Source organism: Bacillus sp. 01N42_2, assembly GCF_056399565.1.
Map to the genome: position 1 here is coordinate 225,459 of NZ_JBFTRO010000001.1, position 115,343 is coordinate 340,801.

107 protein-coding genes (2 of these 107 cut by a window edge) are annotated in these 115,343 nt (G+C 46.3%); 21 read left to right on the forward strand and 86 right to left on the reverse strand.

Annotation, left to right across the window (positions count from 1 at the left end):
* The 21 genes from AC1DN5_RS01225 to AC1DN5_RS01325 form a co-directional block, all read right to left on the reverse strand.
* Nucleotides 1-144, reverse strand: the start of a protein-coding gene (locus tag AC1DN5_RS01225; RefSeq protein WP_016937825.1) for an arylamine N-acetyltransferase family protein. It extends 603 nt beyond the left edge of the window; 144 of the gene's 747 nt are visible here — the first part of the coding sequence; its start codon is at nucleotides 142-144; the stop codon falls past the left edge of the window.
* A gap of 24 nt (nucleotides 145-168) precedes the next feature.
* Nucleotides 169-426, reverse strand: coding sequence for an HPr family phosphocarrier protein (locus AC1DN5_RS01230; RefSeq protein WP_012118534.1), 258 nt, complete (start codon nucleotides 424-426; stop codon nucleotides 169-171).
* A gap of 23 nt (nucleotides 427-449) precedes the next feature.
* Nucleotides 450-1,400 (reverse strand): DNA-binding protein WhiA, encoded by a 951-nt coding sequence (gene whiA, locus AC1DN5_RS01235; protein WP_007407421.1) that lies wholly within the window; start codon nucleotides 1,398-1,400, stop codon nucleotides 450-452.
* Nucleotides 1,401-1,426: 26 nt separating this feature from the next.
* On the reverse strand, nucleotides 1,427-2,380 hold the full coding sequence (locus AC1DN5_RS01240) for a gluconeogenesis factor YvcK family protein (protein ID WP_013353725.1): 954 nt from the start codon (nucleotides 2,378-2,380) through the stop codon (nucleotides 1,427-1,429).
* A complete protein-coding gene (gene rapZ / locus AC1DN5_RS01245) occupies nucleotides 2,377-3,264 on the reverse strand; it encodes an RNase adapter RapZ (RefSeq protein ID WP_013353726.1) in 888 nt (295 codons plus the stop codon). Before rapZ ends, AC1DN5_RS01240 begins: the two co-directional genes overlap by 4 nt.
* Nucleotides 3,265-3,289: 25 nt before the next feature.
* Nucleotides 3,290-3,757: an 8-oxo-dGTP diphosphatase gene (locus AC1DN5_RS01250; protein WP_013353727.1), complete on the reverse strand. Its 468-nt coding sequence runs from the start codon at nucleotides 3,755-3,757 to the stop codon at nucleotides 3,290-3,292.
* A gap of 274 nt (nucleotides 3,758-4,031) precedes the next feature.
* Nucleotides 4,032-4,982, reverse strand: a complete 951-nt coding sequence (trxB, locus tag AC1DN5_RS01255; RefSeq protein ID WP_029575303.1) for a thioredoxin-disulfide reductase — start codon at nucleotides 4,980-4,982, stop codon at nucleotides 4,032-4,034.
* A gap of 206 nt (nucleotides 4,983-5,188) precedes the next feature.
* Nucleotides 5,189-6,595: a peptidoglycan DL-endopeptidase CwlO gene (cwlO, locus tag AC1DN5_RS01260; RefSeq protein WP_366969816.1), complete on the reverse strand. Its 1,407-nt coding sequence runs from the start codon at nucleotides 6,593-6,595 to the stop codon at nucleotides 5,189-5,191.
* A 397-nt stretch (nucleotides 6,596-6,992) separates the two neighbouring features.
* Nucleotides 6,993-8,447 carry a tetratricopeptide repeat protein gene (locus AC1DN5_RS01265; RefSeq protein ID WP_099744371.1) on the reverse strand — a complete coding sequence of 485 codons (1,455 nt, stop codon included), beginning with the start codon at nucleotides 8,445-8,447 and terminating at the stop codon, nucleotides 6,993-6,995.
* Nucleotides 8,448-8,562: 115 nt separating this feature from the next.
* On the reverse strand, nucleotides 8,563-9,624 hold the full coding sequence (locus tag AC1DN5_RS01270) for a sensor histidine kinase (RefSeq protein ID WP_198698139.1): 1,062 nt from the start codon (nucleotides 9,622-9,624) through the stop codon (nucleotides 8,563-8,565).
* Nucleotides 9,621-10,298, reverse strand: a complete 678-nt coding sequence (locus AC1DN5_RS01275) for a response regulator transcription factor (RefSeq protein WP_016937821.1) — start codon at nucleotides 10,296-10,298, stop codon at nucleotides 9,621-9,623. Before AC1DN5_RS01275 ends, AC1DN5_RS01270 begins: the two co-directional genes overlap by 4 nt.
* Nucleotides 10,299-10,335: 37 nt before the next feature.
* A complete protein-coding gene (locus AC1DN5_RS01280) occupies nucleotides 10,336-10,956 on the reverse strand; it encodes a hypothetical protein (RefSeq protein WP_366969817.1) in 621 nt (206 codons plus the stop codon).
* Nucleotides 10,957-11,044: 88 nt separating this feature from the next.
* Nucleotides 11,045-12,814: an ABC transporter ATP-binding protein gene (locus AC1DN5_RS01285; RefSeq protein WP_342007104.1), complete on the reverse strand. Its 1,770-nt coding sequence runs from the start codon at nucleotides 12,812-12,814 to the stop codon at nucleotides 11,045-11,047.
* Between the two features lie 212 nt (nucleotides 12,815-13,026).
* The gene (gene hisIE, locus AC1DN5_RS01290; protein WP_016937818.1) at nucleotides 13,027-13,647 is read right to left on the reverse strand and encodes a bifunctional phosphoribosyl-AMP cyclohydrolase/phosphoribosyl-ATP diphosphatase HisIE; all 621 of its coding nucleotides are present in this window, start codon (nucleotides 13,645-13,647) and stop codon (nucleotides 13,027-13,029) included.
* On the reverse strand, nucleotides 13,644-14,402 hold the full coding sequence (gene hisF, locus AC1DN5_RS01295) for an imidazole glycerol phosphate synthase subunit HisF (protein ID WP_366969818.1): 759 nt from the start codon (nucleotides 14,400-14,402) through the stop codon (nucleotides 13,644-13,646). The genes hisIE and hisF overlap by 4 nt, the downstream gene beginning before the upstream one ends.
* The gene (gene hisA, locus AC1DN5_RS01300; RefSeq protein WP_366969819.1) at nucleotides 14,399-15,136 is read right to left on the reverse strand and encodes a 1-(5-phosphoribosyl)-5-[(5-phosphoribosylamino)methylideneamino]imidazole-4-carboxamide isomerase; all 738 of its coding nucleotides are present in this window, start codon (nucleotides 15,134-15,136) and stop codon (nucleotides 14,399-14,401) included. The genes hisF and hisA overlap by 4 nt, the downstream gene beginning before the upstream one ends.
* Nucleotides 15,133-15,771, reverse strand: coding sequence for an imidazole glycerol phosphate synthase subunit HisH (gene hisH / locus AC1DN5_RS01305; protein ID WP_016937815.1), 639 nt, complete (start codon nucleotides 15,769-15,771; stop codon nucleotides 15,133-15,135). The genes hisA and hisH overlap by 4 nt, the downstream gene beginning before the upstream one ends.
* Nucleotides 15,772-16,356, reverse strand: coding sequence for an imidazoleglycerol-phosphate dehydratase HisB (hisB, locus tag AC1DN5_RS01310; protein ID WP_016937814.1), 585 nt, complete (start codon nucleotides 16,354-16,356; stop codon nucleotides 15,772-15,774).
* Nucleotides 16,353-17,636 carry a histidinol dehydrogenase gene (gene hisD / locus AC1DN5_RS01315; RefSeq protein ID WP_366969820.1) on the reverse strand — a complete coding sequence of 428 codons (1,284 nt, stop codon included), beginning with the start codon at nucleotides 17,634-17,636 and terminating at the stop codon, nucleotides 16,353-16,355. Before hisD ends, hisB begins: the two co-directional genes overlap by 4 nt.
* On the reverse strand, nucleotides 17,633-18,274 hold the full coding sequence (gene hisG / locus AC1DN5_RS01320; protein ID WP_016937812.1) for an ATP phosphoribosyltransferase: 642 nt from the start codon (nucleotides 18,272-18,274) through the stop codon (nucleotides 17,633-17,635). The genes hisD and hisG overlap by 4 nt, the downstream gene beginning before the upstream one ends.
* Nucleotides 18,267-19,439: an ATP phosphoribosyltransferase regulatory subunit gene (locus AC1DN5_RS01325; RefSeq protein WP_366969821.1), complete on the reverse strand. Its 1,173-nt coding sequence runs from the start codon at nucleotides 19,437-19,439 to the stop codon at nucleotides 18,267-18,269. Before AC1DN5_RS01325 ends, hisG begins: the two co-directional genes overlap by 8 nt.
* Nucleotides 19,440-19,679: 240 nt before the next feature.
* Here AC1DN5_RS01325 and AC1DN5_RS01330 point away from each other — a divergent pair, with 240 nt between their 5' ends.
* The gene (locus AC1DN5_RS01330) at nucleotides 19,680-20,405 is read left to right on the forward strand and encodes a C39 family peptidase (RefSeq protein WP_016937810.1); all 726 of its coding nucleotides are present in this window, start codon (nucleotides 19,680-19,682) and stop codon (nucleotides 20,403-20,405) included.
* A 16-nt stretch (nucleotides 20,406-20,421) separates the two neighbouring features.
* Here the strand turns inward: AC1DN5_RS01330 and AC1DN5_RS01335 are convergent, their stop codons facing one another.
* The 4 genes from AC1DN5_RS01335 to hprK are packed head-to-tail and all read right to left on the reverse strand — an operon-like array spanning nucleotide 20,422 to nucleotide 23,382.
* The gene (locus tag AC1DN5_RS01335) at nucleotides 20,422-20,940 is read right to left on the reverse strand and encodes an acyltransferase (protein ID WP_064778556.1); all 519 of its coding nucleotides are present in this window, start codon (nucleotides 20,938-20,940) and stop codon (nucleotides 20,422-20,424) included.
* Between the two features lie 3 nt (nucleotides 20,941-20,943).
* Nucleotides 20,944-21,594 (reverse strand): pyrophosphatase PpaX, encoded by a 651-nt coding sequence (gene ppaX / locus AC1DN5_RS01340; RefSeq protein ID WP_064778555.1) that lies wholly within the window; start codon nucleotides 21,592-21,594, stop codon nucleotides 20,944-20,946.
* A gap of 25 nt (nucleotides 21,595-21,619) precedes the next feature.
* On the reverse strand, nucleotides 21,620-22,435 hold the full coding sequence (gene lgt / locus AC1DN5_RS01345) for a prolipoprotein diacylglyceryl transferase (RefSeq protein WP_016937807.1): 816 nt from the start codon (nucleotides 22,433-22,435) through the stop codon (nucleotides 21,620-21,622).
* A gap of 14 nt (nucleotides 22,436-22,449) precedes the next feature.
* Entirely contained in the window at nucleotides 22,450-23,382 is a 933-nt protein-coding gene (hprK, locus tag AC1DN5_RS01350) for an HPr(Ser) kinase/phosphatase (RefSeq protein WP_013353746.1), read from the reverse strand.
* Between the two features lie 169 nt (nucleotides 23,383-23,551).
* On the opposite strand from hprK, the gene nagA reads away from it, so the two are divergent.
* From nagA to AC1DN5_RS01365, 3 genes are read left to right on the forward strand one after another with little or no spacing between them, the layout of a single operon-like run.
* On the forward strand, nucleotides 23,552-24,742 hold the full coding sequence (gene nagA, locus AC1DN5_RS01355; RefSeq protein WP_327814653.1) for an N-acetylglucosamine-6-phosphate deacetylase: 1,191 nt from the start codon (nucleotides 23,552-23,554) through the stop codon (nucleotides 24,740-24,742).
* A complete protein-coding gene (nagB, locus tag AC1DN5_RS01360) occupies nucleotides 24,739-25,464 on the forward strand; it encodes a glucosamine-6-phosphate deaminase (protein WP_327814986.1) in 726 nt (241 codons plus the stop codon). Before nagA ends, nagB begins: the two co-directional genes overlap by 4 nt.
* Before the next feature lie 13 nt (nucleotides 25,465-25,477).
* Nucleotides 25,478-26,209, forward strand: a complete 732-nt coding sequence (locus AC1DN5_RS01365; protein ID WP_047477305.1) for a GntR family transcriptional regulator — start codon at nucleotides 25,478-25,480, stop codon at nucleotides 26,207-26,209.
* Between the two features lie 133 nt (nucleotides 26,210-26,342).
* Here AC1DN5_RS01365 and AC1DN5_RS01370 read toward each other — a convergent pair whose 3' ends face one another.
* The 6 genes from AC1DN5_RS01370 to AC1DN5_RS01395 all read right to left on the reverse strand — a co-directional run bounded on the left by AC1DN5_RS01370 (nucleotide 26,343) and on the right by AC1DN5_RS01395 (nucleotide 33,049).
* On the reverse strand, nucleotides 26,343-26,918 hold the full coding sequence (locus tag AC1DN5_RS01370) for a TetR/AcrR family transcriptional regulator (RefSeq protein WP_045925873.1): 576 nt from the start codon (nucleotides 26,916-26,918) through the stop codon (nucleotides 26,343-26,345).
* A gap of 161 nt (nucleotides 26,919-27,079) precedes the next feature.
* Nucleotides 27,080-30,949 carry a metallophosphoesterase gene (locus tag AC1DN5_RS01375; RefSeq protein WP_366969822.1) on the reverse strand — a complete coding sequence of 1,290 codons (3,870 nt, stop codon included), beginning with the start codon at nucleotides 30,947-30,949 and terminating at the stop codon, nucleotides 27,080-27,082.
* Between the two features lie 92 nt (nucleotides 30,950-31,041).
* Entirely contained in the window at nucleotides 31,042-31,401 is a 360-nt protein-coding gene (locus AC1DN5_RS01380) for a phage holin family protein (protein ID WP_014418984.1), read from the reverse strand.
* Nucleotides 31,402-31,596: a PspC domain-containing protein gene (locus AC1DN5_RS01385; protein ID WP_003151448.1), complete on the reverse strand. Its 195-nt coding sequence runs from the start codon at nucleotides 31,594-31,596 to the stop codon at nucleotides 31,402-31,404.
* A gap of 4 nt (nucleotides 31,597-31,600) precedes the next feature.
* Complete coding sequence (locus tag AC1DN5_RS01390) at nucleotides 31,601-32,698, reverse strand: DUF4097 family beta strand repeat-containing protein (RefSeq protein WP_188154400.1); 1,098 nt, start codon at nucleotides 32,696-32,698, stop codon at nucleotides 31,601-31,603.
* A 24-nt stretch (nucleotides 32,699-32,722) separates the two neighbouring features.
* Nucleotides 32,723-33,049, reverse strand: coding sequence for a hypothetical protein (locus tag AC1DN5_RS01395; protein ID WP_016937800.1), 327 nt, complete (start codon nucleotides 33,047-33,049; stop codon nucleotides 32,723-32,725).
* Nucleotides 33,050-33,249: 200 nt separating this feature from the next.
* Between AC1DN5_RS01395 and AC1DN5_RS01400 the strand changes: the two genes are divergently transcribed.
* Entirely contained in the window at nucleotides 33,250-33,489 is a 240-nt protein-coding gene (locus AC1DN5_RS01400; protein WP_016937799.1) for a hypothetical protein, read from the forward strand.
* 45 nt (nucleotides 33,490-33,534) lie between these two features.
* Here AC1DN5_RS01400 and uvrA read toward each other — a convergent pair whose 3' ends face one another.
* The 3 genes from uvrA to AC1DN5_RS01415 all read right to left on the reverse strand — a co-directional run bounded on the left by uvrA (nucleotide 33,535) and on the right by AC1DN5_RS01415 (nucleotide 38,812).
* Nucleotides 33,535-36,408, reverse strand: coding sequence for an excinuclease ABC subunit UvrA (uvrA, locus tag AC1DN5_RS01405; RefSeq protein ID WP_049627485.1), 2,874 nt, complete (start codon nucleotides 36,406-36,408; stop codon nucleotides 33,535-33,537).
* A gap of 7 nt (nucleotides 36,409-36,415) precedes the next feature.
* On the reverse strand, nucleotides 36,416-38,401 hold the full coding sequence (uvrB, locus tag AC1DN5_RS01410) for an excinuclease ABC subunit UvrB (protein WP_049627486.1): 1,986 nt from the start codon (nucleotides 38,399-38,401) through the stop codon (nucleotides 36,416-36,418).
* A gap of 174 nt (nucleotides 38,402-38,575) precedes the next feature.
* Nucleotides 38,576-38,812, reverse strand: a complete 237-nt coding sequence (locus AC1DN5_RS01415; protein WP_003151438.1) for a CsbA family protein — start codon at nucleotides 38,810-38,812, stop codon at nucleotides 38,576-38,578.
* A 299-nt stretch (nucleotides 38,813-39,111) separates the two neighbouring features.
* Between AC1DN5_RS01415 and AC1DN5_RS01420 the strand changes: the two genes are divergently transcribed.
* The 3 genes from AC1DN5_RS01420 (at nucleotide 39,112) to AC1DN5_RS01430 (ending at nucleotide 43,617) form a co-directional block, all read left to right on the forward strand.
* Nucleotides 39,112-41,613: a PEP/pyruvate-binding domain-containing protein gene (locus AC1DN5_RS01420; protein ID WP_366969823.1), complete on the forward strand. Its 2,502-nt coding sequence runs from the start codon at nucleotides 39,112-39,114 to the stop codon at nucleotides 41,611-41,613.
* 71 nt (nucleotides 41,614-41,684) lie between these two features.
* Complete coding sequence (locus AC1DN5_RS01425; RefSeq protein WP_366969958.1) at nucleotides 41,685-42,254, forward strand: TetR/AcrR family transcriptional regulator; 570 nt, start codon at nucleotides 41,685-41,687, stop codon at nucleotides 42,252-42,254.
* 25 nt (nucleotides 42,255-42,279) lie between these two features.
* Entirely contained in the window at nucleotides 42,280-43,617 is a 1,338-nt protein-coding gene (locus tag AC1DN5_RS01430; RefSeq protein ID WP_045926625.1) for an MFS transporter, read from the forward strand.
* A 100-nt stretch (nucleotides 43,618-43,717) separates the two neighbouring features.
* On the opposite strand, the gene AC1DN5_RS01435 is transcribed toward AC1DN5_RS01430, so the two are convergent.
* From AC1DN5_RS01435 to ctpB, 4 genes are all read right to left on the reverse strand, one after another.
* The gene (locus AC1DN5_RS01435) at nucleotides 43,718-44,785 is read right to left on the reverse strand and encodes a DUF3810 domain-containing protein (RefSeq protein ID WP_095241255.1); all 1,068 of its coding nucleotides are present in this window, start codon (nucleotides 44,783-44,785) and stop codon (nucleotides 43,718-43,720) included.
* Nucleotides 44,786-45,075: 290 nt separating this feature from the next.
* The gene (gene minJ, locus AC1DN5_RS01440) at nucleotides 45,076-46,266 is read right to left on the reverse strand and encodes a cell division topological determinant MinJ (protein WP_016937791.1); all 1,191 of its coding nucleotides are present in this window, start codon (nucleotides 46,264-46,266) and stop codon (nucleotides 45,076-45,078) included.
* A gap of 74 nt (nucleotides 46,267-46,340) precedes the next feature.
* Nucleotides 46,341-46,694: a swarming motility protein SwrAA gene (swrA, locus tag AC1DN5_RS01445; RefSeq protein WP_012118562.1), complete on the reverse strand. Its 354-nt coding sequence runs from the start codon at nucleotides 46,692-46,694 to the stop codon at nucleotides 46,341-46,343.
* A 374-nt stretch (nucleotides 46,695-47,068) separates the two neighbouring features.
* Complete coding sequence (gene ctpB / locus AC1DN5_RS01450; protein WP_045926622.1) at nucleotides 47,069-48,469, reverse strand: carboxy-terminal processing protease CtpB; 1,401 nt, start codon at nucleotides 48,467-48,469, stop codon at nucleotides 47,069-47,071.
* A gap of 167 nt (nucleotides 48,470-48,636) precedes the next feature.
* Here ctpB and AC1DN5_RS01455 point away from each other — a divergent pair, with 167 nt between their 5' ends.
* On the forward strand, nucleotides 48,637-50,043 hold the full coding sequence (locus AC1DN5_RS01455; protein ID WP_049627491.1) for a right-handed parallel beta-helix repeat-containing protein: 1,407 nt from the start codon (nucleotides 48,637-48,639) through the stop codon (nucleotides 50,041-50,043).
* Between the two features lie 46 nt (nucleotides 50,044-50,089).
* On the opposite strand, the gene ftsX is transcribed toward AC1DN5_RS01455, so the two are convergent.
* From ftsX to degS, 26 genes are all read right to left on the reverse strand, one after another.
* Nucleotides 50,090-50,980: a permease-like cell division protein FtsX gene (gene ftsX / locus AC1DN5_RS01460; RefSeq protein WP_016937789.1), complete on the reverse strand. Its 891-nt coding sequence runs from the start codon at nucleotides 50,978-50,980 to the stop codon at nucleotides 50,090-50,092.
* Nucleotides 50,973-51,659 carry a cell division ATP-binding protein FtsE gene (gene ftsE, locus AC1DN5_RS01465; protein WP_003151418.1) on the reverse strand — a complete coding sequence of 229 codons (687 nt, stop codon included), beginning with the start codon at nucleotides 51,657-51,659 and terminating at the stop codon, nucleotides 50,973-50,975. Before ftsE ends, ftsX begins: the two co-directional genes overlap by 8 nt.
* A gap of 218 nt (nucleotides 51,660-51,877) precedes the next feature.
* Entirely contained in the window at nucleotides 51,878-52,219 is a 342-nt protein-coding gene (cccB, locus tag AC1DN5_RS01470) for a cytochrome c551 (RefSeq protein WP_016937788.1), read from the reverse strand.
* 35 nt (nucleotides 52,220-52,254) lie between these two features.
* Nucleotides 52,255-53,103 (reverse strand): YitT family protein, encoded by an 849-nt coding sequence (locus AC1DN5_RS01475; protein ID WP_095241253.1) that lies wholly within the window; start codon nucleotides 53,101-53,103, stop codon nucleotides 52,255-52,257.
* Between the two features lie 169 nt (nucleotides 53,104-53,272).
* Nucleotides 53,273-54,374 (reverse strand): peptide chain release factor 2 gene (prfB, locus tag AC1DN5_RS01480; RefSeq protein WP_155816738.1). Its coding sequence is split into 2 segments (ribosomal slippage): nucleotides 53,273-54,301 and nucleotides 54,303-54,374, totalling 1,101 coding nucleotides; the frame shifts between segments, so codons are not numbered across the junction.
* 74 nt (nucleotides 54,375-54,448) lie between these two features.
* The gene (secA, locus tag AC1DN5_RS01485; RefSeq protein ID WP_047475776.1) at nucleotides 54,449-56,974 is read right to left on the reverse strand and encodes a preprotein translocase subunit SecA; all 2,526 of its coding nucleotides are present in this window, start codon (nucleotides 56,972-56,974) and stop codon (nucleotides 54,449-54,451) included.
* A gap of 166 nt (nucleotides 56,975-57,140) precedes the next feature.
* Entirely contained in the window at nucleotides 57,141-57,707 is a 567-nt protein-coding gene (gene hpf / locus AC1DN5_RS01490; protein WP_016937784.1) for a ribosome hibernation-promoting factor, HPF/YfiA family, read from the reverse strand.
* Between the two features lie 194 nt (nucleotides 57,708-57,901).
* The gene (locus tag AC1DN5_RS01495) at nucleotides 57,902-58,279 is read right to left on the reverse strand and encodes a DUF8042 domain-containing protein (RefSeq protein WP_029575299.1); all 378 of its coding nucleotides are present in this window, start codon (nucleotides 58,277-58,279) and stop codon (nucleotides 57,902-57,904) included.
* Between the two features lie 9 nt (nucleotides 58,280-58,288).
* Nucleotides 58,289-58,633, reverse strand: coding sequence for a flagella biosynthesis regulatory protein FliT (gene fliT, locus AC1DN5_RS01500; protein ID WP_095241252.1), 345 nt, complete (start codon nucleotides 58,631-58,633; stop codon nucleotides 58,289-58,291).
* Nucleotides 58,633-59,034 (reverse strand): flagellar export chaperone FliS, encoded by a 402-nt coding sequence (gene fliS, locus AC1DN5_RS01505; protein WP_188154393.1) that lies wholly within the window; start codon nucleotides 59,032-59,034, stop codon nucleotides 58,633-58,635. Before fliS ends, fliT begins: the two co-directional genes overlap by 1 nt.
* 18 nt (nucleotides 59,035-59,052) lie before the next feature.
* Complete coding sequence (locus tag AC1DN5_RS01510) at nucleotides 59,053-60,573, reverse strand: flagellar hook-associated protein 2 (protein WP_366969824.1); 1,521 nt, start codon at nucleotides 60,571-60,573, stop codon at nucleotides 59,053-59,055.
* Nucleotides 60,574-60,820: 247 nt separating this feature from the next.
* A complete protein-coding gene (locus tag AC1DN5_RS01515) occupies nucleotides 60,821-61,807 on the reverse strand; it encodes a flagellin N-terminal helical domain-containing protein (RefSeq protein WP_016937779.1) in 987 nt (328 codons plus the stop codon).
* 144 nt (nucleotides 61,808-61,951) lie between these two features.
* Nucleotides 61,952-62,176 carry a carbon storage regulator CsrA gene (csrA, locus tag AC1DN5_RS01520; protein WP_003151402.1) on the reverse strand — a complete coding sequence of 75 codons (225 nt, stop codon included), beginning with the start codon at nucleotides 62,174-62,176 and terminating at the stop codon, nucleotides 61,952-61,954.
* Nucleotides 62,170-62,601, reverse strand: coding sequence for a flagellar assembly protein FliW (fliW, locus tag AC1DN5_RS01525; RefSeq protein ID WP_016937778.1), 432 nt, complete (start codon nucleotides 62,599-62,601; stop codon nucleotides 62,170-62,172). The genes csrA and fliW overlap by 7 nt, the downstream gene beginning before the upstream one ends.
* A gap of 29 nt (nucleotides 62,602-62,630) precedes the next feature.
* Complete coding sequence (locus tag AC1DN5_RS01530; protein ID WP_045926613.1) at nucleotides 62,631-63,200, reverse strand: DUF6470 family protein; 570 nt, start codon at nucleotides 63,198-63,200, stop codon at nucleotides 62,631-62,633.
* A gap of 90 nt (nucleotides 63,201-63,290) precedes the next feature.
* Nucleotides 63,291-64,208, reverse strand: coding sequence for a flagellar hook-associated protein FlgL (gene flgL / locus AC1DN5_RS01535; protein ID WP_016937776.1), 918 nt, complete (start codon nucleotides 64,206-64,208; stop codon nucleotides 63,291-63,293).
* 12 nt (nucleotides 64,209-64,220) lie between these two features.
* Complete coding sequence (flgK, locus tag AC1DN5_RS01540) at nucleotides 64,221-65,738, reverse strand: flagellar hook-associated protein FlgK (RefSeq protein WP_049627498.1); 1,518 nt, start codon at nucleotides 65,736-65,738, stop codon at nucleotides 64,221-64,223.
* Nucleotides 65,739-65,753: 15 nt separating this feature from the next.
* Complete coding sequence (locus AC1DN5_RS01545) at nucleotides 65,754-66,236, reverse strand: flagellar protein FlgN (protein WP_045926612.1); 483 nt, start codon at nucleotides 66,234-66,236, stop codon at nucleotides 65,754-65,756.
* A 14-nt stretch (nucleotides 66,237-66,250) separates the two neighbouring features.
* A complete protein-coding gene (gene flgM / locus AC1DN5_RS01550) occupies nucleotides 66,251-66,517 on the reverse strand; it encodes a flagellar biosynthesis anti-sigma factor FlgM (protein WP_016937773.1) in 267 nt (88 codons plus the stop codon).
* 69 nt (nucleotides 66,518-66,586) lie between these two features.
* Nucleotides 66,587-67,006, reverse strand: coding sequence for a TIGR03826 family flagellar region protein (locus AC1DN5_RS01555; RefSeq protein WP_016937772.1), 420 nt, complete (start codon nucleotides 67,004-67,006; stop codon nucleotides 66,587-66,589).
* A gap of 73 nt (nucleotides 67,007-67,079) precedes the next feature.
* A complete protein-coding gene (locus tag AC1DN5_RS01560) occupies nucleotides 67,080-67,769 on the reverse strand; it encodes a phosphoribosyltransferase family protein (protein ID WP_436627810.1) in 690 nt (229 codons plus the stop codon).
* Between the two features lie 5 nt (nucleotides 67,770-67,774).
* Complete coding sequence (comFB, locus tag AC1DN5_RS01565) at nucleotides 67,775-68,059, reverse strand: late competence protein ComFB (protein WP_016937770.1); 285 nt, start codon at nucleotides 68,057-68,059, stop codon at nucleotides 67,775-67,777.
* Nucleotides 68,060-68,116: 57 nt separating this feature from the next.
* Nucleotides 68,117-69,502 carry an ATP-dependent helicase ComFA gene (locus tag AC1DN5_RS01570; protein WP_064778536.1) on the reverse strand — a complete coding sequence of 462 codons (1,386 nt, stop codon included), beginning with the start codon at nucleotides 69,500-69,502 and terminating at the stop codon, nucleotides 68,117-68,119.
* A 107-nt stretch (nucleotides 69,503-69,609) separates the two neighbouring features.
* Nucleotides 69,610-70,458, reverse strand: a complete 849-nt coding sequence (locus tag AC1DN5_RS01575) for a DegV family protein (RefSeq protein WP_366969826.1) — start codon at nucleotides 70,456-70,458, stop codon at nucleotides 69,610-69,612.
* Between the two features lie 97 nt (nucleotides 70,459-70,555).
* The gene (gene degU / locus AC1DN5_RS01580) at nucleotides 70,556-71,245 is read right to left on the reverse strand and encodes a two-component system response regulator DegU (protein WP_003219701.1); all 690 of its coding nucleotides are present in this window, start codon (nucleotides 71,243-71,245) and stop codon (nucleotides 70,556-70,558) included.
* Between the two features lie 76 nt (nucleotides 71,246-71,321).
* Nucleotides 71,322-72,485, reverse strand: coding sequence for a two-component sensor histidine kinase DegS (degS, locus tag AC1DN5_RS01585; protein ID WP_016937767.1), 1,164 nt, complete (start codon nucleotides 72,483-72,485; stop codon nucleotides 71,322-71,324).
* A gap of 222 nt (nucleotides 72,486-72,707) precedes the next feature.
* On the opposite strand from degS, the gene AC1DN5_RS01590 reads away from it, so the two are divergent.
* Both AC1DN5_RS01590 and AC1DN5_RS01595 read left to right on the forward strand, forming a co-directional pair.
* A complete protein-coding gene (locus AC1DN5_RS01590) occupies nucleotides 72,708-73,355 on the forward strand; it encodes a YigZ family protein (RefSeq protein ID WP_045927194.1) in 648 nt (215 codons plus the stop codon).
* Nucleotides 73,356-73,359: 4 nt separating this feature from the next.
* Nucleotides 73,360-74,598, forward strand: a complete 1,239-nt coding sequence (locus AC1DN5_RS01595) for an LCP family protein (RefSeq protein WP_095241244.1) — start codon at nucleotides 73,360-73,362, stop codon at nucleotides 74,596-74,598.
* Between the two features lie 98 nt (nucleotides 74,599-74,696).
* Here the strand turns inward: AC1DN5_RS01595 and AC1DN5_RS01600 are convergent, their stop codons facing one another.
* The 12 genes from AC1DN5_RS01600 to AC1DN5_RS01655 form a co-directional block, all read right to left on the reverse strand.
* Nucleotides 74,697-75,773 carry a glycosyltransferase family 4 protein gene (locus tag AC1DN5_RS01600; RefSeq protein ID WP_003151382.1) on the reverse strand — a complete coding sequence of 359 codons (1,077 nt, stop codon included), beginning with the start codon at nucleotides 75,771-75,773 and terminating at the stop codon, nucleotides 74,697-74,699.
* 132 nt (nucleotides 75,774-75,905) lie between these two features.
* Nucleotides 75,906-77,102, reverse strand: coding sequence for a teichuronic acid biosynthesis protein TuaH (gene tuaH / locus AC1DN5_RS01605; protein WP_099744537.1), 1,197 nt, complete (start codon nucleotides 77,100-77,102; stop codon nucleotides 75,906-75,908).
* A 19-nt stretch (nucleotides 77,103-77,121) separates the two neighbouring features.
* On the reverse strand, nucleotides 77,122-77,880 hold the full coding sequence (gene tuaG / locus AC1DN5_RS01610) for a teichuronic acid biosynthesis protein TuaG (RefSeq protein ID WP_099744536.1): 759 nt from the start codon (nucleotides 77,878-77,880) through the stop codon (nucleotides 77,122-77,124).
* A 23-nt stretch (nucleotides 77,881-77,903) separates the two neighbouring features.
* Entirely contained in the window at nucleotides 77,904-78,584 is a 681-nt protein-coding gene (tuaF, locus tag AC1DN5_RS01615) for a teichuronic acid biosynthesis protein TuaF (protein ID WP_045927197.1), read from the reverse strand.
* Nucleotides 78,581-80,068, reverse strand: a complete 1,488-nt coding sequence (gene tuaE, locus AC1DN5_RS01620; RefSeq protein WP_099744534.1) for a teichuronic acid biosynthesis protein TuaE — start codon at nucleotides 80,066-80,068, stop codon at nucleotides 78,581-78,583. The genes tuaF and tuaE overlap by 4 nt, the downstream gene beginning before the upstream one ends.
* 67 nt (nucleotides 80,069-80,135) lie before the next feature.
* Nucleotides 80,136-81,476 (reverse strand): UDP-glucose 6-dehydrogenase TuaD, encoded by a 1,341-nt coding sequence (gene tuaD, locus AC1DN5_RS01625; protein WP_366969827.1) that lies wholly within the window; start codon nucleotides 81,474-81,476, stop codon nucleotides 80,136-80,138.
* Nucleotides 81,477-81,480: 4 nt separating this feature from the next.
* Nucleotides 81,481-82,677, reverse strand: a complete 1,197-nt coding sequence (gene tuaC / locus AC1DN5_RS01630) for a teichuronic acid biosynthesis protein TuaC (protein WP_188154384.1) — start codon at nucleotides 82,675-82,677, stop codon at nucleotides 81,481-81,483.
* Nucleotides 82,674-84,122 carry a teichuronic acid biosynthesis protein TuaB gene (gene tuaB, locus AC1DN5_RS01635; protein ID WP_047475795.1) on the reverse strand — a complete coding sequence of 483 codons (1,449 nt, stop codon included), beginning with the start codon at nucleotides 84,120-84,122 and terminating at the stop codon, nucleotides 82,674-82,676. The genes tuaC and tuaB overlap by 4 nt, the downstream gene beginning before the upstream one ends.
* 35 nt (nucleotides 84,123-84,157) lie before the next feature.
* On the reverse strand, nucleotides 84,158-84,817 hold the full coding sequence (locus AC1DN5_RS01640) for an exopolysaccharide biosynthesis polyprenyl glycosylphosphotransferase (protein ID WP_188154383.1): 660 nt from the start codon (nucleotides 84,815-84,817) through the stop codon (nucleotides 84,158-84,160).
* A 219-nt stretch (nucleotides 84,818-85,036) separates the two neighbouring features.
* The gene (locus tag AC1DN5_RS01645; RefSeq protein WP_016937757.1) at nucleotides 85,037-86,527 is read right to left on the reverse strand and encodes an N-acetylmuramoyl-L-alanine amidase; all 1,491 of its coding nucleotides are present in this window, start codon (nucleotides 86,525-86,527) and stop codon (nucleotides 85,037-85,039) included.
* A 21-nt stretch (nucleotides 86,528-86,548) separates the two neighbouring features.
* Nucleotides 86,549-88,669 (reverse strand): SpoIID/LytB domain-containing protein, encoded by a 2,121-nt coding sequence (locus AC1DN5_RS01650; RefSeq protein ID WP_016937756.1) that lies wholly within the window; start codon nucleotides 88,667-88,669, stop codon nucleotides 86,549-86,551.
* 32 nt (nucleotides 88,670-88,701) lie between these two features.
* Nucleotides 88,702-89,019, reverse strand: a complete 318-nt coding sequence (locus AC1DN5_RS01655; RefSeq protein WP_016937755.1) for a hypothetical protein — start codon at nucleotides 89,017-89,019, stop codon at nucleotides 88,702-88,704.
* A gap of 181 nt (nucleotides 89,020-89,200) precedes the next feature.
* On the opposite strand from AC1DN5_RS01655, the gene tagU reads away from it, so the two are divergent.
* On the forward strand, nucleotides 89,201-90,118 hold the full coding sequence (tagU, locus tag AC1DN5_RS01660) for a polyisoprenyl-teichoic acid--peptidoglycan teichoic acid transferase TagU (RefSeq protein ID WP_188154380.1): 918 nt from the start codon (nucleotides 89,201-89,203) through the stop codon (nucleotides 90,116-90,118).
* Nucleotides 90,119-90,148: 30 nt separating this feature from the next.
* Here tagU and wecB read toward each other — a convergent pair whose 3' ends face one another.
* Nucleotides 90,149-91,288: a non-hydrolyzing UDP-N-acetylglucosamine 2-epimerase gene (gene wecB, locus AC1DN5_RS01665; RefSeq protein WP_099745079.1), complete on the reverse strand. Its 1,140-nt coding sequence runs from the start codon at nucleotides 91,286-91,288 to the stop codon at nucleotides 90,149-90,151.
* A 229-nt stretch (nucleotides 91,289-91,517) separates the two neighbouring features.
* Here wecB and galU point away from each other — a divergent pair, with 229 nt between their 5' ends.
* Entirely contained in the window at nucleotides 91,518-92,402 is an 885-nt protein-coding gene (galU, locus tag AC1DN5_RS01670) for a UTP--glucose-1-phosphate uridylyltransferase GalU (protein WP_016937752.1), read from the forward strand.
* 39 nt (nucleotides 92,403-92,441) lie between these two features.
* Here the strand turns inward: galU and tagH are convergent, their stop codons facing one another.
* The 5 genes from tagH to tagD form a co-directional block, all read right to left on the reverse strand.
* Nucleotides 92,442-93,986, reverse strand: a complete 1,545-nt coding sequence (tagH, locus tag AC1DN5_RS01675) for a teichoic acids export ABC transporter ATP-binding subunit TagH (protein ID WP_188154379.1) — start codon at nucleotides 93,984-93,986, stop codon at nucleotides 92,442-92,444.
* A gap of 20 nt (nucleotides 93,987-94,006) precedes the next feature.
* Nucleotides 94,007-94,834, reverse strand: a complete 828-nt coding sequence (locus AC1DN5_RS01680) for an ABC transporter permease (protein ID WP_016937750.1) — start codon at nucleotides 94,832-94,834, stop codon at nucleotides 94,007-94,009.
* 184 nt (nucleotides 94,835-95,018) lie between these two features.
* Entirely contained in the window at nucleotides 95,019-97,193 is a 2,175-nt protein-coding gene (locus tag AC1DN5_RS01685; RefSeq protein ID WP_366969828.1) for a CDP-glycerol glycerophosphotransferase family protein, read from the reverse strand.
* A gap of 49 nt (nucleotides 97,194-97,242) precedes the next feature.
* Entirely contained in the window at nucleotides 97,243-98,781 is a 1,539-nt protein-coding gene (locus AC1DN5_RS01690) for a glycosyltransferase family 2 protein (RefSeq protein ID WP_366969829.1), read from the reverse strand.
* Between the two features lie 136 nt (nucleotides 98,782-98,917).
* Entirely contained in the window at nucleotides 98,918-99,307 is a 390-nt protein-coding gene (gene tagD, locus AC1DN5_RS01695) for a glycerol-3-phosphate cytidylyltransferase (RefSeq protein ID WP_016937747.1), read from the reverse strand.
* Between the two features lie 355 nt (nucleotides 99,308-99,662).
* Between tagD and AC1DN5_RS01700 the strand changes: the two genes are divergently transcribed.
* Both AC1DN5_RS01700 and AC1DN5_RS01705 read left to right on the forward strand, forming a co-directional pair.
* Nucleotides 99,663-100,433, forward strand: a complete 771-nt coding sequence (locus tag AC1DN5_RS01700; protein WP_016937746.1) for a WecB/TagA/CpsF family glycosyltransferase — start codon at nucleotides 99,663-99,665, stop codon at nucleotides 100,431-100,433.
* Nucleotides 100,434-100,465: 32 nt separating this feature from the next.
* Entirely contained in the window at nucleotides 100,466-101,632 is a 1,167-nt protein-coding gene (locus AC1DN5_RS01705; RefSeq protein ID WP_016937745.1) for a CDP-glycerol--glycerophosphate glycerophosphotransferase, read from the forward strand.
* A gap of 61 nt (nucleotides 101,633-101,693) precedes the next feature.
* On the opposite strand, the gene AC1DN5_RS01710 is transcribed toward AC1DN5_RS01705, so the two are convergent.
* Both AC1DN5_RS01710 and manA read right to left on the reverse strand, forming a co-directional pair.
* Entirely contained in the window at nucleotides 101,694-104,339 is a 2,646-nt protein-coding gene (locus AC1DN5_RS01710; RefSeq protein WP_366969830.1) for an N-acetylglucosaminidase, read from the reverse strand.
* 141 nt (nucleotides 104,340-104,480) lie between these two features.
* The gene (gene manA, locus AC1DN5_RS01715; RefSeq protein WP_264819247.1) at nucleotides 104,481-105,431 is read right to left on the reverse strand and encodes a mannose-6-phosphate isomerase, class I; all 951 of its coding nucleotides are present in this window, start codon (nucleotides 105,429-105,431) and stop codon (nucleotides 104,481-104,483) included.
* A 216-nt stretch (nucleotides 105,432-105,647) separates the two neighbouring features.
* Here manA and AC1DN5_RS01720 point away from each other — a divergent pair, with 216 nt between their 5' ends.
* From AC1DN5_RS01720 to AC1DN5_RS01730, 3 genes are read left to right on the forward strand one after another with little or no spacing between them, the layout of a single operon-like run.
* The gene (locus AC1DN5_RS01720) at nucleotides 105,648-107,099 is read left to right on the forward strand and encodes a spore germination protein (protein ID WP_016937742.1); all 1,452 of its coding nucleotides are present in this window, start codon (nucleotides 105,648-105,650) and stop codon (nucleotides 107,097-107,099) included.
* A 5-nt stretch (nucleotides 107,100-107,104) separates the two neighbouring features.
* Nucleotides 107,105-108,211: a GerAB/ArcD/ProY family transporter gene (locus AC1DN5_RS01725; RefSeq protein WP_049627521.1), complete on the forward strand. Its 1,107-nt coding sequence runs from the start codon at nucleotides 107,105-107,107 to the stop codon at nucleotides 108,209-108,211.
* Nucleotides 108,208-109,338, forward strand: coding sequence for a Ger(x)C family spore germination protein (locus tag AC1DN5_RS01730; RefSeq protein ID WP_366969831.1), 1,131 nt, complete (start codon nucleotides 108,208-108,210; stop codon nucleotides 109,336-109,338). Before AC1DN5_RS01725 ends, AC1DN5_RS01730 begins: the two co-directional genes overlap by 4 nt.
* A gap of 3 nt (nucleotides 109,339-109,341) precedes the next feature.
* On the opposite strand, the gene AC1DN5_RS01735 is transcribed toward AC1DN5_RS01730, so the two are convergent.
* Nucleotides 109,342-110,727: a glycosyltransferase gene (locus tag AC1DN5_RS01735; protein ID WP_188154374.1), complete on the reverse strand. Its 1,386-nt coding sequence runs from the start codon at nucleotides 110,725-110,727 to the stop codon at nucleotides 109,342-109,344.
* A 116-nt stretch (nucleotides 110,728-110,843) separates the two neighbouring features.
* Nucleotides 110,844-112,220, reverse strand: coding sequence for a sugar porter family MFS transporter (locus AC1DN5_RS01740; RefSeq protein WP_366969832.1), 1,377 nt, complete (start codon nucleotides 112,218-112,220; stop codon nucleotides 110,844-110,846).
* A 303-nt stretch (nucleotides 112,221-112,523) separates the two neighbouring features.
* On the opposite strand from AC1DN5_RS01740, the gene AC1DN5_RS01745 reads away from it, so the two are divergent.
* The 3 genes from AC1DN5_RS01745 to AC1DN5_RS01755 form a co-directional block, all read left to right on the forward strand.
* Nucleotides 112,524-113,510 carry an LCP family protein gene (locus AC1DN5_RS01745; RefSeq protein ID WP_016937737.1) on the forward strand — a complete coding sequence of 329 codons (987 nt, stop codon included), beginning with the start codon at nucleotides 112,524-112,526 and terminating at the stop codon, nucleotides 113,508-113,510.
* Between the two features lie 155 nt (nucleotides 113,511-113,665).
* Nucleotides 113,666-114,523: a Cof-type HAD-IIB family hydrolase gene (locus AC1DN5_RS01750; protein ID WP_064778517.1), complete on the forward strand. Its 858-nt coding sequence runs from the start codon at nucleotides 113,666-113,668 to the stop codon at nucleotides 114,521-114,523.
* Between the two features lie 116 nt (nucleotides 114,524-114,639).
* On the forward strand, nucleotides 114,640-115,343 hold the 5' portion of the coding sequence (locus AC1DN5_RS01755) for a sunset domain-containing protein (RefSeq protein ID WP_327814703.1). 22 nt of this gene lie beyond the right edge of the window; only the first 704 of its 726 coding nucleotides appear in the window; its start codon is at nucleotides 114,640-114,642; its stop codon lies off the right edge, out of view.

The following is a 115,343-nucleotide window of genomic DNA, read 5'->3' on the forward strand; positions in this document are numbered from 1 at the left end:
ATATTCTTTTTTGGACAAAACCGCGCGATTTTCAAACGGAAACCGATACGCGAGTGCCTTTAAAAACTCCGGCAGGTTGCTGAAATCGAGGGAATCCTTTTCCCAGCCTATCGTTTGATAACAATCTTTCAGAAACTCATTCATCGTTCCGTCCCCCTTACAAAGTGTTTACACTTCTTCCTGCACATAAGCGGACAGCTTTTCCAGCGCTTCCTTTTCATCGTCGCCTTCAGCGATCAGAGTGACTTCCGTCCCCGTGCTGACCGCCAGACTCATTAATCCCATAATGCTTTTGGCATTCACTTTCTTGCCGTTTTTCTCTAGAAACACATCTGATGCAAAACGATTTGCCTCCTGTACAAACAATGCAGCGGGACGCGCCTGCAATCCCGTCTTTAAACGCACTTCCACTTTCTCCTGAACCATAAGATCTCCCCTTTTCTGTACGGTTATTTCAAAGTGATGCTTTGTCCTGTACGCAGCTGTTCTGCAATTTCATCGAGCTTTCTCAGCCTGTGATTGATGCCGGATTTGCTGATTTTCCCGCTTGCAACCATTTCCCCAAGTTCTTTCAGCGTGACTTCCTGATAATCAATCCGCAGCTGCGCAATTTCGCGAAGCTTTTCCGGCAGCGCTTCAAGACCGATCCGTTCATCAATGTATTTAATATTTTCCACCTGTCTGAGCGAAGCCCCGATGGTTTTGTTTAAGTTTGCTGTTTCACAATTGACGAGGCGGTTCACCGAATTTCTCATATCTCTGACAATCCGCACATCTTCAAAGCGCAGCAGTGAATTGTGGGCGCCGATGACATTCAGAAATTCAGTGATTTTTTCCGCCTCTTTTAAGTACGTAATATAGCCTTTTTTCCGTTCAAGCGTTTTGCTGTTCAGGTGGAATTCATTCAGCAGCGCGCATAATGAATCGTTATGTTCCTTATAAAGCGAGAAGATTTCCAAGTGGTATGACGATGTTTCAGGATTATTCACGGATCCCCCCGCCAAAAACGCCCCTCTCATATAAGAACGTTTGCAGCAGCGTTTCGCCACCAGTTCCTCAGAAATATTCCGCTCGAATACAAAGTTCTCCCCGAGGATTTTCAATTCCTCCAAAATCAGCTTTGCATTTTCAGAAAAGCGTACAATATAAACATTGTTTTTTTTCAGCCGCATTTTTTTTCTGACTAACAGTTCGACCGATACATCATATTGTTTCTTCAGCAATGTATAAATACGGCGCGCAATCGCCGCATTTTCGGTTTGAACGTCAAGCACGAGATGGCGGTTTGAAAATGACAATGAACCGTTCATCCGAATCAGCGCGGACAGCTCCGCCTTGGCGCAGCAGTCCTTCACTTCCAGATTCGTCAGTTCTTTTTTGGTTTCCGATGCAAATGACATATTAGCCACCTCATTTCAAAAGACCTCTAGTCCCTTAATAAATCGACGAGAAGAGAAGCCACTTTATGTGTATCGTGACGGATTACGCCATTTTTATACGTGATAATCTGGTCTCTGATCACTTCAAGCCCCATGGCTTTCAGCTTTTCAACGTTAAATTCAACGGGCCGGGCCAGCTCTTTCGCATATTTGCTTTTGATTTCGTCAGGGATATCTTCATTATTGATTAAAATCGTATCGATAAACGGCTGCTCCATATGATCGTTCAGCGCCTTAACATGGTCGGCCGCGCTGTATTGAAGCGTTTCGCCGGGCTGCGTCATGACATTGCAGATATATACTTTTTTGGCCGCAGCCTTGACGACTTCCTCTCCGATTTTCGGCACGAGCAGGTTCGGGAGAATGCTTGTATACAGGCTTCCCGGGCCGATAATGATTAAGTCGGCCTGGCGGATCACGTCAATCGTCTCCGGCAGCGGATCAATTTTTTCAGGCGTAAGAAACACCCGTTTAATGCGCTGGCCGTAAGAAGGAATGGTCGATTCTCCGGAGACGACCTGCCCGTCCTCCATTTCGGCATGAAGAACGACGCTAGTGTTGGCAGCCGGCAATACTCTGCCGCGGACATTCAGCACTTTGCTCATTTCGGTGACAGCGTGAAAGAAATCACCGGTTATATTCGTCATCGCTGCCAAAATCAAATTGCCGAGCGAATGTCCGGTTAAGTCGCTTCCTTTGTTGAAACGGTGCTGAAACAGGTTTTCAACGAGCGGCTCAACATCTGACAAAGCAGCCAGTACGTTACGGATGTCACCCGGCGGCGGAATTTGAAGTTCATCCCGCAGACGGCCTGAACTTCCGCCGTCATCAGCAACGGTCACAATCGCCGTAATATCAACGGGCTTATGCTTTAATCCGCGGAGCAGCACGGACAAACCCGTTCCGCCTCCGAAGATTGCGATTTTCGGCTTCTTATTCATTTCCGGCTTCTCTTTTCAATGTCCCGGTGAGTAACATGAGTATAGAAATCCTTTTTAAAGTAATCAGCCAGATACTCAGCGAGTGTAACGGAGCGGTGCTGGCCGCCCGTACAGCCGATCGCGATGACAAGCTGGCTTTTTCCTTCCCGCTTATAAGACGGAAGCATAAAGCCGAGCAGATCAACAAGCTTTTCGATAAACTTTTGTGTTTCGTTCCACTTCATCACATAAGATGAGACTTCCTCATCTTTCCCCGTAAGCGGCCTCATGCTTTCAATGTAGAACGGATTCGGCAGAAACCTTACATCAAACACGAGATCGGCATCTATCGGAAGACCGTATTTGAAACCGAATGACATCACGTTCACTGTAAAGGTCTCACCTTGGTTCGTGGCAAAATGCGCCACGATTTTTTCACGCAGATCACGCGGTTTCATATCCGACGTGTCATAGATCAGCTGAGAGCGCCCTTTCAATTCTTCAAGCAGCTGGCGCTCCAGTGCGATTCCTTCGAGAGGAAGCCCGGTAGCGGCCAGCGGGTGAGAACGTCTCGTTTCTTTGTATCTCGTCACAAGGATGGAATCCTTCGCATCTAAAAAGAGAATGCGCGGTGTAATCCACGGATTTTCCGCCATTTCATCCAGCGCCTCAATCAGCCTGTCAAAAAATTCACGTCCCCGCAGATCCATGACAAGCGCGACCTTGCTCATTTTTGAACTTGATTCTTTCATCAGTTCCAAAAATTTCGGCAGCAAGGAAGGCGGCAGATTGTCGACGCAAAAATAGCCGAGATCCTCAAAGCTTTGAATGGCGACGGTTTTCCCCGCTCCAGACATTCCCGTTATAATGACGAGCTGAATATCATGATTTTCATTCACACTCATCTTTCTCCCCCCTGAGGTCTTTCTTTTATTTGATAAGCTGCGGATCTAAACGATAGCTGAGCAGCTCGAAGTCCGGCGTATACGTAAAGGTGCCGTGCAAAAGCCCTTGGCCCTTGATCATAAAATCAAGGATATGTCCGTCTCCGGGTGCCATCGGAAGGCTGTGGATATCTTTCACGTCATGCCACTTCAGAATGCCTTCCTCTGATTCAGCGACATTCCGCCCCGTGTAGGAATCGGCGACAAAAGTAAACATCATCCACTCTGACACGATTTGTTCCTGTTCCTTAATAATAAAGGTAAACACGCCTTTTAACTGCGGATTTAATATATAAATTCCCGTCTCTTCTCTGTACTCTCTGATGACGGAATCTCTGACTGATTCACCGCTCTCCATCTTCCCGCCGGGCGCGACCCACCAGCCCCGTCTCGGCTTTTGGAGAAGGAGAACCTGATCATCTGTCTGCAGCACACAATTTGTCACTCTTTGCACAAGTACGTCACCTAACCTTCTCAACAAATCATCGTCTCTTCATTATACCGTTTCGGCATGTCTCTCACAATGCAGAGACACCGACATCCTTTTCTTTTATTTGACAGAAAACAAAAATTTACAAAAAAAGGGCACGGATACTGGAATCCGTGCCAAGGTGTATTCATATAAAAAGGGGGTCAATTACTACATTCATCTTAAAACATCAGTATTTCACCCGTGTTACAGCGGAATTAAAAGCCAGTAACGATTCAAAAACTGAACATTACAGCGATTATTTAACGGTTTTGAGCGTCTCCTGAAGCTCTTCCACATAATGCTGAACGCTTTGGGCCGCAATACTTCCGTCACCTGTCGCCGTAACGATCTGGCGGAGTGATTTTTCACGGATGTCTCCCGCAGCGAAAATGCCGGGAACTTTCGTTTCCATTTGATCATTTGTTTCAATGTAGCCTTCTTCATTTGTGATGCCCAAGTTTTCGAACGGTTTAGAAAGCGGAAGCATGCCGATATAAATAAAGACGCCGTCAGCTTTGAATTCTTCCTCTTCTCCCGTCACAGTATCCACAAGTGTCAGTCTGCCGACTTTTCCGTTTTCTTCATGGATTTCTTTTACGGTTTTATTCCATTCGAAATCAATTTTGTCATTGTCAAAGGCACGCGCCTGAAGAATGCTTTGCGCACGCAATTTATCACGTCTGTGAACGATGGTGACTTTTGAAGCGAAGCGTGTCAGATAGACGCCTTCTTCCACAGCCGAGTCTCCGCCGCCGACTACGACAAGCTCTTTATTTTTGAAGAATGCGCCGTCACATACCGCACAGTACGATACGCCGCGGCCGCCAAGTTCTTTTTCCCCGGGAACGCCGATCTTTTTGTATTCCGCTCCGGCAGAGATGACGATGGCGCGCGCTTTATATTCTTTTGAACCGGCTTTGACCGTTTTATATTCTTTGCCGTCGACGATTTCTTTAATATCGCCGTACGCATATTCCGCACCGAATTTTTTCGCATGTTCAAACATTTTATTAGAAAGTTCAGGGCCGAGAATGCTTTCAAAACCCGGATAGTTTTCAACATCCTCTGTGTTGGCCATCTGGCCGCCCGGAATTCCTCTTTCGATCATTAATGTGGATAAGTTCGCTCGTGATGTGTAAACGGCAGCGGTCATCCCCGCCGGACCCGCGCCGATAATGATCACATCATAAATTTTTTCTTCTGACACCATGATTCACTCCTTTTCGAAATGGGGCGCACCCTATATGAATAAGAATCCCCATCAATCGTATTCCTTACCCATATCCTATAAAATCTGAGGGCGATTCGCTATTTTTTTGCTCATTTTTCTGAGAAAACGTGATTAGGCATCTCCTGAGCGGGTATACAAATAAAGAAAGAGCCTTCCGGGATGGAAGGCCCTTGTCTTATTCATTATTGCACGACACGTCTTACATTGCCGTTGAATACTTTTTTCCAGTAAGGGTTGCTCATAGAATCAATGGATACACCATGAGATGTATTATCGTTCAGGAATGTTCCGTTACCTAAGTAGATGCCAACGTGGCCGTTTGTTTTATACGTATCGAAGAATACTAAGTCTCCGCGTTTCATGTCAGACGCGCTGACTGCTTTACCTCTTCCGATTAGCGTATCTGTGCTTGTGCCGCTTACAGGTCCGAGGTTAACGCCTGCGTTAGCATAAGCCCAGCGTACAAATGAAGAGCAGTCAAAGATACGGTTGTTAATATCAGATTGTGTGCGTCCGCCGCCGAATTTGTACGGAGATTGACCCACAAGGCTTGATCCTACGCTGATCGCGCCTTCAATACCGCCTGAATTTGAAATAACAGATCCGCCGTCAGAATCATCTGAACCGCCGCTGTTATGAGATGATCCGCCTGAAGTGCCCGATTTGCTTGAGCTGTCAGATGAATCAGATGATGTTGAAACAGCCGCTTTTTTCACAGTTTTAGCCGCTGCCGGCTGGCTGTCATCTGTTTGGTTTTGGTCTTCAGAGGCTTTTTGCGCTTCTTCCTGCTTTTTGATCAGGGCAGCCGCTGCAGCCTGCTCAGCTTTAATGCGCTTCTGTTCTTTTTCAGTGTCAGCTTTTGCGTTTGCAAGCTGTGACGCTTCTTTTTTCAGATCAGAGATAGCGGCAGCCGCTTTTTTCTGGCCGTTTTTCGCTTCGTCGAAAAGCTTGTCTTTCTGATCAAGCTGTTTGTTCAGGTCTTTTTGCATAGACTCTAGCTTCGCAAGGTCATCCTGGACTTTTTTCAGCTTCACGTTAAGCTCAGCTTCCGCATCTTCGAGTTTCGCTTTATCCTGCTCCTGCTGTTTGATCAGATCTTTATCCGCATCAACGATAGAAGATACCGCAGTCGCACGTGAAATGAAGTCCCCGAAGCTTGTCGCCCCTAAAAGAACATCTATGTATCCTTGAGAACCGCCGTTTTCCTGTAAAGAACGAACGCGTTTTTTCAGGATTTCATTGCGTTTTTCAATACGCGCTTCTGTTTCTTTGATTTCTTTTTTCAAATCAGCGATGCGCTTTTTCGTTTTTTCGTTTTCATCTTTTTTATCTTCAATTTTATTACTTGTATCCAACGCTTTTGCGTTAATGTCTTTCAGTTCTTTTTCAATCTTAGCCTGCTTGTCCTGAAGTTTAGACAATTCCTTTTCTTTTGCATCAAGGCTTGAAGCCACCTCAGATTGCTTGCTTTCGATTTTTGCTTTTTTGCTGTCTAATGTTTCCGCCGATGCAGTTTTTGTAAATGGGATCAAAAAACTGCTTGTCCCGATGACGGAAGCCAAACCAAGTGTTAATAAACTCTTTTTCACTTTTTCTTTCCTCCCTTTTACTTTAAACCTGTTCTCATTTGGAATTCTATTATGAACATCAAAGTTACGCTTCCTCACATACCCGTGAGGCTGATGATTTTTATGTATGAATCTTTTAATCTTTTAAATTGGTATAGATTATACAGCACATGTAAAATAAACTAATCTCTTATGTACGAGAATCATTATACCATCATGTTTCGACAATTTTTATTACAGTTATATTTCAATGTGATTGCAAATCTCATATTTTGCAAAATAAACGGTGCTGGCGGCCTGATTTCGGTTCAAAAAGCAAAAAAAAGACGTATAAAAATCTCTTTTTCCGGCAGTAAAGTTCTGTTTTGCCCCTTTCTGATAAAAAAAGAACCGACTCTTTATATAGAAAGAATCGGTTTTATTCCAATATATCATCTATTTGTCTGATGTATTTTGACAGTGTTGCCGGAGATACACCGTAAACGGCGGCCGTATCTTTTTTCGTCGTTTTTTCGCCGTTCGCTTCTTTCCATACGTATGCGATGGCTGCGGCCCATGCCCGCTCATTCTGTACGGCAGCAGCGGCGCGGATGTGCTGAATGACGTGAAAAACCCAGCAGCTCATGACGTCAGTCTTTAAACTGCCGGCTTCCGCTTTCTCCAGCAGCTTGACCGTCCGATACGTAAACAAAGCATCATGAGAAACGCCTGAAGCGCCTTCTTCACCGGAAAGCAGCAGTCTGACGAAGTCTTGTTCAAACGGTGAAGCAGCGCGTTTTGCCGTCAGAACTTTTTCAAGCTGGTTTCGCTCTCCTTCAGCACTGCTGATATAATAGGCGGCGAGCCGCTGTTCAAGTGCAGCAGGCAGCGGTTCCTGCCGTTCTGCCCAAGGCGCGGACCGGTCTGATTCGGGAAATTCGGTTTCGGCCTTTCTCCAAATGGTTTCGGCAAATTCTGTGCGGCCTGTCCCGTAGGCTGAGGCGGCCAGCCAGTAATAAAACGTGTCGTCGCCTTCAAACCCGCTTTTGTAGAGAGACCGGAGCCATTTATAGCCGAGATCATGTCTGCCGACAAGCGCCAGCGTCGCCCCCAGCTTGTAGCGCTGTTCGAATAAAATCGGATACACATTGGAGAGCCTTTCGCTCAATTCCCCGACTTTTTCATCTTCTCTCTCGTAATAGCAGAATACCAGGTAGTTGCACAAGGCATGGAGATTGCCTTCATTTTTCTCAAGCACTTCGAATACCGTCTGTTTCGCTTTTGTGACATTGCCTGAGTAAAAGTAAGCGAGCGCAAGGTTGTTGTATGCGGACCAAAGCTCGGGATAATCGGCTGTAATCTCTTCAAGCATGACAACCGCTTCATGAAGCTGGCCGCTCTCAAGAAGCGTTTTTGCCCGGTCCTGCCTGATCAGCAATTCATCCTGGTCATAGAGCGATTCGTTTTCACCCGCTTCACCGAAATCCAAAAGCTCCATCAGATTTTCTATCTCTTCGCTGAATTCTCCGTCCGGTTCGGCATCTGAATAAGCCGCGGCTTCTTTGTATGCTTCCTGAAAGAGCCCCAAATGCGCGAAATTGTTCGCTTTAAAGTAATGACACTCGGGCATTTCTTCTTTCAGGTTCACCATAATAAAGTCGAACAGCTCATTTGACTGCTGGTAGTGGCCCATTTCAGAATAAATGACGGCCAGCCGGGACAGCATTTCGGAATCATTCGGCTCGAGGTGAACGGCCCTCTGAATCAGTTTGCTGGCCCGTTTTAAATTCCGCTCTTTATATGCTTTTAAGCCTTTATGAAAAAAATATTGTCCATCCTGAAGCAGCTGGACAATTTGTGCGTGCTTTTTATGTTCAGAAGTGTGTTTTCCCACAAATATCCTCCGTTTTATACGTATTACCGTCAGTAGTATACCATAAAACGGTTTCGCCTCAATAGTTCAAAAGACAGAATCAGCTTCGTTTTTTACTGGCTGGTTCGACCAGATTTTAGCTGTTTTTTTCATGCGGATCGGCAGGAAGGGTGACGCGGAAAAGGGTTCCTTCGCCCCGCTTGCTTTCTACCTCTATCGAACCGCCGTGCAGCTCGGCGATTTTTTTGGCGATGGACAGGCCGAGTCCGCTGCCCCCTGCGTTTCTCGCCTTGTCCGCTTTATAAAACCGTTCAAATACGCGCTCCGCCTGCTCAGGCTCCATTCCGATTCCGTTGTCGGCGATTTCGACAGCCGCCGCCTCCGGCAAATCAACAATTTTAACGGATATACGGCCTCCCTCACCGGTAAACTTCACGGCATTGTGAATCAGATTCATCCATACTTGGCTGAGCAGCGCCTCATCTCCGTACACATACGATTCCTGTAAATCGATGAGAAATTCAATCTGTTTGGCGGACCACTCAGGCTCACAGGTCAATATGGTGCGCCGCAGCTGTTTGTCAATGCGGAACGGTTTTTTTTGAATCGGTTCGGTTTGGCGTTCGAGTGCAGTGAGCTTCAGCAGATTTTCACTGATTTTTGATAATCGTTCTGTTTCTGTCTCGATGATGTGTAAGTAGCGCCCCCGCTCCTCATATGATAAATCCGGTTTTTTCAGGAGGTGCGCGTACCCCTTTAATGAAGTAAGCGGGGTTTGGATTTCATGGGAAACGTTCGAAATAAATTCTTGTTTCAGTTTTTCCATTTCGCTCAGTTCCGCGGCAAGTGTCGACAGTTCATCAGCCAATTTCGTCACGGGGTGGTCCCGTTCAATCTTCTCCATTTTCCTGGAGGCGGCCGCGGTGAAGTTGCCGCTCGACATTTGCTTGATCGTGGCGGTCAGCGAATCCCAGATCGCATGATGTCTTTCACGTGCTGACTTTGAAAAAATAAACATTGTGACAAACAGCAGGCCGAAAACAAGCCAAAGCGTGAGAATCTGCTGGACGTAGGGCACAAGCAAAACCGGCCATATGAGACCGAATCCCTGAACGATCAGGTGGGCCGCCAGCCATAAGAATGCGGTGACGGTGAGAAGGATAATAATTTTTCCAGCCGTTCTGAAGATCCGTTTCATCCTGTCACCACAAACCGATAGCCGAGCCCCCGCACCGTATGAATGGCAAAAGGATAGTCTTTTTCCGGAAACCGTTCTCTCAGCCTTTTAATATGCACGTCAACCGTCCGCTCATCACCTTCATAATCAAAGCCCCAAATATCTTCTATTAAATGTTCTCTAGAAAACGTCTTATTCGGGTAACTGGCGAGCTTGAATAAAAGCTCAAATTCGCGCCGGGGCAGCGTCATTCCCGCTCCGCCGCCGCGCGTTACGGTGCGGGATTGCTTATCTAATGTGACCGTTCCGACGGTCAGCAGTTTTTCAGCGGTGATCCGGTACCGTTTCAGCAATGCTTTGACCCTCGCTTCAAGCTCAAGCGGCTCAAACGGTTTGACGAGATAATCGTCCGCTCCGGAAGTAAAACCTTGCACTTTGTCCAATGTTTCGCCTTTTGCCGTCAGCATCAAAATCGGAATGTCCGTAAAGCTCCGGACGGCTTCACTGACTTCAAACCCGTCCATTTTCGGCATCATCACATCCAGTATGACAAGATCAACAGGTGTTGATTCTATCAGCCGCACCGCCGCTTCTCCGTCTTCAGCTTCTGCGACGTCAAAGCCGCTTTGCTCCATCATAAGGCGGACAAGCTCACGGATATGGCGGTCATCATCCGCAACCAATATGACAGCCATAAAAATCCCTCCTTCTGATTTTTTCACTCATCATCTTTTAATGAATCGACATGATTTTTATTAGCCGTCTGATCTTTTCATTGTCTCCTGTATCGACATACACTTTTTTTGTATGGCGGATCATCTCCTCCGTCACCTCTTTCATTACGCCTTTTTCAGAAGACTCCCAGCGCAAAGGAACATTGTATACCTGAATGGTGCCGTCGCCGTTGCTGCTGTAAGTGACCGACCCATCAACTAAACGGGAACCTGCTAACTGAGTAACATCTTCCGGATAGCGGGCGCTCGTACGATCGTCAGGATTGACGAGTGCTCCGGCCGGAATGCGGCGCACGTTCAATTCATCTATCTGCTGATTTTCCCCAAGCTGCAGCCAAACGCGGGCATATTCAATTTGCAGAGGAGAATAATCTGCCGCGATGCTGTCTGGTGCGCTTTTGTCTGGTTCGCTTTTGTCCGCAGAGATGTGATGTGAATCTTTGTTTACAGCTTCGTTTTTTTCTGCCGGTGATGCTGTTTCAGTCTTGTTTATGCTGCTTCCCCCGGCCGGACTTGAAGAATGGGCCGGCTCTTCGTCGTTACCGCCAGTACACCCGGCAGTCATGAATACGAGCAGCACGGCAGCGTGACAATAAAAAATCGTTGTGCGTTTTTTCATGATTTAACCCCCGCTTCCAATGAATAGGATTCCGGCTGCAAAATAAAAAGCAGCTTTTTCAGCTGCTTTCTATTCCTAAAGTCTTGCTTTACACAGCTTTGTTTTCTAAATCGGCATTCAGCTTCAGCTGCTGTTCCGCAAAATCGCGGTACAGCGCATGGGATGCCATTAATTCATGGTGTGTGCCCCGTCCGGTGATTTCCCCCTGTTCAACAAAGAGAAGCTGATCTGCATCCACAACCGTGGATAAACGGTGGGCAATCACAATGGTGGTGCGCCCTTCCATTAAGACTTCGAGCGCCTGCTGCACCCATTTTTCAGATTGGCTGTCCAGACTGGATGTCGCTTCATCAAGCATCAGAATACTCGGATTGCGGAGAAGTGCTCTGGCAATGGCAATGCGCTGGCGCTGTCCGCCTGAAAGCATAATCCCCCGTTCACCGACCTCGGTTTCAAATTTCTTCGGTAAGTCTTCAATAAATTGCAGGGCGTAGGCCATGTCAGCCGCTTGTCTCAGTTCCTCATCAGTCACCTCGCGTTTTAATCCATAGCAGATATTATCGCGGATGGTTCCTGACATTAACGGGCTTTCTTGCGACACGTAGCCGATATGCTCCCTCCATGATTCAAGAGAATACGCATCAATCGGTTCGTTTCCGAGCAAGATGCTTCCGGCCGTCGGATTGTAGAATCGTTCAAGCAGCTTAAATAACGTTGTTTTCCCGCCGCCGCTCGGTCCGACAATCGCGGTGACTTTGCCGGCATCAATCGTTGCCGTAATGTCTTTTAAGATGGTTTGATCTTTTTTGTAGCCGAATGAGACTTGTTCAATCTTAATCGGCTGATCTGCGTTTTCAATGATTTTTCCGGTTTGGATATCTTCTTCTTTTTCTGCAAGAATGTGAATCATCCGTTCCGTTGCGCCGACGGATTTTTGAAGCTGTGTAAAAAATGAAGTGATCTGGCCCATCGGCATAATGATCTGAAATAAATACAGAATAAAGGCAACGAGCGCGCCGGCTGTCAGTTCACCGGATGACACCTGCATTCCGCCGTACCCGATGACAGCGACCAGCGCCGCCATTAATACAAGTGTAATAAGCGGGCCTACGAGCGACTGCACCTTCGCTTCACGCAGCCCGAGTTTAAAGAGCGCCATGATGCCGGCTTTTCCGCGGCCGTATTCCGCTTCTTCAGCGTTTGAGGCTTTCACAAGTCTGATTTCCGGAAGGATGTGGTTTAATAATCCGGTGAATCTCGCCGTCTCATCCTGTGTCTCCCGAGAAATTTTAAACATTTTCCGGCCGATCGGCACTAAAATCACCGCAGCCAGCGGCACGACGATCAGCACGAGCAATGTGAGCTTCCAGTTCATGAAAAATAAGATCGTCAGTGACCCGATAACGGAAATGATTCCGGTAATAAATCCGCTGATATTGTTTGTGATCAGCTCTTTTACCACCATCGTGTCATTGGTGACACGGCTGATCGTTTCTCCCGTGGCGTTTTTGTCAAAATAAGAGACAGGCAGTTTAATTAACTTCTGCCACAACAAATCACGCAGCCCCGAGATGATTTTCTGGCCGCTGTAGTTCAGGGCATAGGTGGCGTAGGCGCTTAATGCAGCCTGTACGATAAACACGGCTGCAATGATTCCGATTTGCACGCCTGACAGCGACGACATGGAAAAGCCGTCGACGAGCTGCTTTGTCAACAGCGGAATCAGCAGGCTGACAAGCGTTGTCACAATACTGAGAGACAGCGCGAAGGCCAGCATTCCGTAGGATGGTTTTGTTTTTTTGACTAATGAAAAGAATGAGCTGAATTTCCCTTTAGATTTTGGTTTTTTATTCGGCATATATTTTCCTCCTATATCACTGTTTATACTATAACGGATGTGCATGAACGGAATATGAACAAAACGTACATTTTTGATAAAAACCAAAATAAACTCTATTAGTCAATATTATCAAATTCATCTGCCTCCGGTTGCGAAATAAGGAATATTTTATTGAATGTTTAAGTTCGGGCATATTTAAAAACCTCACGGAGCTCTCCGTGAGGTTTGTTTTACTCAGATGCTGAATGGCGTTTCGCAAGAACGTCAAGCACGTCGTCCAAAGGAAGCGACTGTTCACGCAGAAGAACGAGCAAATGATACAGCAAATCTGCCGCTTCCCATTTTAATTCTTCATGGTCGCGGTTTTTCGCGGCGATGATCACCTCTGCGGCTTCTTCGCCGACTTTTTTAAGAATTTTATCGACGCCTTCCCGAAACAGATACGTTGTGTAGGCTCCCTCAGGCATCTCCGCCTGCCGTTTGGCGATTACGCTTTCCAGTTCGTTTAAGATGCCGAAACGATCCTGTGCGTCCGCTTTTTCCGGAGAAAAGCAGCTGTAGCTTCCCTTATGGCATGCGGGTCCTGAAGGCTCCGCAAGCACAATGAGGGCATCTTGATCGCAATCATAGCGGATGGCTTTCACCTTTTGGGTATTCCCCGACGTCGCTCCTTTATGCCACAGCTCCCCGCGTGAACGGCTGTAAAACCAGGTTTCTTTCGTTTCTATCGTTTTTTCGTAGGATTCACGATTCATATAAGCCAGTGTCAGTACTTCTTTGCTTGCCGCATCCTGTACGATGGCGGGAATCAGCCCGGCCTCGTCAAACCGCAGTTCATCTGCCCGTTTCATCTCACATTCACCCCGTGTTTCTTCATATAATCTTTCACTTCTTTTATAGATGTCTCTTTGTAATGGAAAATGGAAGCTGCAAGCGCGGCGTCCGCTTCACCAATCGTGAAGGCTTCAAGCATATGGTGCGCGCTGCCGGCTCCCCCTGAGGCAATGACGGGCACCGGGACGGCATGTGAGACAAGTTTTGTAAGCGTATGGTTAAAGCCTGTTTTCTCACCGTCAGCGTCCATGCTTGTCAGCAGGATTTCACCCGCTCCCCGTTTGACGGCTTCTTTTGCCCAAGCCGTGACTTCCCACTCGGTTTTCTTTCTGCCGCCGTGTGTGTACACTTTATAGCAATCCGAATCTTCGTCATACTTTGCGTCAATCGCCGCTACGATGCATTGCGAGCCGAAAAACTCAGCTCCTTCCGTAATCAGCTCGGGTCGGAGGACGGCCGCTGTATTAACGGATACTTTATCAGCGCCGGCGCGAAGCATTCGTTTCATATCGCTTAATTGATTGATTCCGCCGCCGACCGTAAACGGAATCGCCAGTTTTGCCGCAACCTGCTCCACGACGTCAGTCATCGTCTTCCGGCCTTCATGAGAGGCGGAAATGTCGAGAAAAACAAGCTCGTCAGCACCCTCCCTGTCGTAGGCTTCGGCCAGCTCGACAGGATCGCCCGCATCTTTCAGCCCGAGAAATTGAATGCCCTTGACGACGCGTCCTTCTTTCACATCGAGACATGGAATGATTCGTTTCGTGATCATGCGTCCTTCACCCTTCTGAGCGCTTCAGCCAATGAAAATTGTTTTGTATACAGCGCTTTTCCGATAATCGCTCCCGATACGCCGGCGTCTTTGCAGCGGGCCAGCGCTTTGAGGTCGGCGACTGAGCTGACACCGCCTGAGGCGATGACGTTTTTCCCCGTTGCTTTTGCGAGCTGAACGGTGCTTTCGATGTTCGGGCCTGACAGCATGCCGTCAGTCGCAATATCCGTGAAAATGAAGGTTTCCGCTCCTTCCTCCGCCAATTCACGGCCCAGATCGGACGCTCTTACCGAAGATGTTTCCAGCCACCCTTCCGTCGAGACATACCCGTTTCTCGCATCGAGACCGATGGCGATTTTCCCGCCGTATTGTTTCAGCATGCTTTTCACAAACGCCGGATCGGAAACGGCCGAGCTGCCGAGAATGACGCGATCAGCGCCTTGTGATAAGTAGCCGTATACATCCGCTTCAGAACGGATCCCGCCGCCGATCTCAACCTTGACATCTAGCTGCCGGACGATGTCCAGAACATGCCTGTCGTTTACTTTCCTTCCCTCTTTCGCGCCGTCAAGATCCACGAGATGAATCCATTCGGCACCTTCGTTTGCAAATTGGGCCGCCATGTCTAAAGGTGAGTCTCCGTAGATCGTTTCCTTGCCGTAATCACCTTGAATGAGGCGGACGCATTTGCCGTTTCTCATATCGATTGCCGGATATAATGTAAAAGCATTCATTTCTTCACCTTCTGTTCCGCTGCCATTTTTGTAAATTGCGTTAAGATCGCCATTCCGGCCGTGCCGCTTTTTTCTGGGTGAAACTGCGCTCCGAAGACATTGCGTTTCCCGACGACCGCAGGAACACGAACGCCGTACTCAGCGCTTGCCAGAAGATCGCCTTCTTCCATCCCGTCTATATAATAGGAATGGACAAAGTAAACAAAGCCTTCTCCCGCTTCCGAAAGCAAAGGAGATGTTTGGTGAACCGTCAGCCGGTTCCAGCCCATATGCGGCACCTTAAGCTTATTTCCTTCGGCATCCCTGTCTTTGAGTCTCACTGCTTTTCCGGCTAATAAACCAAGTCCTTTTGCAGAGCCGTTTTCGCTGCTTTCTTCGAAAATGAGCTGCATGCCGAGGCAGATGCCAAGAAGCAGCTTCCCTTCGTCAACCATACGGTGTATGAATTGATCAAGCTTCGTGCTGCGTAAATTGTCCATGGCGTCACTGAATGATCCGACACCGGGGAGAATAAAAGCATCCGCTTTTTCGAGCTCTTCCGGCCGGTCTGAAACGACATACGGGACGCCGACGCGTTCCAGCGCCTTCGACACGCTGAATAAATTGCCCATTCCGTAATCAATTACACCGATCATTTACAGCATCCCTTTCGTAGACGGCACACCCTTGACGCGCGGGTCAATGGATGACGCTTCGTCCAGCGCTCTGCCAAGCGCCTTAAACACGGCTTCTATCATATGATGGGTATTCGTGCCGTAATGAACGATGACGTGCAGATTCATTCTCGCTTCGAGCGCCAGTTTCCATAAGAATTCATGTACCAGCTCGGTATCAAACGTTCCGACTTTCGCTTGCGGAAATGCAGCGCGCATCTCAAGGTGCGGCCGGTTGCTCAGGTCTACGGCGACTTGGGCGAGCGCTTCGTCCATCGGCACAAGCGCTGATCCGTACCGTTTGATTCCTTTTTTATCACCGAGCGCCTCCAAAAAAGCCTGCCCTAAGCAGATGCCGATATCTTCAGTCGTGTGGTGATCATCTATCTCCGTATCGCCTTTTGCGTCAACGGTTAAATCAAATTGTCCGTGCTTTGTAAACAAATCAAGCATATGAGTCATAAACGGCACATCCGTGCTGATATCGGCTTTTCCTTCTCCGTCAATACCGAAAGCCAGCTTAATATCCGTCTCATTTGTTTTTCTGGCGCGTTCCGCTTTTCTCATCGGTCATTTCCTCCGTTTCTCGCTTCAATCGATCTTGCATGCGCTTCAAGCCCTTCCAGTCTCGCAAAGGCGGCAATGCTGTCCGCGTGGGTTTCAAATGCCTTCCGGCTGTATGAGATGATGCTCGATTTCTTTTGAAAATCCGTGACATTCAGCGGGCTTGAAAACCGCGCCGTCCCGTTTGTCGGCAGAACGTGATTCGGTCCCGCAAAATAATCGCCGACCGGTTCAGCGCTGTATCGCCCTAAGAAAATCGCTCCCGCGTGCCTGATGCTTCCAAGCAAAGCCTCCGGCGAATGCGTCATGATTTCTAAATGCTCAGGCGCCAGCGCATTCACCGTATCCACCGCATCCTCCATCGTTTCCGCGATGTAAATATGGCCGTGATCTTTGATTGATGCTTCGGCGATTTCTTTACGCGGCAGCGTCTGAAGCTGTTTATCCACTTCAACGGCTACCGCTTCTGCAAGCTTCCGTGAGTCGGTGACAAGCACGCATGAGCTGAGCATATCGTGTTCGGCCTGAGAAAGCAGGTCAGCGGCAACTTCTTCGGGCACCGCCGTATCGTCTGCCAGGACTGCGATTTCACTTGGCCCGGCTATCATGTCAATATCCACATCGCCGAAGACTTCGCGCTTCGCCAGCGCCACAAAAATATTGCCGGGACCTGTAATCTTATCAACAGGCTGTATCGTTTCCGTTCCGTAAGCGAGCGCGGCAATCGCCTGCGCGCCTCCCGCTTTGTAAATTTCCTTTATGCCGAGCTCAGACGCTGCCGCCAGAACGCCCGGCGAAAGGCTGCCGTCTTTTCCCGGCGGACTGACGAGAACGATCCGCCCCACTCCCGCAGCGAGAGCGGGGATGACATTCATTAAAACGGAAGACGGATAAGCGGCCGTCCCGCCCGGCACATAAACGCCCGCGGAATCAAGCGCCGTTATTTTCTGCCCGAGCATCGTGCCGTCTTTACGATGGTAAAACCAAGAGGATTGCAGCTGGCGCTCGTGATATTCTTTAATATTGGCAATTGCCTGCTTGATCACTTCCAGCAGCTGATCATCAAGCAGACGGTACGCCTCTGCGATTTCTTCTGCGCTCACCGCCAACTGTTCCAGGCTGATGCCGTCAAATGTTTTTGTATAGGCCAAAACGGCTTTGTCGCCGTTTTTTCTGACGTCTTCAATAATCGCCCTGACGGTTTTCCGCTGCTCTTCGGTTCCGCTGTCAATGGAACGCTTCAGTGAAAACCGCTCGCTTTTTTTTATTGCGGTTATTTTCATTTTGCCGTTTCTCCTTCCACAACCCTGGCCAGCCTGGCAGCCATTTCGTCGATGACGTCATCCTTCATGCGGTAGCTGACCGGATTGACGATAAAACGCGATGTGATGTCACAAATGTGTTCTGATTCAACGAGTCCGTTTTCCTTTAATGTCCGCCCTGTTGATACGATATCCACGATTCTGTCAGCAAGCCCGATTAAAGGCGCCAGCTCAATGGAGCCGTTCAGCTTAATGATTTCCACCTGCTCGCCCTGCTCTCTGAAATAACTTGACGCAACATTCGGATATTTCGTCGCGATCCTCGGGGCGACACCGTTCCAATCCGCTCCCGGAAGCCCCGCAACGGCGAGATGGCATTTGCTGATATTCAGATCGAGCACCTCATACACGTCACGCTTTTCTTCAAGCATGACATCCTTTCCGGCAATACCGGCATCAGCGACGCCATGTTCGACATAAGTCGTGACGTCCATCGGCTTTGCTAAAATAAAGCGGAGGTTTTCTTCAGGAACGTCGATGATCAGCTTTCTTGATTCCTCAAACTCCTCGGGCAGCCTGTATCCAGCCTGCCGCAGCAATCCGGCCGCTTCTTCGAATATCCGCCCTTTTGGCATTGCCATTGTGAGTACCTTACCCATTTTGCTCTTCCTTTCTGGCACCGATAAAGTATGTGACTTTTGTGAATGATTTTGTCATATGATCGATATTTTCAATGCCCGCCAAATCCTGCAGGACGACCTTTCTGCCTCTTGCCCTTTCTTCCTCCGCGAATAAAATGGCCTGCGCCCGCTGCTCCTTGCTGAAAATAACGGCGTCCGCCTCGCTTGTTTCTTCCTGGATGCCGAGCGCTTCAATCAGCCTGTCGATACGGAGTCCGAAGCCCGTGGCGGGAGCAGGGCTGCCGAAATGGCCGAGAAGATTGTTATAGCGGCCGCCGCTTCCGATGACAAACCCGACATTTGCCGCATACACTTCGAATAAAATTCCCGTGTAATAACTCATATGGCTGACCATGTTCAGATCAAGGCGGATATGCTCGGCACACCCGTAATCTTCAAGAATGTCCCATAGGTCTTCCAGCTCCTGAATCACGTTTTGCCCGGAGATGCCGATGATCTCCTCCGCTTTGGCGCAGATCTCTTTTCCGCCGCGCAATTCCAAAAGTCCGAGCAGCCGGCTTTTGTCTATTGAAGAAAGCGGAAGCGATTTGACATGTTCTCTGTACCCCACATAATTCTTTTCAAAGAGAAAGCGCCGCAGGACATCCGCCCGCTCGGCATTGCCCAGCACCTCGATAAACAGCTCATCTGCGAGTCCTGCATGGCCGATCGCGATTTTAAATTGGTGCAATCCCGCGTTTTTCAACGCGCCGGCCGCGAGTGCAATCACCTCAGCGTCCGCGCTTGTTGATCCGTCGCCGATCAGCTCCGCGCCGACCTGTTCGAATTCGGCTGGACGTCCGCCTTCCCGTTCTTGAGCGCGGTAGACGCTTGCCGCGTATCCCGCTCTGAGCGGATGATTATTTTTGTGCAGCTTAGACGCCGCCACCCGGGCAATCGGTCCGGTCATGTCAGGCCGAAGCACAAGCGTTTTTCCGTCCTGATCGAGAAGCTTAAACAGCTGCTGTTCTTCAATGGCTGACTGGACACCCACTGTTTCATAGAATTCGAGGGTCGGAGTCTCCATAAACTGATAACCCCATTTATCAATTAAATCCGTCAGTGTGGAACGGACTTTCTTCTTTGCTTCGTATAAACCGGGAAGCGTATCTCTCATGCCATGCGGTTTCTCAAACATAAACATTGCCTTTTGCACCTCCGCTTTGTCTGAAGGAAAATTCCGAATCCTTTAGTTCGCTAATATGATAATATGTTAGCAGATAAAAGAATGGATTGCAATGCCCAATGTCCGCCTATTCTTTCCCATATTGATGACTAAATCATGAACAAATCTGTAAACATAACAGAACAATCTAATCATATTGAACAGAAGTGCTATAATACATAGAATAGCTTCATCAGAAACAAGGGAGAATAATTGATAATGAAGACGCTTGGAACATTATGTGTGCTGATTCTGACAGCCGTCCTTGTCTATCTGGGATATAACATCTATACAAACGATATTCATTTGAATTTTTTCAATCAGCAGTCCGACGAGCCTGATGAGAAAACACCGTTAAAAGGGAGCGCGTCACCGCTGAATGTCGTTTTGTACAGACAGATGGATTCACCCAGACTGTACAATGGCTGTGAGGTGACAAGCCTTGCTATGATTTTGAACAATGCCGGATATCATGTATCAAAAAATACATTGGCGGATCGAATCAATAAAGTTCCGCTCACATACAGCAGCGGGCTGAAAGGAGATCCGAATGAAGGATTTGCCGGAGACATGGAAAACGGCCCGGGTTTAGGCGTTTATCATGAGCCGATTGTTAAACTGGCCAAAGAGTATGCGGGAAACAAAGTATACGACCTGACAGGAAAAGACATTTCTGCTGTGTACCGCCAGCTTGAAAAGGGACGGCCGGTCTGGGTGATTATCACCACTTCCTTTAAACCGGTTGATCATATGCAGACTTGGAATACGCCGAACGGAAAGGTCGACATCACGTTCAGCATGCACAGCGTAGCCGTCACCGGTTATGATCACGATTATGTATACGTCAATGACCCTTACGGCTATAAAAACAGAAAAACGGACCGGACTGAATTCGAAAAAGCCTGGAAGCAGATGGGCAGCCAGGCCATTGTAATCAAGTCATAAAAAAACCCCGCTGACGTTAATCAGCGGGGTTTTCCATTCGTTTTTTCATTTCTTCGTGCGTATAGATCAGCTTCATCGGGTTTCCTCCGACAAACGCCCCGGCCGGGACATCTTTATGCACCAGCGTGCCGGCTGATACAACGGCTCCGCTCCCGATGGTGACGCCGGGCAGAATCGTTGTGTTTGCCCCGATCATTACCTCGTCACCGATTGTGACATCACCGGTCCGGTACTCATGTATTAAATATTCATGGGCCAAAATCGTCGTATTGTAGCCGATGATGCTGTTTTCTCCGACAGTGATTTTTTCAGGAAACATAATATCCGGCATCACCATCAGCGCGAATGAGGTTTGTTTTCCGACATTCATTTTCAAAAAGGTTCGGTACAGCCAGTTCTTCACGCTTAGAAACGGCGTATACCTTGCAATCTGGATGATGATGAAGTTTTTTATCACCTTCAGAAAGGGAACCGTCTGATATACATGCCACAATGAATTTGCACCTGTAACCGGATGGCGGTCTGTTTTTCTCACGGATTACTTCACTCCGGTAATGTGCAATAAATCACTCATTTTCTCAAGCATATAATCGGGTTCATAGGCGGAAAGCGTCTGTGCGCCTTTAATCGTCCACGCGACGCCGGCTGTTTTCGTGCCGGCGTTTTTGCCCGCCATGACATCGTGATAATTGTCACCGACCATCATGGCCTCCGACGGATCGCACCCAAGCCGGCTGAGCGCAAGCTGCACAGGTTCGGGATCAGGCTTCGGATGCTTTACATCATCAAGCGTGACGACAGTATCGAAAAACGCCCCGATGCCTGTCAGCTTCAATCCCATATTGACTGTATCCCTCAGCTTTGTGGTGACAATCCCGAGCTGATAGCCCGCTTTTTTCAATTCATCGAGCGTTTCATAAACCGTTTCGTACTCCGTGACAAGCTCATCGTGCTTCTCATGATTGAATGCCCTGTACATGCTGATCATGTCATCGCACTTTTCGGCATCAATGCCTGAAAATGTTTCGTACAGAGGCGGGCCGATAAACGGAAGCACATCTTCCCGTTTATACTGTCCCGGGCAATAATGATCAAGCGTATGAAGATAAGAAGCGATAATCAGTTCATTCGTGTCAATCAGCGTGCCGTCGAGATCGAATAAAATGGCGGTTAAACGTTTATCAGTCATCTTATGTCCTTTCCGATTTCAGACGTCAGTCCGTATCTGCATACCGCTTATCGGCATACCCTTTAACGCGTCTGAAAACCATTAAAATAATCGCAAGAACAATCAGCACAATGGAAATGACCTGCGCGATCCGAAGCTGACTCGTGAGCATCAGGCTGTCCGTACGCATTCCTTCAATAAAGTATCTGCCGATCGAATACCAGATGATATACGTTAAGAACAGATTGCCCCTGCGCAGGTTCACGCGGCGGAGCAGAAGCAGAATCACGACACCCGCAAAGCTCCACAGCGATTCATACAGAAACGTCGGGTGATAATAATGTCCGTCTATGTACATCTGATTAATGATGAAATCCGGAAGGTGCAAGCTTTCCAAAAATGAACGGCTGACCGCTTCGCCGTGAGCCTCCTGGTTGATAAAGTTTCCCCAGCGCCCGATGGCCTGACCGAGCAGAATACTCGGCGCGGCAATATCCGCCAGCTTCCAGAATGATATCCCTCTTACTTTTGAAAAAACAACGCCCGTTGCGATCGCGCCGATCAATCCGCCGTGAATCGCGATGCCGCCTTTCCAAATTTTAATGATTTCCCCGGGGTGTTCCGAGTAATAGCTCCACTCGAAAAGCACATAGTATGCCCGTGCGCAAATGATTGCGATCGGGATGGCGAAAAGAACAAGATCAATAAAAATGTCCTTTTTCAGCCCCCGCTTTTCGCTCTCCCTCATGGCCATCCAAAGCCCTAATAACGCACCCGCGCCGATAATGATCCCGTACCAGTGCACGGATAAAGGCCCGAGCTGCAAGGCAATCGGATTGATTGGTGTTCCTGCTTCGTTCATATTATTGCCAACTCCTATTCGTCTTGTTCGCCGTCTTCAATGACATCCGCCAGCTTATTCGTAAATTGCTCGGCGGCATTTAAGCCCATCCGCTTCAATCTGAAGTTCATCGCCGCAACCTCGATAATAACGGCGAGATTTCGCCCAGGGCGGACTGGAATGGTCAGTTTTGTAATTTCCGTATCAATGATTTTCATTTTTTCTTCTTCAAGTCCGAGACGGTCGTATTGCTTCCCTTGCTCCCAAAGCTCAAGGTCCATGACGATTGTAATTCTCTTATTGCTTCTGACGGCGCCCGCTCCGAACAGCGTCATGACATTTATAATGCCGAGACCCCTGATTTCAAGCAGATGCTCAATCAGATCAGGCGCATTCCCGACGAGCGTATCCTGATCCTCCTGCCGGATTTCGACGCAGTCATCCGCGACAAGACGATGGCCGCGTTTGACGAGCTCCAGGGCCGTTTCACTTTTACCGACGCCGCTTTTTCCCGTTATGAGCACACCGACGCCGTATATATCCACAAGCACGCCGTGAATGGCGGTTGTGGGCGCGAGACGGCTCTCAAGAAAATTCGTCAGCCGGCTTGACAGTCTGGTTGTTTTCAGAGGGGATCTCAGCACCGGCACGCCGTTTTTCTCGGATGCTTCTACAAGCTCCGGCGGGATCGGCATATCTCTGGAAAGTATGATAGCCGGCGTCACATCGGTGCACAGCGATTCCATCCGCTGTTTTTTATCCTCCTCAGGAAGCTGATCGAAAAATGACAGCTCCGTTTTTCCTAAAAGCTGCACCCGTTCTCTCGGGTAATATGTAAAATAACCGGCGATTTCAATACCGGGCCGTGATAAATCACTCATCGTAATCGGGCGGTTAATCCCTTCTTCTCCGCTGATCAATTCTAAATGGAACTGCTCCATTACGTCTTTGGTCCGAACCTTTGCCAAGATATGTTCCTCCTGTTCTGGGATGTTCCGAGCTTTGAACAGTTATATTTTATCACTTTACCGTCTGAACCAAAACAGATTTATACAATTCCGGCATAACTGGTCTAGATAACTAGTCTGAAAAAGAGTAAAATAAAACTAACAACTAACCAGAAAGGCGTGTTTTAAAGTGGCTGAAAGCTTGTTAATCAGCGGTGCGGACATCGTAACAGAAGAGGAAATCATCCGAAACGGATTTCTCGGCATAAAAGACGGCATCATTTCTTACGCGGGTCAAACAAGACCGCAAGAAACGTATGAGAAGGAATGGAAGGCGCCCGCGGGTTCGTATGCGCTTCCCGGAATGATAGATATCCATATTCACGGCGGTTACGGCGCGGATACGATGGACGCCGATCTCGCGGCTCTTGATACAATGTCCGCCCGGCTGCCCGAAGAAGGAACAACCGCTTTTCTAGCGACCACGATCACACAGCAGCACGAAAACATTGAAAAAGCGCTTAAAAACGCCAAGGAATGGACGGACTCCTCACCGCAGGCTCATAAAGGCGCTGAGTTGATCGGCATTCATTTAGAAGGACCGTTTGTCTCTCCGAAAAAAGCGGGAGCACAGCCGAAACAATGGATTACGCCGGCCGATGCCGGACTCTTTCAGAAATGGGAGCGTCTCTCCGGAGGGCTGATTAAAATCGTGACGCTTGCGCCGGAAGAAGATCCTGATTTCAGCCTGATCCGTTATTTAAAAGACCGGAACATCATCCCGTCAATGGGACATACAGACGCGGGAGCCGATCTTTTAGAAAAAGCGGCGGATGCCGGAGCGCTGCATATGACACACCTTTTCAACGCCATGAGCTCCTTTCACCACCGTGAGCCGGGGGGCATCGGTACGGCGCTCGCCTGCGGCCGCATCACGGCGGAGCTGATCACTGACGGCATTCATTCTCATCCTTTAGCTGTAAAGCTTGCCTATTTGGCGAAAGGAAGCCAAAACCTGATCATGATTACAGACTCCATGCGGGCAAAAGGGCTTAAGGACGGAGAATACGAATTCGGCGGACAAAGAGTCACCGTTTGCGGAGACCAAGCGCTTCTTTCTGACGGGACGCTGGCCGGTTCCATTTTAAAAATGAATGAAGGCGCGGCGCTCATGCGCAGGTTTACGAACTGCTCATGGCTGGATATAGCTAATATGACAGCAGCAAATGCAGCCCGCCGGCTCGGCATTTTTGACCGTAAAGGAAGCCTTGCGGAAGGAAAAGACGCCGACGTTGTTTTGACGGACGGACAGTGCGGCGTGCTGGCAACGATTTGCCGAGGAAACACCGCATATATCTCAGGAGGAGCTGATTGGACATGAACGTCATCACATGCAGACATTATGAAGAATTAAGTGAAAAAGCCGCAGAGATGATTGCTGAAACAGTTAAACAAAAGCCGGATGCCGTTCTCGGGCTTGCGACGGGCGGCACCCCTGAAGGCGTATACAAAGAGCTTGTGCGGATGCACCGCTCCGAGGGTCTGTCATTCCGGGATGTCACGACGATCAACCTTGATGAATACGCCGGGCTTTCTCCCGAGGACAAAAACAGCTATCATTATTATATGAATACACATTTTTTTGCACATATCGACAGCAAAAAGGACCGCCGCTTTCTCCCTGACGGACGGGCAGACGATCTTGAGGCTGAATGTGAACGCTATGACCGATTGATTCAAACACTCGGCGGAGCGGATATTCAGCTTTTAGGCATCGGACACAACGGCCATATCGGCTTTAATGAGCCCGGAACGCCATTTGAATCCCGAACCCATGTCGTTGAGCTGAATGAAGAGACAAGACGGGCGAATGCGCGGTACTTTCCGTCAATCGATCAAGTTCCTGAAAAAGCCGTGACAATGGGGATCAGGACGATCTTGTCCGGCAAACGGATTTTGATCATGGCATCCGGAAAAAGCAAGGCCCAAGCGGTGAAGCAGCTTCTGGACGGGCGCGTCACTGAAGCATTCCCCGCCTCCGCCCTGCACGAACACCCGGATGTGACGGTCTTGATTGATGAAGAGGCTGCGGGCGGCGATTGAAAGGATTTGACCTATGCAGATTGATAAACAATCTCCGATTCCGATTTACTTTCAGATTATGGAACAATTGAAAACCCAAATCAAAAACGGCGAGCTGCAAGCGGATGCGCTGCTTCCGTCGGAACGGGAATACGCCGAACAATTCGGCATCAGCCGCATGACGGTGCGCCAGGCGCTTTCCAATTTGGTGAATGAAGGATTTTTATACAGACAGAAAGGCCGGGGAACGTTCGTTAGCAAACTGAAGATGGAGCAGCCGCTTCAAGGGCTGACAAGCTTCACCGAAGATATGAGAAGCCGGGGCATGAAGCCGGGGAGCAGACTTGCCGAATACCAGCTGATTCAGGCGACGGAAGAGTTATCTTCTATCCTGGGATGCGGCTGTCCGGCAACGCTTCATAAAATCATCCGCGTCCGGCTGGCGAATGATATCCCGATGGCGATCGAAGCCTCGTACATCCCGTTTGACAAGGCGGGGAAATTGGATGCCTCTCATTTTCAATCATCCATGTATGAGCACATCGAAGCGTACAATCAGATGCCGATCTCACGGGCCAAACAAGAGCTTGAACCGGGAGCCGCTTCCGAGGAAGAAGCCGAACTGCTCGGGATCCAGCCCGGCGCGCCCGTCCTCTATATCAAGCGGACCACATATCTGCAGGACGGCACTGCTTTTGAGCATGTCAAATCCGCCTACAGAGGCGACCGCTACACATTCGTACATTATATGGACAGGGTGAAATGAAACATCTCCAACCGTTACGGGTTGGAGATGTTTTTTTGATCTGCCATTTTCAAATCAATTCTCTATGACTCTGTCAAAACGGAGAGGCTGGGGTTCTGGTATCTATTTTTATAAAGAAAAGAGTACTAAAATGCTACCCTCTGTTTTGGACAATATACGGAACCTGCTTTGAAATCAGCAGCAGCGGTTCTTTGTTTTTGTGAGCCAGTGAAAACATGATTGCGCCTTCAATCATCGAGTTGATTGTCATCCCAAGCTTCTCCGCTTCCTCTTGTTCAAATCCATGTTCAAGAAATTTTGCCGCAAACACATCCGTCCACTTCTTGAACACCTCAACACATGTGCATCTTAACGTTTCATTGATCAGAGCGGTCTCACCCGCCAGCAATCCAACCGGCACGCCCTCAATATTCTGAGGATCATTAAACTGTTCAGCCGTTACATGAATAAAGTGCTGAATGGCTTCTACAGGGTCCCCGAATTCAGACATACTATTCTGTATTTGCTTTTCAACGCATCTTCCCGTATGTCTGATCGCCGCAATGGCGAGTTCTTCTTTTCCGTTTGGAAAGTGATGATACACAGACCCTCTGGGTGCTCCGCTCTCTTTTATAATTTGATTCAAACCTGTCGCATGGTATCCCTGAATCTGAAAAAGATATGCAGAGGTTTGAATAATTCTTTCTTTTGTCCCGGTTTTACTGTTCATTATGTTTCCTCCTGCATTTAAGAAAACCAATCGATTTTAGTATAGAAAAGGGACATAAAAAAGTCAAAAGCACTTATTACAGCAGGGCGCTGCTATTTCCGTACAGAAAAAATCCTGCTGACCGTCAGATTTCTGAGCGATCAGCAGGCGGTATTTCACTGTTATGGGTTGGAGACATGCCTGAAATCAAACTGATCCGGAGCTGGAGCATACGGCGTATTTCCCGTTTTGAACATCCAGATCGGTGATATTGTTTTGCCGTTGTACGGATCTTTGACGACGGTGTACCAGTAATAAACTGATTCTGGCTGCAGGCCGTCCCAGACCCATTCTGCGGTTTTTCCGCTTTTTACGTGTTTTTGATGACCGAGCAGTTCGTTCGTATAAACGTTGCATTCAAAATAATCGGTCGCTACCTTTTTCATTTTCGGCTGTAAATCCATTTCAGCTGAAAATTCGTCTTTATCAGCGAACAGATCGGTGTCATAGTAATTGATGTCATCCGTATACGGCGAGTAGGAGAACATGTGAACCTGATTGGCGGCCTGATCGAATTGCATGATGCGCATATAGCCTTGGCCCCCTTCAGGACCGTCCTGATAGTCGGTCAGAATTTGATGAACGAGACGGTCCGGTTTTCCGTCGCCGTCATCGTCAAGGGCATCGGTTTTTTTCACGGCATTATGGTAATGGCCGCTTAATACCATCGCCACATTGCGATTCGGCTTAACGACTTTTTGGTAGATCGTCTCCCCGATCGGGCTTCGGTTTCCGCTCACAAGCAAATACTCATGAAAACATAATATGGCGGTTCGGTCCGGATATTGCTTAAGCACTTGATTGATCCAGTCAATCTCTTGATCCCCAATGCCCCAGCCCATATAAATCATAATAAAATCGTTCCCGCTTGCCGACAGCAGATCATAATGCCCGCGGTTATTTTTGTATGACCCGCCGTAATGCATGTTCTTTTCAAAACGGCGGCTTCCGAAGAAATCCCCGAAGGTGCGGTATGTGCCGTCTTTATGGCCGACGTCATGATTGCCGGCAAGCACGCCGTACGGAATCCCCGCCTTATCAAGTGTCCGCATGGAGTGATCGGCGTTTTTCCACTGTTTCATTACCATTGAATCATCGACGATATCGCCGGTATGAAAGACATATTTGATATTGTGCTTTTCCTTATTTTCTTTGATCCACTCCGTCATTTTGTCAAAAATGTTCGGGTGCCCTTGTGCGTAATACTGTGTATCGGACATCCAGACAAACGAGTAATTGCCTTTTGCCGGGATTTGATCCTGAACGATGACATTCATCTTTGAGTTTTTCACCGCATCCGCTGCAGACACGGCGGCTTTTAACGTAAACGGCTTTTTATTTTTGGCAAGGACGCTGTCCGCCTCCTGCCAGCGGCTTGTCCGGTAATTCCAAATATACATGGTTACCTTTCGGCCGGGCAGAGAGCTTCCTTTCCAGACCGCCTCGGCCAGATCCGTTTCGTCAATAGACGGGTCAACGGTTACTTCAAATCGGTGATAAGGGAAACGTTCCTTGCTTTCCGATGAGACTGTTTTTCCGTCATTTGCCGAGATACGGTTCATTTCCGGCAGTGTAAACGGCATTTCATTTTCTTTTATGCCTTGCGGCGGTTCTGTTAATGAGGCGTGTTTATACACTTTCACGCTGCCCGGATGCCGCGCGGTGTAGCGGAATCCCCGGTAAAATGATACATTCATCTCATCCTTCGTCGGATCTTTTACCCGCACGGACAGCTTCGCTTTATGGGCGCTAATGTTTTGATCGGCAAGCTCCGGCTGATCCGGCTCCTCCCGCTTGATATGGAAGGTGCGGACGGATGTTGTTTCATTTCCGGCAAGGTCTGCCGCAGTGATGGTAAGCGTATGCTTTCCGGGCTTAAGATCAGCTGATGACGAATGATGCGGGAGCGTGATGCTTTCTCCGTCCAAAAACGCTTTGACTTCTTCCACCTTGCTCCATTTATCATGGATGTCCGCTTTCAGCTCAAAGTTACCTTTCAATGTCGCGCCTTCTTTGATACCCGGAACAATTTTCGGGCCTGTATTGTCCACCCGCACAGACTGACTGAGCTGCTCCTCACCGTCGCTTACAAAAATCTGGTGATAGCCTTCAGAAAGCTTCACCGTATTCCATGGCAAAAGCCGCGACGTAAATAAATGATCCGGCAGGCTGAATGAGAAGGTCATGCTCTTATTCGCCCGCTTCCCGTCACCGATAAACAGCTGCTCAGCAGGATCCCGCTTCCCGTCTTTGATCAACGTTCCGTCTGAAAGGACCAGTCGGGCATTTTTTACGATAAAATCATCCCGATTCTCCCCCGTGTCATACGGAGAAACCTTTGAGCCCGCGCGGATGGATACTTTCTGCGTTTTGCCCCCTTTTTGCAGCAGACGTTCCGGAAGCAGAACCGAATACGTTCTGTAGCGGTGAGCCGGATCGTCAAAAATGTGCAGCACCTCGTTTTCCATCATGACGGTGTTTTTGAAATAAAGATTGGTTTTTCGGGCATCAAAGGCGAAATAGACCTCTTTTTCCAGCGCCGGCCGGGTCTCCTGCCGCTTGCCGTCAATCCACAGCCTGATCTTATCCGCGCCGGCGTCAGATGTGGCTTTGAGCAGATAGGTGCCCGATATCGTATCTTCCGGTTCAATGTTCATTCTGAGTCCGTGTGATTTACTCGTCTGTTCAATGTCAATCATCTTGACGGGTGTTTTTGCTTCATTTTCCCCGTCACCGGCTGCGATATAATACTCCAGCTGATCCTGGCCGAGCAGTTCCGGGGAATAAATAATGTGACGGTATAAACTGTCGTTGCGGTCTTTTTCAACCAGAATCCGTTTGAATGGTTTGTTCTCATTGGTTCTGTAATAAAACGCGGCTGTTTTGACAAGGTTTTTGTCCCGGATGTCCGCTTTTAATTCAATGCTTTCTGCCGGCCGGACCGGCTTTTTGTCTGTAAGGTCTTCAATGACCGGTTTTTCCTTGTCCGGTTTGATCACTCTTTTCTGCTGAGGGATCTGCGCCTGAAAAACGGAGCCCGGTGACGGCTTATGTTCGCTTGTGGAGATCTTGAGCAATTCTCCCGTTCCGTTCAGCGGATATTTGTACAGCAAAGAAGTCAGCCGTCGGAATGCGTGTTTTCGGTAATGCGCTGAGGCGATGGTTTTTCCGGTGTTTGCTGACAGCACCACCGTCCGCGGGCGGCCGTTGGACATTCCGTCCGTCCCTTCGATGACGGCGAGATGTTTTCCCTCCTTCAGACGGGTTCCGTAATAGCGGTTGAAATCATCTGCCGTCAGTTCTGATGCGGCGCGTCTCAGCCAAAACACATAAGCGCCGCCTGACGGAATGACAATATCTTCTTTCGGCCTCCATATCACATCTGAATCCGGCCCTTCCTTCGGGTAGCGGTAGCGGATATGATAATCCTTAAAGTGAATGGGTCTGTCCGTCGTGTTATACACCTCGATAAATTCATAGGCATCAGCGCCGTCTTCATTTTTCGTATCAACGGCAAGCTCCGTAATCATCAGCTCGGGAATATGATTCAAATCGGCTTGATAGCCGTCCAGCTTCAGCCGCTTTTTCTCCGATTCCGCCCGCTGTCTGCCGTTGGTGAAAACGAGGTAATATTCCAATTCTCCATTCCAGATATCCCGTTTTGAAACCTGGGCCGTAAACAGCCGGATTGCGCCTGGAGCGGGCTCCATTGGCACCATCTTATATCCCAGCTCATTGCTTTGTTTATAAAAAAGAAACGCCGAAAACGCTTGATAATCGGCATTCTGTACATGAGCCTGTATGAACAGGTTTCTTTTCATTTCCGCCTTTACTTCGATTTGGGGAGGATTCTCCAGAAGCGGTATGTAATGAGGCGGCTGTCCGAATTCCTGCTGATTCACCGGGATTGCCGATTCTTTGCGCGCCGCACCCGCAGAAGGACTCACACAAAGCAAACCAATCAGAAAAAAGAGCGTCATCACAAGTTTCATCTCATTACCTCCCTATGCATTATGTTGCGTCAGGAGGCCTCCGCTTATGTAACCGCACATAAAAAAGCTGCCCTCTCGGGGACAGCTCTTTTTTATCCTTTTCTAAGCGGCTCCAATATGCCTTTTTGAATCAGCAAGTGGAAAACGGAAAGCACGACGGATGCCCAAATGGCGGTGCCGAACCCGTCAATCTGAAAGCTGTCTCCCATCAAGGCAGCAGTCATCATTAACGTAATGGCGTTGATGACAAACAGAAAAAGGCCGAGGGTCACAACCGTGACAGGCAATGTCAATATGACGATGATCGGCTTGATCAGCACATTTAACACAGAAAGAATCACACTGGCGATGACAGCCGCTCCGATACTGCTGATATGGACGGAATCAAAATATCCCGCGATAACGATTAATAATAAAGCATTTACTAAAATGCTGACTGCCCATTTGATCATTTATTTCAAATCTCCTTCTAAAGGTACGACAAAACACCAGATAATATATACAATCGGCACGATTCCGCTCGTGACAAGCGCTAATACAACGGTTATGATGCGCAAAAGCGACGCATCCATATTGATGTACTCCGCCAAACCGCCGACGACACCGGCGATTTTACGGTTTTTTTCTGAACGGTAAAGTCTTTTCATCCAATCACCTCTGAGTATGCTTGAGCTTAATGGCTCCTGTTAACGATTCTGAGAAAATCGAGAGATGCTGATCATGGGCTTGATTTGATTCCAGCATCAGTTCTTTTTGAATGGTATCATTCTTTTCCTTTAAAATCTCCGCATCAATCAGCTCGTGGCTGAGAGAGCCGAGATTGCTTTTGAGCTCCGCTTTCACCGCCGAGTCATCAGGCAGGGCGATCTCCACATTTCCGGTCGTCGTTTTTGTGTAGATGGAGCGGCAGTGCGGCGCTGTCACGGTAAGGATGATATTGCCGTTAAAGCTTTGGACGTCTATAGATTCACTCGATCCGCGCAAATCAATCAAGCCGTTGATCGTTTCCGCTTCGATCGCGCCGCATTGATGGCCGGCCAGCTTGATTTGTCCGTTAGCCGTTTCCGCCGACGCTTTCTCAGCCGTCAGATGAGAGAACGACAGAACGCCGTTTGTCGTTTTCGCCGAGAATTCTTTTACATGTAAATGTTCCCCTCTGATCGGTCCGTTAAACAGTTTCACTCTTATCTTATCGTACTCTTTCTGAGGAACATAAAGCGTGACATTGGTTTTCATCGTTTTCTTTTCCGTGCGGACAAAAAACTTATTGCCCTTCATTTCACACTCAATGTGCTGGAGGAATGCGGTGCGCGCCGCCTCCTGACTGTCCGCCCGGTACACTTTCGCCTGGCACTCCGCTCTGACATCTTCATCCTCCCACGGTACGATATTGACGCTGCCGTTTGCAATCTGCATATCAATGGCTGAGAATTCACTGTCTTTAAATTGAAAAATATGCTGCACGTCGTGTGCGTGGCCGAAATTCAGATCCAGATCCGCTTCCTTCACTTTTTTGACAGCCGAATCAATCCAATCGAACAGCTTAGCACCGAGCGACGGCTTTTGGCTTTCTTTTGTCCCGCTTTTGAAATCTTCCGCAGATTCCTGGACCTCCGTTGATAATGCGGTGATCTGCTCTTCTTTTTCTTTATATTCAAGATCCAGTTTTTCAATGAGCGTCAAAGCTTCCTGCGCCGTCAGCCTGCCTTCTTCCACAAGCTTTAAAATCCGTTCTTTCTCCTGCTTCATATAAAACTCCTCCCCCGACTTTTCTTACACCTGGCGTAATACCTTTATTCCCTGCACGATATTCCAAATGACCATTCCGATGAGGATCAGAAAATAAACAGCTGCTCCTGCTATCATAACAAAAACCGGAACCATACTCTCCCCCTGAGCCGTAATCGCTCCTCCGACAACACCGGCAATCACAATCAGCAATCCCGCAAACGGAATGATGTGAGAAATCAGGGCGCGCATGGCATGCCGCTTCGTCTCTTTTTCATCGACGACGAAGTAAGCCACAATCGGAAGAATAAGAGGCGCAAAAAACACGCTGAAATAACAGATGGATGCGATGATCGCTTGGTTTCGATTCAATAAAAACACTCCCTGTGCGGTAATGTAAAAGGCCCTTCATTATACATACGTATGACGAATGGGCGGGTTTCATTTTCATGCTAAAGGACATGCTTCGTTATACGTAATTTTTCATTTCAGAGATTTCACTATAGAATCTTTTCCCCTAACCGATTACAATATGTAACAAAGCCTGACCGTATGCAAGGAGGACATACCAAATGGAGAAAGATCCCGGAAACGACCAAGTAACGGAAGAAAGTCTGCGAAAATTGATTCGCGAACAGAAAAGAATGAACAGCGAAATGCTGGCTGAACTGGAACAGATCAAGGCGGCGCCTCTTCCCATTTCTCATGATATTCAATATATAAAAGTGCTGCTGGACAGCAGCAGCACTCATATTCTGCAGGACTTAATGCATTTAAGCAGACAGCTTCCCCAACAGAAGAAAAGCCTGTAGCACAACAGCCCAAAACCGATCGGTTTTGGGCTGTTCTTGTATCTGTTAAGTGGCTGCCGTTTCTTTTTCGGCCAGCAATGCTTTCATCCGTTTTTTATCACGTTCCATTACCGGTTTCAGATAGCGGCCCGTATATGATTCTTTCACTTCGACAATTTCTTCAGGCGTCCCGGAGGCTACGATCGTGCCGCCGCCCGCGCCGCCTTCAGGTCCGAGGTCGACGATGTAGTCCGCCGTTTTAATGATATCGAGATTGTGTTCAATAACCAAAACGGTATCTCCGTTATCGACGAGTCTTTGAAGCACAACCAAAAGCCTTGCGATATCATCAACGTGGAGGCCTGTCGTCGGTTCGTCCAGAATATACAGCGTCCGGCCGGTGGAGCGCTTATGCAGTTCGGAAGCAAGCTTGACGCGCTGCGCTTCTCCGCCTGAGAGCGTCGTCGCAGGCTGGCCGAGCGTCACATACCCGAGCCCGACATCGGCAAGCGTTTGAAGCTTGCGTTTGATTTTCGGGATATTTTCAAAGAAAGACAGAGCATCTTCCACCGTCATATCCAGAACATCAGAAATGCTTTTGCCTTTGTATGTGACCTCAAGCGTTTCCCGGTTGTAACGTTTGCCGTGGCACACTTCGCACGGGACGTACACGTCAGGAAGGAAATGCATCTCAATTTTGATGATGCCGTCGCCGCGGCAGGCTTCACAGCGCCCGCCTTTCACATTAAAGCTGAATCGGCCTTTTTTGTAGCCGCGCACCTTTGCTTCATTTGTCTGCGCGAACACATCGCGGATGTCATCAAACACACCCGTGTAAGTTGCCGGATTTGATCTCGGCGTCCGGCCGATCGGCGCCTGGTCGATATCGATCACTTTATCAAGATGGTCGAGGCCTTTGATCTCTTTATGGCTTCCCGGTTTCGCTTTGGCTTTATGAAGCTTTTGCGCAAGCGCCTTATGCAGAATTTCATTCACAAGCGTGCTTTTTCCGGAACCGGATACCCCTGTCACCGCCGTAAAAGTGCCGAGCGGGAATTTGGCGTTCGCTTTTTTCAGGTTGTTTTCCGTAGCGCCTTTGATTTCAATGTATCGGCCGTCAGGCTTTCTTCTCTCCGGAGGCATCGGGATGAATTGAGCCCCTGACAAATAACGTCCGGTCAGAGAATCCGCATCATTCATCACTTCTTCAGGCGTGCCCGCAGATATAACACGGCCGCCGTGAATGCCGGCGCCCGGTCCGATATCTATCAGATAATCGGCAGCCATCATCGTATCTTCATCATGCTCGACGACAATCAGTGTGTTGCCGAGATCTCTCATGTTTTTCAGCGCGCTGATCAAACGGTCATTGTCACGCTGATGCAGACCGATGGACGGCTCATCAAGAATGTACAGGACGCCTGACAAACGGGAGCCGATCTGCGTCGCAAGCCTGATACGCTGGGCTTCGCCGCCTGACAGCGTTCCCGCCGCCCGGCTCAGCGTCAGATAATCAAGACCGACTTTATCTAAGAAACTGAGCCGTTCCACAATTTCTCTTAAAATTAAATCTGCAATCTGCATATCTTTCTCAGACAGCGTCAAGTTTTTGAAAAATTCCAGCGCATCGCCGACGGAAAGTTCGGTAATGGTTCCGATGTGGCGTCCGTTGACCAAAACGGCCAGCGCTTCTTTCTTCAGCCGGTAGCCTTTGCACGTCGGGCACGGCTTCTGTGACATATATTGCTCCATCTGTTCACGGATATAATCGGAGCTTGTCTCTTTATACCGTCTCTCAATATTGCGCAGCACGCCTTCAAATTCAATTTCATTCTCCCGCACTTGTCCGAAATCATTCTCGTATTTAAAGTAGATCCGTTCATTGCCGCTGCCGTACAGCACTTTATCAAGCTGATGCTTCGGCAGGTCTTTGACCGGAGTCTCCATATCAATGCCGTAATGGCGGCAGACCGCCTGAAGCAGCTGCGGATAATATTGGGAACTGATCGGCGTCCACGGTGCGATAGCGTGTTCTTTTAATGAGAGCTCAGGATTTGGAATGACGAGCTCCGGGTCCACTTCCAGCTTCAAACCGAGACCGTCGCAAGTCGGACAGGCGCCGAACGGGCTGTTAAACGAAAACAGCCGTGGCTCAAGCTCTCCGATGGAAAAACCGCAAATCGGGCAGGCGTGATGCTCGCTGAACATCAGCTCTTCCTGGCCGATGACATCTATCATGACACGGCCTTCTCCTAAGCGGAGGGCGGTTTCCAGTGAGTCGGAAAGCCGGGCGGCAACGCCTTCCTTGACGACAATCCGGTCAATGACTACTTCAATGGAATGCTTTTTGTTTTTTTCAAGTTCAATATCGTCGGAAAGCTCGGCCATTTCTCCGTCAATCCGCACCCTTACATACCCTTGCTTTCTGATTTGGTCAAGGACCTTAACATGGGCGCCTTTTCTGCCTGAGACCATCGGCGCAAGCACTTGAAGCTTCGTCCGCTCAGGATATTCAAGAATCCGGTCAACCATCTGTTCAATCGTTTGCGACGTAATTTCGATGCCGTGCTCCGGACAGTGCGGCTTACCGACTCTCGCGTATAAGAGCCGGAGATAATCATAAATCTCCGTTACCGTTCCGACGGTTGACCGCGGATTGCGGCTTGTCGTTTTCTGGTCAATGCTGATGGCCGGAGAAAGCCCTTCGATCGCATCAACGTCCGGCTTATCCATCTGCCCTAAAAATTGGCGTGCATAGGCAGAAAGCGATTCAACATACCGCCTCTGTCCTTCCGCATAAATGGTGTCAAAAGCAAGGGATGATTTTCCCGATCCGGACAGACCCGTCACGACGACGAGCTGATCCCGCGGAATCGTTACATCAATGTTTTTTAAATTGTGCGCCCTTGCCCCTTTCACCTCGATCCGGTCAATTGCCATGTGTTCATCATCCTTCCGCTTTTAGCTCTAACAGTAAGTCACGAAGCTCTGCCGCCCGCTCGAAATCAAGCGCTCTGGCCGCTTCTTTCATTTCATGCTCCATTTGCTCAACGACTTTCTGGCGTTCTTTCTTCGTCAGCTTCGTCAGCTTAGGCGCGGCTTTTGTTTTGTATTCTTCTTTATCCTCAGCAGCCTGCGTCGCGCGGATCACATCGCGGATTTCCTTATTGATCGTTTGCGGCGTAATGCCGTGGATTTCGTTAAAATGCTCCTGCTGTTCCCGGCGGCGCTTCGTTTCATTCATCGCGATTTCCATCGAATTCGTGATTTTATCGGCATACATGATGACCCGGCCTTCTGCGTTTCTCGCTGCCCGTCCGATCGTCTGAATCAGCGAACGCTCAGAACGGAGGAAGCCTTCTTTATCCGCATCCAGAATGGCGACAAGCGACACTTCCGGAATATCAAGACCTTCCCTCAGCAGGTTGATGCCGACCAGCACATCATATTTTCCGAGCCGGAGGTCACGGATAATCTCAATCCGTTCAAGCGTCTTAATCTCGGAATGCAGATAATTGACCTTGATGCCGATTTCTTTCAGATAATCGGTCAGATCCTCTGACATTTTTTTCGTTAAAGTCGTCACAAGCACGCGCTCATTCCGTTCTATCCTCGCCTGAATCTCGCCGATCAGATCATCAATCTGTCCTTCGATCGGCCGAACGTCAATGAGAGGGTCGAGGAGTCCCGTCGGCCTGATGATCTGTTCGATCATTTCCGGCGTATGCTCAATCTCATACGGTCCCGGAGTAGCCGACACGTACACGATATTGTGCATATGTTTCTCAAATTCCTCGAATCGGAGCGGACGGTTGTCAAGCGCTGACGGCAGGCGGAACCCATGATCGACAAGCACCTGTTTTCTTGCCTGGTCACCGTTGAACATGCCGCGCACCTGCGGAATCGTCACATGTGATTCATCAACGACGATCATAAAATCGTCCGGAAAATAATCAAGCAGCGTATACGGCGTAGAGCCCGGAGGACGGAGCGTCAAGTGTCTTGAATAGTTCTCAATGCCCGAACAGAAACCCATTTCCCGCATCATTTCAAGATCATATCTCGTCCGCTGCTCAAGCCGCTGCGCTTCAAGGAGCTTGCCGTTTTCGCGCATGACTTTCAAGCGCTCCTCAAGCTCCTGTTCAATGTTCAGAATCGCTTTTTCCATCTTTTCCGCCCGGGTGACGAAGTGGGAAGCCGGGAAAATCGCGACATGATCGCGGTCGCCGAGAATCTCTCCGGTCAAAGCGTCAACTTCTCTGATCCGCTCTATCTCGTCTCCGAAAAATTCCACTCTGATACAATGTTCGTCACGGGAAGCCGGGAAAATTTCCACAACGTCGCCGCGCACGCGGAACGTCCCCCGCTTAAAGTCGATATCATTGCGGGCATACTGGATATCCACAAGCTTTCTCAGCAGCTCGTTCCGCTCAATCTCCATTTCCGGTCTGAGCGACACGACCATCTCCCGGTATTCTTCAGGCGAACCGAGACCGTATATGCATGACACACTCGCAATAATAATGACATCTCTCCGTTCAAACAGAGAGGATGTCGCGGAGTGCCGCAGTTTATCAATTTCATCGTTAATACTTGCGTCTTTCTCTATAAATGTATCCGTTTGAGGCACATACGCCTCCGGCTGATAGTAATCGTAGTAGCTGACAAAATATTCGACAGCGTTGTTCGGAAAAAACTCCTTAAACTCGCTGTACAGCTGTCCGGCAAGGGTTTTGTTATGGGCAATGACCAATGTCGGCTTATTGACTTCTTTAATCAGATTGGACACGGTAAAGGTTTTGCCCGTCCCTGTCGCACCCAGGAGAGTCTGGTGTTTTCTGCCTTCCTGTATGCCTTTGACAAGCTTCTCAATCGCTTGCGGCTGATCTCCCTGGGGCTGATATTTCGAGACTAACTCAAAACGATCTTTCACAAAAAAGCCTCCGTTTCTTTACGAAATCTTCCTATTGATATAGTAACACAATGACAGGCAAAATCACTAAAAATACGAACTAAAGTTCGATGGTTTGTTTTTACCAAGTCAATTTTTGTATAAAAAACCTGCTTTTATGGCGTAAAAGCAGGCTTCCATTTCATATTCACCATGTCAGGCATTGTCTTTCTTTTTATCTGCTTCTTTTTTGGCCATGTACAGCCCGCCGGCTACCAATGATACGACATCCAATCCAACGATGAAATACGTTTCGGTGTAACCTTTTAAATAGGATGCGAAAAGCAGTGCGGCTGTGAGAGCGATCGCCACATAATGGTTAAAAGTGACCCGCGTAAAAAGGACGACCAGCATAAAAGGGAAACATAATGCAAAAACGGCTTTTGTAATCACAAAAACCCTCCTCGGGAATTCTTCATCTCATCTGATTATAGTAAAAAATGAAGAATCGGACAATCGCTCCCCTGCTATCACAATACCCTTTTTCAGCAGTCTTCAATCATCTGTCAGAAAAAATGCGAATGTAAATCTATTGAACCATTAATGAAATGAACCAAATTGCCTTTCTTCAGCCGAAAGGAGGAGAAGGATTAGGTCTTTGTGTCTTTGACAGTTTCTTCCTCCCTCTTTACAATGTAATGATAGTGTTTACTATCATTTTCTTGGATGAAGAAAAAAGGGGGTTATACCGCATGTATTCAGTACGATTTCAAAAAGCGGAAGAATCGAGCCGCTCAGCAGGCGCAAAAGGAATGAACCTGATTAAACTGACGAAAAACGGCCTGCCCGTTCCCGACGGTTTTGTCATTCAGACAAATGCGCTGACGCGTTTTATGGAAGATAACCGGCTTCAGGCAGAAGAGGAAAAGATGGAGCGCGCCATTATAAACGGCACGTTTTCAAAAGAGCTCCGCGATGAGCTGATTGCCTCTTTTTATGAATTGAGAGAATCATACGCCTCTGTTGCCGTACGTTCCTCGTCTGCGTCCGAAGATCTTGAAGGCGCTTCTTTCGCGGGCCAGTACGAAACCTATTTAAATATCAAAACAGAAGAAGAGTTTCTCGGAAAAGTGAAAGAATGCTGGGCTTCCTTCTTTTCGGCGCGGGTCAGCGGTTATAAAGAGAAAATGAACAATGACACTGCAGAACCGCTAATGGGTGTTGTCGTCCAAGGGCTGATCAATTCTGAGGTATCAGGGGTAATTTTCAGCCGAAACCCCGTCACACATGATGACGGAGAACTGATGATCAGCGCGAGCTACGGTCTCGGAGAAGCAATCGTTTCCGGAAGCGTGACGCCCGACACATTTATCGTCAATAAAGACACATTCCGGATTGACAAAGAAATCGGTTTAAAAGAAATGTATATCGTTTCTCAAAAGGAAGGCGTGACCGAAAAAGAAACGTCCGCTGACATGAGAAACCGCTTCTGCCTCGATGACGAGAGCATCAAAGAGCTTGCCATGCTGACGATAAAGACAGAAGAACTGTACGATTATCCCGTGGATCTCGAATTCGGATTTGCCGAAAATAAGCTGTACCTGCTTCAGGCCAGACCGATTACAACGATCGCGCAGGATCAGAAAGCGGCAGATGAAGAACGGGAATTTATCATGACGCCTCGGGACCAGAAAGATTTTTGGATCAATATGGAGTCTAATATTGAAGGCCCAATCAGCCCGTTATTCGCCTCTCTCATTGTGCCTGCTTTAGAATACGGCCTCAAAGAGAGTACGAAGACATTCCCTGTGATGGGCATCGAGATTGAGCGTGTCAAGCTCCACCAGGGCCATGTTTTTTCCAGACAGCATAAGACGGACGACAACCTGCCCGCAGGACAGTTAGAAGCGCTTTTTCCCGTTTTGGCTGACCGTATGTATGATATTATTCATGAAACCTTTCTGCCTTTTTATCAAAAGCTGGACGGACTGGCGAATAAGAATCATACACCGGAGACTGCCCTTGAGGCGTTCCGAAACCTGCAAGAATTTTATTTAAAAGGATATGAAGAACATTTCAACATTGTCTTTCCGCAGATTGCGTTAAATATGACACTGGAGTCCATGTACGGACAGATTGAAAAAGACAACGCCTCCCTTCTGTATGAAATGCTGGCCGGCGTCATGAATAAATCACTGGAAACCGACAGACAGCTTTGGCTGCTTTCCGGACAAGTAAAAGACAATCCTGAACTGCTGCGCGTCTTTACGGCTTCCCAGGCCGACGAGCTTCATCAGACGCTTCTGCAATCAGATGAAGGAAAACGCTTTCTTGAACAAGTCGGCGAATTTTTACAAGAATATGGCTGGAGATCAGTAAAAAGCCATGATCTGATCGAAGAAACGTGGGCGGAAAATCCTTATTTCGCTTTGGCTAACATTCAAAACTATGTCCGGAACGGCTACGATTTTGACAGTGAGTTTCATAAAACGATAGAAAAACGCAAACAGCTTTACGCCGCCTTCATGAATAGAATTGAAGATGACGGCTTCCGGGAGACGTTTGACCGTTATTATCAGTGGGCGTTATCTGCATCCGTCATCATAGATGATCACCATTTTTATATCGATGCGATGCTGGACGCCAAAGCGCGCCTTTGTCTCTTGAAAATCGGCGAGCTGCTGCAAAAACAAGGCGTGATCGATGACCGGGAGGATATGTGGTACTTATACAGCGATGAAGTCGAGCAAGCGCTGGTTACGCCTGTTCCGATGAAGGAAAAAACCGCTGAACGTAAACAGCTCTTCCAGCAATATCAGCTGCTTGAAGCGCCCGCTTATCTCGGCACACCGACGCCCGAACAGCTGAAAGCCGCTGAGCAGGTTACAGGCGCCATCACAGAAGATGAAAAAAACACTGAACATCATATTTACGGACTTGCAGCGTCAAGCGGAATCGCAAGCGGCCCGGTGAAAGTCATTCGTGACGCAAGTGATTTCTCCCGTTTTTCATCAGGAGATGTGCTCGTCTGCAAAATGACGACACCGCTTTGGACCAGTCTGTTTCAGGATGCAAAGGCCGTCGTTACGGATACGGGCGGCATCCTGTCACATGCGGCGATCATCGCAAGAGAATACGGGCTTCCCGCTGTTCTCGGCACACGTGTCGCGACTGACAGGCTCAATGACGGAGATATCGTCTCGGTAGACGGCACAAACGGACAGATTACGATAGTCAAACGCGCTTCATGCTAGGTTTCCCTCTTTATTGACGGGCAGGGCGGGTGTATACTTGTCCTGCCAGTATTTACGCGAGGTGAAACATGTTGAGAACGACGAACAAGAGAATTCTTGACGCTGCGATGAATCTTATCATTCAAAAAGGATACCGCGCCGCGACAACAAAAGAAATCGCAGAAAAAGCGAATGTAAGTGAAGCAACGATTTTTCGTAATTTTAAAAACAAGCAAGGACTAATGAAAGCCATGATTGAGCAGCAGGCACCGGTTCCGGAAAGCGTAATCACCAAGGCGGAAGGCAATCTGTATGAGGATCTTCTTCATTTCGCCACGTCCCTTTTGCAGCGATTGGAACAAAAAAAAGAGGTGTTCCGCATCTGCCTGCGCGAACCGGAATTATTCGAAGACGTCCTGCAGGATATTGTCGTATATCCGCAATCCGTGAAAAAGGATTTAATCGTTTACTTTAAGGAAATGACAAAGAAAAATAGGATAAGCCCCGGCAGCGAAGAAGCTAATGCAGACGTCTTTATGACGATGATTTTCGGTTATTTTATGCACCGGCTGCAGCTGGGGAAAAGAGTCATCACTCTTTCTGAAGAAACGATGCTGAAACATAGCACTGAGATTTTTATTAAAGGAATTATCAGCCGGTAATGTCCGGCTCCTAGGAGGATGAAGGATGAGTTCAAAGAAAGAATGGGCGCTGATCGTTTCGCTTTTGCTGGGAGCCATACTCGTTCCTATCAATTCTACGATGATCGCAGTCGCTCTTTCATCCATTTCCCGCTCATTCAGCGAATCAATTGCCAGCATCACATGGGTCGTGACGGTGTATTTAATTGTGATGGCCGTGACACAGCCCATTGCCGGCAAGCTCGGTGATATGTACGGAAATAAAAAAATGTATTTATGGGGTGTCGGCCTTTTTCTGATCGCTTCATTGGGGTGCGCCCTCTCGCCAAGTCTTTTCTTATTGATTTTCTTCCGGGCGCTTCAGGCTGCCGGCGGCGCTTTGCTTACGCCAAACAGCATCGCCATCATCCGCCATGTCGTGTCCGAAAAACGGCTTCCGAAGGTATTTGGTTTTTTCGGCCTCGGTGCCGGGCTGGGCGCGGCTCTCGGTCCGTTTATCGGCTCTCTTTTAATCGAGAGTTTCAGCTGGCATTCGATCTTTTGGGTCAACATTCCGTTTCTGGCGATCGCACTCGGGACGGCATTTATCATGTTTCCTAAATATAAAGAAGAAACCTCTGACGCGCCGCTTGATATCATCGGATCCGTTCTGCTTGCCGGGAGCATTGTATCTATTATTCTTCTGACGAAAAATGAAAGCTCTTTGGGCTATTGGGTGTACGCGCTGCTCATTCTATTATTTGTTCCGTTATTTTTCAGGCGGGAGCTGCGCACGAAACATCCGATTATTGATTTTGACCTGTTTAAAAACACAACCTTTACAAGCGCCAATCTGTCCGTTCTGTTAAGCAATTTAATGATGTATGCCGTGTTATTGATTATGCCGCTCTTTATGACCGGCCACTTCAGCATGAATACGTCGCACAGCGGTATGGCTCTTTCAGTCTTTTCCATTTTTATGTCCGCCAGCAACTGGGGCGGAGCTCAGCTGCATCACAAATGGGGCGCGCGAAGAATGATTTTTCTGTCCTTCGGGCTGATGGCCGGAGCCAATCTTTTATTTCTGCTTTTGGTTTATTCCCATTCCGTCCCGTTCCTTATGGCATCGCTTATTGTAGGGGGCATCGCGTCCGGTGCGGGGCTGACGAGCATGCAGGTGTCTTCTCTGGCGACGGTAGAACCGGGCATGTCCGGTATCGCATCCGGGATTTTTTCCACCTTCCGTTATTTCGGAAGCATTATTTCTTCAGCACTGATCGGTTTAATCTCCGGATTTCACATTCTGTTTATGATATTGATCGGCGTATCTGTGATCGGCTTGTTCGTATCGCTTGGAATTAAGTCCGGCGAAACCGTTGATACGAAAAAAAGCCATTCGGCGTAAACAAAAAAGGTTCCGTGAGCACCCGCTTTCCGGAACCTTTTCTAGTTTTCCTTCTTATTTTTCTCTCTCAAAAGTGTCATCGCACTCCCCCGCTGTACATTTAATTGTACTTCTCTATCTCTCGCTGCTCTGCCAGCAACAAATTCACCATATCACTATAGCTATTCAAACCGTCTGTCTGATTATTTGCCTTCAGATATACATCATTTACATTTCTTGAAATACTTGAAATAACACCCTCATACTTATCCCGGTACTGCTCATTTTGTTCTATATCATGCTGCACCGCCTTGGACAGACTGGACATTATATCAGACGCCTGATCTGGATCCACTTTCTTTAGCTCAGATATAGAATAATCAAATGCCAGAAATAAACCACTGTAAAGTATCATTGGATCATCCTGCTGCTTACATGCCAGATATGCTATAAAATTTGCCTCATCCTCATGCATGAAACCACTCTGATGTGCCAATTCATGTGCCATAGTAGCAGGCACCAAAAAAACGGGCACATTAACATTGATATTGGATTCATAAGTAAAAGGGACAAAAATACCATGTATCCCTGCATGCGACATTAGTTTTGACATCACAACTGGTTTTGGTGTTGAATATGAATGCTCCAAAACAGGATATTTCTTTGATAACATTTGCATCGAGAACACTGCGTGTTGTGCATAATAATCAAAAACCTCTGGTACATGAGCCAAAAGATCAGTGTCCGCTAACTTTTCCCTTGCCAATTCCATTTCAACGGCAAGCGACTTACTCAATTTGACCAGTTCCTCCTTGCTGTAGTTCTCTTCTTTATATTCGGTATAAGACAAAAAAGAATATCTGTAATAGTTTATTCCACCCAAAATAGTATAACAAAAATATATCACGCTACAGATCGTAACTATTCCTAGAGCACCACGATAAACTACCATCCTACGTACACCTTTACTCATGATAACCTTGCGCACATAATAAACGATATAAAATAGAAAAAGTAACACAACCAACACGACGAGCCATTCACTAACAGAAAACTTGACCCAAGAAGGTACAAATCCTACTATTTTTGACAATAACGGATATACAGACCTACTATATTTTTCCGCCCAATCCTGATGGTTCTGCGCGTATTTTGTCAGTATGTAAGCTATAACTCCAAGTGAAATCAACGGTAATCTCTTAAGTAAAAGCTTTTTTATAATGTACTCCCCCTATCCAGCATAACCATTATAATCAGTTATTCTTAATATATATCCTGCTAAAGATTCATCTTCTAAAGGTTTTGGAGTTAGCAATAACCTTTCCAATAAGCCATACCTCTCCTTCATTTATTTTTTTATTATTTCAAAATAAAACAGCTAAGAAAATATAATTTTCTTAGCTGTTTTACTTTCTAACTGATTTTGAAATCTAGTTTAGGAGTTCTTGAAACTATTCCGAATAATTATGAAAAATCACATTATAATGCTGTCATTTCTTCTTGCTCATGTTCATCCTGAACGAATAAAATACCTAATTCATGATGTTCGCCTTCATAGGACGCGCGCTGATCAAACCGGATCTCACCATTCAGGCCGATGATCTCCATTTTTACAAATGCACGGTTTTTTTGAAGTGCTTCGTAAAAATCCGATACATGCTTTACGGGAATGCCGTTTACTTTCGTAATAATCTCACCGATCTTCAGCTCAAGATCTTCCGCGGGCGTATTCGGAATGATGCCGAGCACCATTAAGCCCTGATCCCGCTTAGAGAAATAAAACGGAGCCGCGTTATCGTTCAGCCGCTGTCTCAATGATAAGAACAAGCGTCCGAGCACCGCAATACAAGCGGCAGCACCAGCAAGCGGACTCCACCAAAGGGCCGCTGCCCCGAACGCGGTGACGATAATTCCGAGAATCATGACACGCTTCGCCGTTATCCGTATGCTGACTTCCGGAAGGGATCCCTGCACACGCTGTCCGAAGCCGGCGATATAAGGAATCCAGATCAGATGGAAAGAGCCGCCCGGCACGGTAAAGACAGGCCACCAAGAAAGGTGTGACTCAAGCCCGCTGCCCGGCACCAATAAGAAAAGCGGAAGCAGCCATGCGCGATTCGCCAATTGACGGCCGATGGGCAGACCTCTGCTGCTGACGACAAGCGCCGGAGATGTTTTCAGGTGCGCTGAACGGTAAGCAGCCGCTCCCTCCGTGATGATCAAAAGGCCCATAAACACGGCCGCTGATGCCCAATTCACGCCGAATGCCTGCGGAAACCGATCCGCAAACGGCACTGTGTGGGTATACTGAAGGATAAACGCAATCAACATGCCGGCGCTGACAATATAAGCTGATGACAGCCAGTTCATACGGAACGTCAGCGATGCCAAAGCCGTCACAGCCGCAATTATGCCGAGAAGACCGAATGGAATCGAAATTCCCAGTCCAAAAAATAATATGGAGAGAAGAATACCCGGTATAAGCCCTTTTATGTATGTAAAGATAAGCTCGTCATACATATCTGCGATTTTTGTATGAAACGTATGGCGTTCACGTTTAATCCGCAAATATCCGCATGCGAGACTTATGATGATAAAAAACCAAAACATCGGGTGCAAAAAAAACAGACCGATACTTTTCAGAAGTTCAATTCCCCATTGAACAGACATTGCTTTCACCGCCTCAAGCCAAACATTTTAATTCTATTCTACCAAATAATCATTGGCTTGAATATCTCAAACGTCTATCTCTCTTCCGTCATCCACAACGTCACATTTGATAGAGAGAAATCTTTCAGATAGTGGTCGACTTCCACCTCGATTACACCGCTGATCAAAAGCATGGACCGTTTAATATCCGTCAGATTGATTCCTAAACGCTTATGGTTTTTCATTAAGTAGGTGAAATAATGCTTTGCACACTCCTCATTGATATCGTGAACACATTCAACATTTGTGTAATTGACCAGGTATCTGCTGAACAGCATAAGAAGACTTAGTGCTTTTGTTGATGAAAATGTAACGTCTTTTGTTCGGTCTTTTAGTTGTTCCACTAATTCATAATATTTTTTTTCACGCACAATACTTGCCCTCTTCAATTGTGAACCCCCATTTTTTTATCCAGATAAGCACGGGTGATTACAGCTGCCGTGCTGAAGCGCCGCAAACACTTCTGCTTTCAATACTGAAATGCAGCTGCCAAACTAAAAAACTGTTCTCTATTAGAACCTTCTTTTATTGTAAGAACTAAAACTGACTGAGGCAACTTTCAAAAGTTTCATTTTGAATACATATTAACTCGGCATAAAGTCTCTCTTCCCTATAAATATCGGGTAATGTTTGTCCTTTATAAATGTTTAAATGTGAAAATTTTTTTAATATCTTGTCAAAATCGTCATAATTATATGTCTTTTGGTTCATTTAAGAAACATGATAAAAGAAACAGGAGACTTAAAAAAAGCCTCCTTTTCATTTATTTAACAAATAATGATTTTAACGCCATTTGCAGCTGTATATCATTTTTTTCGTCAGATTTCTTCTCATTCATCAGCTGATTCATTTTTTCCGCTGTTTGTTTGTCAATGACAGCTGTTTTATCAAGTTTGTACCGATCTTGGAATGCCATGACGGCTTTTTTCATTGTGCCGCTGAAATAGCCGTCCGCCCTGCCCGGGTCGAAACCCAAACCTTTCAGCAGGATTTGCGCGTGTTTGACATCTGCGCTGTTCATATCAGGCTGAAGCGGCTGTTTCAGCTGAAGCGGTCCCGCCGCAAAATAATCCGGCTGGCTTACGGCGATTGTCGGAGTAATGCCTTTTTTGTGAATCCAATTGCCTTTCGGCGTCAGCCATTTGTAAAGCGTCAATTTAATGTTGCTGCCGTCTCCCATCGGCACGGCCTGCTGTACCGTTCCTTTACCGAAGGAGGTATCACCGACAACGTCATAATGCCCCGCTTCTTTCAGCGCGCCCGCAAGAATTTCTGAAGCAGAAGCGCTTCCTTTATCCGTAATGACATTAACGGGATACGGCTTCTTATGTTTTAAAGTTGAGAAATATTGTTTTTTATCTCCGTTGCGTTCCGCGATTTGGATATACGGCATGTCTTTTGTGACGAAATGCTTTAAAATCTGTTCGACGCTTTGAAGGTAGCCGCCGGGATTTCCTCTTACGTCAAGAACGAGTCCGTCAATCCCTTGTTTCTCAAGCTTTTTCAGCGCCGCGGCGAAGTCCTGAGCAGTATGCTCGGAAAACGTCGATATAGCGATGTAGCCGACATGATGCCCGCCTGATTCCTTACGGGAAGCAAATACGGTTTCCAGCGGGATTTCCGCTCTTTTAATCCGGAATGACAGCTGTTTTTCAGTGCCCGGACGATGTATTTTAATAGAAACTTTCGATCCTTTTTTCCCTCTGATTTTCAGCACGGCTTCATTTAAATCTTTCCCGTTCATTGACTCGCCGTTTATACTGATGATTTCATCATTCGGCTTGAGGCCTGCCTTTTCAGCCGGAGATTGCTTAAACGGTGATACGATAATGATTTTATTCTCTTCCATACCGACTTCAGCGCCGATCCCTTCAAAAGATGAATCCAGAGAATCGGAAAACTGCTTGGCAGTCTGCTTGTCCATATAAACGGAATAAGGATCGTTTAATGTAGACAGCATCCCCTGAATCGCTCCTTCAAGTAGCTTTTCTTTATCCACATTTTCCACATATTCGTTCGAGATCAGCTCATATGCTTTTTCGATTTTTTCCATTGCCTGGCTTCTTTCTGCTTCTGATGATTTCGGCTGTGCCGCCCCGGCAATATGGGCTCCGCCGCACAAGATGCTGACGGCCGCTATCGCTGCGATTATTTTCTGCTTCATCGTTTACCTCCTCTTAGTCCTTTTACGAAAACCTGGAGATAGTATGTGTAAACTGAAAAGAATTCATGTAACGGCAACAAAAAAACGGAACCGATAGATTGTTTCATATAAATGGGTAACGTATAATAATTTGTATGCAATTCATTAAATATACAGGAGAATGCGATATGAAAATAAAATTATCGATTTTATCCGCGGCGGTGCTGGCCGCAGGCATTACCGCCTTTGTCTGGCAAAAAACAGAGGCCAATGAAAAATCACAGGCTGACGCTCTTTATGTTTCTCCCGCGGGAAACGATCAAAATGACGGAACGAAAGAAAAGCCGTTCCGCACATTGAAGCATGCGGCGGAAAAGGCGGAGGCCGGAACAACCGTATTGATTCGGGAAGGAACGTACGACGAAACATTTGAAGTAAAGCACAGCGGGACGGCGAAAAAGCCGATTACATTTCAGAACTATCAGAATGAGCATGTCACCATCAGCGGCAAATCTGCACCTAAAAGCGATTCTGAAACACCGTTAATTCAAATCAGCAATAAACAGTACATTACCATTCACGGCATTACGCTTGAAAACCTATCCGTCTCATCAGAAGATGCGACAGCCATGGGCATCTATGTCACCGGATCAAGCAGTCATATCGCCATTGACGGCAACCATATCCGGAACATTAAAACAACGGCTGATGAGGGAAATGCACACGGCATCGCGTTTTACGGCTCGGGCGCCATGAAGGATGTCAGCATCACAAATAACACGGTTGAAAAACTGACGCTCGGCGCAAGCGAAGCGGTCGTGCTGAACGGGAATGTTGACGGCTTTAAGATCGCCGGCAATACCATCCGGAACAACAACAATATCGGGATTGACGTGATCGGCTACGAAGGAACGTCCAAGCAAAACGACTATGCGCGAAACGGCGTCATTGAAAACAATACGGTGAGCCATAACTCTTCTTACGGAAACCCCGCCTACGGCAATGAATACTCTGCGGGCGGTATATACGTTGACGGCGCAGAACATGTGGACATTAAGAAAAACACCGTTTACAACAATGACCTCGGCATTGAAGCCACTTCCGAGCATAAAGGGAAGTACGCACAAGATATACGGATTACGGATAACAAAGTGTACAACAATGCTTACACGGGTATTTCAATCGGGGGATATGACACAAAACGAGGCGGCACAATCAATTCCGTGATCGCTCACAATATTATGTACCGAAATGACACGAAGGACCTTGACGGCGGCCAGCTGCTGCTTCAGTACGATACAAAAGGGAACACCATCGAAAAGAACATCATGACGGCAAGCGGTTCACGAATTTTTATCGCAAATGATTATACGAAAAACGAAGGCAATACCGTTAATCATAACGTCTATCACAAAGAAACGGGAAAAGACGGCATTTGGAATTGGAAGAACAAAGAATATGATTCATTCGCAGCTTACAAAAAAGGAACGGCAAATGATCCGAATTCCATATATGCCGATCCGATGTACCGTGACGAATCGTCTTATGACTTTACATTAAAGCCGGGATCACCGGCCCTGCCCGTCATTCAATAACAGAACCATCAAAAAAAGCCAGTCTGACAAAGACTGGCTTTTGCATTTATACACGAAGGAATTTCCGGATGGAAGTCAGGCTTCCCCATACTCCGATAACCGCGCCGATCAGAATGAGCACAAGTGATACTTGGAACACAAACGGACTGTACGGCAGGAGTGAAACAAATGAGCCCTGAACTTTCGGAGCCACCCAAGCGACCATTGACTGGTACGTGCTCAGCACGAGAGCGATCGGTATGACAGAACCAAATACCCCAAGCAGCAGCCCTTCAAGGAAAAACGGCCAGCGGATAAACCAGTTTGTCGCGCCGACAAGCTTCATGATTTCAATCTCTTTTCTTCTGGCGAAAATCGTGATTTTAATTGTATTTGAAATTAAGAACATTGCCGTGAACAGAAGGCCGATGATTAACGCGATCCCGATGTTGCGTGACACTCCGACGACCTTAAACAGACGGCTGACTTCTTCTTTCCCGTATGTCACTTTATATACATGATCCAGCTTCTCAATTTTTTTCGCGACTTTCGGCGTATCATGCGGATCTGTCGTTTTGACAATAAACGCGTTGTTCAGCGGGTTTTCCTGATCTTGCATTTTCATGGCCTTTCCGCTGTCGCCGAAGCTTTTGACCAATTGATCAAGCTCTTTATCTTTAGATGAAAATTCTACGCTTTGGATTCCCGAGATGTCTTTAATCTCATTCTGCAGCGTATCCTGCGTTTTCTTATTTGACGTCAGATCGATTAATACTTTAATTTCCACTTCTTTTTCAGCATTTTTAGCCATATTGTTTAAATTCAGCATAATGACTAAAAACACGCCGACCAAAATCAATGTAACGGTAACAGCACTGATGGATGCAAATGTCATCCATGTGTTTCTTCCGAGAGATTTAAAACTCTCACGCAAATGGCGCCCGAGAATTTTAATCATAAGAACCATACTCCCCTCTTGACTCATCACGCACAATAATTCCGTCTTCGATCGCGATGACCCGTTTCTTCATGGTGTTTACTATTTCTTTATTGTGTGTCGCCATCACGACGGTCGTCCCACGGTTGTTAATCTCTTCCAGCGTCTTCATGACTTCCCATGATGTTACCGGATCAAGGTTGCCCGTCGGTTCGTCAGCTATCACGACGTCAGGATTGTTGACGATGGATCTTGCGATGGAAACACGCTGCTGTTCTCCTCCGGAAAGCTGGTCGGGAAACTGCCGCGCTTTATGTTTCAGCTGCACCAGATCGAGCACTTCGAGCACGCGTTTTTTTATGACTGACTGCTGCTCTCCGATAACCTCAAGCGCAAACGCTACGTTTTCAAATACCGTCAATTTCGGAAGAAGTTTAAAATCCTGGAAAACAACACCTATTTTACGCCGCACGAAAGGAATCTCTTTTTCTTTCACAGCCGCGAGATCTTTATGATTAATCAATATTTGCCCTTTTGTCGGTTTTTCTTCTCTGTAAATCATTTTAATAAAAGTAGATTTACCGGCTCCGCTCGGTCCTACGACATATACAAATTCTCCGGGATGAATCATGACTGACAGCCCGTTAATCGCTTTTACACCGTTCGGATAGGATTTATATACTTCTTTCATCTCTATCATGAAATCACCTAATCTTTTATTTATGTCTTGCAGCCATAGAGTTCGCAAAAATACTGCGGTTTATGGCCGATCTACCAGGAAACAGATGAAAAATCTGAAAGTTCCTTTTCCTCAGTACACTTCATTATACGTCAAATTTAGACATATTACTATTACAGTTTCTTTTCATTCCCAGGCCGTGAAAAAACCTTGCCCCTATAACAGGCAAGGTTTTTCTGTTATTTTTTCTGTGACAGCCATTTTGCGATCTTCGCGGCTTCCTCATCATTTACAAGATGGCTCGGCATATTGCCGCGTCCGTTTTTAATGATGCTTTCAATTTTAGCTTCATCATACTTCCCGCCGACTTCCTGTAAATTCGGACCTCCGCCGCCTTCTAAGTCTTTACCGTGACAGCCGATACAGCTTTGCTGATAAAGCTCTTCGCCCGCTGACGCAGATGCTTTCGATCCGCCTGAGCTGTCAGAGCTTTCTTTTTTCGATTCATTGGCTCCGCCGCATGCCGCCAACAGGACGGACATGGTCAGAACCAGCGCCAGCAGCGCCCATTTTGATTTCATATGTAAGATGCACCCCTTCGCTATTATAACCCCGTTTACGCGCGTTTGAAACCCTCGCCGAGCACCTCGCTTGCGTCTGCGACAATGACAAAGGCTGACTCATCAATTTGTTTGACGATTTGTTTCAGTTTTGTGAATTCGGTCTGGCCGACGACACACATTAAGATCGGCCGGTCATGTTCCGTATACCCGCCAACTGCGGAAATCTTCGTCACTCCCCTGTCAATTTCCGTAAACACAGCCGACCTGACGGCTTCTTCATGCTGCGTGATAATTAAAGCCATTTTGGAGCGGTTGAACCCGACCTGCACGACATCAATCGTTTTGCTTGACATAAATACCCCAAGCATCGCATACAGTCCCTGCTCCACTCCGAAAACGAGCATCGCGCTCAGCACAATTAATCCGTCCATGATGGCAAGGCACGTTCCCAGTGAAAGCCCCGTGTATTTGTGGATGATCTGCGCCGCCAGTGCCGTTCCCCCCGTGGAGCCTTTGCCGAGATACACGATGCCGATCCCAGCGCCGATCCCGACGCCTCCGAAAATCGCCGCCAGCAGTTCATGGGTCGTCGCGGCAGGCAGGTCTCTTGTTAAAAAGACGGCAAGCGGCAGAACGATGGAACCGACAAGTGTCTTCATTCCGAATTTCCCGCCGAGAATGATCACTCCGGCGATAAACAAGGGGATGTTAATGATCCACTGCACGTAAGCCGGCTCAAAACCAAACGTCTCCAAAATGGTGCTGATTCCGCTTACTCCGCCCGCCGCTATACGGTTCGGCAGCAAAAATACGTTAAACACGACCCCTGTAATCGCCGCGCCGATCATGATATATATGTAATCTTTGATCAGCCGGAGCGGCTTATTGTGATTCACATCCATGCAAAATCCTCCGTTCTCCGATTTTCTCTCGATAGCATTTTAAGTCTTCCCGGCTTAGAAGTAAATAACAGCCAAATACCGTATTAATTTGCTAAAGCGCTATTGTGAAAAATGGAAAAAGAGAACGGATAAAAAAACACACCATGCCAAAGGCAGGTGTGTTCCCGGATTAAGACAGTTTAGAGCGTAAGTAGGCATCAATGAAGATATCAATATCTCCGTCCATAACCGCCTGTACGTTCCCCATTTCCGTATTGGTCCGGTGGTCTTTCACCATGGAGTACGGATGGAATACGTAAGAGCGGATTTGGCTGCCCCAGCCGATTTCTTTCTGTTCGCCGCGGATTTCGTCAAGCTCCGCCTGCTGTTCTTCAATTCTGCGCTGATACAGCTTCGCTTTGAGCATTTTCATCGCTCTGTCGCGGTTTTTGATTTGTGAACGTTCCGTCTGGCACGTGACGACTACATTTGTCGGCAGGTGGGTGATCCGAACGGCCGAATCAGTCGTGTTGACGTGCTGTCCGCCGGCACCGCTCGCCCGGTACGTATCAACTTTAATATCTTCGGTACGAATATCAATGTCGATTTCTTCATTGAATTCAGGCATGACTTCACATGACACGAATGACGTGTGGCGGCGGCCTGATGAATCAAACGGAGAAATCCGCACGAGACGGTGTACGCCTTTTTCCGCTTTTAAATAGCCGTATGCATTGTGGCCTTTAATGAGCAGTGTGACCGACTTAATTCCGGCTTCATCACCTGGCAGATAATCAAGCGTTTCAACTTTGAATCCGCGTCTTTCCGCCCAGCGGGTATACATTCTGAGCAGCATGGAACCCCAGTCTTGGGATTCTGTACCGCCGGCACCCGGGTGAAGTTCTAAAATCGCGTTATTTTTGTCATATGGTTCACTGAGCAGCAGCTGAAGCTCAAATTCATTCAATTCCTTCGTTAATGACTTCAGCTCTTTCTCAAGCTCCTGCTGAAGATCCGTATCAGGTTCTTCTTTTAAAAGATCATGTGTCATTTGGAGCTCTTCATGAGACTCGCTCAGCTGATGGTAGGAGTTCACGTATTCCTTCAGACCGTTCGCTTCGTTGATGACGGTTTGGGCCTTCTGCTGGTCATTCCAGAATTCCGGTTCCGCCATCTTTTCATCTAATTCTGCAATGCGGGCTTCCTTTGATTCGAGGTCAAAGAGACCCCCTGAAGTCCGCTAAACGAGAAGCCATATTTTCGAGCTCTGCCCTGATTTCTGATAATTCCATTCCATTCACCTCATTAAAAGATCCGGGGCGCCATAAGACGCAGACCCGGTCATGTTCGATGCATACAGTCGTGACTATTCTGTCCGGCCGCAGCAATTTTTATATTTTTTTCCGCTTCCGCAATGGCAAGGCGCGTTGCGTCCGATATCTACGACTTTGCGCACCGGCGCTTTTTTCGCTTGTTTGGCCTCATCGCCGTCCTGCGGCTGGTGAGCCGTCGTTTGGCCCTGAACAACTTCTTCGCGTTCCAGATTGCTTTCAATCTCGGCCTTCATGACGAATTTCGCCACCTCGTCCTCAATGGACTCAATCATGTGCTCAAACATAGCGAAACCTTCCATTTGATATTCACGCAGCGGATTTGTCTGCGCATAGGCGCGAAGGTGAATCCCTTGACGCAGCTGATCCATCGCATCAATATGATCCATCCATTTTGAATCGACGGCACGCAATACGATGACTTTTTCGAATTCACGCATCTGCTCGGTGCCGAAATTCTCTTCTTTTTCATTATATTTTGTCATGATACGATCCATGATCATCTCATGCATTTCATCCGGTTCTTTTCCGAAGATATCGCTCTTTTCAAGCGCGCCTTCATCAAGATACGTTGTATTCACAAGCTCCACGAGGCCGTCAAGATTCCATTCTTCCGGAAGCTCCTCTTTCGGCGTATAAGCGGCAATTGCACGCTCCAGTGAAGACTTGATCATGCCTTCCACAATGTCACGCAGGTTTTCAGAGTCAATGACTTCAAAACGCTGCTTGTAAATGACTTCGCGCTGCTGACGGAGCACGTCGTCATATTGGAGAAGCTGTTTACGTGAATCGAAGTTGTTTCCTTCGACACGTTTTTGAGACGATTCCACGGCGCGTGACACCATTTTGCTCTGAATCGGCGTGGAGTCATCCATACCGAACCGGTCAAGCATCGCCATCGTCCGTTCAGCTCCGAAACGGCGCATCAATTCATCTTCCATTGAAAGATAAAATTGTGTGATACCCGGGTCTCCCTGACGCCCTGAACGTCCGCGGAGCTGGTTGTCAATCCGGCGGGATTCGTGGCGTTCCGTACCGACGACTGCAAGGCCGCCAAGCTCTTTTACGCCTTCACCGAGTTTAATGTCGGTTCCGCGTCCTGCCATGTTGGTCGCAATTGTGACAGCGCCTTTTTGTCCCGCTTCTTCAATGATCTGAGCTTCACGCTCATGGTTTTTCGCGTTCAGCACCTGATGCGGAATTCCTTTATTCTTCAGAAGTTTAGAAATCAATTCAGATGTTTCAACGGCAACCGTACCGACAAGAACGGGCTGTCCGGTCATGTAGCGCTGGGCGACATCCTCCGCCACCGCCTTGAATTTCCCTTCCATTGAGCGGTAGATCAAATCCGGACGGTCTTCACGGATGACCGGCTGGTTGGTCGGAATGGACACAACCTGCATGTTATAAATATTGCGGAATTCTTCCTCTTCCGTTTTTGCGGTACCGGTCATGCCGGCAAGCTTTTCGTACATACGGAAATAGTTTTGGAACGTAATCGTCGCCAGAGTCATGCTTTCATTTTGAATCTCCAGGCCTTCTTTCGCTTCAATCGCCTGGTGAAGGCCTTCGCTGTAGCGGCGTCCTTTCATCAGACGGCCGGTGAAGGAATCGACGATGACGACCTGGCCGTCCTCAACAACATAATCCACGTCTTTCTGCATCGCCGCATGGGCTTTTAAAGCCTGATTGATATGGTGGTTCAACGCCACGTTTTTGACATCAAACAGGTTGTCGATGCCGAACGTTTTTTCAGCCTTCGTCATTCCTTCTTCCGTCAGCTGAACGCCCTTCGTTTTGACGTCATACGTATAATCCTGATCTTGCTTGAGTGTGCGGACAAACGCATTTGCCTGCACGTACAGTTTTGTGGACTTCTGAGCTTGTCCGGAAATAATCAATGGCGTTCTCGCTTCATCGACTAAAATGGAATCGACTTCATCAATAACAGCAAAATGAAGCGGGCGCTGCACCATTTGTTCTTTATAAAGCACCATGTTGTCACGCAAATAATCAAAGCCGAGTTCATTATTCGTTGAATATGTGATATCGGCCGCGTAAGCTTCGCGTTTTTCGTCTTTTGACAACGAATTCAGGTTCAGGCCGACTGTAAGCCCGAGAAACTCGAAAATTTCTCCCATTTGCTGGGCATCACGGCTTGCCAGATATTCGTTGACCGTTACGACGTGAACGCCTTTTCCCGTCAACGCGTTTAAATATACCGGAAGGGTGGACGTCAGCGTTTTCCCTTCCCCTGTTTTCATTTCTGCGATATTCCCCTCATGAAGGGCAAGGCCCCCCATCAGCTGCACTTTAAACGGGAACATGCCGGTTACGCGGCGTGAAGCTTCACGAACGACGGCAAACGCTTCGACAAGAAGGTCATCCGTCGTTTCTCCTTTTTCAAGCCGCTCTTTAAATTCTGCCGTTTTTTGTTTAAGCGCATCGTCAGAGAGATTTTCATAATCTCCTTTTACAGCATCAATGTCATTCGCTATTTTTTCGTATTTGTTCAGCGCACGTTTGGTCGGATCAAACATTTTATTTAAAATCCCAAGCATCTATAACGCTCCTCTATGTTCACATGCAGATTTCGCATGGAATAAATGATAATTTTCTGTCCATGTATACCTCTCATTATCATAACATACCTTTGGTTATTTCCAAAGAATTTGCAGATAAAGTATAGAGAAAAACCTTCCGCGCGTTCACGGAAGGCTGGATGGTTTATTCAGTCGGTTCAATTAATCCGTATTTGCCGTCATTTCGGCGGTAAACGACATTTGTGAGATTCGTTTCCGCGTTGGTGAATACGAAGAAATTATGTCCGAGCATATTCATTTGGAGAATCGCTTCTTCATTATCCATCGGTTTTAAATTAAAACGTTTCTGACGGACAATTTCCGGGCTGTCATCTTCAATTTCGTCCTGAACCGCTACGTTTGTATCAGCTGCGCTTCCGTTCTCGAAGTAATGTTTCGGAAGACCCTGCTCGCGGAATTTTCGGTTGACTTTTGTTTTATGCTTTCGGATTTGACGTTCCAGCTTGTTTGTTGCGAGATCAATTGCATTGTACATATCCTCGTTATGCACTTCGGAACGAAGCGCCAGATCAGTCATCGGAATGGTGACTTCAACTTTGGATTCCTTATCATTATAGAATTTTAAGTTGACGTTCACATCGGCATTGACGCTCTGCTCGAAATATCGTTCCAGCTTGCCGATTTTTCTTTCCACATGATCCTTTAACGCAGGTGTAACCTCAATGTTTTCTCCTCTGATATTGTAGTTCATCAAAGAACGCCTCCCTTTATCTAAGGATATGTAACTATTTCTCTTTTTCCCCTTCTGGTCCCTGCTGAAACGTTAAAATAATGTGTAAATTCGGTGAACGATGACGAATGGTGTCGGCCTTTATCCGCTGCTTCCGGCAGGATTATCAGTATATGCAGAAGACGCAGGCAAAAGACCTGCCGCTTGCAGCAGGTCTAGTGAAGAACATACGGTTTGATGCAGTCATGCGTCTGCTCCATCCACACCTTATAATGCGGCAGAAAGATGGTTTTTAAAAACTCCTGAAATGGAGCGGACGGAAAATCATAATCATTTAACATGCTGAAATCCTGAAAAATCTCGTCAAATGACCGAATCGCCGTCTCCACGCATCGGCACTCAACGATAGACAAGAGAAGCGCATGAGAGGAATCGAGATGAAAAAAAGCCTGAATCAAATCGTTGTAAATCCGTTCGCCCTCCGTCTTGAAAAAATCATCCTGCGTATCCAATAGGTAGCAAAGCCCCTCATCAATGGTAAAAAGAAGCTGGTAGTATGCTGACACCAAATGGTAATCGTTCAAACTTCTCAAAACACTCACCTATTTGCGTTTGTCGTAATAACGGCCGTCACTTGTCGTTTGATGATACGGATTAAAATACGTATTATGGTACACCCGTTTTTTCTTGAGTGTTTTTATTTCATTTCGGATGCCGTCCTGGATCCGTTTCACTTCCCCGGTAATCAAGCGGTCCATCGCGGCCACCTGCTGAAGCAGCGTTTTTTCTTCTTCGGAAAAAGGCGGCCTTATGCCCGCAAGCATCTCCTCCCTTTTCTCCGTAAATGCCGTAAAGCTGCTGATGAGGCCGTCGCTTTCCGGGGCATCCTTCAGTGCGGCGTGCATGTTCTTCGTTTCGTTATACAAAGAAAGGACATTGCTGTTCATCAGGCAAGGCCGCCCGCACCGTGGCTGTTTTTCCGTTCGCTCTGCATGGCTTGTTTCCACGTATCGCGGAATTCAGTAACAAGCTTTTCCGCTTCATCTAACAATCCTTCATTATTCTGCACGTTCGCTTCAATCAGGCGGCGGCGTATGTAATCATAGATTGATGACATTTGTTCAGAAATCTCAATCTCCCGGTTTAACGTGATGCTGAGCTCTTGAATGATGTTTTGCGCCTTTACGATATTTTCATTTTTGGCTTCAAGGTTGTTTTGCTTCATCGCCTGCCTTGCCAGCTTAATGAATCGCAGGCAGCCGTTATAAAGCATAAGGGTCAGCTCTTCCGGAGCGGCTGTAAAGACGGATGTCTGCTGATAAGCAGCAAAAGGATTATTTATTGCCATTTTGTGAAACCTCCAAGATTATGATGTTGAAGATCCTAACATTGACGTGAGATATGAAGATTGGCTGTTCAATTTCTCCAATGCCGTATCCAACGCGCTGAACTTTTTATAATATCTCGTCTCGATGTCATCCAGCTTTGTTTTCATATTCGTAATATTTGTTTCTACTTCGTTCAGGCTTTTTCCGATGGCAAAGCTGGTTGATACCGAGCTTTCCGTACCGGCCTGTTTTGAAATTTGGGTCTGCATTTTGTTCAATGTGTCTTTTAATCTCCGGGCAATCCCCTGCTCTTCCGGGTTTTTGGTTTTCGCTGTATCAGGGCTGTCTGCATTAAACAGTTTAGCCACGAGAGCAGGATTCTCGGTAATTTTCTGTTTCAGTTTCGCTTCGTCTTTAATGACAAGCTTTCCTTGATCCGTATAACTATCAGACGTCTCAATTCCGAAATCGGCAAGCTGATATTTTTTTCCGTCAATCGTAACCGTTGAGTACAGATCAAGCCGCATCTCCGCCAAACCGTTCTGCAGCGTGCTGTCGCTCCGTAATAAACCGCTTTTGGCTTTTGCCTCCCACTGCTCAACCTGCTTATCGGTCATCGCTTCTCTTTGTTCATCGGTTAACGGCGTATAATCACGGTATTTTGATTCTGTCACCTTCTCGTTTGCGCTTTTAATTAACGTATTGTATTTATCAACGAAATCTTTAATGTTGTTAAAAATGCCGTCCGTATCAGTCGTGCTGTTAATCGTAACCGTTTTATTGCTGTCCGTCACGCTGTTCAGCGTGTATTTGATGCCGTTGATCGTAAAGTTATTTGACGTTTTTGTCATTTCAAGCCCGTTGAACGTAAACTTCGCGTTTTTCCCTTCGGCATTGGCCGTCAGTTCATTCGTTGTATCATCAACGGCAAAACCGAGCTGATCTTTCAGGAAGCTTTTAGTTGCGTCATCACCTGCGGCAAGGGCAAACCCTTCTCCCGTTTTATTGGAAGTAAACGCGATCGTATCCACATAATCCGTGCCGTTGGAGATTTTCTCTTTTAAAGCCGTCACCCCGAGGCCTGAGCTGTTCAGTTTGGTGACCACATCATCAATCGTATCGGTTGCGGCGATCGTGACGTTTACCTCAGTCGGCTTCGTTTCGCCCGGATTTGTGACATTGAATTTCAATGTTTGGCTTTGACCCGAAGTGAAATTGATGGCCCCTGAGGATTTATAAGTCGTCGGCGTAGCCAGCTGCTGTACAGACATGCTCGTTGAAATATTCTGTTCAGCACTGACAGCCGCCGCGCTGACACTGGAATCCGAACTTGTTACTGTTTTTTTATTCCAGTTTGTGGACATCAGCATATTATTAAATGTAGTGGAATACATGTCGGCAATCTGGGTATTCATTTCCCGATAAGCATCGCGCTTCCATTCAAGCGTCTGCTTTTGCTGGTTTAATTTATTAAGCGGCTGCTTTTCGGCATCCATCATTTTTTTCACCAGAGAATCTACATCAAGACCGGAATTAAGGCCTGTGATTCTTGTGACCATATGTACCCTCTCCTTTTCGGCGTTTAGTCGTAGACGGCTCTATGACAACAGTGAGTTTCCGACTGTTTATCATATCACAGCTCCATAAATGTATGATCTTATTCTTATATCGGTCAGATTAAAAGGTTTTCAATAATTTAACTGCAAATTATAACGTTTCATTTTGTCAATAGGATTCCTTGGCATGCTGAGGGGGGAATGCTGCAAAAATAAAAAAAGACCCTGGAGAACCAGGATCTTTCCGTCATTAACCTTTAAGCAATTGAAGAACTTGCTGAGGCTGTTGGTTAGCTTGCGCAAGCATTGCTTGAGAAGCCTGAGTAAGGATGTTGTTTTTCGTGTACTCCATCATCTCAGAAGCCATGTCTACGTCACGGATACGTGATTCAGCAGAAGTCAGGTTCTCAGAAGAAGTACCAAGGTTGTTGATTGTGTGCTCTAAACGGTTTTGAACCGCACCAAGTTTAGCGCGCTCGCTAGATACTGTGTCGATAGCTGTTTTGATTGTTGTAAGAGCTGAAGACGCAGCTTTAGCTGAAGAAGAGATGTCGATACCTTTTGTTACTTTAGAATCTCCAGCCACAGCACTGTCAGCTTGATAAACTAATTTATCAGCAGCATCATAGTAGCCATTCGGTCCTTTAGAACCGTCAGTTACAAGTGTTGCTTCATTTCCATCTTTATCTGTAATTTTAGATCCGTCAGCATTTGCTGTATAAGTTGTACCGACTTTCAGGCTTTCAGAATCCATTTTATTGATAGACAGGCTCATTGTTTGGCCTTCGTTAGCTCCGATTTGGAACGTAAGGTTTTTCGCAGTTCCGTCAAGAAGTTTCTTCGTGTTGAACTCAGTGTCAGTAGAAATTCTTGTTACTTCAGATGATAATTGGTCCATCTCTTTTTGAAGCTCAGAACGGTCTGAATCTGTGTTTGTATCGTTCGCCGCTTGTGTAGCAAGCTCGCTCATACGCTGAAGAATGCTGTGAGTTTCGTTCAATGCACCCTCAGATGTTTGGATAAGAGAGATTCCGTCTTGAGCGTTTTTAGACGCCATGTCTAAACCGCGGATTTGAGAACGCATTTTTTCAGAGATCGCAAGACCCGCAGCGTCATCACCAGCGCGGTTGATGCGAAGACCTGAAGATAATTTTTCCATGTTTTTTGCAGCAGAGCTTGAACCTGCATTCAGCTGACGGCTAGTGTTAAGAGCCGCGATATTGTGGTTGATTCTCATTTTGTATTTCCTCCCTGAATTGTTTTTCGCACGTCCTTGTGCATTTGCGCAGCGTCATTTTTGAAGAAAATTTTTCCTCTCATTGGCTACACTATATATATCGGACGGCCGCTTCTATTGTTTATATTGAAAATAAAAAAATCCTCACTTTTTTTGTGAGGATAAATTAAGTAATAAATCAGTATTAAAAGATACGGCTCTGTTATTCTCTTCCAGGATAGACAAGTATATTTCCTTCCGATGAATATCCACGTGCTGCGGCGCTTCAATTCCCAGCTTCACTTGCTCTCCTTCGATGGCAATCACCTTGATTTCAATATCCGGCCCGATCTGAATGGACTCATTCACTTTTCTCGAGAGAACTAGCATGATCCTCCTCCTATCAAATGTTTTGTTTCATAGGAAGCATCATGTAAAATGATTTGTTTCGCCTTCATTTCCTTTTTATTGACGATAATCGGCGCTTTTAAATTGGCGGTCGTGTTTTCAAAAGGCTCTTCCAGTGTTAAAATCGCCATCACTTCGACGTCCTCTATATCTTCAATGTGCAAAAGCTCCAGCGTCGATTGGTCAATGTCAAATTCGTATCCTTTAAAGAAAATAAACGGACTGGCGACAATAAAGGCGATATGCTCCTGTTTGACAGACTGCAGCGCCAAAAACGGTGAATCTTCCGACAAAGGAAGAACAACAAATTGAGTCTCGTCATTAAATCCCGGCAGCCCGTTTTCAAATGAGATAATCTGCCCTTCGTCTATTCTGATTTCTCCGTGATATTTTGTTTTAATAATCATGCTTCACAATCCTTTACCACTATCATCTTTTATTCTGTATTACCGTCGTCAACCGAAATCGTCACTTTAGGGTCTTGCCTCATATCAATCTGAACTCTCCCCGGTATGTAATTCCATACCGATTTATGGGCGGTGGCTTCAATTGAAGGTTTGCGGGCTTCAATATCAACCGTAAGCTTTGAAGGAATGCAGTCAATGTCAACGAGAAACTGCGCAGGCAGAAAGTCGCTGAATTCGCCGAATGGATCAGGCGGGCTGACATCCGCTGCCTGCCGGGCCATCACATTGCCGGTTTTCTTTTCGATAGCCGCCATTTCCTTCCCTTCTCTGACTGTTTTCGCAATAAACTCACTGCATGCTTGCGCACCTTTCTGGGCGGCTTCAGCATTCAGCTTTTCAAAAGATTTCAGATTTAAGTTCTCCCACGCCCTCGTCTGATCAATCGTCAGTTTGGCCGGCGTGCTTTCAATGTTCAGCTCTGCCGGCGGCTGCTCGATTTCCAGGTCAGCGGGCGGCTGTTCCATCTCGATTTCTTCCTTCTGAAAGGTTATACCGATTTTAGCAGGCACACTGTCAATAATCAATCTCGGCATCTGCATAGAGACCCCTCCTCTTTAGAGTGTTCTAGTAAAAAAAGCGATCTCCCTGTTGTGAGTCGCTTTTTTTATATATAGAAGACGTTTCATCTATTATTTCAGGAAGTCGATCAGTGACGGCTGAATGATATTCGCATTTACTGACAGCGCAGCTTTATGTACCGTCTGCTGAGATAAATAATCAACAATCACATCTTCCATTTCTACATCTTCATTATCTGACAATACTTTTTCAGCGGTAGCAGCTTGAGATTCCAACCTTGTCTTAATGAGTTCCAAACGGTTTGTTCGGGCGCCGATATTGGATTTTTCAGCATTCATTTTGTCAGTAAAACCGTCGATGTCTGACAGAATTTGATTTGAATCTGCTTCAGAGAGCGTACCTTTGCTTAAAGAAGCTTCTAATGAGTTGAGAAATTCAAATACATTATCTCCATTTTGAGCGACGCCCCCGAAAGCTGATTTCGGGTCAGAATTCACTTTCAGCACTGCCCCGTTCGAAATGTTGATATTAACATCCGAAGCACTAGTGTAATTTTCATAGTTGTACGTATACGTGCCGTCGGCATTTTCAGTGATCGGCGGGACATCTGAATTTGTTCCGTTAAACAGGTAACGCCCGTTCACTTGAGTATTCGCGACAGAAACGAGCTGCTTTTTCAGCTGGCCGATTTCTGTACCGATTGCTTTTAATTCCGTTTCACCGTTCGAATCACTTTTTGCCTTAATCATCAAGTCTCGGATTTTCCCCATAATATCCGTCTCTGAGTTTACGCTGGATTCCGAGTTTTCCAGCCATGTGAAACCTTGCGAAACATTCCGCTGATACTGGTTGACCTGCGCAAGCTGAGTACGGTACTGCATTCCCTTCATTGCGACGACCGGATCATCAGAAGCTTTGGTGATTTTTTTTCCCGTAGACACTTGCTGCTGAAGCCGATCGAGCTTGTCATAACTTGAGCCGATAAATCGAAGAGAATTTTTTGCGATCATCCCTTGAGTTACTCTCATTTACTTATCTCCTTATCTTCCTCCGGTGCCCATACCGTTAATAATTTTATCGTATATTTGATCCTGCATCGTTATGATTCGCGCAGCGGCATTATAAGCGTGCTGAAACTGAATCATATTTGTCATTTCTTCATCTAATGACACGGCGCTGACTGATTGTCTCCGTTGATCGGCCGAAAGGGTGTTGCTTTCCGAGTTGTTCATAAGATTGGCCGCTTTTTGTGAATTAACGCCCAGCTTGCCGATAAGGGATTCATAAAAGTCATTAATTGTAGTGGTTTCACCGTTAATTGTCAGCTTGCTGTTCTGCACGGCCGCCAGGTTTGTCGCGTTTGTGCCGTCGCTTTTTTCTCCGTTTAACGACGCTGCGATATTGTCTGTAGACGCAAGGACTTTGTCACTGACTTTTATTTTCGCTGCCGCCCCTTTTACCGGCACCGCTTCATCCCCGCTGAAATCAAAAAATGCTGCACCCTGTTCGCCTGTATAGGTCTTTCCTTTTTCGTGAACTGCATTAAACGCGTCAGCAAAGGAGAGCGCCATATTATCAAGAGCAGTCATCATTTCAGGATAAAGGCCCTTTTCTTCTCCATTTGACATATAGCCGTATGACTCAATAAGACCTAAAAGTGAGCCTTTGCCGGTAAATGCATCCGCATTAACCGCATTGCTGCCGACGGATACGCTTGACACAAGACCGCTGTCCTGGTCGTAGTTGATTTTCATTTCTGAAACGGTTTTTGTATTACCATCAAGCAGTGTTCCGAGAGAATTGTTGTTTCCGTTCAGCAATTCCACGTTGACCGTGCCCTCAGCAGTCGCCAAGGCATGTCCGCCCGACTTATTATATGAAACTTTTATATTTGCCATAGAAGATAGTTGGTCAATCAATCTGTCTCTTTGGTCATATAAATCATTAGGAAGCATACCGCTCGGCTCAACTGCCGCTATTTGAGTATTAAGGTCATTCAGCTGATTTAAAATTGAATTGGCCTGATCCGCTGTGTTATCCAGGTTCTTTTTAATATCCCCCTGAATGTTAGTCAAAGAGCTTGATATATAGTTAAAACTCTCGACAAGAGATTTCCCCTGCTCCTGCAAGACTGAGCGCGCTCCCGTATTTTCCGGGTTCGTCGCCAGGTCCTGAAGAGCATTCCAAAACGAACTGAGTGATCCGTTTAATCCGTTATCATCAAGCTCTTTCATGACGCCTTCCATTTGCGACAATGAATTGGAACGGGCTGTATAGTAGCCTAATTTTGTATTTTCAGTTCTGTACTGATAGTCTAAAAAACTGTCTCTGACACGCTCCACTGAACCGGCTTTGACCCCGGTTCCGATTTGGCCGGCCGTCAGCTCACTGTTTTTTGATACAGCGGGGTAAGGGCTCGTCGATTGTAATGTGACGCGCTGCCTTGTATATCCTTCTGTATTTGCATTTGCAACGTTATTTGAAACTGTGCTCAATGCAGTCTGCTGCGCACTCAGTGCACGTCTTGCTGTTTCGAGCCCCATAAATGTCGATGGCATTGAAAATCCTCCGTTCTAAGCTTTTGAATCGAATAATGTCAAACGGCTGACAGGCTGGCGCGCCGCTTGCGGCTCTTTATAATTCATATTCTCTTTTTCATCCGGCATGATCATATCGAATGCCCCTGAGATGAATTGCAAAGCCTGAATCGTGAGCTGCTTATTCATCTCATTCACTTCTTTCAGACGGTTAAGAAGCGCAGATAAAGAGTGAAATAATCCTTCAAGCTCCTGTTTTTCACTGCCTGAAGTTCTTGAGATACATGCAGCAATTGTGTTATCTTCATCGCGGCTGAGAAACTGGGAAGTTAACTTGATTCGCTCTTCTTCAGTCTGCCCGATTGCCTGAATATACTTTTGCTCTTTGGTTAATATGTTGGAAAGCTCTTTTGTTTTACCTGCTTTCAGCGCTTCCGTTTTCTCCTCAGACAGCGTGAGCAGATGTTCATGCAGTGCGCAAAGTCGCTTCAGTTGATCGATAATTGGCTTTGCTGACATTGGCTTTCTCCTTTTTATTGCTTTTTATAGAAATTCATTATTTTTTCAGCGATGCTGTTTGAATCTATTTTATATGTTCCGCTCTCTATATCCGCTTTCAGCTGAGCGATTTTTTCCTGACGTGTTTTAGTGACCGCATCTGACGCATTTTGAAGCTCTTTTGCATGAGAAGAAATTTCCACTTTGTCTTTCGGCTTTGCAGCCTCTTTTTGTACGGCTTGCTTTTCGTAATTTTTTTGGTATGGATTAACGGATTGTGTTCCGTACTGATTGATTTTCATTGGATTCCTCTCGCTTTCTGTTCGCAGTCTAATTCTTTTATCGACTGCGTTATCAGTTAGTTTAGGGAATCAGGTGTTTTTGGTATTATAGGCATAGTACGTGTCTTTAGTACCATTTTTCTCTTTGAATTCAGCAGCTGTTTCTTGGTTCATATGATCTAATTGCGACTCGATATCAGTCTGACAGGACTTGCAGAATTTCCCCGTCCTGATCGGATTTCCGCACCTTTCGCAAGGGTATGCCAAATTCGGAAGATGGCTGATTTGAATCCTTTTTTGTTTGATAAACTTGAGGATCAGCTCTTCTTCCACACCTGTTTCCTCAGTAATCTGCTGCATCGTCGACTGTCTGTTGATCTGCTTTCTTAAAAATTTATAGACGGTTTCAAATGCTTTTTCTTCTTCTTTAATACATGCCTGGCATACGGTCTGCAGGTTCGTTTTAAAAAATAGAGCATTGCATTTTGGACAATTTGCCAATTCACCCATCGTTTTAACTCCTATTCCTTCATTTATCTGCCTTATATTTCTATCAATTATATCGGCAGAAAAAATGAATGATTTAGCTCCTGATTAAAGTAAAAGAGGAGACCGATAACGCTTTGCCTGCTGTCAGCAGAGCTTCGGCAGCTTGATGCAGTGTGGCGCCCGTCGTATAAATATCGTCTATTAAAATGACGTTCATACCTTCGACGGAGTTTTCAGCAGCTGAAAACTTTTTTTCTGCGGAGAGCCTTTCTGTTTTGCTTTTTTTGGATTGTTTTTCATTGTTCAGTCGGATGAGGGGGTAAATGACGGGCATTCCGAGCAGAGAGGCCAGCAGCTCGGATTGATTGAATCCGCGTTCCGCCAGCCGTTCGCCGCTCAGCGGAATAGGGACGAGGGTATGTGTATTTGCCGGGTATGCCGCTTTAAAGCCGGCAGCAAAATCACGTTCAAATGCTTGAATGATTTTCGCATCACCCCGAAATTTAAACCGGGTCAATGCATCCTTCATCGCATCATTATACAAATATACCGAACGGTTCTGCCGCAGCAAAAAACGCTTTTCCGTTTTTGATTCCCGCGACATGCAATCAGTGCATTTTTCATTTGACTCCTGAGACCTTCCGCACAAACAGCATACTGGACCTTCAATTTTTTCGAATTGATTGCTGCATGCGCTGCATATCTCTTGTTCCGGCGCAAGGGAAAATAGAGATCTCCAGGTCAATGAACTTGAAATTGGTGAATCACACAATAAACAATTCAGAGATATTACGCTCCTTCCCGATTTTCACAGAACTCGCTTGGTTTAACTGAAACAATCGCGGCTGATTCAGCCAGAATGACAAGCAGCGCCGTATTTTTCTGTTTATCAACCATCTCTGCTTTTGCATAAGCAACTTTCTTTTTATCAGTAACATATGCCGGTTCAGCCCGGTTTAATGAAAGAGCCAGTACATCATTTTTGCATACGCGGCATGTGCATTTCATATGAAGCTGAGGCATATGGCGGTCGAGAAGTTCCCTTAATATGATTTCTTTAGAATTGACAAGCATGTTGACAGCTCCTCATAGGAAAGTATGAGTATACTGTATCACGTTTTCTGAAATTAACTAGTCCAACAATTTACTTTTTTGTGCCAATTTGTTCATATGTTCTATATGTTTTTTTGCTTTTTTCATTCCGTTTGTCATTCCGAAATGAAACATGACGACATCACCGCTGAAATGTTTATAGTGCCTTCCCGTTCTGCCTGCGATCTGCACGAGTGCGCTCTCAGTAAAGATAGGTGCTTCCGCGCCGAGGACACATGTCTGAACTTTAGGTACGGTAACTCCTCTTTCTAAAATCGTAGTTGTTACCAGCAGATCAAGCCGGCCGTCTCTGAACCGTTTCACTTTATCCTTTCTGAATGTGTCTTCCGCATGTACGCCTTCTGCCCTTACATTTAATTTCTGAAAATAATCCGTTGTCTTTTTCAATACGTGTACAGACGGAACGAATAAGAAAACAGGCAGCCGTGATTGAAGTTTTTGACGGACCCAATCCGTTACTGAGTGCGGCAGTTTTCCTTTCTCAAGCTTCTTCTTCCAATTGCCGCACCACAAAAAACGCGGCTCCGGGAGAGGTTTTCGATGATATCTGGCCGGTATGCGGACGCTTTTCAGCAAACCGGCTTCAGCCTTCTTTTTTAATGCGTCTGAAGGAGTTGCCGTTACATAAACAAGGGCGCTGTTGTTCTTTCTGGCTTTATCAACCGCGAATCTTAATGTCTCATCGGCTGAAAAAGGAAATGCATCCACTTCATCTATTATCATGACATCAAAAATATCACGATAGCGCATCAGCTGGTGAGCGGTTGAAATCATTAGCGGAGTTAAACTGCCTTTGTCTTCACTGCCGCCGTACAGAGCTGAAACTTCAACATTCTCAAATGCTTTTTTCAGTCTCGGCAGAAGTTCAAGCACAACATCTGTACGCGGAGTCGCGACACAGACCCGCAATCCGTGATTCAGTGCAAACTCTATACCCGGAAACAGCATCTCTGTTTTCCCTGATCCGCAAACCGCCCAGACTAACAGCTCTTGTTTCTCTTTTATCGCTTTTATAAGCGCGCCGGCCGCCTGCTTCTGTCCGTCTGTCAGTGTTCCTTCCCAAGCAAGCTTTACAGGCTCCCAGCTGCTTTCTGAGGTTTGATTCCAAGAATATAATGACGTCAGTTCATCAGCCCTTCCCATTACGACACAGGCACGGCAATAGGTAATATATCTTTTGGCAGAAGGCGCCCAGAATGCGGCAAAGCAGGCTTGGTCAGACTGGCCGCATCGGCGGCAGACGTAACGGTTTTTCCTGCGGATGACAGACGGCTCGGCCGTTATATATTCTTTTTCTATAAAAGGATTGATACGCTGATCTGAAAACGGTATCTCAGATCTCAATAAATGCCTGCCGTAAAAGAAATCCCGCACCTCTGAAAATTTTGAAGCATCTTCGGACATTTCTCTGCCTCCTTTCTGCTCAAAGTATGCCTGCCGGGAATTTTTTTGTCGAATCCTGAAAATTAAAAAATAAAAAAATCTCCGCCCTTGAAAACGGAGATTTTCACTTAGTTTTTAAAGCACCAGCCGATTCCGATGGCGCCTTCGCCCAAATGCGTTCCGATCACGGCACCGAAATAGCTGTTATAGAATTCGACATGAGGGTATTTACCGCTTAATTCTTGAATAATATCCGCGGCTTCTTCCTCCCTGTTTGCATGAATGACAGCGGCCCGCATCGGGATTCCTATACTTGCATCCTCCCCAAACAGCTCAAAAATTCTAGAAATCGCTTTTTTGCGTGTCCGAATCTTCTCAAAAGGAACAATTACCTTATTGTCAAAATGAAGAATAGGCTTTACCTTTAACAGACCGCCGATAAATGCCTGAGCACTGCTTAGGCGCCCGCCCCGCTGCAGATGTGATAAATCGTCAACCATAAAATACGCACGGACTGTTTTCTTCATTTCTTCCAGCTCTTTTAAAATCTCTTCCGGAGAGTCAACACCGTCTTTAATAAGCTGTGCCGCTTTTAATGCATAAAAACCTTGTGCCAAACAGCTGATCTCTGAATCAAAAGGATAAACTTCGATATTATCAACCATAGCGTTTGCCGAAGCGGCGCTGTTATAAGTTCCGCTGATTCCGCTGGACAAATGTATGCTTATGACTGCATCATATGTTTTGCCCAGTTCTTCGTACAATGCGATCAATTCACCGAAAGAAGGCTGTGACGTAGTCGGCAGCTCATCATGATTTTTTACTTCTTTATAAAAGCTTCTCCAGTCGAGCTCTGTTTCTTCGCGGAATGTTTTTTCACCGAAAACCACTTGAAGAGGAATCATATGAATATGATGTTCTTCTCTCATCTCTTTCGGAATATATGCTGTACTGTCTGTTACAACTGCAATATTCATCACTTTACCTGCCTTATTAAGTACTTAATAAGTATTTTAATAGATATAAAGCTGTAAAAAAAGACTTGCCTATTATGGCAAGTCTTCTCATACATGACTAACGCATCTCTACCCAGCCGTTTTTAATGGCTACGACAACGGCTTGTGTCCGGTCGTTAACGTTCATTTTCTGCAAAATATTACTCACGTGGTTTTTCACTGTTTTCTCACTGATAAACAATGATTCACCGATTCCGCGGTTGCTTTTTCCGTCTGCAAGCATTTGCAGCACTTCACATTCCCGTCTCGTTAATATATGTAATGGTCTCCGAATTTCCGGATAAACCTCATGCTGAGGATGAGCGGAAACTCCGCTTGTCGCAAGACGTCGGAATTCGTTGACAAGATTGTGGGTTACTTTCGGGTGAAGGTACGAACCGCCTTCGGCTACCACTTTCACTGCCTCAATTAAAGTATCCGCGTCCATCTCTTTCAGGAGATACCCTCTTGCGCCTGTTTTTAAAGCATGGGTCACATAGTTTTCATCATCATGGATGGAGAGGATAATCACCTTAGATTCAGGGTACAGCTCAACAAGCTGTTTAGTAGCCTCTACTCCATTTACATTCGGCATATTGATGTCCATTATGACGACATCGGGATGATAATGCTCGACGATACGAGCCGCTTCATCTCCATCGTCACCTTCTGCTACCACTTCAAAGGTAGGTTCAAAATCCAGTATTCTTTTTACACCCTCACGGAATAGTTGATGGTCGTCGATAATAACAATATTTACTTTAGTCACACGCTACGCCTCCTTATCCTATTGTTCTATATACGCCGCTGTTCGGTCAATATGTCTTTTGGCTCTATTTAACAAATTATAGGCCGAGAGATAACGGAACCTTAATCATGATAAATGTCCCAAGACCTATTTTAGAGTCTATCGTTATCGTTCCTTCAAGCAGATCTACTCTTTCTTTCATTCCCAGCAAGCCGAATGACTTGTTTTTCTTTTGTTTAGCTTCCTTAATATCAAAGCCTTTTCCGTTGTCCTTAATGATAAGAACGACAAAATCAGCGGTTATTTCCACTTTTACCGTAATTTCCTCTGATTCTGAATGTTTGAGGGCATTTGTAACGGCTTCCTGAGCGAGACGGAAAAGCGCCACTTCAAATTGCGGGGCAAGCCTTTTGTTCTCCGTGTCTCCGATGCACTGAAAATGTATTTTCACCTTTCCATTGTATTCTTCAGTTGTATAAAGATATTTTCTCAGTGTCGGAATCAGCCCGAGATCATCCAATGCCATCGGTCTTAAATCATATATAATCCTTCTGACTTCGTAAAGAGCATTCCGCACATTCTGCCGAAGATTTCTGATTTCCTGAAAGCCGTCCTCCGTGCCGCGGTCGCGGAAGATCCGTTCTATCAATTCCGATCTCATCATGACATTTGCCAGCATTTGCGCGGGACCGTCATGAATTTCTCTGGAAACTCTTTTTCTTTCTTCTTCTTGGGCTTCGATAATTCTTAAACCGAAATCTTGCTTAGCCTGCGCATCGGCAAGAAGAAGCCCCACTTGGCGAAGGTCTTGATTCAGGTAATTCAGAACGACGGTTATTTGGCTGACCAATGATTCTGACCGTTCAATGATTTCCTGTAGCCCTAAAAGCCGGCGTTCCAGATCATCCCTTCGCTCCCGCAGCTGTTTTTCACGCTGCTGAATCATCGTCAGTTCCACTTGAAGTTTGTGCGCCTTTTCATAGGCGTTGCGAATCTCTTCTTCGCTGAACTTATGGAAATTTCTGCTTACTTCAGACAAACGGTTTCTTGCGTGCCGAGTATGAACTTCAAGTTTGTCTCCCAGTTCAATGACATCGTAGACCTGCTGTTTGATCTGTTTGAGCTCTTCGACCAGCTGTTCATATTGCTGGCGCGACTGCTCTCCGATTTGAAAAACCTCGTCTTTGCTCCCGTCCACGGTTTTCAGCATTTTCATAAGTATAGAATCCAAAACTTTGGAGTCCATCTTCGATTTATTCATCGGTCTCCCTCCGTAACGGTGTTGTTATGTATTTTTATTATAAATGTAATTGAACTGCAATTTATGTCGAATTATAATGAAAGAATGCGTATATTCTAGAAAAAAACATTTTTATATAGTATCTTACTCTTTCATGATACCAAAATATGCGCAAAAATTCTAAAGTCTGTTCGAATTTGTAGAAACAAGTCTTTTAATGCTTGTCAGGAGGGTCCAGCAATCATGCTGCACAGCTATTTAACTGTTAAAGAAACGGGTGAACACGAGATTGTGATTGAAAAATCACGTTTTATCTGCCACCTGAGCCGTGCTGCTTCTGAAGAGGAAGCGCAGGAATTTATACAAAAGATAAAAAAACAGCACTGGAATGCGACTCATAACTGCTCAGCTTATCTGATCGGAGAAACGGATCATATACAAAAGGCGAATGATGACGGAGAACCAAGCGGCACAGCAGGCGTACCCATGCTGGAAGTGCTGAAAAAACGCGGCCTGAAAGATACCTGCGCGGTGGTTACCCGGTATTTCGGCGGAATAAAGCTCGGTGCAGGCGGATTGATTCGTGCATACGGGAAGTCAGTGTCTGAGGGGTTAAATCATATAGGGGTTACGGAGCGGAAGCTGATGCGGATTATGCATACATCGGCGGATTATACGTGGCTCGGCAAGATAGAGAATGAATTGAGGGAGTCAGTTTTTTTACTGAAGGATATCCATTATGCAGATCACGTCGAATTTGAAACGTACGTTGAAGAAAAAGACAAAGGCGAGTTTATAAAATGGATGACAGAACTGACGAACGGCAAGAGTAAGAATACAGAGGGAGAACTGACGTATTTAGAAACAGACGTCAGCCCTAAAGGAGACTAATGTAATGGCTGAACGTGTAAGAGTGCGTGTTCGAAAGAAAAAGAAAAGCAAACGAAAGATTATTTTCAAGCGGATTTTGCTGCTGCTTACCCTCGTTTTGTTAGTCGCTGCCGGGTTCGGCGGGTACAAAGTATACAAAACGATCAATGCGGCAGATAATGCATATGATGCCCTTTCCCGCGGAGATAAATCAAAACTGAGGGATGAAGTCATCGATATGAAGAAAAAACCGTTCTCCATTTTGTTTATGGGGATCGAGAATTATGCCACTAGCGGAAAAGGCGGACGATCAGATTCTCTTATTGTCGTTACCCTTGATCCGAGAAATAAAACAATGAAAATGCTGAGTATTCCGCGTGATACGCGGGTGACGCTTGCCGGCGACACAACTGGTAAAAAAACAAAAATCAACTCGGCTTTTGCTAAGGGCGGAGCGGATGAAACCGTGGCGACCGTAGAGGACTTATTAGACATTCCGATTGATAAGTATGTCACTGTGGATTTTAACGGATTTAAGGATGTTATTGATGAAGTCGGCGGAGTCAATGTAAAAGTGCCGTTTGACTTCGACGAGATGAGTGACGTCAGTAAAAAGAAACGGATTTACTTCAAGAAAGGAAACATGCATTTGAACGGTGAGCAGGCTCTGGCCTACGCGCGGATGAGAAAGCAGGATAAGCGCGGAGACTTCGGCCGGAATGATCGTCAAAAGCAAATCCTCAATGCTCTGATCGACCAAATGTCTAAGGCTGGAAATATTGCTAAAATCGATAAAATCGCTGAAACAGCGAGCAATAACGTACAAACGAATATCCGAATCACTGAAGGACTCGCTCTTCAGCAGATTTACAGCGGCTTTACCAGCAAAAAGATTGATACACTGTCCATTACAGGATCAGATTTATATTTAGGCGGCGGCGGAACCGCATCTACGGGCGGAACGTATTATTTCCAACCGGATCCGGCCAATCTCGAAAAAGTACGGCAAACCTTGCAGAAACATTTAGATTACCCGTCCGGAAGCGGCACCGCGGCCGATTCTGCTTCTGACAGCACCGGAACGGACAGTACGACTGGTTCAACTTCCGGCGGCACGGGAACAGACGATGGGACGACTGATTCGACTTCCGGCAGCACGGGAACCGGCGGCACAACTGATTCAACCAGCGGTACTTCAGGTGCAAACGGAACGGACAGCACACAGTCTGGCAGCACAAATTCAAGCGGCACAACAGGCTATTAACAGCAAACCCGATCCTTTGAGAAGGATCGGGTTTTTCTATATAATAAGAGAATAGCAGAATCCATAAAAAAGCAGACCATTTGCATGATCTGCTCTTTTTAATTTTTCTTTACCAACCTCTTGTAAAACTTGGTAAATGGTTTAAATTGTTCATTTACTAACCCTGTGACCTCTGCTATGATTTGCATAAATACAATCAATACAAAAATAATAAACAGCGAAAGCCATATGGTCGCGCTTTTCAGCAGGATTGCACTGACGCTGAAAATAAAGCCGATTAAATAAATGATAATGACAGCCGTACGGTGTGAAAGCCCGAAGGCCATCAGCCTGTGGTGTATATGTGACTTATCAGGCGCCGAGATCGGCTGTTTGTTTAAAATCCGCCTGATGACAGCGAATGTCGTATCAAAAATCGGCACGCCCAAAATAATGATCGGAATGATGATACTGAATAAAGTAACGCTTTTATAAAGACCCAATAATGAGAGTACTGAGATGACGTATCCGAGAAAGAGCGATCCGGTATCTCCCATAAATATTTTTGCCGGGTGAAAATTATAAAATAAAAATCCGAGTGTGCTTCCTATTACTACGAGAGAAAGTGACAGAATCAGGATTTTGCCTCCGGATAACGCCATTACTGCGATGGTGGACAGTCCGATGACTGACAGGCCCGCAGCGAGTCCGTCCAAACCGTCTATCAGGTTCATCGCGTTCGTGATACCGACGATCCATAACACAGTCAGCGGGTAAGCGACCCATCCCAATTCTAAACGTTCCGTTAAAAACGGCACGGAGAAAAAGTCCATTTTCAGTCCCGTGCTCACAATCATAATGGCCACGGCTAACTGGACGAAAAACTTTACCTTTGCGCTTAATTGGTATTTATCATCAAGGATTCCTAAAATAACAATAATAAACGCGCCCACCGTGATGGCGGTCATCTTCGTTTCATTATATATGCCGGCCGCGAGCACCCCTGCCGCTACGCCGATAAAGATAGCCAATCCGCCCATACGGGGCATTATTTTATCATGTACTTTTCGGTTGCTGGGCTGGTCAACTGCACCTATTTTGATCGCAATTTTTTTCACGATAGGAGTTAGGATTAAAACCGTTAGCAGAGAGACAAAAAACGCAACAACTATGCGAAACATGCGTTCGTCAAGCATAAAGAAGTCTCCTTTGGAATTATATGAAGTCTTTTCTGATATTGAACCGTTCCTTCCATTATAATTCTTACTAGTTATTATAACAAGCATCATCAAAAAGAAACACGCAAATCAAAAAATGCGCTTTCCCTTTTAATGGGATTGCGCATTTTTCAATATACCCGTGCATTCGAGCATTCGGCCGAATAAAACGTTCCAATCCCGTCTCCGGGCCAATTCACGGCGCAACGCCTCATAGGATCCGCTCCGTTCCGATGCCAGCAGGGCCTCACAGGCCGCAATGAAATCTGCGGGGTCCCCGCCTTCAACGTATTCATAAACGAAAGGCCTTTTGATTTTTGCCGTAGAAGTAAGGTTGCACCCGACAACCGGTTTCCCGGCGGCTAAAAATTCAAAAAGCTTGAGCGGAAATACCGCGTCATTATAAGGAGAATTTTTATAAGGCATAATGCCGATGTCGACGAGCTGCATATAGGACGGCACTTCATTCGGCGCGGCGGGTCCAGTCCATATAACATTCGGGCGTTCCAAAAGCGACTTGAAATCCGGGTCATCGTGAGCCGTGTTCGGGCCTACCAATAAAATCGTCCAGTCCGGCCGTAAATCTGCGGTTTCCGCCAAAAGCGCGAAATCAAGCTTCGGTTTGATTCCGCCGATAAAACCGAGAACGTTTCCGTTTCTTCCCCGTAAAATGTCTTCATCCGGCTGTTTATTTTCCCGTGAAAACAGGTCATATTCCACTCCGTTTTCAATGGTGAACACTTTCTGGCGCGGATTCTCCAGCTTTTTTCCGACCTCCTGGTGCAGAAAGTCAGATGTGCAGGTAATGGAATCCGCCCGCTGAATGATTCTCATTTCCGCCTGTTTAATGATGTTTCTTCTGACATTTGACAGCACACCGGCACGGCCGCTGATCGGAGCGGCCCATAGATCGCTGCAATCGTAAATCACTTCATCCCAAGGGTAAAGATCTGATAGAAGCGGAAAACCGGGGAAGGTGTACCATAAGCAGCAGCGGGCCCCTTCTCCTTCTTCCTTCAGCACGGCCAGCAACGATGAAAGCTTATGCCTGTAGCACATATCTGTATACCTGCCGAATCGGAATGCTTTTTGCCGGAAGAGATCCTTTACCGCGAACTGCCGGATTCCCTCGGAAATTACGGTCATCTGTCCGTCATTTTCCCGCGGAGACGGACATACCCAAATGACGCTTTTCGTTTCTTTTTGCCGGGCGAGAAATTCAGCCAGCCGGTGCCGTCTGTATCTCAGCCGGTCATGACCCCATTCCGCCGCTCCGACGATTACGTGAACAATCGGTTCCACCTTCATCACCCAGCCCCTCTGACGCCTACAGTCTTTTCAAGACCGCGTTTTTCGCATATTGCATAAAACACCACGAAGCCTTGATAAAGTGCAGGCGCTCAATTTCTCTATAGACAAACCATGTTTTTTTGGCGGCTTTCCACTTGTTGCTTGAAATCGAATTCTGCACAAGTCTGTATTCTGAAAGACACTCATTCAAACCGTAAGCTGTAAATCCCCTTTTCAGCAGGGAAAGCCAAGTCGCCAAATCCTGCCGCGTTCTGATATCAGGCATTTGAATCTGCCCCGTCTGCTCTCTGTCAATCATGACCGTTAAACATCCGATAATCGTGTTTTTTAAAGCTTCATCATATGACAGGCTTTCAGGCGCTTGAATCGTTTTATCCGTCGGCGTTCCGTCCTGCTCCATGACGCTGTAGCCCGTGAATGAAAAGGCACAGGACCGCTCTGACATAAACGCCAGCTGTTTCTGAAGCTTTTCCTTCTTCCATCTGTCATCGCTGTCCAAAAATGCGACATAACGCCCCTCGGCATGCTCGAGGGCTGTATTTCTGGCAGCCGCGGCTCCCTTGTTCTCGTCTAAATAAACGACGCGGATCCGCTCATCCTTTTGTTCATATTGCCGTAAAATATCTCTCGTTCCGTCCGTTGAACAATCATCCGCAATGATCATTTCCCAATGCGGATGGCTTTGATGTAAAACGGATTGAATCGTGTCTTCGATATATTCACTTGCATTATAAGACGGTGTAATGACAGATACGAAAGGTTTCCAGTTTGTCATGGTCACATCTCCATCGCAGATTTTTAAAAGGACTCTCTAAAAAACTCAGGAATGACAATGAACATAAATGCAACCGCAATGCCGATCAAAACACCCAGAACCGCTTTCTTTTTCGGCGGCATGCCTTGTCCCGCCGTTTCACTCACCGGCTCTGAATTGATGACGCCGGCTGATTTCAGATTCAGCTGTGTATTTTTCAATTCGTATAAAAATCTTTCCTTATCCACTTTGGCATCCGCGCTGACGGTTTCTCCTTCAAGTGCATCAATGCTCTGCCGGACCACTTTTGCCCGTTTCTCAAACAGCTCCTGATCATTCTTCAGAAAAGTCTTCATGACGGCCTGAAACACCGATTCGGTCTCCTGCTTGTTTTGATCGCTGTAGCTGACCGTGATCAATGAATCTGATTGTGTTTCGACAGTCAGTTTACTTTTCACGGCCGTCCTTTCTTCGTCTGTTTTGTCAGGCAGAGCCTGTTTTAAAAAAGCATCGCTCGTCAAAAGGAGCGGAATTTCTTTTGTGTTGTTATAAAGCGGATGATCATAGTTTCCGGCGGCAATCGCGGCTTCCGATGTGAAACTGCTGCTTCCGGTGATTTTTGACGGCAATAGATAACCCGCCGCCCCCAGCACTACGGGCAGCGCAATGATCCAAATGATATTCTTTTTGATACGCCGGATTATTCTTGTCAACATATCCTTCATCTCGCATCTCCCTGTTTTTCATAGTACGCCGTAACGGCAGGCTCCTTTTGTAAACGTCTCAGAATATTGACCGCCGCAATCACGAGTGAGAGAAATACCCAGTGGAAAAATAAATTTGATACGGAGCTTGGGCTGATGCTGCTTACCAAAAAACCGGCCATTGCCGTGATGAGTCCTTCTGTGATCAGTCTTGACTGATTTTCCGATTTTCTTTCATGGCATTTATAAAGTGTCCAAAAAAGGTACAAATAGACTGTCAAATAGCCGAGCATCGCAAGCACGCCGAAGTTCGCCATAATCTCGACGAGCCAGTTGTGCACCTCAACTACGCCGCCCGTATCATAAACGGGCTCGGCTTTTAAATAGTACGAGACGTTTCCGGCACCCACTCCGAACCCCCAGGAATCAATTACGTAGTAAAAGGCGTTCTTTAAAAGATTCGCCCGCGCGAGGTTCGATGGAAGCGGGTGCTGTCCCGGCATCGTCTGCGGAGCTGAAAACAGATTCAAGACGGCATTTGTGATACGGCCCGCAAATAAAACCGCAAACAGCGCAGCACCGGCTCCCGCTGCGTACAGCGCGAGTTTTTTCAGCAGGGACGGCAGCAGGATAAAGACGTATACAGCCGTCCCCGCGCATATGCCCAGCAGGCTCGCGCGCGAACCGGTCAACATGATTAAATACAAAGCGCTGATCGCAAAGAGCAGGCTGACGGCTTTTACATAGCCGTTTTTCATATTTTTCACCGCCGCCGCGTACAGAAAGAAACTGATGCACAAAAATGTCGCAAAATCATTTTGATTAAAGAAAACGGACGTCGGATAATGCTGTTTGTACTGCGGCCCGTTATAAAGCGTTGAGCTCGGCAGTTGGTGGTGAGTAAAATGGTTGTAAAAGCCGATCGCCATCACAAAAATGGTCATCACAAGCCAGATGCCGTAAAAAACCATCAGCTGATCAAAGCGCTGAATAAACATGACGATGAGATAAATCAAAAACATGCCCATCGCCATTAAAGCTAAATATTTGATCCCGTACGTCACGGATTTTGCCCACAATAACGATATGAGACCGTATGTAAACCATAAGGCGAAAAACATCAGGATGCCTTTTACATTCACCCGATTCCATCTGTCAATATGATGACGGTTTGTCAGGATGCCGGCGATGTGAAGAGCGCCCGCTCCGATTAATAACAGCCGGTATATAAATAAGCTGAAAAACCCGAGATGGATCGCAAAGAAGGCCTGATTTAAAAATGTACACGCGATCAAGACATAAATGAGCCCCATAAACATCTGACCGTTTGTGGCAAAGGCCGATAGCAAAGCAAGACCGGCAAACCCAATCATGGCGGCAAGCAGCATCACGGTGATTTTTCCGAAGCCGGCATCCGCCCTGACCGCCTCCAGCATGATGAATCCTCCTGTAATGACAGCGGCAAGCAGCACAAGAACATGTGCCGCTGAACGTTTGATACTCACATGGCAAACCCCTTTCCAAAACCGGCAGCCGAGCCGGACTGCCGAGAGCCTGAAGACAAATCTTTTTCTATCTTGCCAGTTCTTTTATTTGCCGATCGGCATGAACCGCCGGACGTCCGACGGAATGATAAGTGAACCCTGAAACCCGCATATATTCCAGCGGGAACATATTTCTGCCGTCAATGATGACCGGCTGTTTGAGCAGCTGCTTCGCCCTTTGAAGATCCATCTCCTTGACTTCCGGCCAATCGGTTGTAATCAGGCATGCATCCGCATTTTTGATGGCGCTGTACAGCTCTGTGTAATAGTCAATGCCGCCGTTTCCTAATACCGCAGACGCTTCGGGAATCGCGATCGGATCATATGCTTTTACGTGAGCGCCCTGCTCTATAAGACGCGGAATGATATCAAGAGCCGGGGCGGAGCGGACGTCATTTGTGTGCGGTTTAAAGGCCAGCCCCAGTACGGCCACGGTTTTCCCTTTTACCGAACCGATGGCGCAGTTTAATTTTTCCGTTATGAGAACCCGCTGCTTCTGATTGGTTTCAATGACGGCTTCCATCATTTGAAACGGATATCCGGCGCTGTTTGCGATATGCAATAAAGCCGTTGTATCTTTCGGAAAGCAAGATCCGCCGAACCCGATGCCCGCCTGGAGAAATTTATTCCCGATCCGGCTGTCGAGTCCGACGCCTTCTGACACGTGAGAAATGTCCGCGCCGACACGTTCGCAAATATTTGCGATATCGTTAATAAAAGATATTTTGGCGGCTAAAAAAGCATTTGCGGCATACTTAATCATTTCCGCGCTTTCAAGATTGGTCTTAACGATCTTCGTACGGAACGGCTTGTGAAGCTCTTCAATAACCGAAGCGGCATGTTCGCTTGTGGCGCCGATGACCGCCCGCTCCATCTGCATCGTATCCCGCACCGCCGAGCCTTCGCGGAGAAATTCAGGATTTGACGCGACATCAAACGGATATTTCCCCTTCGACGCTTCGCTGACGATTTGGTAAACGAGCTTTCCCGTCCCGACCGGAACGGTGCTTTTGCTGACAATGATTTTGTATCCGTTCAGCTGTTCCCCGATTGTTTGCGCCGCGGCCTTGATATAGGTCAAATCGGCTTCACCCGTCTTTGACATCGGTGTACCGACGGCAATATAGATGATATCAGCGGCTTTCACAGCCGGCCCAATCTCTGACGTAAAGGATAACCGCCCGGCACTGACATTTTTTTCAGCTAATTCCTCAAGCCCCGGTTCATATATCGGGATGACTCCGTTTTGCAGGCTTCTGATTTTCGCTTCATTGATGTCACAGCAAGTCACATGATGGCCGATTTCCGCAAAACAAGTTCCAGATACGAGACCTACATACCCTGTTCCTAATACAGCGATTTTTTTCACAGCTTCATCCCTCTTTCGAAAGGTTCTCCTCTTGCCCGGCCCGATTCATGACGGTCCGGTATTTCTCTTTCAGCGCTTTTGCGTTTTGGCTTGCGTCAAAATACATGCGGACGGTTTGATAAAGTTCTTCGGCTGTTTGCGTTGTCCATGCCTCTCCTTTTTCATATTGCAGGATGGATTCCGCCAGCGTTTCGGGTGAACCCGGTCTGATCAGCAGCCCCCGGTGTTTACCGAATAAAGAAGCCACTCCTCCGACATCAGTGCAGAGCACCGGCACCTTCAGAGCAAGCGCCTCAATGACCACAGTCGGCATGCCTTCGCTGTAGGACGGCAGGGCCATGATATCCGACGCCAGCAGATAGTCCTGTATCTTGTCATTCGGCACTTGCCCCGTGACGATGTGAGCGGCTTCCCGCAATGAGGCTGCGGCGGGTCCGTCACCGACAAAGACGGCTTCAAATCTTTCATCCAATGACTGAACGGCTTTTGATAAGTCGAAAACGCCTTTCTCTTTGACAAGCCTGCCGATGAACGCGATCAGCTTTTTATCCGGAGGAAGGCCGAGCCGTTTTCTGATGGCTTCTTTCGTCTCGTTTCTTTTTTGGAAGGCGTCAAACGTGATGCCGATCGGAAGCACGCTGCAATCCGCTGCGCTGATCTTCTTCATTTGTTCCCGCAGACTGCCGCTGACGGCATAAATATCGGCAGCCTCCCGCACCGCAAATGTAAATGCGCGATGAGCGCTTTTGCTGTAATGCGGATAGACATTGACATCGCTGCCATGCAAGGTCAGGACATACGGAATTCCCAGAGCCTTTGACACAATGGCGGCCGCTCCGCCTGACGGCATGGCGAAATGCGCGTGAATCAGATCAGGCTTCAGGCCGTTCTTTTTGATCGCAGAAAGAACCGATGCCGCCATTCTTTTATGCGGCTGCGCCCATTTCAGCTGCCCGGGGACCGCCTGATAAAACGGCCGGTGTACGGACACGCCTTTCCGCCATTCATGCGCAGGCCTTATATCCTTTTGCCGATATGTCTTTTTCAGCAGCCGGAATGGCGCGGCGAGTTTCGGCCGCGGACAGATGACGGTCATCTCCGCGCCAAGCTTGCTCAGTTCTAGCGCCTGTGTTTCATGAAAAACGCCTTCCCCCGGCTTTTCACTGCTCGGATAGACACTTGTCATCCACAATACCTTCATAGCAAACGCCCTTTTCTTAATTTACTTTTCATCTGCGGATAAGCTTTGATTAAAAGAAATAAATAACACAATGCGCCGCAGGCTACTGAGATCGCCAGACGCAGCTTTACATCAAGGCTGATCCGCTCCGTTCCGAGGCTGGCTGTAAAGGCGATGACACCCATCGCCGCCGTAAGCAGAAACGGTTTGGCCACGGCTTTGAAGTAAGCCGACAGCCGCAGCTTAATGACATATGCCAACAGCCAGCGGCCGATCAGGAAATTCAAGATGCTGATGAATGCGTACGTCCAAGCTACCGTCAAGAGATTTCCGGACAGCACGGCAGCGTACAATGATGCACCATACAGCAGCATCACCCCGGCGTCCCAATAAAACGCCAGATCGGCCCGCCCTTTTGCCAGCAGCACAGATCCGTTCGGGTTCATCAGGACCCTTAAAATCCCGACAATGGCGAGAACATTTAAGACCGGGACAGCCGCAAGCCATTTTTCTCCGAATACCGAAGCCACGAATGCATCCGACACTGAAACCAAACCGAGCAAAAGCGGAAAGGATATCAGCGCGAGCATTTTGGTCATATTGAGAAAGCCTTCTCTGATGGCGCTGTTTTCATGCTTGTTTTTCGCAAAGACGGGAAACGCGACTCTTGTAATGATTGGATTAATTTTCAATACCGGAAGCGTGACGATCTGATAGGCCAGATTGTAAATGCCAAGGGCCTCGGCGCCGATAAAACTGCCGATCAGAATCATATCAATATTCGCCCCGAGCCGGTTCACAAGCCGGGAAGACAGCTGAAAGGCTCCGAAAGAAAAGAAGCCTCTCATTCCCTTCAGATCAAAAACGAACGACGGACGCCATGTTTTTCTGCAGGCCATCCAGTACAGAATCCCTTTCGACGATTGCAGCAGCACCTGGGAAATCACATATGCGAGAATCGGGTCCGTATAAAAAACCGCAGCCGCCAAGTAAACGAAGGACAGCACATTTGAAAAGATTTCAATTTTGCTTAACGTGTTAAATGCCAGCGCTTTTTGCAGCATATACTGATATTGCTGACCGATCGGTGCGATTAAAAACATGACGGCCAGCACGCGGACTAAATAGTCAAGCTCCTCCCGCTGATAAAAATCAGCAATGAGCGGGCTGCTGAAAAACAGCAGCGCAAACAGTGCAAGCCCCGTTATGATATTCAGCCAGTACAAGGAAGACATCTGTTTTTCAGTGACATGATCTTTTTGAATGAGCGCGGCGCCAAACCCCATATCAAGCGCAATTTGGGCAAACACCGCTACCGTTGTGATCATGCCGACAAGGCCGAATTCAGCCAGTGACATGACCCGCCCGAGCAGGGCAAATTGAACGATTTGAATAACCGTAATACACGCTGTCGAAATACTTGTCCATTTGGCGCCGCTCAAAATTTGATTTGTAATACTAGGCATCGTTTTCCCTACTTTTTGTCTGCTGACCAGAATTTTTATCGTGCCCCGTCACCGGTCCAGATTACTTTGCACGTTTTGAGCATAATCTTCAGTTCCAATGAAAAGGTCAGGTTGCGGATATAGTATAAGTCAAACATCAGCTTTTCCCTCGGTGTCATGTCATATCCCCCATTGACCTGCGCCCAGCCGCTTAATCCGGGCTTAACAGCCAGCCGCTCCGTAAATCCCGGGATTTCTGCCTGAAACTGTTCCGTAAACACGGGCCGTTCGGGGCGAGGGCCGATCAGGCTCATTTCTCCCCGAAGCACATTTACCAGCTGCGGCAGCTCATCAATACGGGTCCTTCTGATAAAAGCGCCGACCTTTGTCACGCGGGGATCCTTTTTCAGCGCCCAGACCGCACCCGATTTTTCAGCATCTATTTTCATAGAGCGGAGCTTATACAAATAAAACGGCTTCCCGTTTTTGCCTACCCGCTCCTGCTTATAAAAAGCCGGGCCGGGCGACTCCAAACGAATCAGTATGGAGAACAGGCCTATTATCGGAAGCGCCGCCAAAAGCCCCGCAAGCGCAAACACAATATCCATGAATCGCTTAAAAGCCAAATAACGGGCCGTTTTTTCCGTTACGGCAGCGGAAGTCCCCTGCCGCACTGCATAGTTATTATTTACATTCATGCTTTTCTCTGCTCCCACTGACACACACCTCACGATTTGTTGGGATGTTTGATGACCTATGCCGTGAGTTTAGCAGATGGATGTTAATTGGAAGTAAAGGAAACGTTAATGTTTATTAGAATGTTTCGATTATTGTTTTTTTATTGTAAATCTATTCATATCCATATTTGAGTCAAAGCATAATGAAAAAATAAAAAAACAGACCGGTATGAATCGGTCTGTTTTAAATGGAAAATATTATCTGAAATAGGAGGAGACGCCTTGGGTGATCCCCGCCGCGAGTCTGTCCTTTTTCGTTGATTGTTTTAAAATATTGGCATCAATCGGGCTTGTGACAAAACCGGTTTCTAACAAGACACTCGGCATTTTAGAATACTTAATGACGTAAAATCCGGCAGTTTTCACACTGCGGTCACGCGTGCCGAGAGCAGAAACCATTCTCGGCTGAATATTTTGGGCAAGTCTCAGACTGTTTGCGGATTGGTAGGTTGGATCATAATATGTCTCCGTACCGTTTGCACTGCTGTTATCATTCGCATTTGCATGGACGCTGATGAAAATATCGGCGTTCGCCTTCGCCCCTTTGTTCACTCTCTCCTCAAGCGAATCAAAGGTGTCGCCCGTCCTCGACATTACAGTAAGCGCACCCGCACCGTATAATTGATTGTTTAGGCGTGTTGCGATATCAAGGTTCACATTTTTTTCAAGCAGGCCATTGCCCGTTGCTCCTGAATCCTGGTAGCCGTGTCCCGGATCAATAAAGACCGTTTTGCCGACAACTGGATTTTTAAGCTGCGATGCCGCATTGTTGCTTAAAGATGATGCACTCCCTATGACGGTGAAGCTGGTGATGCGTTTACTTCCGATATACGTCCGGACGTCCTTTGACAGACTGTCCCCATTCGTCATAAGGTGAACTCTTCCCTGTTTGGCACTTAAAACGCCTGCGACAATGGTATCCGGCTCTTTAAAACCATTGGTAATAAACGTATAGCCTGTGCTGAGGCCTGTCTTTTTCGCAAGATTCACAGACAGGTTATAGCGGTTTTTGCCGCTGACTCTTGAAGGGTTCGGCAGCTTATTGTAAAGTGAGCTGCTGATGCTGCTTGTCCCGCCAATGACAATCGTATTTTTAATCCCCAGGCTTTTGATCGCATTTGACGTAGATCCATTCAGTGTTGAATCATTGGTGAATAAGATCGGATATTTTTTAGCGGACGCATAAGAAATCGCAGCCATTCCATCTGCATCAACAAACCCGTTGACCACAAGAGCTGTAGAAGATCTTGTCATTTCACCCGCCACTTTTGCGGCTGTGGCATATCTCGTGCTCCCGGATAATCGTTTGACACTGATGCCTAATTTAGCAATTTGATTTGCGGTATTTTTCGAAACGGCAGGTGTGCCGCCTACGATAATCACATTTTTCGTTTTTAAATCAATTAATCCCTTTTTTGTGCCCGCAGACAGCTGATCTTTATTTGTAAACAGCAGCGGCGCATTTTTTTGATATGCAAGCGGCGCAGCGGCAATTGCATCGGCATATGAAGTTCCGCCGGTGATAATTACCGTTTTCGCTTCACCCCATGATTGTTTTGCCGCCAGTACAGCCGTATCATACCGGGTGCTTCCGCCTATCCTTTTAACCGTGTTGTCAGCCAAAGCGGAAGGGACAAATAGAATGACCCCGAGAATGAAAACGGGGAGGCATTTTATGATGAATTTCAATCCGATCTCCTCCACAGAAGTTTAGTAGTTTGTAAGTGCTGTATTAGGATAATAGAACGCAAGAATAGAAGTATACGGCTCTCCGGCCTCTGCCCTTTCTCTCGCTCCGTATTGACTCATTCCCACGCCGTGTCCGTATCCCTTTCCTGATATCGTGATTTTCGCAGAATCAGCGGACGCACTGGCGTATGTACTTTTAAAAGATGAAGCTCCGATCATCGTCCTGAGTTCTGACGCCTTCACCTCAAAGGACGCAGTCTTGTTCATGACATAGCCTTTCAACTTGTCATTCACATGGTATGTCACCTTCACCGCGGCGTCTTCTGCCCGCTGCCCTTTTGTTTTTCCGGTGAGCGAGAGATCAGAGATGCTTGCAATTTTTATGGAATTTGCATTGGTTTCTTTATTTTTCATCAGCCAATTTTTTATTCCGTTGAGCTGCGCAGCATTTGCTTCGTTTGTTTTGGACCACCAGGATGCGGGGTTTTTCATATCCAGACCGGCTGGCAGCTGCTGTTTCTGCAATGTTAAAGACCAGCTGATTTCCGGATCTTTTGTATCCTTTTTGGCTACTAAATACGGCACTTTTGAGCCCCATACTTCATCGCCCGCTTCAGTGTAGCCGCCATTGCTTGACGAGTAGGTGGCATCTATCAATCTGCCGGAATAAGTGAGCACTTTCCCCTTTGTTCCGTCAACGGCTGCGGTGGCGTTTGGATACCAGCTGTATCCCCCGTACACCTGAAAAGCCGTTGAATCCGCAACTGTTTGTCCCGTCTTGCTGATAGAGTAGGTGCGGGCGGCAACAGCCTGAGCCTTCAGCGCTTCTGTCGGCCAGCTTCCCGGCATTTCATTCGGCAGGACACCTTTCAAATAATCCTCAAAAGGAATGTTTTCATTTACAGGTCTTACATATTTGCCGGATTCCGCAGAAAAACTCATATTCCCCAAATACGGTTTTCCGTCAATGCTGATTGTGTTCGATGTTGAATATTTTTCAGGAACCGCCTTGAAAGACGTTTTTCCGCTGTTAATACCGGCAACGCCTAGTTTGCCGCCGGATGTTTCAATGCGGTACGTTTTTCCGTTTACGAGATAAAATTCTTTTGCGTAAGCATCCTTAACTGAATCTGCAATTGAATTCGTGCTGCCTATTAATGTATAAGAATAGGTGCCTTTTGCTTTAAAAAGGCTGGCTTCGTCGGCCGGCGTTTCACTTTTTTTGATGTATACAAGCGGCATATGATTTGCGGCGGCAATATTCGAGCCGACAACGATGTCCGCTAATTTTGTCCCGTTGGCAGCAACTGCTTTGCTTGCATCCATGCCCAGCGAAGTGACTGCATTTGCTGATATTTGATATCTGTTTGAACCGGTAATTCTTTTTGTCACTGAAGCTTTCTTTTTAATTTGATTCTCCACATCTTTGCTGACGCTTGAAGTGCCTCCCATGATGATCACTTTTTTAGGCAGATTGTAGCTCGGGAGGGAGTCTTTTTTCGTCAGGAGAATCGGATAGCCGTTTTGCGCGGCATAAGGTGCGATTGCCAGCGCATCCGTATAAACATCTCCGGTTACTACGATTGCCTGGTCATAGCTGCCCATTTCGGCCGCGATATTTTTGGACAGATCATATCTGTTTTTTCCGCTGATCCGTTTCGTGCGGCCGTATTTTTTCAATGTTTTTTCCGCGGCTGACGAAATACTGTTCGCCCCGCCGATGATTAAAATATTATCCGGGTTGTATTTTTTGATTTGCGCTTCCGTGCTGCTGCTGAGTTTTTTCGATTCAGTCAGCAGAACAGGCGCTTTCAGTTTATTCGCTAAAGGAATGACGGAAAGCGTGTCCGCAAAATAAGCATCCGTATTAACGACGACTACGTTGGACGGATTTTTCCAATACTTTGATGTCGCGGCGTTTGCTGTATCATATTTGGATGCGCCTCCCAATCTGACAACGGAAGACACACCGCTTCCCGTCAGTTTATAAGTTCCGGAGGGTTCGATATTCAGAGTCGATTTATTACCAATATAATTCGTCAGTTTTACTGAGATATCCGAACTGGCCGCAAAAGTGCTTTCCGGTAATAAAGCCAGGCTGAATATCACAGAAAAACAGACAGCCCATATTGTTTTCTTCAATTTTTATCCCGCCTTTTGCTGATCATGATGTATTATTTTGCTTTCTCGATTTCCTTGATCTCTTTTTGGCCTTTATCATTTGTGAAATAAGTAATGCTGACTTTGTCATTTTCGCTGAATTTATTCAGAACATCAGAGAAGTCGTCAGAAAATTCAAAGCTGACAGGCTGATCATCGACTTTTACTTCAATTGTGTGCGTATCCGCCATACCGACATAATATGCCGTTTCTTTTTGAGCCTGCGTTTCCGAAGAACCGCTTCCCTTCTTTGATTGATCCGCCGTTCCGCATGCTGCTAACACAACTGAAAAAAGCAGTATTAAGAACGAAGCTGCAACAGTTTTTTTCATTTTTTTCACCTCATCTTTATTTATCGTCTTATACTAACTTTTTTTTAAGGTAATTTTAAGGTCTTTTTGTAACCTTTTTTTTAAGAATTTCGTCTATTACACGGTTAGAAGTAAAAATATGACTGGGTTTATAAAGATTAGTAGATTGCATCGTGAAAGTTAATAGAAAAGGTGATGACAAATGAGGGCTGAACGAAAAAAAAAGAAGAAAAAAGTTCTTCTGACAATTGTAACGATCATCGGGCTGTTAGTTTTAGCATCAGGAGGCTACGTCTACTACTTGTGGCATAAAGCAGCTTCAACGGTGGCAAGCATTCAGGAAGACTTAAAAAAATCGGACAAACGCGACACAGATATAGATCTCGGAAAGAAGGACCCGATTTCTGTTTTAATCATGGGCGTCGATGAACGGAAAAATGATAAGGGACGCGCGGATACGATGATTTATATGACCGTCAACCCTAAAACGAATACAACAGAAATGGTCAGCATTCCGCGTGATACGTATACGAAAATCCCCGGCAAAGGTACGATGGATAAAATCAACCACTCCTATGCTTTCGGCGGGACGCAGATGGCCGCGGATACCGTCGAGAACCTGCTTGACGTGCCGGTGGATTATTTTGTGAAAGTAAACATGGAGAGCTTCAAAGATACAGTGGATACACTCGGCGGGATTACGGTGAACAGCACGTTTGCCTTCAACTACGACGGGCACTCTTTCGGAACGGGGAACATCAGCCTGAACGGTGAAGAAGCACTTGCCTACACGCGTATGAGAAAAGAAGATCCCCGGGGGGATTTCGGCAGGCAGCAGCGCCAGCGCCAAGTGATTGAAGGGATTATCGCTAAAGGGGCAAATATTTCGTCTGTCACGAAATTCGGCGATATGTTTAAGGTTATTGAAAACAATATGAAAACAAACATGTCATTCGATGATATGTGGACGGTCATGACTGACTATAAAAACGCCCGCGGCAAAGTTATTCAGCATGAACTAAAGGGAACGGGAACGAGAATCAACCATATCTATTACTACAAATTAGATGAAGCAAGCCTCGCTTCAGTCAAAAAAGAATTAAAAGAAAGCCTGAAATAATAAAAAACTCTGCATGCGATGCAGAGTTTTTTATTCTGTAAAAGGCTGCGGACGGTTTTTTCTATAGCCGTACCGATAAAGCAGTTCCTCCGCAATCCGCTTTGAGGCAGATCCGTCACCATAAGGGTTGGACGCCTTTGACATCCGTTCATATTCAGCCTGATCGGTTAAAAGCCGTTTTGTCAGCTGATACACGGTTTCCTCATCGGTGCCCGCAAGCTTTAATGTTCCTGCTTTCACTCCCTCGGGGCGTTCGGTTGTATCCCGGAGCACCAAGACCGGCTTACCGAGGGAAGGCGCTTCCTCCTGCACTCCGCCCGAGTCGGTCATAATGAAATGGGCTTTCGCAGCGAAATTATGGAAATCCACAACCTCCAGCGGCTCTATTAAATGCACTCTGTCCGAATCAGCGAAATGGGCTTCTGCGGCCTCACGTACTGCGGGATTCAAATGGACGGGATAAACGACTTGTACGTCCTCAAACTCTTCAATGACTCTTCTGACGGCCTTAAACATCTGTTCCATCGGTCTTCCTAAGTTCTCACGTCTGTGCGCTGTCAGGAGGATCATCCTGCTTCCGTCCAGTTTATCAAAAATCGGATGAAAATAATCTTCCCGCACCGTCGTTTGAAGCGCGTCTATCGCCGTATTTCCCGTGACAAATATGGAATCCGGCTTTTTATTTTCCGCGAGCAGATTCTGTTCAGCCTGGCTTGTCGGCGCAAAATTCACATCAGCGATCACGCCCGTCATCTGCCGGTTGATTTCCTCAGGGAAAGGAGAGTATTTATTCTGCGTACGCAGACCGGCTTCCACATGGCCGACCGCGATTTGATGATAAAAGGCGGCAAGGCTTCCCGCGAAAGTTGTCGTCGTATCTCCGTGGACCAAAACGATATCTGGTTTTACTTCTTGGAACAGCTTGTCCAGTTTCAGCAAGGCATGAGATGTAATTTCAGAAAGCGTCTGACGCTCTTTCATAATGTTCAAATCATAATCAGGCTTAATGCTGAATGCTTCAAGCACTTGATCCAGCATCTGTCTGTGCTGTGCGGTTACAGTCACCAGTGAATCAATTTCCGGATATTTTTCAAGCTCTAACACGAGCGGAGCCATTTTAATTGCTTCAGGTCTTGTACCGAATACGGTCATTACTTTTAGTTTTTTCAACGGTTTGTCTGCACCTCGTTTTATATGTCGGATATTCCCTTCATGTTAACATATTTATGCCGTTTCTTAGATATTGTAAAGCTTAACGGCAAACAAAGCAAAATCCTTTACAAGACTCTTTGAAAGCGGATTAAAAGGTGTGAATTTTAATCAATTGTGGTAAAGTGGAAAAAGACTAGGTTATAGTTCTGAAAAAAAGATTCAGCAGAAACAAGGATGGTGTTATTCAGTGAAGAAAGTACGCAAAGCCATTATTCCGGCAGCAGGTTTAGGCACACGTTTTTTGCCTGCCACAAAAGCAATGCCTAAAGAAATGCTTCCAATCGTTGATAAGCCGACAATTCAGTATATTATCGAAGAAGCTGTCGAATCCGGCATCGAAGACATTATTATCGTAACCGGAAAAGGAAAAAGAGCAATTGAAGACCATTTCGACAATGCGCCTGAGCTGGAGCGCAATTTGGAAGAGAAGGGTAAAATCGAACTGCTGCAAAAAGTGAAAAAATCATCAAACATTGCGGATATCCACTATATCCGCCAAAAAGAGCCAAAAGGACTCGGTCATGCCGTTTGGTGCGCACGCAACTTCATCGGCGATGAACCTTTCGCCGTTCTTCTCGGCGATGATATTGTCCAGGCCGAAAAACCGGGACTTCGTCAGCTGATGGACGAATATGAAAAAACATTGTCTTCCATTATCGGGGTTCAGCAAGTTCCTGAAAGTGATACACACCGCTACGGAATAATCGACCCGTTAACAAATGAAGGACGCCGTTACCAAGTCAGAAATTTCGTAGAAAAGCCTGAAGCGGGCACAGCTCCTTCCAACTTGGCGATTTTAGGAAGATACGTTTTCACTCCTGAAATTTTCATGTATTTGGAACAGCAGGAAGTCGGTGCAGGAGGAGAAATTCAATTAACGGATGCCATTCAAAAGCTCAATGACATTCAGCGTGTCTTCGCTTATGATTTCGAAGGAAAACGTTACGACGTCGGGGAAAAACTGGGGTTCATCGAAACGACGCTTGAATTTGCCTTACAGGACAAAGATATCCGTCATAAATTAATTCCGTTTATGAAGGATCTTCTTGAAAAAGAAGAAGCTGACGAATAGAAAAAGCTGCCGAATCCGGCAGCTTTTTTTATGTGATCTTTACTTTTTAGATGTTACGGTCAGTGTTTGATCAGCGTTGTTCACAGAGAAAGTATATTTCTGGTTTTTAAGCATGAACAAGTTCTGATTGATTTTGCTGCCGCCTTTTTTACTTAAAGCTGAGATGTCTGCGGGACGCGATAAATGAAAAATCACTTCGGAGACTGTATTATTATCAATCACAAAATCCGTTCTCGCATCGGATACTTTTAATACTTTCCGTCCGTCATCCGTTTGCCCGTCAGCTGGATTTTTCAATTTACTCCGCACGTCGTCAAGGCTCTTATTGATATATGAGAGAAACTCTTCTGTCGTTTCGCTTGATAAACTGCTGCTGAAATCGCTGAGCTGAACATCCGTCGTTTTTAAAGCGTTCACTTTATGCAAATCAGCCTTTTTCATAAAGTACTCTTTATCGTTTAATCTCACTTTGGCCGCTTGGTTATTCTCGGCTTCTACCTGCACCTTCGTACCGAAATTTACACTTGCCGAGATTTTCCCTTTTATATCTTTTCCGGCGTAAAGATCCGCTTTTTCAGCTTTTACCAAAGCAGGTTTATTCACAGACTCATAAAGGCCGGCATCGCTCTGTTTGACGTCGCCGAAAGAGGCGATCGCACGCAGAGGCTTGTCTGAAAACATCGAAGCGGCCGTTCCTGCAGCCAGCAATGCAAGCAGCGTAATCTGAATCGTATTGGCAATGAATTTGGGCTTCGCTTTCTTTTGCTGCGCCTGAGAGATTTTCTGTTCCTCGGCAGCCCGCGTTCTGCCTTCAATCTGCTCATTTTGATATTTCTTTTTTTCTTTCTTGGAAAGCTTGTTGAACCAATCCACAAAAGCTTTATATTCTTTCACGACCGCTTTTGTTTCATCAAACATACGCATTTCGCCGTAATGCATCCAAGCCACCCGATCACACATTTTCTCAATCTGTCCGATGGAATGACTGACGAAAAAGATCGTTTTGCCGCGTTCTTTAAATTCCGTAATGCGGTCCACACATTTTTGATAGAAAGTCTGGTCCCCTACTGAGAGCGCCTCATCAATAATAAGGATGTCAGGGTCCATATGCGCCGATATGGCAAAACCGAGACGGGATTTCATACCGCTTGAATAGCTTTTAACAGGCTGATCTATAAAGTCGCCGATATCCGCGAATTCAACGATTTTTTCATAAAGCTCGTCTATCTGCTTATTGTTGAGACCCATCATCAAGCATTTCAAACGAATGTTGTCCTTACCGCTTAATTGATTGTTTAATCCGGCAGAAATGGCGATTAAAGACGGCTGCCCGTTCATATCAATCTCACCGCTTGTCGGCGGAATGATTTTTGCAAGCAGATTAGACATCGTTGATTTTCCCGAACCGTTGATTCCTACGAATCCGATTGTTTCTCCTTCATAGACGTCAAAAGAAACATTTCGGACAGCGAAAAAACCTTTTTGATTTCTGTTTGGGAAAAACAGCCCTTTAATTTTGTCAGACTGTTTTTTATATAGAAAATACTGTTTTGAAACATTTCTGAACGAAACTTTTAGTTTCATCGTATAATCTCCTTACTATATTAAAGAAAGTCAACAAACTTATCTCTGAATTTCATATGAAGAAGTGAACCGACTGTTAACAACAGCAGTGTGACGAACCAGAAATACAGCGTATATTTCATATCGTGGAAAAACCACTGCCCTTCCATAAAGCTGTCTCTAAAGCCCTCGATAATATAGAAAAGAGGGTTTAACTTCAAGATGGTCAAAACTTCAGGTCTGTTTCCAAATTTCTCGGCAATGTCCCAGAAAATCGGCAGAAGAAAAAAGAGAAGCCTTGTGACGGCCTGAAGCAAAAACTGATAGTCCCTGATTAATACGCTGATGGTCGAATTAAACAGGCCGAAAGCAAACATAAAACTGATCATGCAAAACAAGTAATAAATATATTGCAGCCAGTGAAGCGTCGGAAACAGCCCGTTGCTCAGCAGCACAATAATATAAATCGCCATCATCACAAAATAACTGAATAAATTCGATGCGATCACTACAGAAGGCAGTGAACTGATCGGAAAGTTCATTTTCGATACTAAATTTATCCGTTTAAAAACGCTGTTAGATGCATCCAATATCGTCGGACTGATAAAGAACCAAGGAATTAAGCCGGCCAGCATCCAGACGATGAACGGTACGCTGTCTCCATTTCCAAGCACCATATCATGTCCGCCGCGAATCCCGAGACCAAATACGAACCAATAAGCCAGCATTTGAATCATAGGGTTGAGAAACTGCCACAATATACCCAAATAGTTCACTTGATACTTTGATTTCGTTTCGTACACTGCAAGCCGCATAATCAGCGGAAATGAGTTGAATTGCTCTTTCAGAATTTTTACCAATGCATTCATTCTAATCTTCCTTAGTCGTAAGTTTTGGTCATAGCTTTGACTTACAAAAGCACCGCTCATAATTGTAACAGATTACGATGTATTTTTCACTTCATAACAAGCCTGCGTCCGATGGGCGCAACATGCCGTCTTTTAAGCAAAAAAGCATAATTAACGTGGTTAAATTATGCTTTTTTGCACTTATTTACTTGTCCCCGAAAATCACTTTTACGGCTTTTTCAGACGATTCCCCGGTCTCTAAATAACAGAACTTCTCATAAAAAGGCCCGAACGAATCCGGAAGCTTATAATTGTCTGATTCCGTTTCATTCACCCACTTGATAACGTCACCCGTTTCTTTGACCAGCGGGCCGGGCGCTTCTTTTTCAAAGTCAAAGTAAAACCCTCTGAGTTTATCCCGATACGTTTCGATATCAGGCACATAAAACAGCATCGGTCTTCTCAGATTTGCATAGTCAAAAAAGACAGATGAATAGTCCGTTATGAGTAAATCAGAGACCATATACAGCTCACGGATATCTTCGTAGCTGGAGAAATCATATGCAAAACCTTCATACGGTCCGAGATCAAAGTTTTCCGCAACCAGATAATGCATCCGTAAAATAATGACGTAACGGTCGCCGATCGCTTCTCTTAATTGGTGAAGGTCTAAATCAAGGTCAAACTTGTATTTTCCCTTCTTATAAAATTGGTCATCCCGCCATGTCGGTGCGTAGATGATCACTTTTTTATCTAGCGGAAGGTTCATTTTTTCTTTCAGCGCTTTGATGACAGAAGGACTGTTATCCGTCTGAAGGAAGTCATTCCGCGGATATCCAGATTCAATCATGGTTTTATTAAACTGAAACGCCCGAGCGAAAATTTCTGTTGAATAGGCGTTCGGTGAAATCAGATAATCCCATTTTGAAGCCTCTGTCGTAAAATTGCGCTTATATTTTTCAGTGTTTGTTCCCGGCATATGCACTTCATCCATATCAACGGCAAGACGCTTTAAAGGCGTGCCATGCCATGTCTGGACATATGTCGTATGCTCAGGTTTCGGGATCCACAGCGGCATACGGCTGTTGACAATCCAGAACTCGGCTCTTGCCATGGCAAACAGCCATTTAAACGTAAAACGTTCGATATAAGGAATTCCTTTATCTTTAAATGTCTGTGAATAAGCGGGATTTACACTCCAGCACAGACGGTATTCAGGCATTTCTTTGCTCATGTATTCGTAAATTGCCCGCGGATTGCAGCTGTACTGTTTTCCGGCAAAGCTTTCAAACATGACAAATTTCTGTTTGACGGGCAGTTTCCCTGCAAGCCTGAATCCTGCTTTATAAGTGTTTTGTATTCTTTTCTCAATAAACTTTTTCAGCTTATTCTTTCTTTTGCGTACAAAGGATGCGCCCCGTTTCAGCTTTCCTTTTACAAAATACTCCACACGGGTGCTGAAACTGTAATCATTCATTCTCAGATGGAGATTTTTCGTTTTCTTTTTCGTGAAAACATGAAATCTGGCAGGTCCTTTTTCCGTTTTCAGAATCGTGAATTGGTTAGGGTTTACTTGTTCAGATTTCAGTGCCTTTAACGGCTTGCTGTTGGTGATAACCTCTTCACCCGTTCCGGCATCTTCAAAAATGAATTGAATATGGAATTGAAAGATAAGCTGCTGATTCAATTCTTTATAAATGGCATTCAAATCAATTTTTGTATCAAAGCCTATCGTGTCAAGTGCCGTTGTATCCTGAACATATTCATCAAGGTCGTGTCTCGGCACGTCATGAAGCGGATACTTCAGAATGAGAGGCTCCTCTTCTTTTCCTTTTTTCATTTTCAGAATCAGGTTTTTTTCTTTTATCTTTAAATTTTCTGCTGCATTCAGCCGGAATGCAAAACCTTTCAGATGTAAGCTGCCGTCAGATTCAAGCTCCATTTCATCAATTCGCGTGACGAACTTTCTCTGCAGCAGCTTTAAGGAGAAATTCCCTTTCTTGGTCGTGTAAGGGAAAAAGAACATATGATGAGCCTCATCTTTATAAGAAGACAGTTCAATAGGTTCAAGGCTGGATTTTAACCGTTTTTTATTGATATCACTGTCATCATTGATAAAGGAGACATAGAAATCAAGACATCCTTTGCCGTCCGTATGTTCAGAAAGCAGCTCCGTGCCCATGACAGCATGGTACTCCCCGCCTTCTCCGGGCAACCGTTTCAGAGGGACGGAAAGTTCCGCTTTTGTCTTACGATTTATAATCTGAAGAGAAGGCTCTTCCTCTAAAGCGGCATTTTCACAGGATATCGTAATACTGAATGTATCGTCCTTTATATTAAGATGTTTTAACTTGTATCTGACAGGATTTTCTATACCCATAAAATAAGTCTACTCCTCTGTTTCAATTAAACATATCCAATCATAATCATCATTTTGATACTTTCAGCGATAGGTTCTCCTTCACCGTCCGGTAGAATTGATAGTGCAGTCCGTTCGCTTCTGCTGTTACCTTTTCATCGTCTTCTCTGTTTAACATGACCCGTTCATAATCGTTATAAATGACATACATAATATAACCGCCAAGTCCGACTTTTTCAATGTCACGTAACGGGAGTTCAAGGACGTACCGCCCGTCTCCCAGTGACTGTACCGGAAACTGGTGGTATACTTTCATTTTTTCTCTGTGCTGAAACTGAATATATTGGGCATTATTTCTGTCCTGTCCGAACAAGCGGAACGTAATGCTGAATTTATCATCGGCGAACACCGCGCTTTCCGTTTCCCCGTGCATGCGCAGTTCGACCAGTTTATTTTCTTCATCCGTCAGCGGGCTTTCTAAATAAGCCAGTCCGTCCCGGGTCACGATGTTTTTATTGGGCTCTTTTTTAGACCATCGGAACAGCTTTTCGACTTCATCATACCGTTTTTGAATCAGCAGGCGGTAGGCTGTTTTATGGATGGGATGAAAAAACGTCTCGGAAATATCGTACTTCGTCTTCTTTAATACATTCAGAATTTCATTGAATTTATTGTAGTAAGCTTCTTTATTTTCGCTTTTCAGGAAGTGCATCCGATCGAAAAGCCGCGTAATGGAATCGAATTCAATCAGGCGGTTCATCGCCATCTTTTCTTTCTCAGTATCTAATTTTTTGTTTAGAATATACTTCATTACGGCTATGTTCGTATCGGTTTTTTCCATAATATTCGTCTTTTTTGTCAGCGACTCATTATTGTCCATTCTGTTCAGATAATAAACCGGTTCTGTTGACGTTGAAATATCTCCGCACGACAAAAGAACATCCATAAAAAATTGCTTATCTTCAGCAAATTTCATTTCCGGATATCTGATATCATTATCTTTTAGAAATTGTAAGTTCATCATTCTTGCCCGCGGGCCGAGATGATAGAAAATATGCCGGATTGAAAAAGGCGATACTTTCGCTCTGTTCAGTGAGGACTCATGTTTCCCGATTGTTTTTTGCCCGTTCACCTGCATTTCGATCGTTTTTCCGACCGCATAATTCACATGATCTCTTTCAAGCATGTCGAATAAAATTTTAACGCCGTTCGGCGCAAACCAATCATCCGCATCTAAAAAGGTAATGTACTTTGCATTTGCAAGCTCAATTCCCAAGTTTCTCGGATAAGCGGGGGTTCCCGTATTGTCTTTCAGAAATACGACCGTAATATTCTCATACAGCTCGGCGTATTCAGTCAGAATGTTTCTGGATTCATCAGTTGAGCAATCATCGACCAGAATTAAAGAAATATGCTGAAAGCCGATATTTTGAAGGATTACTGAATCAACTGTTTTCCGCACATATTCTTCTGCATTATAAACAGGAACGACTACCGCTACCTTCTTTTCATCCGCCAATGCTTCTTTGTTTAAAATGGTATATTCACGTTCTTCTATGGACGGCTTGGACTCTTTTTTATTCAATTTAAAAAAGTTACTAAGATTCATTTTAAATTCTCCTCTTATTGTCTAGCTTTTTTAAAAAAGCGCATAACAAATATAGCGAAAATAACCTTATATTACAAGAAGTACTCCCTATCCGGAGGGAGTACTTCTTTATCATCTGCATATCCGAATGTTTCAATTACACTCCGGCAATTTCTTTTTTAATCTGAGTAGTGGAAATGCCTTCGGTTCTAGGGAGATAGATGACTTCGCATTGATCTTTAAGGAAGTCGAACTTGCCTTCCCAATCGTCTCCCATTACGAACACGTCGATGTTGTGCTCCGCTACGTCCCGGACTTTTTGATCCCAGCTGTTTTCCGGAATAACTTCGTCGACATAACGGATCGTTTCAAGAATTAACTTTCTGTGTTCATAGCTGTGGTAGGCCTTTTTTTGTTTTTGAAGGTTGAACTCATCTGTTGAGATGGCAACGACAAGATAATCTCCAAGCTGCTTCGCGCGCTCGAGCAGTTTAATATGACCCCAATGCAGTAAATCAAACGTTCCGTAAGTAATGACCTTCTTCATGAAACAAAAGCTCCTTTCTATCATCATACGTATAACAAGCAACTGCCCTGAAATGCTGTGCAGCTGTATCCTTAATCACTAAAGTGCCAATTTCGTACTCATGGAACCTCATTATATCACATAGCCCTGAAAAGGTTAAGCTAATGTAAAACGAAGTTAAATTCCACTTATTAACAAATGTTATTGCAATAGGAGTTTAGCAGGGTTTTTGCGCGTATGATTAAAGAAATTGTTATCTTATTTATATTTTTGTAAAACTATTGTTAAGTTTATCTGAAGGTATTATGTTAAAATAAAGCTTAGCTTAAGTCACGAAAAAGTGAAAGAAAATCCCGTACAAAAAGGAGGACGGCAGATGCAGACTGAAATGGTGCACAACCTTTCTTATGTTAATGGAAATTTACAGGAGTTTATTTCATATTTAGACACTTATTATATCGCACAAAAGCAAGGAGCCGTCATTGCGACGGTCAATCCAGAGATCGGATACGCTGCGGCGAAAGACAAAGGTTATCATCAAGTCATTTCTTCCGCGGATTTCGTCCTGCCGGATGGTATCGGCGTCGTGTTAATGTCACGTTTGACGCAGCACCCGCTGAAATCAAGAATTGCGGGTTTCGATGTGTTTCTGTCGCTGCTCGGTCTCGCAAACCGGCAGTCTAAAAAAATATTTTTATACGGAGCTAAGCAAGACGTGCTTGACGCCGTTTTGAATCGGATCGATAAAGAGTATCCGAATATCGAGGTTGTCGGAGCCAGCAACGGCTATGAAGCCGATAAACGCTTCGTCGCCAAACAGATTTCCCGGGCGAAACCCGATATCGTGTTTGTCGCCTTAGGATATCCGCATCAGGAGCAATTTATTTATGAATACAAACATCTTTTTCCTCAGGCTGTTTCAATCGGTTTGGGCGGAAGCTTTGATGTGTTCAGCGGAACGGTGAAACGCGCCCCTGAATGGATGATCAAAACAAATCTGGAATGGCTGTACAGACTGGTGACAAATCCGTGGAGATGGAAAAGGATGCTGAACATTCCGAAGTATGCTTTTACCGTTTTGAGAAACAATAAATCAAATAAGAGCCTGTACTCCAAGCAGGCTGAAGATCAAACGAAACAGCTTTAAACAAATAAAACAGCAAAAGAGATTGGTAATCTATGAACTTGCGATCTTTATTCGCCGCTTTCTATTCTATATATCTGTCGGTTCTCGGCGTTTTGTTCAAGCCTGTAAAGCCAAAGAATCACCTGACCCTGCTGGTATCTTTTGAAGAGAATGCCCAGGCTCTCATCCGTTCTTACAAGGCGCACGCTGAATCGCTTTCTTATGAAGTGACGGTTCTGTATACGAGACATGCCGTCAGTCTGAAAAAGGAGCTGGAAGGTCTCGGCTCTTTTTATCTGAACGAAAAAAACCCTCTGCATCTTGTGAAGGTCGTTTTCATCCTTTTTAAGAGCAAAGTGGTCATAACGGATAACTATTTTCTCCTGACAAGCGTCTTAAACCGCCGGCCGCAAACGACATGCATTCAAGTATGGCATGCGAACGGCTCTTTGAAAAAGTTCGGCCTTGAGGACGTGACGAACCGAAGCCGGCCGGCATCAGATATCAGCCGCTTTAAAAAAGTGTATCGTTCGTTTGATTTTGTCACCGTCGGTTCAGATGAGATGGCTGACGTTTTTAAAAAGTCGTTCGGTATACGGGATGCCCAGCTGTTAAAAACGGGAGTTCCCCTGACTGACGTCTATTATGAAGAAAACAAGCCGGAACCGGAGCGCAAATGGCCGAAAAAAATCATTCTGTACGCACCGACATTCAGAGATTATGATATGCAATCCTTCCGGCTCCCATTCACCGAAGAACAGCTCATAAACGAATTAAACGGAGAGTATATGCTGCTTGTAAAGCTTCACCCAGCCGTTTTGCATCATATTTCAGCTTCGTTTGAAAGCGAATCGATCAAGAACGTGTCTGACATGCGTCTTCATGACCTTTTGAAAGCGGCTGATATTTTAATTACGGACTACTCTTCCGTGCCCTTTGAATTCGCACTCTTAAATAAACCGATATTCTTTTTCACCTATGATCTGGAGGAATACGATCAAAAACGCGGTTTGATCGACAATTATGCTTCGGTCATCCCCGGAAGAGCTTGTCATGACAGCAAAGCCCTTCTCGAGGAAATGACGAAAAAGCCATTTCATGCAGAAGAAATGAAGCGGTTCTCGGACAAATGGAATATGTATTCAAATGGGAATTCGAGTGAAGCGTTATTGAAATTTGCGGAAACAAAAATGAAAAATTGTGCTGAAGCACCTGCCTGAATCCGAGGCGGGTGTTTTTTTTTGCATGAAGAAAGGCTGAAGCAACAACTTCAGCCTTTTTTTACACTTTCATATACACAGGAACATCATAGTAAAGCGTGTAGTCGTCCAGAAGTGAGTATAAGCTGTACATGCGGTTTACCTGCTTATACGCCCAGCCGATGTCTGTCGCATACTGATGGGATGCGGCTGGAGACCATCTCATTTTATACAGGGTATCCTGTTCGTATGCGGAGTTGTGAATATATGACGCACCGATAAATTGGGCTCCGCCGATAATCGCGGCTTCCGGAGTAAACCAGCCTTGATTATATGCGTATTGTGCGCCGTAATAATTCGGGTTGCTGTCATAAGCCCCGATGCCGTACATGTTATAAACCTTTTTTCCATTATACGTAATGCCGTTTGCAAGCTCTGACGTGCCATTGCCCGTTTCAAGCAAAGCATGCGAAATCAAATACACTTCATTGATGCTGTATTTTCCGGCGGCTGTAATAAAGGCTTGGCCTTTGCCTGTCAGAATTCCTTTATTGACCAGCACTTTTTGATTCAATTCAGATGCGTTCAATCCCGCTGTCTGAGAGAGCTTCAGAAATTGAAAATAATACTTGCTGTCTTGTGCGAAGTGATCGGGATTGACGTATTGCTCGACTTCATCACTGCTGGCGTTTCTCCAGCCCATGCTGAGTTTGGCCCAGCCGTTTGTCTGGCCGGTGATGCTGACTTTATCGCCTTTTTTCAACTGCCCGATAATATTGCCTGAGCTGACTTCCGGAGTTGAGCGGACGTTCAGTACGTCGGCTGTGACCGTCCCGGAAGCCGTATTGATGTAAGTAAGCGACGCGTAAGCCGAGGCATCAGTCTGCGGGCTGACTGTCATTTGTTTTTTGACCATATCTGCAAGCGAGATGTTGTAATTGGTATTCATAATTTGCGGTCCGTTTTTTATTTTCAAAATAGTCATCGTCCATCCGTACAGCTTTTTCAGCTTTTGAGAGGCGGCGTCCGCAGACTGCGAGCCCGTGAATTGATCGCGGAGATGGAGCTCATAAACCGGATGGCTTTCACTCGTATAGCCGGCCTGCAATTGTTTGGCGCTGAAATAGCTCATGCTTTTATTTAAAACGGTTTTACCAGTGAACTTTTCGGTTTTGATGACGTACTGTGAATAGGCGGTTTTCCCCGTCTCCTTTACAGTGCCGGCCGCTTTGTTTTGTTTGAAAAAGGCAGTCACGCGGTCAATGTCTTCCTTCTTAAGCAGCGGGGCCGTTTCAATCCTGAATTGTGTATACGCTGTTTCACCTGTTTTCTGTGAAGAAGCGGATACTTTTTTCCCTTTGAAGAAATCCAGCGAACGATTGATCTTTGCCGTATCAAGCAGTGATTCAGTTGTGACTTGGTACGTTGTTCCCGTTTGCTTGGCTGCTGTTTTGGAAACGGCACTCAGTTTATATCCGGCCAGAAGATTCAATCCTTTTTTAATCTTCGATTGGTCTGCCGTCTGCTGAGAAAGCAGCTGATATTGGTTTTCTGCTGTTTTTCCTGCCGCAGTTCTTGCCGTCTTTACATGCTGCTGGCGGAAAAACGCCTCCGCTTGATCTGCCTGTGCGGCAGTAAGCTGTCCTGCTGTAATCCTGTAAACGGACGCTGACGCTGTCTTTTTGACAGACGTTGTGTCGCAATGCCATTTTTTCTTTTTAAAGAAGGATTGAACGCTTTGCAGCTGCTGAGCCGTCAGTCCGCTCATCGCGACCGTATAATTATTTTTCGTGCCGGCTTTTTGATAACTGCCGCTGACGCCCGTATTCTTCTTGATTTGGCTGACGGCATTTCGCACGGCGCTTACTCCGTTAAAATACCCTGACCGCACGTTGTACACGGCAGCTGTTTTGCTTTGGGCATATGTTTGAACATTCCCTTTGATGCCCGTTTTCTGCTGCAGCTGTTTCGCTAAGCCTGCCGCTTTATTTGCATCCGGGATGCCGGAAGCTGTCACGGTGATATTCGGGCTTCCTTTTGTTATCACCTTCAGCGACGATTGTAATCCTGTTTCCTTTTGAAAATCAGTTTGGATTTGAGCAGCTTTTTGATCGCCGGTAATTGTTCCTGATTGGATCTGAAACTGGGCTGTTTCCCGCTTGATCGGACGGTATGATGCTTTCACGCCCGTCTGCTTCGTAAAATCTTGAGCGAGCGTTTTCGCGTCTGCTTCGGCTGCAATCTCTGAAGTCACGACCTGCATGTACGGCTGCTTCGTTCCCGACTCCTTGACGGCGCCGGTCACGCCCGTTTCTTTCGTCAATTTGGCAAGAAGGTTTTTCGTCTGCTGCCCGTCTGATAGAACTCCTGATGTGACGGTCACGTACGGCTGTTTGCTTCCGCTTGCGCTGTAAGTGCCGGCCACACCCGTCTGCTTCGTAAAATCTTTCAGCACGGCTTTCGCGTCCGTTTCATCGTGTAAGCCTGAAGCTGAGATTTGATAAGTGAGCGGCGCATTACCGGCTTTCTTTGCGTCAGCCTGCCACCCCGTATCCTTTTTCAATTTCGCTGCCGCTTGAAGCGCCTCATTCTCAGAAGCGAATTGCTGCTTCGTTTCCAGCTCATAAACGGAATAGTCGCTGTATGCAGCCTGGGCGTGCTGTGTAACGGTGCTAAAGACAAGGAAAACGCCGGACAATAACATAGGTGCAACGAATCTCTTTTTCATTCCTTCTCCTCTTTCTGATTCAATTGGTTTCTATCAAACTAGTTTATTTATCGGCCGGCTTTCTTCATATTTACAGAGAGAAATTATCCAATTATCCAAATAAAAAAACTTAATCCCATCGCTGGGATTAAGTTGGGTGATTTATATATGAGAAACGATGATTGTGCATTCTCCGGTTATCGTAAAGTCAGGCATCTGATCCGGCAGTATGAAATGCGCGCCTTTTTCAAGTGTTGCGGTCTTGCCTTCACAAGTGATGGAGCCGCTTCCTTCTATAACGCTGCACAGCATAAACGGAGCGTCCTGGGTCATTTCCGCCGTCCCGCTGATATCCCATTTGTAAACAGAAAAATATTCTCCCTGCACAAAGGTTTTGATGGTGATGCCTTTTCTCGTTTCAGTTGATTCATCTAAAAATCCGTCCACATGAGGAACGGTGGCGGCGTTGACGGCATCGCGGATATGCAGCTCACGCGCCGCGCCGTTTTGATCTGTGCGCCCGTAATCATATATCCGGTAGGCGGCATCTGAATTCTGCTGTATTTCCAGCACGAGCGCCCCGGCGCAAATGGCATGTATGGTTCCGCTCGGCACATAATAAAAATCACCGGGTTTGATTTTCACGCGGCGCAGCAGGCCTTCCCAATCACCGCTGTTAATCATGGTGACAAGCTCTGCTTTCGAACGGGCCGTATGACCGTATATTATCTCCGCATTTTCTTTACAGTCGATAATGTACCAGCACTCAGACTTCCCCGTTTCGCCCAGTCCATGCTCCTCGGCATCATAATCGTCAGGGTGGACTTTGACGGACAGGTGATGTTTGACGTCCAGTATTTTCGTCAGCAGCGGAAAGCGGTCCCCTTCCGTTCCGCCGAATAATTCTCTATGCTGATTCCACAGTTCGATCAGGGTTTTCCCTTGATACGGACCGCTTTTGACCGTGCTCATCCCGTGCGGGTGGGCTGATATCGCCCAGCATTCGCCGGTTGTTTCTGAAGGTATACTGTATCCGAATCGTTCGCGTAATAACGTGCCGCCCCATATTTTTTCTTTACATACAGGCTGTAAAAAAATCGGCTCTTGCGTCATGTTCGTTCCCCTCCCATTAAAAAGCGGCTCATATCCCATTCCCCCTGTACCTATTTTAAAACACGGAGGGAGCCGCAGTTAAAAACAATATGTATAAATGGCTGACCTGCTCATTATACCATTCGGATGGGGCGGAATGCTCAGTCATTTCCTATTCCAGAATAAAATCCCTTGTTTGTCGCAAATTAAAATAACTGATGAAAGGGGGGAAACATTGTGACGATAAATGCTGAGCTCGGACAAAACCTTCAAGCGCTGAAAAAACGGTTCGGCCAAAGCGATGACATGATGTTTTATTCATTTACGTACGGAAACGGCAAATGTGACGCCTGTCTAGTGTATATAGACGGACTGACTGAAAATCAATTGCTTGCCGAATATATTATTTCGCCCGTGCAGGCGGCCGCCCGGCATCAAGAGGAACCGGCTGAAACACCTCCGGCATCCATTTCTTTCGGGTATCACCACACCCGGCTTTCTTCACTTAAGGATGTTGAGGCTGACATTCTTTCCGGCAAATCGGTTTTGCTGGCGGAGGGATGGAAGGAGGCCCTTTCCTTTGATACGGAAACATTTAAAATGCGGGATGTCGAAGAACCGGCATCAGAAGTGCTGGAACGGGGGCCGAGGATAGGTTTTGTCGAAAAACTTCGGACGAATACGGCGCTTTTGCGTGAGCAGTCCCGTGACCCCAATCTCCAGATCAAGGAGCTGACACTCGGCGAACGGACAAAAAAACGGATCGCCGTTGCCTACATTCGGGATATCGCGCCTGATGATGTCGTAAAAGAAGTGATGAAAAGACTGGAGTCCATCACCATTGATGATATTCCGGAATCAGGATCGATCGAACAGCTCATTGAAGATAACACGTATTCCATTTTCCCGACCATTTTGACGACCGAACGGCCTGACCGGGTTATGGGCGCTCTTTTGGAGGGGCGGGTCTCCGTTCTTGTAGACGGAACGCCATTTACCCTTTTGGTGCCCGCTACCATTGATGAATTTATCCACTCCCCTGACGATTATAATCAGCGGTGGGTTCCGGTTACCTTTCTCAGGCTGCTTCGGTATTCATGCATTTTAATCACGATTTATTTACCCGGCCTTTACATCGCGCTCGTTACGTTTCATACCGGGCTTTTGCCGACGAGAATGGCGGTGACGATTGCCGGGAGCAGGTTGAATGTCCCGTTTCCCCCTTTTGTTGAAGCGTTTATTATGATTTTTACGATTGAAATGATCAGAGAAGCCGGACTCAGACTGCCGAAGCCGATCGGCCAGACGATCGGCCTGATCGGGGGAGTGGTGATCGGCCAGGCCGCCGTACAGGCGAATATCGTCAGCGCGATGATGGTGATTGTCGTATCCGTTACGGCATTGGCCTCTTTTACGGCGCCCTCCTATGTGTTCAATTTCCCGCTGAGGCTCATCCGCATTTTTTCGATGATTTTATCGGCGATTTTAGGTTTATACGGACTGATTATGTGTTATCTGCTGGTCGTCGGCCATCTGATGCGCCTGAAAAGCTTCGGCCAGGATTATATTATTCCGATCATGGCGCAGCCGGGACAGGACTTAAAGGATACGATTGTCAGGCTGCCGACACCGCTTTTTAAAAAACGGCCGACCCGAAAAGAGACAAAAGATAAAATCAGACAAAGGTGATCCCCATGATAAAACCGGAAGACAAGCTGTCTTTTATGCAGACCCTTCTCATGGTAAGCGGAACAATGATCGGAGCGGGCGTGTTAACATTGCCGCGCTCGGCCGCAACAGCGGACAGTCCGAGCGGATGGATCATTATTCTGTTGCAGAGTGTCGTGTTTATCGGCATCGTCCTGCTCTTTATGCCGTTTTTGCAGAAGAACAGCGGGGAAACCATCTATGAGCTGAATCAAAGCATCATGGGCCGCGCTATCGGTTCTCTTCTGAATTTATTCATCAGCTGTTATTTTGTCGTCACCGTCTGTTTTCAAGCCCGGTTTCTCGGTGAAGTCATCAATTACTTTTTACTGAAAAATACGCCGATGGGTGTCGTCATATTCATTTTTCTGGCGGTCGGCATTTACCATGTGACCGGCGGGGTCTATCCCATTTCAAAGCTCTATGCGTATCTCTTTCCGGTTTCGATCATCATTCTGCTTACACTGCTCATATTCAGCCTGAGACTGTTTAAGCTGGATTTCGTCCGCCCGGTCTTTGATGGGGGCTACAAAAGCTTTTTTGAGCTGTTTCCGCGAACCCTTCTGTATTTTTCGGGGCTTGAAGTGATTCTTTTTCTGGTGCCGTTTATGAAAAACCCGAAGCAGGCGAAAAAGGCGGCTGTCTTCGGCATCGCAGGCGCGAGCTTATTTTACAGCTTTATACTGCTTATCGTGATCGGCTGTATGTCGGTTGCTGAAGCCAAAACGGTGACGTATCCGACAATTTCCCTGATTCACGCCTTGGAAATCCGCGGTATTTTCATCGAAAGATTTGATATCTTTCTTTTAATTACGTGGACATGCCAGCAGTTCACCTGTATGCTCGGTTCTTTTAAAGGAGCGCATCTCGGATTCAACACCATTTTCAGGCTGAAAAATAAAAACAATGGCTGGCTGCTGGGGGGATTATTGGCGGTGACATTCGGCCTTTCAATGTACCCCGATGATATCAACAGTGTGTTTGCATTCGCTAATATTCTCGGATATGCGTTTTTTGCCGTCATTATGATTCCTTTTCTCATTTGGTTTGTCAGCTGGATGAAGAAAATAGCGGGGAGGAAACAGACGTCATGACACATTTCATAAAATGGGCGGTGGCGCTTTTCATACTGATAATGCTTTCAGGATGCTGGGACGCGAAGGAAGTCGAAAAACTATCGTTCGCCCGGGGAGTGGCCATAGACGAGACGAGTGACCGCCGATATAAACTAACCTATCAAAACCTGCTGCCCCAAAGTGAAAACAGCCAGGCTTCCGGCCGGCCCGTGTTTGTCAATGTGACGACGCGGGGGGATACCATTCTTGAAGCCGTCAGTGAAGTCTCCTTAAAAGATCCGCCCGTTTACAGCGATCATTTAAAAGTGCTGATATTCAGCGACAAATTGCTGGCCGACCAAAATATACTGCAGATGATGAATCATTTTATCCGTGATGATGAATTAAGACGGAGCAGCTATCTTTTCGCGGCAAGAGGAAAAGCGTCCGATATTCTGACGGAGCCGACGCCGAATCAGCAGCAGCCCATGGCCGCGGAAAAGCTCATCGACCTCACAAACAACGGCGGCTACAACGGAAAAATTTTAAAGCCGCTCAGAATCGGGAGAGCTTCGATTTACTGCCATAATAAACTCAGCTTTCTCATGCAGGCCGTCAGCAATCAAAAAGGAAAAACGGTGTATGACGGAGCGGCCATCATCAAAAACAAAAAACAAAACAGACTGGCGGGATTCCTGTCATCATACGAAGTACAGAGCCTGAATTGGCTGACGGGAACGATACAGGGCGGCGTGCTGCCCGCTTTGGATAAAGGAGGGCACCCGATTACCTTCGAGATCAAAAAATCAACATCCTCCATCACCCCCCGGCTGAAAAACGGGAAGCTGTCATTTCACGTATCGGTAAAAACAAAAGGCATCTTGTCGGAGGATCAATATGCCGGCGAGGATTCATTCAATCAGCATTATTTAAACGGGCTCGAAAAGATTTTCGAAAAAAAACTAAAAAGCGATATAAAAGAAGTCATTGATAAGCTTCAGAATCAATATGAAACGGACCCTGTATTCTTTTCTGACAGAGTCCGCATTCAATATCCCGACTATTGGAAGAAAGTGAAAAATCATTGGGATGAGACCTTTTCCGAAGCAGCCTTTGACTATGATGTTTCCATTCAGATTGTCAACTTCGGAACGATGGGACGGTAGCCTTCAGCGTGTTTTTTCGACACGCAGGAGGATTTGGTAAATCCGGCTTTGTTCGGGCAGCTGTGTTACCGGAAATTGCATCGCCTGCGCCGTTCGAGTGATTTCTTGTAAAAACAGCTGCACCCGCTCATCAACGTGAACATACGTATAGGACTGCTTTTTCACGTCAAATGTCTCTTCCGGAAAGAGCGTGCGGACCGTCTGCGGCGTAAAAAACCGCAAGTGGGTGCGGTCGAGAATGCCGGCGTCCTTGTATGTCCAGTCACCGAGCAGAAGCGGAAACAGCGCTTCGGCGTGAGAAATATTCGGAATGCTGCAAACGATTGATCCGGCAGGCGCCAAATAGGCTGAGTACGTTTCAATGACACGCCAAGGGTCTTTTAAGTGCTCAAGGATGTCTGCAAAAATGATGCAATCAAAAAAGCCTTCCGGATACGGGAGTTTCACTTCTTCGACATCTTCCTGCAGAACCGCTTCATAGTGTCCTTTTGCCGCTTGCGCCGCCAGCGGGTGCAGTTCTATTCCGTACAGTTCACAGGGCTGTCTGTTTTGAAGTTCCAGTCCCGTAGCACCCGCGCCGCAGCCGACATCAAGTACCCTTCTCGCTTCCCGGGGAACAAGCTCCGCAATTTCCGGTCTCGGGTGGGTAAAGTACGTAAAATCAGTGCCCCATTTTTCCATAAAACGCTGGCGGTTCTCCAAATATAATTGATTGATATTGATATCCTGATTAGCCGTAAACGTCGCGTGCCCGTGATGATGCACAAAGGCATCGAGGGCGATGTGCAGGCTGTAGCCTTTTTGCAGGGCGCGCAGGCATAGATCATCATCTTCAAAAGAACCGTATCCGAATTGTTCATCGAACGGGCCGATGTCTTCAATGACGCTTTTTTTCACCAGAAGGCAGAATCCGACAAGGCGGAGCACCCGCTTCGTTTTATGCTTTTCCCTTTCACAATAAGCCTCCGCGAATGGCTCCAGTTCATCAAGCGATTGATACGCGTCATGGATCATCTGCGCGCCGCTGACATAGTTGCTGACGGGACCGACCATGCCGTTTTTTTCAGATTGATACAGCACTCTCAGCATGGCGCTGAGCCAATTTTTCGTGACTATCGTATCGTTGTTCAGAAACAGCAGATTGTCCCCCCCTGCCGCTTCGATTCCTTGGTTGCAGCCCTTGGCGAACCCGAGATTTTTTTCATTTAGGATGACTTTGACGTCAGGAAGTTTTGATATGTACTCTCTCGTTCCGTCTGATGAACCGTTATCAACGATGATCAGCTCTATCTCTTCTTTGTCGGTGTATTGATCAATGCTGGCCAGACATTTTTTGGTCAGTTCCAGCTCATTATATGTAAGGATAATAATGCTCGTTTTCACCGGCATCCCCGCCTTTATCGTGACTTTATACTAACGTATGACATATTCCTGTCATTTATGTGACCGGGCGCGGGACGCAGTTTTAAGGGGCCGGTGTATAACCGCCCCCTCTCACACTGGAATTAAGGATGAACTGTCTGCCGATTGGATTCTGATTCAGAGCCTCCGTTACGGCTTCGCAGATCCTGTTCGATTTCTTCAAGGCTTTTCCCCTTCGTCTCGGTCACTTTAAACCAAACGAACAGGAATGCCATTATCCCGATCGCGGCATAAATGATAAATAGATAGCTGATGCCGACGGCCTCCATTAATATCGGATAAGTTAATGAAACAAGCAATGTTCCGGCATGCAGCATCAAAGTCGAGACACCCGTGCCGATACCGCGGACATGCAGCGGGAATAATTCCGGCAGCATAACCCACACGACAGGCCCCCAGCTGATCGCAAACACGATGATAAACAGACCTAAACAAATGACCGTCGTCCATGATGCGGCTGCTGAATGTTCAAAGAAGAGATTGACCGCGGCCAATACGAGCAGACTGATGACCATGCCCGCATTTCCGGCCAAAAGCAGCGGCTTCCGACCGATCTTATCAATGACTTTGATAGCCGCAAGCGTCATGATGACATTGACGGCGCCGATTCCGACTGTTCCCAGGATAGATGCGGAATTGCCGAACCCGACACTGGTAAATGTTTTCGGGGCGTAATAAATAATGGTATTTGTCCCGATGAATTGCTGTAAAAAGGCTAGCCCGAGGCCGGCAATCAGCGCGGGTCTCACCCACGGCTCAAACAATTCTTTCAAACCGCCTTCGTTTTCCTTTTCCGCTTCTTTCATCTGGTCAATCTCACCCTCAATATTCTTCGTTCCCCGCAATGACGAAAGAATTTCTCTTGCTTTATCTTCTTTGCCGATTGTAAACAGCCAGCGCGGGCTTTCCGGCATGAATAATATTCCGATCAGCAGAATGACTGACGGCACGACCGCAAGACCAAGCATCCAGCGCCAAGCGCCTGCATCGGCAAATATATAATTCACGATATACGAAACGAGGATTCCGACTGTAATCATCAGCTGGTTCAGTGATGAAAGCGCCCCCCGTTTATGCTTCGGAGCCAACTCCGATAAATAGAGCGGAACGATCGTTGTAGATGTTCCGACAGCCAGTCCGAGAATGATCCGGAATAAAACCATCACCTGTGTATTCGGGGCAAAAGCGACCCCAAACCCGCCAATACAAAACAGCAGCGCCGCTCCCATGATGGCCTTCCGCCTGCCGAACCGGTCGGTCAGCTTGCCGGCGAATCCCGAACCGAGAATCGCCCCCGCCAATAACGAACTGACGACGAGGCCTTCTGTAAAGGCGTTCAGTCCCAGTTCTTTTTTCATAAATAAAATAGCCCCGGAAATGACTCCGGTATCATATCCGTATAACGCGCCGCCTAGAGCGCCGAAAAAATAGAGCCATTTATTCGAGTGTATGCTTTTCATGTGATATAGACTCCCCTCATCCTGCGCTGTATCCGCGAGGAATTGTTCTACTGCTTCTTTTGCCTGATTCCGATCGTTTCAAACCTTCCGACGGTTAACATCCATTATTTTACTGATTATTTTTTACAACCCGACGAAACATTTTCCGGTTCCCGCCGTCCAATATAATGTGAACCTGATGTAAAAATAACAATAGATGTTGTCGAAATAGAGAGAAAGATTTGGAATTTTCTCATTTACAGAGTTGTTCCAAGCCAACAATTATGGTACGCTTCACAAAGAATAGAAACGAGAGGTAATGATATGGAAGAACGATCTCAACGCAGAAAAAAGAAAAAACGCCTCAGAAAATGGGTGAAATTTGTACTGGTTTTTGCCGCTTTCTTATTGGTGATTGCCGGTTCCGTCGGCGCCTACGCATTTGTGAAACTGAACAATGCGACCAAGGAAGCGCACGTCAGTCTTGACCGCGGCGACCAGTCCGTGAAACGGATTAAAGAATTTGATCCGAAGAAGGATTCTTTCACCGTATTGCTTTTAGGAATTGACGCCCGTGACAATAAGGGCGAATCAGTAGATGACGCAAGAAGTGACGCCAACGTGCTCGTCACCTTCAACCGGAAAAAGAAAACAGCGACAATGCTCAGCATTCCGCGGGATTCCTATGTCAACATCCCAGGTCACGGCTATGACAAATTCGCGCACGCACATGCTTACGGCGGTTATAATTTAACTTATAAAACAGTAGAAAACATGCTTGATATTCCGGTAGATTATGTGGTTGAGAGCAACTTCGACGCGTTCCGCGATGTAGTCAATGAATTGAACGGCGTTACGGTAAATGTAAAAAGCCAGAAAATTGCCGATCGTATTAAAGTCGATACAAAAGGAAAAGTCGTGCTGAAGCCGGGCGTTCAGACGCTTGACGGCGAGCAGGCACTGGCTTATGTAAGAACACGTAAAGCGGACACCGATCTGATGCGCGGACAAAGACAGATGGAAGTGCTGAGCGCCATTATTAAAAAATCTAAATCGTTAAGCTCGATCCCTTCTTATGACGATATCGTCGACAGCTTAGGGAAAAACTTAAAAATGAACTTATCTCTGAATGACGCCATCGGCCTGTTCCCGTTTATCACATCGCTGAAATCAGTGAATTCTTTACAGCTGACAGGTTCAGACAGCTATATTTACACTCCTCAATACGGCAAAAATATTTATTATTTCAAACTGAATGAGGAGAACCTTCAAGAAGTAAAAACGAAATTAAAAAATGATTTAAACGAGTAAGATGTCACGGCGGGGTTTCAGAATCCCCGCCGTTTTTCTGTTGAAAAAAAGGACATGAAGGTATAGCCTTTTAATTGACGGCTTTCTGCTGATTTCGCAAAAAGCTGAACATACTACAGGAAGCAGCTTTATTTTTAAGGAGGGCATCCATACATATGAAATTGATAGCCATTGACTTAGACGGCACATTACTGAACTCGGACAGTGTGATTTCTCCGGAAAACAGAGCGGCTTTACAAAGAGCGGATGAAGCGGGCGTTCTTGTGGCCATCTGCACGGGCAGAGCCACTTTTGATGTAAAATCACTCCTGGAAGATTTGGATATTCCGATCATTGCCGCAAACGGCGGGACGGTTCACGACAAAGGATACCGGCTCGTCAGCCGGCTCTTAATGGATCAGCAGGCCGGTAAGAATATCGCCGCTTATTTAACGGGAAAAGACATTTACTTCGAGGTTTATACAGATCATCACCTGCTGTCCCCGTTTGACGGCGAATCCAAATTGCAGGCAGAACTGGACATTCTGAAAAGCGCCAACCCAAAGGAAGATATTCAGACATTATGGGAGGGCGCAAAGACGCAGTTCAAACAATTCGGCATCAAACCCGTACAGGATATACAGGCCATTTTTAACGGAGACGAACATATTTACAAGCTTCTTTGTTTCTCTTTTGATATGGAAAAACTGAAAAATGCCAAAGAAGAAATTACACACCATCCGAAATTATCCCAGACTTCTTCCGGAAAACACATCATTGAAATCCTCCCTGCCGGTTCCGGTAAAGGACGGGCCCTGACGGAGCTTGCCTCACTATACGGAATTGAAAAACAGGATATTTACGCCATCGGCGACAGCCCGAATGATTTCTCCATGTTTGAAGCAGCCGGAAACCGCATCGCCATGGGCAACGCGATTGATGAACTGAAGGAAAAAAGCACGTATATTACAAAAAGCAACGATGAAAACGGCGTTGCCCATTTCATCAACCGGCTTCTCGACAACGAACAATAAAAAATCCGTCCGTCAAAAGCCAGGTCTTTCACGACCTGGCTTTTTCATGTTTTCTAAAAAAAGGAATTTCCAAAATTGAAAATAAATTGTAAAATAAAGAAAAAAGGAGCGCTATTATGTCGAATGCAATCGCTATTATTGGTTTTTTGGCTTTTCTCTTCGCACTTGGATACGGAATATTCCATCTCATATGCAAAGCGGCAAAAAAAGAAAAACGTTTTTCAAAAAAGCTGTTTTGGCCCCTTCTCATCGTCGGATTTGTTCTGCTCCTGACAGGCGGTTCCTCGGCAGAGCCGGACACCTCAGCCGCGAAGGCAGAGGAGAAATACAGCACCCTTGATACGGCCTATCAAAAATTAACGAAAGAACATCAGTCGCTTGAGAAAAAATATGAAAGCATCAGTGCCGCGGCTGAAAAAGAGAAATCCGAAGCCGAAGCAGGCAATGAGAAAAAACTCAGCGAACTCAGCCAAGAAATAAACGAGCTGAAAAAAACAAATAAATCACTCAAACAAGACAATGAGAAATTAAAAAATTCACAAAAGAAACTCGAAAAGACCGCCAAAACGCTTCAATCAGAAAATAAAACATTAAAGCGGCAAAAAGAAGAAACAAAAACATCCGAGCACACGGAAACGGCGCAAAATACCGCCCCTTCCTCCGGCGGACATGCCGGGACGAAAGCAGCCGACACCTCACAGGGATGCGACATTAAAGGCAGCCGAAACGGCATTTATCACACGCCGGGAAGTACATACTACGATCGGACGACAGATCCAGTGGAAATGTTCTGTTCTGTAGAAGAAGCGGAAGCGGCCGG

What these genes read in the sequence shown, in the direction of transcription:
- AC1DN5_RS01230 (WP_012118534.1), bottom strand. Translation starts at nt 426, where the DNA reads ATGGTTCAGGAGAAAGTGGAAGTGCGTTTAAAGACGGGATTGCAGGCG.
- whiA (WP_007407421.1), bottom strand. Translation starts at nt 1,400, where the DNA reads ATGTCATTTGCATCGGAAACCAAAAAAGAACTGACGAATCTGGAAGTG.
- AC1DN5_RS01240 (WP_013353725.1), bottom strand. Translation starts at nt 2,380, where the DNA reads ATGAATAAGAAGCCGAAAATCGCAATCTTCGGAGGCGGAACGGGTTTG.
- rapZ (WP_013353726.1), bottom strand. Translation starts at nt 3,264, where the DNA reads ATGAGTGTGAATGAAAATCATGATATTCAGCTCGTCATTATAACGGGA.
- AC1DN5_RS01270 (WP_198698139.1), bottom strand. Translation starts at nt 9,624, where the DNA reads ATGAAACGGATCTTCAGAACGGCTGGAAAAATTATTATCCTTCTCACC.
- AC1DN5_RS01275 (WP_016937821.1), bottom strand. Translation starts at nt 10,298, where the DNA reads ATGGCTGTCATATTGGTTGCGGATGATGACCGCCATATCCGTGAGCTT.
- AC1DN5_RS01280 (WP_366969817.1), bottom strand. Translation starts at nt 10,956, where the DNA reads ATGAAAAAACGCACAACGATTTTTTATTGTCACGCTGCCGTGCTGCTC.
- AC1DN5_RS01285 (WP_342007104.1), bottom strand. Translation starts at nt 12,814, where the DNA reads ATGCCGAATAAAAAACCAAAATCTAAAGGGAAATTCAGCTCATTCTTT.
- hisIE (WP_016937818.1), bottom strand. Translation starts at nt 13,647, where the DNA reads ATGAAACGGGCAGATGAACTGCGGTTTGACGAGGCCGGGCTGATTCCC.
- hisF (WP_366969818.1), bottom strand. Translation starts at nt 14,402, where the DNA reads ATGATCACGAAACGAATCATTCCATGTCTCGATGTGAAAGAAGGACGC.
- hisA (WP_366969819.1), bottom strand. Translation starts at nt 15,136, where the DNA reads ATGAATGCTTTTACATTATATCCGGCAATCGATATGAGAAACGGCAAA.
- hisH (WP_016937815.1), bottom strand. Translation starts at nt 15,771, where the DNA reads ATGATCGGTGTAATTGATTACGGAATGGGCAATTTATTCAGCGTGTCG.
- hisB (WP_016937814.1), bottom strand. Translation starts at nt 16,356, where the DNA reads ATGAGAAAAGCGGAACGCGCCAGAAAAACAAATGAGACGGATATTAAG.
- hisD (WP_366969820.1), bottom strand. Translation starts at nt 17,636, where the DNA reads ATGAAAATAACCGCAATAAAAAAAAGCGAGCGGTTTTCACTGAAGCGT.
- hisG (WP_016937812.1), bottom strand. Translation starts at nt 18,274, where the DNA reads ATGGGTAAGGTACTCACAATGGCAATGCCAAAAGGGCGGATATTCGAA.
- AC1DN5_RS01325 (WP_366969821.1), bottom strand. Translation starts at nt 19,439, where the DNA reads ATGTTTATGTTTGAGAAACCGCATGGCATGAGAGATACGCTTCCCGGT.
- AC1DN5_RS01330 (WP_016937810.1), top strand. Translation starts at nt 19,680, where the DNA reads ATGAAGACGCTTGGAACATTATGTGTGCTGATTCTGACAGCCGTCCTT.
- ppaX (WP_064778555.1), bottom strand. Translation starts at nt 21,594, where the DNA reads ATGACTGATAAACGTTTAACCGCCATTTTATTCGATCTCGACGGCACG.
- lgt (WP_016937807.1), bottom strand. Translation starts at nt 22,435, where the DNA reads ATGAACGAAGCAGGAACACCAATCAATCCGATTGCCTTGCAGCTCGGG.
- nagB (WP_327814986.1), top strand. Translation starts at nt 24,739, where the DNA reads ATGAACGTCATCACATGCAGACATTATGAAGAATTAAGTGAAAAAGCC.
- AC1DN5_RS01365 (WP_047477305.1), top strand. Translation starts at nt 25,478, where the DNA reads ATGCAGATTGATAAACAATCTCCGATTCCGATTTACTTTCAGATTATG.
- AC1DN5_RS01370 (WP_045925873.1), bottom strand. Translation starts at nt 26,918, where the DNA reads ATGAACAGTAAAACCGGGACAAAAGAAAGAATTATTCAAACCTCTGCA.
- AC1DN5_RS01375 (WP_366969822.1), bottom strand. Translation starts at nt 30,949, where the DNA reads ATGAAACTTGTGATGACGCTCTTTTTTCTGATTGGTTTGCTTTGTGTG.
- AC1DN5_RS01380 (WP_014418984.1), bottom strand. Translation starts at nt 31,401, where the DNA reads ATGATCAAATGGGCAGTCAGCATTTTAGTAAATGCTTTATTATTAATC.
- AC1DN5_RS01385 (WP_003151448.1), bottom strand. Translation starts at nt 31,596, where the DNA reads ATGAAAAGACTTTACCGTTCAGAAAAAAACCGTAAAATCGCCGGTGTC.
- AC1DN5_RS01390 (WP_188154400.1), bottom strand. Translation starts at nt 32,698, where the DNA reads ATGAAGCAGGAGAAAGAACGGATTTTAAAGCTTGTGGAAGAAGGCAGG.
- AC1DN5_RS01400 (WP_016937799.1), top strand. Translation starts at nt 33,250, where the DNA reads ATGGAGAAAGATCCCGGAAACGACCAAGTAACGGAAGAAAGTCTGCGA.
- uvrA (WP_049627485.1), bottom strand. Translation starts at nt 36,408, where the DNA reads ATGGCAATTGACCGGATCGAGGTGAAAGGGGCAAGGGCGCACAATTTA.
- AC1DN5_RS01420 (WP_366969823.1), top strand. Translation starts at nt 39,112, where the DNA reads ATGTATTCAGTACGATTTCAAAAAGCGGAAGAATCGAGCCGCTCAGCA.
- AC1DN5_RS01430 (WP_045926625.1), top strand. Translation starts at nt 42,280, where the DNA reads ATGAGTTCAAAGAAAGAATGGGCGCTGATCGTTTCGCTTTTGCTGGGA.
- minJ (WP_016937791.1), bottom strand. Translation starts at nt 46,266, where the DNA reads ATGTCTGTTCAATGGGGAATTGAACTTCTGAAAAGTATCGGTCTGTTT.
- ctpB (WP_045926622.1), bottom strand. Translation starts at nt 48,469, where the DNA reads ATGAAGCAGAAAATAATCGCAGCGATAGCGGCCGTCAGCATCTTGTGC.
- AC1DN5_RS01455 (WP_049627491.1), top strand. Translation starts at nt 48,637, where the DNA reads ATGAAAATAAAATTATCGATTTTATCCGCGGCGGTGCTGGCCGCAGGC.
- ftsX (WP_016937789.1), bottom strand. Translation starts at nt 50,980, where the DNA reads ATGATTAAAATTCTCGGGCGCCATTTGCGTGAGAGTTTTAAATCTCTC.
- ftsE (WP_003151418.1), bottom strand. Translation starts at nt 51,659, where the DNA reads ATGATAGAGATGAAAGAAGTATATAAATCCTATCCGAACGGTGTAAAA.
- cccB (WP_016937788.1), bottom strand. Translation starts at nt 52,219, where the DNA reads ATGAAATCAAAATGGGCGCTGCTGGCGCTGGTTCTGACCATGTCCGTC.
- AC1DN5_RS01475 (WP_095241253.1), bottom strand. Translation starts at nt 53,103, where the DNA reads ATGGATGTGAATCACAATAAGCCGCTCCGGCTGATCAAAGATTACATA.
- secA (WP_047475776.1), bottom strand. Translation starts at nt 56,974, where the DNA reads ATGCTTGGGATTTTAAATAAAATGTTTGATCCGACCAAACGTGCGCTG.
- hpf (WP_016937784.1), bottom strand. Translation starts at nt 57,707, where the DNA reads ATGAACTACAATATCAGAGGAGAAAACATTGAGGTTACACCTGCGTTA.
- fliT (WP_095241252.1), bottom strand. Translation starts at nt 58,633, where the DNA reads ATGAACAGCAATGTCCTTTCTTTGTATAACGAAACGAAGAACATGCAC.
- fliS (WP_188154393.1), bottom strand. Translation starts at nt 59,034, where the DNA reads ATGGCAATAAATAATCCTTTTGCTGCTTATCAGCAGACATCCGTCTTT.
- AC1DN5_RS01510 (WP_366969824.1), bottom strand. Translation starts at nt 60,573, where the DNA reads ATGGTCACAAGAATCACAGGCCTTAATTCCGGTCTTGATGTAGATTCT.
- AC1DN5_RS01515 (WP_016937779.1), bottom strand. Translation starts at nt 61,807, where the DNA reads ATGAGAATCAACCACAATATCGCGGCTCTTAACACTAGCCGTCAGCTG.
- csrA (WP_003151402.1), bottom strand. Translation starts at nt 62,176, where the DNA reads ATGCTAGTTCTCTCGAGAAAAGTGAATGAGTCCATTCAGATCGGGCCG.
- fliW (WP_016937778.1), bottom strand. Translation starts at nt 62,601, where the DNA reads ATGATTATTAAAACAAAATATCACGGAGAAATCAGAATAGACGAAGGG.
- AC1DN5_RS01530 (WP_045926613.1), bottom strand. Translation starts at nt 63,200, where the DNA reads ATGCAGATGCCGAGATTGATTATTGACAGTGTGCCTGCTAAAATCGGT.
- flgL (WP_016937776.1), bottom strand. Translation starts at nt 64,208, where the DNA reads ATGAGAGTAACTCAAGGGATGATCGCAAAAAATTCTCTTCGATTTATC.
- flgK (WP_049627498.1), bottom strand. Translation starts at nt 65,738, where the DNA reads ATGCCATCGACATTTATGGGGCTCGAAACAGCAAGACGTGCACTGAGT.
- AC1DN5_RS01545 (WP_045926612.1), bottom strand. Translation starts at nt 66,236, where the DNA reads ATGTCAGCAAAGCCAATTATCGATCAACTGAAGCGACTTTGCGCACTG.
- flgM (WP_016937773.1), bottom strand. Translation starts at nt 66,517, where the DNA reads ATGAAAATCAATCAGTACGGAACACAATCCGTTAATCCATACCAAAAA.
- AC1DN5_RS01555 (WP_016937772.1), bottom strand. Translation starts at nt 67,006, where the DNA reads ATGGGTGAATTGGCAAATTGTCCAAAATGCAATGCTCTATTTTTTAAA.
- comFB (WP_016937770.1), bottom strand. Translation starts at nt 68,059, where the DNA reads ATGCTTGTCAATTCTAAAGAAATCATATTAAGGGAACTTCTCGACCGC.
- AC1DN5_RS01570 (WP_064778536.1), bottom strand. Translation starts at nt 69,502, where the DNA reads ATGTCCGAAGATGCTTCAAAATTTTCAGAGGTGCGGGATTTCTTTTAC.
- AC1DN5_RS01575 (WP_366969826.1), bottom strand. Translation starts at nt 70,458, where the DNA reads ATGAATATTGCAGTTGTAACAGACAGTACAGCATATATTCCGAAAGAG.
- degS (WP_016937767.1), bottom strand. Translation starts at nt 72,485, where the DNA reads ATGAATAAATCGAAGATGGACTCCAAAGTTTTGGATTCTATACTTATG.
- AC1DN5_RS01590 (WP_045927194.1), top strand. Translation starts at nt 72,708, where the DNA reads ATGCTGCACAGCTATTTAACTGTTAAAGAAACGGGTGAACACGAGATT.
- AC1DN5_RS01595 (WP_095241244.1), top strand. Translation starts at nt 73,360, where the DNA reads ATGGCTGAACGTGTAAGAGTGCGTGTTCGAAAGAAAAAGAAAAGCAAA.
- AC1DN5_RS01600 (WP_003151382.1), bottom strand. Translation starts at nt 75,773, where the DNA reads ATGCTTGACGAACGCATGTTTCGCATAGTTGTTGCGTTTTTTGTCTCT.
- tuaH (WP_099744537.1), bottom strand. Translation starts at nt 77,102, where the DNA reads ATGAAGGTGGAACCGATTGTTCACGTAATCGTCGGAGCGGCGGAATGG.
- tuaG (WP_099744536.1), bottom strand. Translation starts at nt 77,880, where the DNA reads ATGACAAACTGGAAACCTTTCGTATCTGTCATTACACCGTCTTATAAT.
- tuaF (WP_045927197.1), bottom strand. Translation starts at nt 78,584, where the DNA reads ATGAAGGATATGTTGACAAGAATAATCCGGCGTATCAAAAAGAATATC.
- tuaC (WP_188154384.1), bottom strand. Translation starts at nt 82,677, where the DNA reads ATGAAGGTATTGTGGATGACAAGTGTCTATCCGAGCAGTGAAAAGCCG.
- tuaB (WP_047475795.1), bottom strand. Translation starts at nt 84,122, where the DNA reads ATGCCTAGTATTACAAATCAAATTTTGAGCGGCGCCAAATGGACAAGT.
- AC1DN5_RS01655 (WP_016937755.1), bottom strand. Translation starts at nt 89,019, where the DNA reads ATGAAAAAAACTGTTGCAGCTTCGTTCTTAATACTGCTTTTTTCAGTT.
- tagU (WP_188154380.1), top strand. Translation starts at nt 89,201, where the DNA reads ATGAGGGCTGAACGAAAAAAAAAGAAGAAAAAAGTTCTTCTGACAATT.
- tagH (WP_188154379.1), bottom strand. Translation starts at nt 93,986, where the DNA reads ATGAAACTAAAAGTTTCGTTCAGAAATGTTTCAAAACAGTATTTTCTA.
- AC1DN5_RS01680 (WP_016937750.1), bottom strand. Translation starts at nt 94,834, where the DNA reads ATGAATGCATTGGTAAAAATTCTGAAAGAGCAATTCAACTCATTTCCG.
- AC1DN5_RS01685 (WP_366969828.1), bottom strand. Translation starts at nt 97,193, where the DNA reads ATGGGTATAGAAAATCCTGTCAGATACAAGTTAAAACATCTTAATATA.
- AC1DN5_RS01690 (WP_366969829.1), bottom strand. Translation starts at nt 98,781, where the DNA reads ATGAATCTTAGTAACTTTTTTAAATTGAATAAAAAAGAGTCCAAGCCG.
- tagD (WP_016937747.1), bottom strand. Translation starts at nt 99,307, where the DNA reads ATGAAGAAGGTCATTACTTACGGAACGTTTGATTTACTGCATTGGGGT.
- AC1DN5_RS01700 (WP_016937746.1), top strand. Translation starts at nt 99,663, where the DNA reads ATGCAGACTGAAATGGTGCACAACCTTTCTTATGTTAATGGAAATTTA.
- AC1DN5_RS01705 (WP_016937745.1), top strand. Translation starts at nt 100,466, where the DNA reads ATGAACTTGCGATCTTTATTCGCCGCTTTCTATTCTATATATCTGTCG.
- AC1DN5_RS01710 (WP_366969830.1), bottom strand. Translation starts at nt 104,339, where the DNA reads ATGAAAAAGAGATTCGTTGCACCTATGTTATTGTCCGGCGTTTTCCTT.
- manA (WP_264819247.1), bottom strand. Translation starts at nt 105,431, where the DNA reads ATGACGCAAGAGCCGATTTTTTTACAGCCTGTATGTAAAGAAAAAATA.
- AC1DN5_RS01725 (WP_049627521.1), top strand. Translation starts at nt 107,105, where the DNA reads ATGATAAAACCGGAAGACAAGCTGTCTTTTATGCAGACCCTTCTCATG.
- AC1DN5_RS01730 (WP_366969831.1), top strand. Translation starts at nt 108,208, where the DNA reads ATGACACATTTCATAAAATGGGCGGTGGCGCTTTTCATACTGATAATG.
- AC1DN5_RS01735 (WP_188154374.1), bottom strand. Translation starts at nt 110,727, where the DNA reads ATGCCGGTGAAAACGAGCATTATTATCCTTACATATAATGAGCTGGAA.
- AC1DN5_RS01740 (WP_366969832.1), bottom strand. Translation starts at nt 112,220, where the DNA reads ATGAAAAGCATACACTCGAATAAATGGCTCTATTTTTTCGGCGCTCTA.
- AC1DN5_RS01745 (WP_016937737.1), top strand. Translation starts at nt 112,524, where the DNA reads ATGGAAGAACGATCTCAACGCAGAAAAAAGAAAAAACGCCTCAGAAAA.
- AC1DN5_RS01750 (WP_064778517.1), top strand. Translation starts at nt 113,666, where the DNA reads ATGAAATTGATAGCCATTGACTTAGACGGCACATTACTGAACTCGGAC.